A 114,331-nucleotide genomic window follows, 5' to 3' on the forward strand; every position below is an offset into this window, starting at 1 on the left:
GCGGGGCGGGACCTTCCCCGCCGTGTTCAACGCGGCCAACGAGGAGGCGGTGCACGCCTTCCACGACGGCCGGATCCGGTTCCCCGCCATCGTGGACACCGTCGAGGCGGTGCTGGGCGAGCACGACGACGACGGCCCGCTGGAGCTCGAGGCCGTGCTGGCGGCCGAGCGCTGGGCCCGCCGGCGGGCCCGCGAGGTCCTCGCCCGCTGACCGGGCCGGGCCCGGCCCCGCCGCACGTGCTAGTCTGTCAGGCGGATGACGAGTCCCAGCGTGCAGCCCTGGCTTGCTGGGCGGCAACCCTCTCCCGTAGTGGGGTGCCCCAGGTGAACCATCCGGCACCGGCCGACGACGGCCGGCGGCAAGTACGGTCCGACCGCGCACGCGCCCTCCGGCGCGCCCTCGACCGTGGCCGCCGGACCCGTTGGCCCCGGTGGAGACCTCCGACACCCCGGACCCACGGAAAGGCACCACATGCGATCGCAGCGCCTCCCCTTCCTCGCCCTGGCCACGACCCTCGGCCTCGCCCTCACCGCCTGCGGCGGCTCCGCCGGGGAGTCCTCCGGCGAGGGCGTGCTCGCCGACGACAAGGTCACCATCGGCGTGGTGGGCACCGACCCGACCCACGACGCCCTCCAGCGGGTGGCCGAGGAGCAGGGCATCACCGTCGAGTACGTCGACTTCTCCGACTACAACCAGCCGAACCCCGCCACCGAGTCCGGTGACGTGGAGATGACCTGGTTCCAGCACGTCCCGTTCCTCGCCGACTACAACAACGCGGCCGGCGGCTCCATCACCCCGATCGGCTCGACCTCGATCTACCCGCTGGGCCTGTACTCCAACCAGTACGACTCCGTGGAGCAGTTCCAGGAGGGCGACGAGATCGCGGTGCCCAACGACGCCGTGAACCTCTCCCGGGCCCTGCTCGTGCTCGAGGCCGCAGGTCTCGTGGAGCTGAGCAGCGACACCCTCATCCCCACCGAGCTCGACGTCGACACCGAGGCCTCCACGGTGCGGGTCACGCCGGTCTCCGCGGAGCAGACGGTGCTCTCGCTCGACTCGGTGGCCGGCTCGGTCATCAACAACGACTTCCTCTCGCGGGCCGACATCGACCCGCAGTCCGCGCTCGCCCAGGACGACCCCGAGTCCGAGGGCTCCCGCGCCTACGTCAACCTCTTCACCACCACGGAGGAGCTCGCCGACGACGAGACCCTCCGGCAGGTCGCGGACCTCTACCACGAGCAGGCCGTGCTCGACGCCGAGATGGAGGAGACCAAGGACACCGCCGTGCCGCTGCAGCTGGAGCCGGAGGAGCTCCAGGAGCTGACCGCGCGCTACCAGCAGGAGCTGAAGGACCAGGAGCAGTGAGCGCGGCGGTCCCCGCCGGGCCGCCCGCACCCGGGCGCCCGGACGAGGTGCTCGTCTCCTTCCGCAACGTCTCCAAGACCTTCCGCACCGGCTCGGGGCGGGCGGCGCGCGAGGTGCTCGCGGTCGACGACGTCACCCTCGACGTCCGCCGCGGCGAGATCTTCGGCGTGATCGGCTACTCCGGGGCGGGCAAGTCCACCCTCGTGCGCCTGATCAACGGGCTCGAGCCCGTGTCCTCGGGCTCCCTGACCGTGGAGGGCTTCGAGGTGGCCGGCCGGCGCGAGACCGAGCTGGCGCCCGTGCGGCAGGAGATCGGGATGATCTTCCAGCAGTTCAACCTCTTCACCTCCCGCACCGTCGCCGGCAACGTCGAGTACCCGCTCAAGCGGGCCGGCTGGCCGAAGGAGAAGCGCCGGGCACGGGTGGCCGAGCTGCTCGAGTTCGTGGGCCTCGCCGCCCGCGCCGGCAACTACCCGGAGCAGCTCTCCGGCGGGCAGAAGCAGCGCGTGGGCATCGCCCGCGCCCTGGCGACCAGCCCGAAGCTGCTCCTGGCCGACGAGTCGACGAGCGCCCTCGACCCGGAGACCACCCAGGAGGTGCTGCAGGTGCTGCAGCGGGTCAACCGGGAGCTCGGGATCACGATCGTGATCATCACCCACGAGATGGACGTGGTCCGCGCGATCGCCGACCGCGTGGCCGTGATGCAGGACGGGAAGGTCGTGGAGCACGGCTCCACCGTGGACATCTTCGCCCGGCCCCGCACCGAGACCGCCCGCCGCTTCGTCTCCTCCGTCCTGCACTCGGTGCCCGACGCCCGTGAGGTCGAGCGGCTGCGCCGCGCCCACCGGGGGCGCCTGGTGATCGTGGACGTCGGCGACGGCGTGGACATCGGCGGGGTGCTCTCGGACGGCGCCGCCCGCGGGGTCCGCTTCACCATCGCCTACGGCGGGATCAGCGTGCTCCAGGAGCAGTCGTTCGGGTCCCTGACCTTCGAGCTGACCGGTGCGGACGCGGCCGTGCAGGCCGTGGTCGACGAGATGTCCCGCATCACGACCCTGAGAGAGGTGGCCGCGTGAACGACTGGTCCGTCCTGGGACCCGAGCTGCTGTCCGCGCTCGGGGAGACCCTCTACATGGTGGCGGTCACGCTGCTGCTCGCCGGCCTGCTCGGTCTGCTCGTGGGCGTCGGCCTCTACGTCACCCGCCGGGGCAACATCCTGGAGAACCGGGCGGTGCACGAGGGCCTCAACCTCGTGGTGAACTTCGTCCGGCCGATCCCGTTCATCATCCTGCTGGCCGCGCTGGGACCGGTGACCCAGGGGGTCGTCGGGACCCGGCTGGGGCCCAATGCCGCGATCTTCGCGATGACCATCGGGGCCATGTTCGCGGTGGCGCGCATCGTCGAGCAGAACCTCATGAGCGTGGACCCCGGGGTCGTGGAGGCGGCCCGCTCCATGGGCGTCTCCCGCGGCCGGATCATCACCACGGTGATCCTGCCCGAGGCGCTGGGCCCCCTGGTGCTCGGCTACACGTTCCTGGTCATCGGCATCACGGACATGTCGGCGATGGCCGGTGCCATCGGCGCCGGCGGCCTGGGCGACTTCGCCCTGCGCCTGGGCTACCAGCGGTTCAACGACGAGGTCACGTGGGCGGCGGTCGCCGTCATCGTGGTCCTGGTCCAGCTCGTGCAGGTGGTGGGCAACCGGCTGGCCCGCCGGATCCTGCGCCGCTGAGGCGCCCCGCCCCGCAGCCCTCCGACGGCCGGTGCGCCTCCCTCCCGGGAGGGCACCGGCCGTCGTCGTGCCCTGGTGCGCCCGGTGCCCGACGTCCAGGATCGTGGTGCAGACTGGTCCTCGCCGTGCCGAGCGCACGGCCCCGACGTCCCCGGCGCCCGCCGGGGTCCCTCGACGATCCCGGGAGGTCCGACGGATGGGTGTCGTGCTGTTCCTCGTGGGCGTGCTGCTGGCCGCCGCCGCCATCGCGGTCTCCATCGCCCTCCACGAGATCGGCCACCTCGTGCCGGCCAAGCTCTTCGGCGTGCGCGTCACGCAGTACATGGTCGGCTTCGGGCGCACCGTGCTCTCCCGCCGGCGCGGCGAGACGGAGTACGGGCTCAAGGCGGTCCCGCTGGGCGGCTACATCTCCATGGTGGGGATGTACCCGCCGGCGCGCGCGGGCTCGACGGCCCGCGCCTCGAGCACCGGCGTGTTCCAGCAGATGGCGGCCGAGGCCCGCGGCGGCGCCGCGGACCAGCTCCTCCCCGGGGACGAGGACCGCGTGTTCTACCGGCTGCCCGTGTGGAAGCGGATCGTGATCATGCTCGGCGGCCCGGTGATGAACCTCCTGCTCGGGACCCTGTGCCTGGCCGTCCTGCTCTCCGGCTTCGGGACGGCGACGCCCACCACGACGGTCGCGTGGGTGTCCGAGTGCGTGGTGGCCGCGGAGCGCCAGGCCGCCGGGCAGACCGAGTGCCGGCCGGAGGACCCCCAGGCCCCCGCGAACGCCGCCGGGCTGCGCCCCGGGGACGTCGTCACGGCCGTCGACGGCGCCCCGGTCGGCTCCTGGGACGAGCTCACCGCCCGGATCCGGGACCGGGCCGGCGAACGGATCCCGGTGGTGGTCGAGCGGGACGGCCGGACCGTGTCCGCGGCGCTGACCCCCATCCTCTCCTCGCGGCCCGTGCTGGACGACTCCGGCGCCGCCGTGACCGGCGAGGACGGCGCCCCCCGCTACGAGGAGGTCGGGTTCATCGGCATCAGCCCCACCAGCGAGCCCGTCCGGCAGCCGCTGACCGCGGTGCCCGGGGCGGTGCTGGACGGGCTGCAGCAGATCGCCGGGGTGGTCCTGCACCTGCCGCAGCGGATCTACGAGGTGGGGGAGGCGGCGTTCTCCGACGCGCCCCGGGACCCGGACGGGCCGATCTCCGTGGTGGGGGTCGGCCGGATCTCGGGGGAGATCGCCGCGCACGAGGAGATCGCGCTGCGGGACAAGGCCGCCTCCCTCGTGGGCCTGGTCGGCTCCGTCAACCTGGCCCTGTTCGTCTTCAACCTGCTGCCGCTGCTGCCGCTCGACGGCGGGCACGTCGCCGGGGCGCTGTGGGAGGCGCTGCGCCGGGGGAGCGCCCGGCTGCTCGGCCGCCGCGACCCCGGCCCGTTCGACCCCGCCCGGCTGCTGCCGGTGACCTACGCGGTGGCCGTGCTGATGATCGGGATGTCCGTGCTGCTGATCTACGCGGACATCGTCAAACCGGTCCGGCTGTTCTGAGCCCGGGCCGGCCGGCGCGCCCCCGGGGCCGGCGGGCGTTCGGCGTGGGAGGAATCGCACCCCCGGCACCGGGGGCCGCCCCGGAGCATGGGGCACAATGGGAACCGGTGACGGGCCCGGCCAGCGGGTCCCGGCGCCACCGCTCCAGCTCCTGCCCTCGATTCCTCGGAGGAACTCCTTGACCCCGGTCAGCCTCGGCATGCCCGCCGCGCCCCAGCCCGTCCTCTCCCCGCGCCGGAAGACCCGGCAGATCCGGGTCGGGTCCGTGGGCGTCGGCTCCGACTCGCCGGTGAGCGTGCAGTCCATGACGACCACCCCCACCACGGACATCAACGCCACCCTGCAGCAGATCGCCGAGCTCAACGCCACCGGGTGCGACATCGTCCGGGTGGCGTGCCCGTCCCAGGACGACGCCGACGCCCTGCCGATCATCGCCATGAAGTCCCCGATCCCGGTGATCGCCGACATCCACTTCCAGCCGAAGTACGTCTACGCGGCCATCGAGGCCGGGTGCGCGGCCGTGCGGGTGAACCCGGGCAACATCCGCAAGTTCGACGACCAGGTCGGCCAGATCGCCCGCGAGGCCAAGGCCGCCGGGGTGTCCATCCGGATCGGCGTGAACGCCGGCTCCCTCGACCAGCGGATCATGGACAGGTACGGCAAGGCCACGCCCGAGGCGCTCGTCGAGTCCGCCGTGTGGGAGGCGTCCCTGTTCGAGGAGCACGACTTCCACGACTTCAAGATCTCCGTCAAGCACAACGACCCGGTCACCATGGTCCGGGCCTACCAGCTGCTCGCCGAGCGCGGCGACTGGCCCCTGCACCTCGGCGTGACCGAGGCGGGCCCCGCCTTCCAGGGCACCATCAAGTCCGCCACGGCCTTCGGCGCCCTGCTCTCCCAGGGCATCGGGGACACCATCCGCGTCTCCCTCTCGGCGCCGCCGGTCGAGGAGGTCAAGGTCGGCAACCAGATCCTGCAGTCCCTGGGCCTGCGCCCGCGCAAGCTCGAGATCGTCTCCTGCCCCTCCTGCGGCCGCGCGCAGGTCGACGTCTACACGCTCGCGGACGAGGTGACGGCGGGCCTCGAGGGGCTCACCGTCCCGCTGCGGGTGGCCGTGATGGGCTGCGTCGTCAACGGCCCCGGCGAGGCCCGCGAGGCCGACCTCGGCGTGGCCTCCGGCAACGGCAAGGGCCAGATCTTCGTCAAGGGCGAGGTCGTGAAGACCGTCCCCGAGGACCTCATCGTGGAGACGCTGATCGAGGAGGCCAACCGCATCGCCGCCGAGATGGAGACGGACGAGAACGGGGAGACCACGGCGGGCAGCCCCGTCGTGAGCGTCAGCTGACGGGCCGGTGACGGGCGGGTGAGGACGCAGCGGAGGACGGCGCCGCGGCTGGTGCCGGCGGGGGAGGTCGATCCGGCCCAGCTGGACCGGCTGCTCGAGGCGGACCCCGTCGCCCACGCCTTCGTGGCCGCCCACGTCGAGTCGTACCGCGGGAGCAGAGGCTCGCGGATCCCGCCCGTGGTCGGCACCGCCGGGCCGGACGGTGAGCTGACCGGCGCGTGCTGGGTGGGCACGAACGTGGTGCCCGTGTCCCTGGACGGCCCGGGCCTGGACCTCGTCGGAGGGCACCTGCGGCGGGGCGGGTCCCGGCACGCCTCGCTGTTCGGGCCCGCCGAGCTGGTCCTCGGGCTGTGGTCCCGGGTGGAGCGCTCGTGGCCCCGGCCCTTCGACCTGCGCCCCGTCCAGCCCCTGCTGGCCATCGACCGGGACCCCGCGCCCGCCCCGCACCCCGGCGTGCGCGTGGCACGCCCCGAGGACCTGCCCGCCGTGCTCCCGGCGAGCGCCGCCATGTTCGAGGAGGAGGTCGGGTACTCCCCGTACACGGGCGGCGACCGCGGGTACCGGGACCGGGTCTCCGCGCTCGTCGAGGCGGGGCGCTGCCTCGTGCTGACCGACGACGGGGGCCGCGTGGTGTTCAAGGCCGACCTCGGCTCGGTGGCCCGCGGCGTGGCGCAGGTGCAGGGCGTGTGGGTGGACCCGGCGCACCGCGGCCGGGGGCTGGCGGCGCCCTGCATGGCGGCGGCCGTGCGCCTCGCCCGCCGGCGCACCCCGGTGGTCAGCCTCTACGTCAACGACTACAACGTCCGGGCCCTCGCCACCTACCGGCGGGTCGGCTTCGAGCGGGTCGGGACCTTCGCCACCGTCCTGCTCTGAGCGCCCGGGGCCGCCGATCCCGGTGCGGCCGGGCGGGGCGGGGGGTGTAGATTTGACCGGAATCAGCGGCGCCGTCGGCGCCGCCCACCCTCTCGACGCCCGGGCCCGGCCGCACCACGCCGCGCTCCCCGGGAGAAACGGAGCCCTCGTGGCGCTGCGACTCTCCTCCCTGTTCCTGCGAACCCTCCGCGAAGACCCGGTCGACGCCGAGGTGGACAGCCACAAGCTGCTCGTCCGCGCCGGCTACATCCGCCGGGCCGCCCCGGGCATCTACACCTGGCTGCCGATGGGCCTGCGGGTGCTCGGGAAGGTCGAGCAGGTGGTGCGCGAGGAGATGGATGCGATCGGCGCCCAGGAGGTGCACTTCCCGGCGCTGCTGCCGCGCGAGCCCTACGAGGTCACGAACCGCTGGACGGAGTACGGGGAGAACCTCTTCCGCCTGAAGGACCGCAAGGACGCCGACTACCTGCTCGCGCCCACGCACGAGGAGATGTTCACGCTGCTCGTCAAGGACCTGTACTCCTCCTACAAGGACCTCCCCGTCACCCTCTACCAGATCCAGGCGAAGTACCGGGACGAGGCCCGCCCCCGCGCCGGTCTCCTGCGCGGGCGCGAGTTCGTCATGAAGGACTCCTACTCCTTCGACGTCGACGACGCCGGTCTCGACGAGTCCTACGCCAGGCACCGCGAGGCCTACGTCCGGATCTTCGAGCGCCTCGGCCTGCCCGTGGTCGCCGTCTCGGCCCAGTCCGGGGCCATGGGCGGCTCCCGCTCCGAGGAGTTCCTGCACCCCACGGTCATCGGCGAGGACACGTTCGTGCGCTCGCCCGGCGGCTACGCGGCCAACGTCGAGGCGGTGACCACCGTGGTGCCCGCGGAGACCGATCCCGCCGGGGCCCCCGAGGCACGGGTGCTCGAGACCCCGGACAGCCCCACGATCGACACGCTCGTGCAGCGCTCGAACGAGCTGCACCCGCGCGCCGAGGGACCCTGGACCGCCGGCGACACCCTCAAGAACGTGGTGCTCGCCGTCGTCCTGCCCGACGGCGCCAGGCGGCTCGTGGCGGTCGGCCTGCCCGGCGACCGCGCCGTGGACCTCAAGCGCATCGAGGCCGGCATCGGCGCCGCCCTGGACGTCTCCGGCGAGGTGCTGGTGGAGCAGGCCGGTGACGAGGACCTGCGCGCCTGCCCGCTGCTGGTCAAGGGCTACATCGGGCCGGGGCTGTCCCCGGACCAGGCCGTGCTCGGCGAGAAGTCCTCGACCGGCATCCCCTTCTTCGTGGACCCGCGCGTGGTCCGCGGCACCCGGTGGGTGACCGGGGCGAACGTGGCCGGCCAGCACGTCTACGACCTCACGGCCGGGCGCGACTTCGCCTGGGACGGCGTCCTGGAGTGCGCCGAGGTCCGGGCCGGCGATCCCGCGCCGGACGGCTCCGGCCCGCTCGAGGCGGCCCGCGGCATCGAGATGGGCCACATCTTCCAGCTGGGCCGCAAGTACGCGGAGGCACTGGGGCTGAAGGTGCTCGACCGCAACGGCAAGCTCGTCACCGTGACCATGGGCTCCTACGGGATCGGGGTCACCCGGGCGGTGGCCGCCCTCGCCGAGGCCTACCACGACGACAAGGGGCTGCTCTGGCCGCGCCAGGTCGCCCCCGCGGACGTCCACGTGGTCGCCACCGGCAAGGGCCCCGAGGTGCTGGAGGAGGCCGAGAAGGTCGTGGCCGAGCTCGAGGCGGAGGGGCTCGAGGTCCTCTTCGACGACCGGCCCAAGGTCTCCCCGGGCGTGAAGTTCGGCGACGCCGAGCTGCTCGGCGTGCCCACCGTGCTGGTGGTCGGCCGCGGCCTCAAGGACGGCGTCCTCGAGCTCAAGGACCGCGCGAGCGGCAGCAACGAGGACGTGCCCCGGGACGGCGTCGCCGCCGTGGTCGCCGCCGCAGTGCGCGGCTGATCCCGTGCAGGGGCTCGGCGCCTGGCTCGGGGCCTCGGGCCTGGAGCAGATGGACCCCGGCGTCGTCGCCCTGCTGGTGGCGGCCGGACTCGCCGCGGGATTCGTCGACGCCGTGGTCGGCGGCGGCGGCCTGCTGCAGCTGCCCGTGGTGCTGATGGTCCCGGGGATCAGCCCCGTCCAGGCCCTGGCCACCAACAAGATGGGCTCCGTGTTCGGCACCGCGACGAGCGCGCTGACCTTCTACCGGCGCACGTCCCCCGACCTGCGCACCGCCCTGCCCATGGCCGGCGTCGCGCTTCTCGGCAGCTTCGGCGGGGCGGCGCTGGCCGCGTCCCTGCCCGAGGCGGTGTTCCGCCCGATCATCCTCGCCGCGCTGGTGGCCGTGCTCCTGTTCACCGTGGCCCGGCCCACCGTGGGGCAGCTCACCGAGCTGCGCCACAGCGGGGCGCGGCACTACGGCACCGCGATGGTGATCGGCACCGTCATCGGCTTCTACGACGGCGTGATGGGCCCGGGCACCGGCTCGTTCCTGGTCATCGCCATGATCACGCTGCTGGGCTACAGCTTCCTGGCCGCCAGCGCCAAGGCGAAGATCGTCAATCTCGCGACCAACGTGGGCGCGCTCGTGTTCTTCTTCGGCCACGGGTCGGTGCTGTGGGGCCTGGGTCTCGTCCTGGGGCTGTCCAACATGCTGGGCGGCTACCTCGGGGCGCGCACCGCGGTGGCCCGCGGCAGCCGCTTCATCCGGGTGGTGTTCCTCACCGTGGTCTCGCTGCTCATCCTCAAGCTGGGCGTCGACGTGCTGCGGGGAGCCTGAGCCGCCCCACCGGGCGGGAGGTCACCGCGGCGGGTCGTCCCGGACCACGCCGGGCAGGGCGTCGACCTCCCCCGTGAGCGCGGCGCGCAGCCCGGTCGCGCGCTCGAGCGCCACGAGCGCCCAGCACCGGTCGCCGGCGTCCCCGCGGGCCAGCACGTGCGCGGCGGCATCCTGCACGTCCCGCGCCGCCGTGTCCGCGACCCGGCCGGGGTGCTCCCGCACGTCCTCGGGCAGGACGTAGGCGCCCGCCGGCAGCCCCGGGTCCGCCGCGAGCACCCGCCGGGCGGACGGGGACCCCAGGAGCTCCTCGACGTCCGCCCGCGCCCGGGCCGCCAGCTCGGCGGGGACGGCACCGGCCGGGGCGGCAACGTCAGGGGCGGCGGCGTCCGCGGCCGTCCCGGTGCGGGCGGCCAGCGCCTCGAAGGCGTAGCCGGCGCGGTCCAGCGCCGACCACAGGACGGCCCCGGGAGCGGTCGTCCCGCCGGGGGCCGGATCCCCGGCGGCGTCGCACAGGTCGGCGCCGGCCGGAGCCGGGACCTGCGGCGCCGGGCCCTGCGGGACCGCGAGCTGCCGGGCCGCCGTGGCCCGCGAGACCGCCGCCGCGGCGAGCACCCGCGCCAGGGCGGGGTCCTCGGCGGCCAGGGCGTCCCCGGCGAGGGCCGTCGCCGTCGTCCGCAGCACGGCGGACGCCGTGGCGCCCGGTTCCGCGGCGTCCCCGGCGTCCCCGGCGTCTCCGGGGCTGACGCCGCCGGTGCCGCCGGCGGGGGAGGGGCGCCCGGCCCGGGCGGCGGCGCTCGTGCGGTCGTCGGGCGCGGGACCGAGGGCCTCGAGCTGCCGGGCCAGGTCGGCGCGCACGTCCGCCCACGCGGCGGCGGGCGCCGGGGCGGGCGCCGCGAGCAGCGCCTCGGTTCCCCGCCACGCCTCGGCGCGCGCGACCTCGTCCGGGGGCACCGGCCGGGCGGAGTCCAGCCACCACGCCCCGGACGCCCCGGTGGCGAGCAGGACCCCCAGCACCAGCGGGAGCACCCGGGGGACGGGCGTGCGGGGATCGGTCACCGGGGGCTCCTGGGGGACGCGGCGGGGGACGGCGGAGGGCCGCGTTCATCATAGGATCTCCAGGACCGACCCCGACGTCCCGACAGCACGAGGAGACCCCGTGAGCGAGCAGAGCACCCCCGGACCCGACGACCAGCGGCTGGCCGAGCTGATCGGCCCCGCGGTCGAGGAGTCGGGGCTCGTCCTGGAGCACGTCGCCCTGAAGCCCGCCGGCACCGGGCTCGTGCTGCAGGTGCTCGTGGACCTGCCGGAGGACAGCACCGACAGCGTGGACATCGACCGGATCGCCGCGGTCTCCCGGGCCGTGTCCGAGCTCCTCGACCGCACGGACCCCGTGCCGGGCTCGGCCTACGAGCTGGAGGTGTCCTCCCCGGGGGCCACGAGGGAGCTCGCGGCCCCGCGGCACTGGCGCCGCTCGATCGGCCGGCTGGTGCGGGTCACCCCGGTGGAGGGCGAGAAGTTCACGGCCCGCCTGCTCGAGGTCGGCCAGGACGGCGTGGTCCTGCAGCGCAGCCACCAGGTGAAGAAGGGGATGCCGGCCCGACTGCTCGACCCGGAGCGCTGGGCCTTCGAAGCCGTGCGCCGGGCCAGGGTGGAGGTCGAGTTCACGGACTGACGGACCCGGCCACACTCGGCACGAGTGTAAGATGTGCCGTTGACGCCGCGGCGCCCACCGGCGCCGCGGTCCGCAGTGCGACGACAACCGAGTGCGACGACGAGTGCGCGAGCACGACCCGTGGCGGCGCCCCGTCATCCCCGACGGTGCGCTGCGCCGTCCCCGGGGCCGTCAGGTGAGGAAGGCCGGACATGGACATCGATATGAGCACCCTCCGACTGCTGGAGCGTGAGCGCGACATCCCCGTGGACCTGCTCATCCCCACCATCGAGCAGGCCCTCCTGCTGGCGTACCACAAGACCGCCGGCGCGCTGCCGGGAGCGCGCGCCGAGATCGAGCGCCGGACCGGCCACGTCACCATCTGGGCGCCCGAGCTGGACGAGGACGGCGAGGCGGTCGGGGAGTTCGACGACACCCCGGCCGGCTTCGGGCGGATCGCCGCCTCCACGGCCCGCCAGGTCATCCTCCAGCGCCTGCGCGACGTCGAGGACGACGCCGTCCTGGGCCACTTCAAGGGCCGGGAGGGAGAGATCGTCTCCGGGCAGATCCAGCAGGGGCACAACCCCCACATGGTCCAGGTCGACCTCGGCACCGTGGAGGGCGTGCTGCCCCCGCACGAGCAGGCCCCCGGCGAGAAGTACCCGCACGGCGCGCGCATCCGCGCCTTCGTCGTGGAGGTCAAGCGCGGCATGAAGGGCCCGTCCATCACGCTGTCCCGGTCCCACCCGGATCTGGTGCGCCGCCTGTTCGAGATGGAGGTGCCGGAGATCGCCGACGGCTCCGTGGAGATCATGGCGATCGCCCGCGAGGCCGGCCACCGCACCAAGATCGCCGTGCGCGCCACCCAGTCCGGGATCAACGCCAAGGGCGCCTGCATCGGGGAGATGGGCTCCCGCGTGCGCGCCGTGATGAACGAGCTGCACGACGAGAAGATCGACATCGTCGACTGGTCGGACGATCCCGCCCGCTGCATCGCCAACGCCCTGTCCCCGGCCAAGGTGTCCCGGGTGAGCGTGCTCGACGAGCGGGCCCGCTCGTCCCGCGCCGTGGTCCCCGACACCCAGCTGTCCCTGGCCATCGGCAAGGAGGGCCAGAACGCCCGCCTGGCCGCCAAGCTCACGGGCTGGAAGATCGACATCGTGCCCGAGTCGAAGGCCGCCGAGCGCCGCTGAGCCGCGCCGCGGCGGGACCGGCGCCCCCGCCCCGGGGCGGTCCCGGGATCCCGCGCGCCCCCGGTTTCGGCCCAGGGCGGTCCCCGGGATAGACTGGACAGCGGTCAGATCGTTGGTGGTCCCTGTCCGGCGCCCGCTCCCGGCCCGCACGGGACGTCCCCGACGTCCCGGCGCGAGACGAGGAGTACCGAGCGAGTGAGTGCAGACTCCCGTCGCACGTGCATCGGATGCCGGACCACCGAACACCCTGACCAGCTCGTACGTGTGGTGACCGAACCGACCGACAGCGGCCTCCGGGCCGTGGTCGACCGGGACGGCCGCCTCGGCGGTCGCGGAGCCTGGCTCCACCCCTCCCACGAGTGCCTGGACTCGGCCTTGCGCCGGCGCGCCTTCCGGCGCGCGTTCCGGGCGGTCGTGGACACGGAGGCGGTCGCCCCCGCACTGGACGCTCTGCTGTCCACGGGGGCAGCCCCGGCGACCGGACGCACGAGTGCCGACCACAGCCGTCCCCGGACGGCAGCCCGCGCGGTCCGACCGGACCGGTGACCACGTCCGTTCGCGGGTGAAGAACTGGAAAGCGAGTCAGAGAACCGATGGAAAACCGATGAGTGCCCAGCGATGAGTGCTTCGTTGTGCTCTGCCAACGGCCTCCCGCGACCCCGCGCCGTCCTCGACGGCCGATGCTCCGGGAGCCTCAACGGAAAATAAGTGGTTCGTGCCTGTTTCGGTGCGGACCGAGACAGGAGAGAAGTGGCCAAGCCCCGCGTTCACGAGCTCGCGAAAGAGCTCGGAATAACGTCCAAGGAAGCGATTTCCACGCTTCAGACCCTGGGTGAGTTCGTCCGAGGCGCGTCCTCGACCGTCGAGCCGCCCGTCGCCAAGAAGCTGCGCTCCGCCCTCGCCGGCCGGGCGGAGAAGTCCGCCCCGGCGGCCCCGGCGCCCGCCGGCAAGCCCGCGTCCAAGCCCGGCGCCTCGTCCCGGCCCGGCACCTCCGCGCCCGCCCCGGGCCCGGCGGCCGCCAAGCCCGCCGAGAAGGCGCCGGAGCGCGCGCCCGAGAAGGCCGCCGAGCAGCGGCCGGCCGAGAAGGCGCCCGAGCAGCGCTCCGCCGAGCCGTCCTCGACCCCGGAGCGGTCCGCGCCGCAGCGCCCGGCGGCCCCGGGCGCCAGGACCCCCGCCCCGGGCCCGCGCCCGGGCAACAACCCGTTCGCCAGCCAGCAGGGCATGGGCCGCAGCGGAGCGCCCCGTCCGGGCTCGGCCGCGCCGCGTCCCGGTGGCACCGCGCCCCGTCCGGGCTCGGCCGCGCCGCGCCCCGGTGCTCCCCGCCCGGCGGGTCCGCGTCCGGGCAACAACCCGTTCGCCGCCCAGCAGGGCATGCGCTCGGGCCGTCCCGAGCGCCAGGGCGGACCGCGTCCCCAGGGCCAGGGCCAGGGCGGTCCCCGCCCGCAGGGCCAGGGTCAGGGCGGTCCCCGTCCGCAGGGCCAGGGCGGCCCGCGGCCCCAGGGCGGTCCCCGCCCCGGCGGCGCACGCCCCAGCCCGAACATGATGCCCGGGCACACCACCGGCGTGGCCCCGATCGGCTCCCGGCCGGCCGGCGGCGGCGCAGGTCCCCGCCGCGGCGGTCCCGGCGGCGGCGGGGGCGGGTTCTCCCGTCCCGGCGGCGGCCCCGGCCGCGGCGGCCGCGGCGGCACCCAGGGCGCCTTCGGGCGCGGCGGTGCCCGCGGCAAGCAGCGCAAGTCGAAGCGGGCGAAGCGCCAGGAGCTCGAGCAGATGAAGGCCCCGTCCGTCGGCGGCGTCTCCGTGCCCCACGGCGACGGCACCACGGTCGTCCGCCTGCGGCGCGGCGCGTCCCTCACGGACTTCGCCGAGAAGATCAACGCGAACCCGGCCTCCCTCGTCACGGTGCTCATCCACCTCGGCGAGATGGCCACGCAGACGCAGTCCCTCGACGAGGAGACCTTCCAGCTGCTGGGCGCGGAGCTCGGGTACCGGATCCAGGTCGTCTCCCCGGAGGACGAGGAGCGCGAGCTCTTCGAGTCCTTCGACATCGACCTGGAGGCCGAGGCCGCGGCCGAGGGCGAGGACGTCCTGGAGGCGCGCCCGCCGGTCGTCACCGTCATGGGCCACGTCGACCACGGCAAGACCCGCCTGCTCGACGCGATCCGCAACACGAAGGTGATCGAGGGGGAGGCCGGTGGCATCACCCAGCACATCGGCGCCTACCAGATCGACACCGAGGTCGACGGCCAGGAGCGGCAGATCACGTTCATCGACACCCCGGGCCACGAGGCGTTCACCGCCATGCGTGCCCGTGGTGCCCAGGTGACGGACATCGCCGTGCTCGTGGTCGCCGCGGACGACGGCGTCATGCCGCAGACGGTCGAGGCGCTCAACCACGCCCAGGCCGCCGGCGTGCCGATCGTGGTCGCGGTGAACAAGATCGACAAGCCCGACGCGAACCCGGAGAAGATCCGCGGCCAGCTCACCGAGTACGGCCTGGTCCCCGAGGAGTACGGCGGCGACACCATGTTCGTCGACGTCTCCGCGCGCCAGAACCTCAACATCGACGACCTGCTGGACGCGATCGTGCTGACCGCGGACGGCGCGCTCGAGCTCTCGGCGAACCCGAACAAGGACGCCCGCGGCGTGGCCATCGAGGCGAACCTGGACAAGGGCCGCGGTGCGGTCTCGACCGTGCTCGTCCAGTCCGGCACGCTGCACGTCGGCGACGCGATCGTCGCCGGTGCCGCGTACGGCCGGGTGCGCGCCATGTTCGACGAGAACGGGCAGTCCGTCGAGGAGGCGGGTCCCTCGCGTCCCGTGCAGGTGCTGGGCCTCGACTCGGTGCCCCGGGCGGGCGACACGTTCCTCTCCACCCCGGAGGAGCGCACCGCACGCCAGATCGCCGAGAAGCGCCAGGCGGCGGACCGCAACGCCCTGCTCGCCAAGCGCCGCAAGCGGATCACGCTCGAGTCCTTCGACGAGGCCGTGGCCGCCGGCAAGATCGACACGCTCAACCTCATCATCAAGGGCGACGTGTCCGGTGCCGTGGAGGCGCTCGAGGACTCGCTGCTCAAGATCGACGTGGGCGAGGAGGTCCAGCTGCGGGTCATCCACCGCGGCGTCGGCGCGATCACCCAGAACGACGTCAACCTGGCGACCGTGGACAACGCGATCATCATCGGCTTCAACGTCCGTCCCGCCGAGCGCGTGACGGAGCTGGCCGACCGCGAGGGCGTCGAGATGAAGTTCTACTCGGTGATCTACAACGCCATCGACGAGGTCGAGAGCGCGCTCAAGGGCATGCTCAAGCCGGAGTACGAGGAGGTGGAGCTCGGCACCGCCGAGATCCGCGAGGTGTACCGCTCCTCCAAGTGGGGCAACATCGCCGGTGCCTACATCACCAAGGGCACCATCCGACGCAACTCCAAGGCCCGGCTCGTCCGGGACGGCAGCGTCGTGGCGGACAACCTCACCATCGACTCGCTGCGCCGGTTCAAGGACGACGCGACCGAGGTCCGCGAGGGCTACGAGTGCGGTATCGGGCTCGGCTCCTTCAACGACATCCACGAGGGCGACCTCATCGAGACGTGGGAGATGCGCGAGAAGCCGCGCGCCTGACCCGTCCCGAGTCCCGCGCCCCGCGCGCGGGACACCCGCGGCGGCACGGGCGGGCCCAGCGCCCGCCCGTGCCGCCGCCCCCGTTCCAGCACCGTTCCCCGCCTCGTCGCCAGCACCGCGCCGAGCACCGCACCGCCCCGACCCGAGGAGCATCCACCATGGCTGACGCAGCACGCGCCGCCCGACTCGCCGACCGGATCAAGGTCGTCGTGGCCCAGGCGCTCGAGCGCCGGGTCAAGGACCCCCGGCTGGGCTTCGTGACCATCACGGACGCCCGCGTCACCAACGACCTCCAGCACGCCACCCTGTACTACACGGTGTTCGGCACCGCGGAGGAGCAGCAGAACACCCGGGCGGCCCTCGAGTCCGCCAAGGGCGTCCTGCGCAGCGAGGTGGGACGGAACATCACGGCCCGCCTGACGCCCACCCTGACCTTCGTCCCGGACGAGATCCCGGTCAACGCCTCCCACCTCGAGGAGGTGCTGCGCGCGGCCAAGGAGAAGGACGCCGAGGTTGCCGCCCAGGCCGCCGGGGCCAGCTGGGCCGCCGGCGAGGACCCCTACCGGAAGCCGGCCGAGGAGGACGACGAGTCCTCCCGGGACCGCTGAGCAGGCGGGGGCACCGGGGAAGTGACCCGCACGAAGCCTGACGTCCCGAGTCCGGACCCGTCCCTGCCGACGCCGTCCGGGCTCGTGGTCGTGGACAAGCCCGCCGGCTGGACCAGCCACGACGTCGTCGCCCGCGCCCGCCGCCTCGCGGGCACCCGCAAGGTGGGCCACGCCGGCACCCTGGACCCCATGGCCACGGGCGTGCTGGTGCTCGGCGTCGACCGGGCCACCCGCCTCCTGACCTGGGTGGTGGGCCGGGACAAGACGTACGCCGCGACGATCCGGCTCGGCCTGACCACCGTGACCGACGACGCCGAGGGGGAGGTCGTCGACGTCGCCGCCCCCGGGGCCGTGGCGGCGGTGGACGAGGACGCGGTGGCGGCCGGCGTCGCCCGGCTCACCGGGGACATCCAGCAGGTCCCCGCGAAGGTCAGCGCGATCAAGGTCGAGGGCCGCCGCGCCTACGCCCAGGTCCGCGCCGGGCAGGACGTGGAGCTCGCCGCGCGCCCCGTCACCGTCTCCGAGTTCGCCGTGCACCGGCTCGTGCGCACCGCCGACGACGCCGGACGGGAGGTCCTCGACGTCGACGTCACCGTGACCTGCAGCTCGGGCACCTACGTCCGGGCGCTGGCCCGGGACCTCGGCGCCGACCTCGGGGTGGGCGGTCACCTGACCGCGCTGCGCCGCACCCGGGTGGGCGCGTGGACCCTCGAGGACGCGTCCACCCTGGAGGAGCTCGCCGCGGAGGTGGCCGCCGGCCGCCCGCTGCCCGTGACGAGCCTGGAGGAGGCCGCCGCCGGACTGTTCCCCGTCCGCCGGCTGACCGCCGCCGAGGCCCAGGACGTCGCCCACGGCCGCCGGATCGGTCCCAGCGCCGCCGACGGCGGCGGGGACCACGGCGGGACCCCGCCGGATCACGACGCCGTCACCGCCGGCTTCGCCCCCGACGGGCGTCTCGTGGCCCTGCTGTCCGACCGCGGCCACCGCGGCGAGCGCACCGCCAAGCCCGTGCTCGTCTTCCTGCCCGGGGAGCGGTTCCCCGGGCCGCCCGGGACCACCCGGGAGGAGCGCTGATGCTGTGGGGCTACGACGGCTGGTTCTGGGCCGCGGCCCTGCTGGGCGCCCTCTCCTTCCTGGTGTGCGCCGTGCAGGCCGCACGCGGGCGGCGGCCCGACGACTGGACCCAGGGCTCCGTGCTGCTGCTCGAGGCGTTCCTGCTCGTCTACGCCGTGGGCACGGTCGTCATGCACGTGCGGGGGCCCGGGCCCACCGGATCGGCCCTCGAGTACTGGGGCTACCTGCTGACCGCCCTGCTCATCCCGGCCGGAACCTTCGTGTGGTCCCTCGTGGAGCGCTCGAGCTGGTCCAACTGGGTGCTCGCGGCCGCGGGGCCCGTGGTGGCCATCATGGTCTACCGCATGAACTACATCTGGTACTACCAGTGAGCCCCGGACCCCGGACCGGTTCCCGGCCCATCACGACCCCGCAGGAGAGGCCCCGATGACGCACGACCGCCCGCAGGACGGCCCCACCCGGCTGCAGCGGCGCTTCGGGCCCCGCGCCGCCCCGGCGCGCGGCGACCGCAAGTCCTCGGGCTTCGGCCGGCTGGTCGTCGTGGTCTACGCGGTCTTCTCCCTCTCCGCCGGTGTCCGCTCGCTCTACCAGATCGCGACGGACTTCCAGGCCGCGCCGCTGCCGTACCTGCTCTCCGCGTTCGCCGCGGCCGTCTACGTGGTGGCCACCGTGGCCCTCGCCCGGCCCGGCCCCCGCTGGCACCGGCTGGCCACGGCCGCCGTGGCCGTGGAGCTGCTGGGCGTGCTCGGCGTGGGCCTGCTCTCGGTGCTCGTCCCGGAACTGTTCCCCGAGCCGAGCGTGTGGTCCCACTTCGGGCAGGACTACGGCTACGTCCCGCTCGTGCTGCCGGTGGTCGGCCTCGCCTGGCTCCGCCGGTCCCGGCCCCGGGGCGGGCGGGCACCCGCCTGAGCGCCCGTCCGTCCCGCGCGGCGCACCGGCACGCACCGGGTAGGCTCGGTCGCGGGCCGGAGCGCCCCGTGCCGCACGCCTCCCGAAAGGACCCCCGCCGATGCCCGTACGCCCCGACGGCGCCGAGGACTACGACGTCCCCGTCCTCACCGACGGCACCGTGGTGCTGCGCCGGCTCGAGGAGCGCGACGTCCCGCAGCTGGCCCGCAACTGCGCGGACCCCGCGGCCGCGGAGTTCACCACCGTGCCCCTGGGCTACACGGAGGCTGATGCGCGCTGGTACGTCGAGGAGTTCGTCCCCGCCGCCTGGCGCGCCGGCCGCGAGTACAACTGGGCGGTCGCCGACGCCCGGACCGACCGGCTGCACGGGACCGTGGGGCTCAACGCCCTGCGCGGGACCACGGCGGACATCGGGCTCAACTTCGGCCCCCACGCCCGCGGCACCGGCGCCGCCGAGGCCGCCTGCCGGCTGCTGCTCGAGCACGCCTTCGGGCGCCTGGGCCTCACCTATGCTTACTGGATGGCGAAGGTCCCCAACTGGGCCAGCCGCAAGCTCGCCTGGAGGCTCGGCTTCCGCTCCCCGGTGCGGATCGACGGGTTCATGGAGCAGCGCGGCGCCTCGGTGGACGCCTGGATCCTGACCCTCGGCGCGGAGGACCCCCGCTCCCCGCAGGCCCCGTGGGACGGTCCGCCGTCCCCGGCCGCCGCCCCCGCGGAGGAGCCCGGCGGCCCGCACCGGCCCGTGCCGCCCCGACCCTGACCTGCCTGTTCCGTTCCTGCGAGGAGAAGCGTGTTCCGCTGGCGAGATCTCTCTGACGTCCCCCCGGGCTTCGGCCCGTCGGTCGTCACCATCGGCAATTTCGACGGTGTCCACCGGGGCCACCAGCGGGTGCTGTCCCAGCTCGTCGACTCCGCCCGCGAGCTGGGCTGGGCCTCGGTGGTCGTGACGTTCGACCCGCACCCCGCGCAGGTGCACCGCCCCGGCAGCCACCCGGGACTGATCATGGGCACCGAGGACAAGCTGGACGCCCTCGAGCGAACCGGCGCGGACGCCGCCCTCGTGCTGGAGTACAGCCTGGAGTTCGCGGCCCAGTCCACCGAGCAGTTCGTGCTGGGCACCCTGGTGGGCCCGCTCGGCGCGCGCTGCCTCGTGGTGGGCGAGGACACCCGCCTGGGCAAGGACAACACCGGCAACATCGACACGCTCCGGGAGCTGGGGCAGCGCCACGGGTTCGAGGTCCGCGTGGTCGACGACCTGCTCGACCCCCTGCACGAGCAGCACCCGGAGCACGCCCCGGCCGTGACCGCGGCGGGGGAGCGGCGCTGCTCCTCCACGTGGATCCGCGCCTGCCTGCAGGCGGGGGACGTGCGCGCGGCCGCCCGGCTGCTCGGGCGCCACCACCGGATGCGCGGGGAGGTGGTGCACGGGGCCGCCCGCGGGCGGGAGCTCGGCTATCCCACGGCCAACCTGTCCCCGGACGCGGCCGGGTTCGTCCCCGCGGACGGGGTGTACGCCGGGTGGCTGCTCGACGCCCACGGCACCCGCTGGCCCACCGCGATCTCCGTGGGGTCCAACCCGACGTTCGAGAACGTGCCCCGGCAGGTCGAGGCGCACGTCATCGACCGCCCCGAGGAGCGGGTCGAGGACTTCGACCTCTACGGCCAGGAGGTGGTCGTGGAGTTCGTCGCCCGGCTGCGCGGGATGGTCGCCTACGAGGGCGTCGACAAGCTCGTGGCCCAGATGGACGACGACGTCGAGCGCACCCGCGGCATCCTGGCCGCCGAGGCCTGAGCCCCGGCGGCCGGCCGGGCCCCTACATCTCCTCGTGCTCGTTCGGGTCGAACCCCGACCCGCTGATCCCCGTGTGCAGCATCTGCAGCCGGTGCATCTGCTCCTCGTCCAGCTCCCAGTCGAAGACGTCGAGGTTCTCGGCCATGCGCCGGGGGTCGGAGCTCTTCGGGATCGGCACGGTGTGCGACTGCAGGTGCCAGCGGAGGACGACCTGGGCCGGGGTGCGGCCGGTGCGCCGGGCGATCCGCGCGATCCACTCGTGCTGGAGCAGATCGGTCTTGCGGCCCAGCGGGGACCAGGCCTGGGTGATGATGCGGTGCTCCGCGTGGAACTCCCGCAGCCGCTCCTGCTGGTACTGCGGGTGCAGCTCCACCTGGTTGACGGCCGGCGTCTCGCCGGTCTCCTCGACCAGGCGCCGGATGTGGGCGGGCGTGAAGTTGGACACCCCCACCGAGCGGACGAGCCCCTCCTGCCGCAGCTCCAGCATCGTCCGCCACGTCTCGACGTACCGGCCGACCGACGGGTTCGGCCAGTGGATGAGGTACAGGTCCACGTGGTCGGTGCCCAGCCGCCGCAGGGAGCCCTCGAGCGAGCGGCGCACGGAGTCCGTGCCGTGGTCCCGGCCCGGCAGCTTGGTGGTGAGGAACAGCTCGTCGCGCGGCACGCCGGCCGCCGCGATCGCGCGCCCCACGCCCGTCTCGTTGCCGTAGTTCACCGCGGTGTCGACCATCCGGTAGCCCAGCATGAGGGCCTCGGCGACGTCGGCCTCGGCCCCGGCGTCGTCCATCGGGTAGGTGCCCAGCCCGATCGCGGGAATGCGCCGGCCGTCCCGCATCGTGTGCGTGCGGTCGGCGACCGCCGGGCCCCGCCCGTCCTTCTCGTCCTTGCTCACGCGCTGCTCCTGCTCGTCTCGTCCTGCTCGTCCACGTGCTGCCGGCCCGGTCCTGCCCGGCCCGGACGGGCCGTGCGCCGGGACCCCGCCGTCGTGTCCCTCCCATCTTGGCCCACCGGCCGGGGGAGGCCCAGCGCAGCGCGCCGCGCCGCCCGGGGGTGGGGCGGCGCGCCCGGGTCCGCTAGACTGGACGGCGGTCCGACTGCAGTCCGTGGTTGTCGGACCCCCGGGGGAGTCCCGGGACCCGGCGACGAGCCCGTCGTCCGGGCCGCACGGTACTGACTCGAACGGAGTTACACGTGGCACTCGACGCCGCCATCAAGCAGGAGATCATCAAGGACTTCGCCACCCACGAGGGCGACACCGGTTCGCCCGAGGTGCAGATCGCGGTCCTGACCCGCCGGATCGCCGATCTGACGGAGCACCTGAAGCAGCACAAGCACGACCACCACACCCGCCGCGGCCTGATGGCCCTGGTCGGTCGCCGTCGCCGCATGCTGACCTACCTGCGCGACACCGACATCACGCGCTACCGCACGCTCATCGAGCGGCTCGGCCTGCGCCGCTAGTCGGCACCCGGCGGCGTCCGCCCGGCAACGGGAGGACGCCGCCGAGCACCGGGCCCGCACGGCACAGCAGCCGGGCGGACCCCGCACCACCAGAGACAGCACCATCGAACACCAGACGGGGCCACCGCGCCGATCATTCGCGGTCCTCGGTAGTGATCTCCGGACACCGGACGGCCCCCGCGGCCCCGGACCTTCCGTGGATCTCGATCGAAGACCGGGTGACGCGCGGACGGTCCCGCCGACACGAAACGGAGGTGACCCTTGGAGGGTCCCGAGATCCAGTACGCCGAAGCCGTCATCGACAACGGCTCCTACGGAAAGCGCGTCGTGCGCTTCGAGACCGGCCGCCTCGCCAAGCAGGCCGCCGGCTCCACCCTCGTCTCCATCGACGAGGACACCACCATGCTCGCCGCCACCACGGTGGGCAAGTCCCCCCGCCAGGGCTTCGACTTCTTCCCCCTGACGGTCGACGTCGAGGAGCGGATGTACGCGGCCGGGCGCATCCCGGGCTCGTTCTTCCGCCGCGAGGGCCGCCCCTCCACGGACGCGATCCTCACCTGCCGGCTCATCGACCGCCCGCTGCGCCCCGCCTTCGGCAAGGGCATCCGCAACGAGGTGCAGGTCGTCGTCACGATCCTGTCCATGAACCCGGACGAGATCTACAACACCGTCGCGATCAACGCCGCGTCCATGGCCACGACCCTGTCCGGGATGCCCTTCCAGGGTCCCGTGGGCGGCGTGCGCGTGGCGCTCATGGCCGGCGAGAACGGCCAGCACCAGTGGGTGGCCTTCCCGAAGCACTCGCAGCTCGAGAACGCCGTGTTCGACATGGCCGTGGCCGGCCGCGTCGTGACCGGCAAGGACGGCTCCGAGGACGTCGCGATCATGATGGTCGAGGCCGAGGCCACCGACAACTCCTGGAACCTGATCAAGAACAACGGCGCCGTGGCCCCCACCGAGGAGCTCGTGGCCCAGGGCCTCGAGGCCGCCAAGCCCGCCATCAAGGCCCTGTGCGACGCCCAGGCCGACCTCAAGGCCCGCGCCGGCAAGCCCGACATGGACCTGCCCCGCTTCGGCGGCTTCGGCGACGACGTCAAGGAGGCCGTCGCGGCCTCCGTCGGCACCCGGCTCGCCGAGGTGTACTCGATCGCCGACAAGCAGGAGCGCGAGACCGCGACCGACGCGCTGCACCAGGCGACCCTGGCCGAGCTCGCCGGCGAGGACGGGCCCTTCGCCGACCGCAAGGACGAGGTCAACGGCGCCTATCAGGCGCTCACCAAGCAGACCGTGCGCCAGCGCATCCTCACCGAGCAGGTCCGCATCGACGGCCGCGGCCTGACGGACATCCGCCAGCTCACCGCCGAGGTCGAGGTCCTGCCCCGCGTGCACGGCTCCGCGATCTTCGAGCGCGGCGAGACCCAGATCATGGGCGTGACCACGCTGAACATGCTCAAGATGGAGCAGCAGATCGACTCGCTGTCCCCCGTCAAGCACAAGCGCTACGTGCACCACTACAACTTCCCGCCGTACTCCACCGGCGAGACCGGCCGCGTGGGCTCCCCGAAGCGCCGCGAGATCGGCCACGGGGCACTGGCCGAGCGGGCCATCACCCCGGTGCTGCCCTCCCGCGAGGAGTTCCCCTACGCCATCCGCCAGGTCTCCGAGGCGCTGGGCTCCAACGGCTCCACGTCGATGGGCTCCGTCTGCGCCTCCACCCTGTCGCTGCTCAACGCCGGCGTGCCCCTGCGCGCGCCGGTGGCCGGCATCGCCATGGGCCTGGTCTCGGACGAGGTGGACGGGGAGACCCGCTACGCCGCGCTGACCGACATCCTGGGCGCCGAGGACGCGCTGGGCGACATGGACTTCAAGGTGGCGGGCACCTCCGAGTTCGTGACCGCGATCCAGCTCGACACCAAGCTCGACGGAATCCCCTCCTCGGTGCTGGACGCCGCGCTGACCCAGGCCCGCGAGGCCCGGCTGCACATCCTCGGCGTGCTGAACGCGGCCATCGACCAGCCGGACGAGATGAGCGAGTTCGCCCCGCGCGTGATCTCCGTGACCGTCCCCGTCTCCAAGATCGGCGAGGTCATCGGCCCCAAGGGCAAGATGATCAACCAGATCCAGGAGGACACCGGCACCGACATCTCGATCGAGGACGACGGCACCGTCTACATCGGCGCCACCGACGGCCCCTCGGCCGAGGCGGCCCGCGCGGCGATCAACGCGATCGCCAACCCGCAGGTTCCGGAGGTCGGCGAGCGCTACCTGGGCACCGTGGTCAAGACCACGACCTTCGGCGCCTTCGTCTCCCTCACCCCGGGCAAGGACGGCCTGCTGCACATCTCGGAGCTGCGCAAGCTCAACGAGGGCAAGCGCGTCACCGACGTCGAGGACGTCCTCGGCGTGGGCCAGAAGGTCCAGGTGGAGATCACGAAGGTCGACGACCGCGGCAAGCTGTCCCTGGCCCCCGTGGTCGCCGAGGAGCCCAACGTACCCACCGAGGACGACGACGCCACCGAGGCCTGAGCCGGGCCCGTCCCGCGCACAGCACCGCACGAGCACAGAAAGCAGCACAGCTGGATGACGGCAGTCGATCTGCCGCTGGAGGCGGGCGACCGCGGCCCGGGGAGCACCCTCGGCCCGGACGCCCGCCTCTCGGCGGTTCCCCGCAGTTCCCCCTCCGCCGCGGCCGCGGCCCTGACCACGGCCGCCGCGGGGTTCAGCCACACCCTCCACGAGGGCGCCGGCGGCAATGTGGTCCGTCGCACGGTCCTGCCGTGCGGCACCCGGGTGGTCACCGAGCGGATGCCCGCCCAGCGGGCCGTGACGGTCGGCTTCTGGGTCGGCGTCGGCTCCCGCGACGAGCAGCCCGGCCGCCTGGGCTCCACGCACTTCCTCGAGCACCTGCTGTTCAAGGGCACCGAGCGACGCTCGGCGCTGCAGATCGCGGAGGCGTTCGACGAGGTGGGCGGGGAGTCCAACGCCGCCACGGCCAAGGAGCACACGTGCTACTACGCGCGGGTCCTGGCCGAGGACCTGCCGATGTCGATCGACGTCATCACCGACATGGTGACGTCGGCCGCCCTGGACCCGGACGAGCTCGAGCGGGAGCGGGGGGTCATCCTCGAGGAGCTCGCGATGGACAAGGACGACCCCGAGGACGTCGCCTTCGAGGAGTTCACCCAGCGGGTGCTGGGGGCCCACCCCCTCGGCCGGCCCATCGGCGGGACCCCCGAGGAGATCCTCGCGGTGCCCCGTGACGCGGTGGTCGAGCACTACCGCCGCCACTACCGGCCCGAGGGCCTCGTGGTCACGGCCGCCGGCGGCCTCGAGCACGACGTCGTCGTCGCCCTCGTCGCCGAGGCCCTCGAGCGCGCGGGCTGGGACCCGGCCGCCCCGGCGGCCCCCCTCCCGCGGCGCGAGCGCACCCCCGCGCCCCTGGAGCCGGACTGGGGCGAGCACTTCCTGGAGCGGCCCGTGGAGCAGACCAACGTGGTCGTCGGCCGGCCCGGGCTCGTGGCCGGGGACGACCGCCGCTTCGCGATGACCGTGCTCAACGCGGCCCTGGGCGGCGGGATGTCCTCCCGCCTGTTCCAGGAGATCCGCGAGAAGCGCGGCCTGGCCTACAGCACGTTCTCCTTCTCGGGCGCCTACTCGGACGCCGGCTACTTCGGGATGTACGCCGGGTGCCTGCCCGCGCGCACCGACGAGGTCCTGGCGCTCATGGCCGGCGAGCTGGAGACGCTCGCCCGGGACGGCATCGGGGCGGACGAGCTGCGCAAGGTCGTGGGCCAGCTGGGCGGGGGCACCGTGCTCGCCCTCGAGGACACCGGGTCCCGGATGTCCCGGCTGGGCTCCGCGGAGCTGAAGTCCGGGGAGTTCCTCGACATCGACGAGTCCCTGGACCGGGTCCGCTCCGTGACCCCGGAGCAGGTCCGGGAGCTCGCGGGGTGGCTCGCCGAGGGCCCGGTCGTGACCACCATCGTGGCGCCCACCCGCCGCTGACCGCACGCCGCCGCCGGGAGCCGGCGGCGGCGCCACCCGTCCCGTGACCTAGAGTTGGAGCCATGACCGAGCGCACCGCCCCCGTGACCACCGACGCCCCGCCGTCCGCCCCCGCCGAGCTGCGCGTCGCCGTGCTCGGCGCGCGCGGGCGGATGGGCAGCGAGGCCGTGCAGGCGGTGCGCCGCACCGAGGGCCTCCAGCTCGTCGCCGAGCTCGGCCGGGAGGACTCCCTCCAGGCCCTGGTCGCCGCCGGCGCGGAGGTCGTGGTCGACCTCACGGTCCCCTCCGCCACGGAGGCCAACGTCCGCTTCGCGGTGCAGCACGGCATGCACTGCGTCGTGGGCACCACCGGCTGGGACGCCGAGCGGCTGGACCGGCTCGAGGCGCTGCTGGCCGAGCACCCCGGGGTGGGAGTGCTCGTCGCCCCCAACTTCTCGGTGGGCGCGGTGCTGGCCATGCGCTTCTCCGCGCAGGCCGCCCGGTTCTTCGAGTCCGTCGAGATCGTCGAGCTGCACCACCCGGACAAGGTGGACGCCCCCTCGGGCACCGCAGCCCGCACCGCCGCCCTCGTCGGGCAGGCACGGCGGGCCGCGGGGGTCGCGCCGTCGCCGGACGCCACGGAGCAGGACCCGGGCGGGGCCCGCGGCGCGCTCGTGGAGGACGTCCGGGTGCACTCCGTGCGCCTGCGCGGGCTCGTCGCCCACCAGGAGACGCTGCTGGGCGGCGTCGGCGAGCAGCTCACCATCCGGCACGACTCCTTCGACCGGATCTCCTTCATGACCGGCGTGGTGCTCGGCGTCCGGGAGGTGGGCTCCCACCAGGGGCTCACGCACGGGCTCGAGGGCTACCTCGACCTGGGGCTGTAGCGCCGATGGACTCCATCCGGGCCTGGATCTGGGGCCTGCTCGCGGCGGCCCTGCTGACCCTGTGGCTGCTGCCCGTCCCCGGTGGCTCGAAGCTGTGGATCCTCGCCGTGCTCGTCTTCGCGGGCGTCTTCACGCTCCTGGAGTCCACGAGCAAGGCGAAGCTGCTCGCCGCGGCCATGGTGACGCTGCTCGTCGTCTACCTGGGCCTGAGCCTGCACCGCGCGGTGCTGCTGCTGGGCACGGACGGCTGGATCGCCAAGGCCTTCGGCGTCGCCATGCTGGTGCTCCCGGCCGTGGGCGTGTGGGCGCTCGTGCGCGAGATCCTGTTCGGGGTCCGGACCGAGCAGCTCGGCCGGACGCTGCACGAGGAGGGCGGGCTGCCGCCCGACGACCTCCCGCGCACCCCCGGCGGGCGCATCGTGCGCGAGGCCGCCGACGAGCGCTTCGGGGCCGTCCGGGCGCAGACCGAGGCGGACCCGGGCGACTGGCGCAACTGGTACCGGCTCTCCCTGGCCTACGCGGCCGCCGGGGACCGGACCCGCGCCCGCTCCGCGATGCGCGACGCCGTGGCCCTCTCCCGCGGGCGCACCCCCCGCAACGTGGAGCCCGCCGACCCCCCGGGCGAGGGCCGGGCCTGACCGTGGTGGCGAGCCCCCGCCGCCCGCCCGCCGGTGCCCCCGCCGCGGAGGCGGTAACCTGGCACCCATGACTGCCAACGCCTCGCCCTCCGCCGCCGACCTCCCCGCGACCCGGTCCGAGCCCCTGTTCGGGACGCTGCTCACCGCGATGATCACCGTCTTCGCCGCGGACGGGTCCGTGGACCTGGACGCCACCGCGGCCATGGCCGTCCAGCTCGTCGACGACGGCTGCGACGGCCTCGTGGTGTGCGGCACCACGGGGGAGTACTCCACCATGACCGACGAGGAGAACCTCTCCGTGTTCCGCGCGGTCAAGGAGGCCGTCGGCTCCCGCGTGCCGCTGCTCGCGGGCACCGGCTCCAACGACACCGAGCACTCCCGCTACCTCTCCCGCGCGGCCGAGAAGCTCGGCATGGACGGGCTGCTCATCGTCACCCCCTACTACAACAAGCCCTCCCAGGCCGGTGTCGAGGCCCACTTCCGCAGCCTCGCGGACTCCGTGGACCTGCCGATCATGCTCTACGACATCCCCGGCCGCGCCGGCATCCCGATCGCGACCGAGACCCTCATCTCCCTGGCCGGGCACCCCAACATCGTGGCCGTCAAGGACGCCAAGGCGGACCTGGTCGCCGCGACCCGGGTGCTGGCCGAGACCGACCTGCTCTACTACTCGGGCGACGACGGCCTGACCCTGCCCTGGATGGCCATCGGCGCCGCCGGGCTCATCGGCGTCACCACCCACGTGGCCACCGCCCGGTACCGCGAGCTCGTCGACGCGGTCCGTGCCCAGGACCTCGCCACGGCCCGGCGGATCAACGCCGAGCTCGAGCCCGTCGTCCGCGCCACGATGACCCGCGCCCCCGGCGCCGTCGCGGCGAAGACGATCCTCATGTGGCAGGGCCGGCTGCCGCACAACACCGTGCGGCTCCCGCACGTCCCGCCCACGGAGGCCGAGGCCGCCCTGATCCGCGCGGACCTGCGGGGCTCGGTCGTCGCCGACACCCTCCTCGAGACCATCGACTGACGAAAGGGGTCCCATGACCCAGTGGCACACCGACCTGGCGGCTCCCCCCGCCCTCGGCAAGGACGTCCTGCGCGTCGTCCCGCTGGGCGGGCTGGGCGAGGTCGGACGGAACATGACGGTGTTCGAGATCAACGGGCAGCTACTCGTGGTCGACTGCGGCGTGCTCTTCCCCGAGGAGACCCAGCCGGGCGTGGACCTCATCCTCCCGGACCTCAACCACATCGTCGACCGGCTCGACGACGTCGTGGCCGTGGTGCTGACCCACGGCCACGAGGACCACATCGGCGCCGTCCCGTACCTGCTGAAGCGCCGCCCCGACATCCCCGTGATCGGCTCCCGGCTGACGCTCGCGCTCATCGAGGCGAAGCTCCAGGAGCACCGGATCAAGCCCTACACCATGGCGGTGCGGGAGGGGCAGGTCGAGCGGCTCGGCGAGTTCGAGTGCGAGTTCGTGGCCGTCAACCACTCGATCCCGGACGCCCTCGCGGTGTTCCTGCGCACGAAGGCCGGCACCGTCCTGCACACGGGCGACTTCAAGATGGACCAGCTGCCGCTCGACGGCCGGATCACCGACCTGCGCCACTTCGCCCGGCTGGGGGAGGAGGGCGTGGACCTGTTCCTCACCGACTCCACCAACGCCGAGGTCCCCGGGTTCACCCCCACGGAGAAGCACATCGGCCCCGTCCTCGCGGACGTGATCGGGCGCGCCCCGAAGCGCGTGGTCGTGGCGTCCTTCTCCTCGCACGTCCACCGCGTGCAGCAGGTGCTGGACGCCGCCGCCGAGCACGGGCGCAAGGTCGCGTTCATGGGCCGGTCCATGGTGCGCAACATGACCATCGCCGAGAAGCTGGGCTACCTGGAGGTCCCGCCGAACACCCTGATCGACCAGAAGCGGATCGACGAGCACGCGGACTCGGAGCTGGTCATCATGTGCACCGGGTCGCAGGGGGAGCCGATGGCCGCGCTGTCCCGGATGGCCAACGGCGACCACAAGGTCCAGCTCACCGAGGGCGACACCGTGATCCTCGCGTCCTCCCTCATCCCCGGCAACGAGAACTCGGTCTTCCGGATCATCAACGGGCTCATGCGGCTGGGCGCCACCGTGGTCCACAAGGGCACCGCCAGGGTGCACGTCTCCGGGCACGCCGCCGCGGGCGAGCTGCTGTACTGCTACAACATCGTGGAGCCCGGCTACGTCATGCCGGTGCACGGCGAGGTCCGCCACCTCATCGCCAACGGCAAGCTCGCCGAGGAGACCGGCGTGCCCACCGACCACGTGCTCCTGGCCGAGGGCGGCACCGTGGTGGACATGGCCGACGGCGAGGCGCGGATCACCGGCCAGGTCGAGTGCGGCTACGTCTACGTGGACGGCTCCTCCGTGGGCACGATCACCGACGCCGACCTCAAGGACCGGCTCGTGCTGGCCGAGGAGGGCTTCATCTCCGTCATCACCGTGGTCAACCGGGACACCGGCAAGGTCGTCACCGGCCCGGACGTGCACGCCCGCGGCGTGGCCGAGGACGACAGCGTGTTCGACGAGATCAAGCCGAGGATCACCGCCGCGCTCGAGGACGCCATCAACCACTCGGGCAAGAACCACACCACCCAGCAGCTCCAGCAGGTGGTGCGCCGCACCATCGGCTCCTGGGTCAGCCGCCGGCTGCGCCGCAAGCCCATGATCGTCCCGGTCGTCATCGAGGCCTGAGCCCCCGGTCCCTCCCCCCGTGCGGCACCGCTGACGGGGGGAGGCCGTGGTCTACCCTGGGAGCATGGCGACTCGTACTTCCCCCGCCCGCAAGGGCGCCTCGACGTCGCGTGGCAAGAACAGCACGTCTTCTGCGCGGTCGTCGGGATCCAGCCGGTCCACCTCCACCCGCCGTCCGTCGACCGCCGGACGGGGCTCCGCGGCGCCCGCCGCGAGCTCCCCGCGGGTGCTGCACGGCACGGGCGCCGCCCTGGCCTGGTGCGCCCGCGCCGTCGGAGGCGTCTGGACGGCCCTCGCCCACGTGGTCGGCGGCGCCGTGCGCCGCATGGGCACCCTGCGCACGGACGTGCCCGCGGAGTCGCTGCGCGACGGCGGCGCCCTCTTCCTGCTGATGCTGGGCCTCCTCGCCGCGGCCGTCGAGTGGTGGAACCTGCCCGGCGCGTCCGCGCCGTGGCTGGCGGTCCCCGCCGTGGCGGTGCACGAGGTCCTCGCGGGGACCTTCGGCTGGACGGCCCTGGTGCTGCCGCTGCCCCTCGTGGGCTTCGCCCTGCGCCGCTTCCGCCACCCCGAGGACACCTCGGCCAACAACCGCATCGCGATCGGGCTGGGCGCCGCCGTCGTCGCCGGCTCCGGCCTCGCGCACGTGCTCCTGGGGCAGCCGTCCCCGAGCCAGGGCCAGGAGGCGCTCCGGAGCGCCGGCGGCTACGTGGGATTCCTCGCCGCCGACCCGCTGAGCGCCCTCATCACCCCGGTCGGCGCCGGCGCGATCTTCGTCGCGGCCCTGTTCCTGTCCGTGCTCGTGGTCACCGCGACGCCCGTCAACCTCATCCTGCCGCGACTGCGGCAGGGCTACTGGCGGCTCATGGGCCAGGACGGGCCCGTCTCCGCGACCGACGTGTCCGCCGCCCGGCACGACCGCTCCTACCTGGACGAGCACGCCGCGCGCGCCGAGGCGGCCAAGACCCGCCGCGAGAAGCGCCGCGAGCGCAAGGCGGCCGAGGCCGAGCGCCGCGCCCTCGACGGCTACCGCGGGGACGAGGCCTTCGAGCGCGCCGTCGTCGCCGAGGAGGCCGCCGACGGCCAGGCGCCCACCCGCGTCTTCGACGTCGACTCCGCGCGCGCCGCCCGGCAGCGGGCCGCCGCGGCGGGAACGGCAGGAACGGCGGGGGCGGCGGGATCCGCCGAGCCGGCCGCCGCCGCGGAGCAGGGGGGCGACGTCCCCCGGCCGGGGCAGAAGCGGCCCACCCAGGAGCAGCTCGCCGCCCGCCGGCTGCGCCGGGAGCAGGGCCTCGAGCCGGCCGCGGACACCGCCGCGGGCTCCGGCTCCCCGGCGCTGGAGGACGTGGCCGCCGAGCCCACCGGCTCCACGTCCGTCACCGCCCGCACCCACACCCCCGAGTCGCCCATCCCCGCCCGCGCGGAGCAGCTCAAGCTCGAGGGCGACATCGCCTACTCCCTGCCCGCGGCCGGCGCGCTCGTGCAGGGACCGCCGCCCAAGGAGCGCTCCGAGGCCAACGACGCCGTGGTCGCCTCCCTGACGAGCGTGCTGGAGCAGTTCAGCGTGGACGCCGTGGTCACCGGCTTCTCCCGCGGGCCCACCGTCACCCGGTACGAGATCGAGCTGGGCTCCGGCACCAAGGTCGAGCGCGTCACGGCGCTGTCCAAGAACATCGCCTACGCCGTGGCCTCCGCGGACGTGCGCATCCTCTCGCCGATCCCCGGCCGGTCCGCGATCGGCATCGAGATCCCGAACACCGACCGCGAGACCGTGTCCCTGGGCGACGTCCTGCGCTCGCACAACGCCCGCAAGACGGAGCACCCCATGGTCATGGGCGTGGGCAAGGACGTCGAGGGCGGCTACGTGGTGGCCAACCTCGCGAAGATGCCGCACCTGCTCGTCGCCGGCGCCACCGGCGCGGGCAAGTCGAGCTTCGTGAACTCGATGATCGTCTCGCTCCTGATGCGCGCCACCCCGGACGAGGTGCGGATGGTCATGGTCGACCCGAAGCGGGTCGAGCTGACCGCCTACGAGGGCGTGCCCCACCTGATCACCCCCATCATCACGAACTCCAAGAAGGCCGCCGAGGCGCTGCAGTGGGTCGTGCGGGAGATGGACGCCCGCTACGACGACCTCTCGCACTACGGGTACAAGCACGTCGACGACTTCAACAAGGCCGTGCGCAACGGCAAGGTCCAGCCCGAGCCCGGCTCGAAGCGCGTGATCCGGCCGTACCCGTACCTGCTCGTGATCGTCGACGAGCTCGCGGACCTGATGATGGTCGCCCCGCGCGACGTCGAGGACGCGATCGTGCGGATCACCCAGCTCGCCCGTGCCGCCGGCATCCACCTGGTGCTCGCCACCCAGCGGCCCTCCGTGGACGTGGTCACCGGTCTGATCAAGGCCAACGTGCCCTCCCGGATGGCGTTCGCGACGTCCTCGGTCACCGACTCCCGCGTGGTCCTGGACCAGCCGGGCGCCGAGAAGCTCATCGGCCAGGGCGACGCCCTGTTCCTGCCCATGGGCGCCTCCAAGCCGATGCGCGTGCAGGGCGCGTGGGTCACCGAGTCGGAGATCCACGAGGTCGTCGACCACGTCAAGGGCCAGATGAAGGCGCACTACCGCCAGGACGTGGTGCAGGAGGCCCCCAAGAAGACCATCGACGAGGACATCGGGGACGACCTCGACGTCCTCCTGCAGGCCACCGAGCTCGTGGTGACCACGCAGTTCGGGTCCACCTCCATGCTCCAGCGCAAGCTGCGCGTCGGCTTCGCCAAGGCCGGCCGGCTCATGGACCTGCTGGAGTCCCGCGGCGTCGTCGGGCCCTCCGAGGGGTCCAAGGCGCGGGACGTGCTCGTCAAGCCCGACGACCTCGCCGCGACCCTCGCCGTGCTCCGGGGCGAGGAGCCGCCCGCGCCGCAGGCCGGCGCCGGCGGGTCGGTCGACTACGGCGAGGACCCGGTCGAGGCCTCGCTGGCCCGGACCACGACCGACCACGGCGACGGCGCCGAGGACCCCGAGGAGTCCGAGGACGCCTGGCAGCTGACCGGCCGCTGAGCCGACCCCGTCCCACCCACCAGGAAGCGAGCACCAGATGAGCCCCGCGGACCCGGCGTCCAACCTCAACCTGCCGAACGCGCTGACCGCCCTGCGCATCGTGCTGGTGCCCTTCTTCGTGTGGTTCCTGTGGGTGGGAGGCACCCAGGGGGAGGACTCCCTGGGCATGCGGTGGGCCGCCCTGGCGGTCTTCGCGGTCGCCATGTACACGGACAAGCTCGACGGCGACATCGCCCGGGCCCGCGGGCTGATCACCAGCTTCGGCAAGATCGCCGACCCCATCGCCGACAAGCTGCTGACCGGCGCCGCGTTCGTGGTGCTCTCGATGCTCGGCGAGCTGTGGTGGTGGGTGACCGTGGTGATCCTCGTCCGCGAGTGGGGGATCACGCTCCTGCGCTTCGTCGTCATCCGCTACGGCGTCATGGCCGCCTCGAAGGGCGGCAAGCTCAAGACCGTCCTGCAGACCGTGGCGCTCCTGCTCCTGCTGCTCCCGCTGGTGCCCCTGGTGGGCGCGTGGTGGCCGTGGCTGGGCTGGATCGCGATGGGGGCGGCCCTCGTGGTCACGGTCGTGACCGGCGTGGACTACGTGGTCAAGGCGGTCCAGCTGCGCCGCCGGGCGCTGGCCGGGCGGAACGCGGCGTGACGGAGCCGCAGCCGGCCGCCCGGGCGCTCGTCGAGGAGGCCGTCCGCCGGGCGCTGACGGTCGCGACCGCGGAGTCCCTCACCGGGGGAGCGCTGGCCGCCGCCGTCGTCGACGTCCCCGGGGCCTCGGCCTGCTTCGAGGGCGCGGTCGTCTCCTACTCCAACCGGGTCAAGACCGAGGTCCTCGGCGTGCCGGCCCGGCTGCTCGCCGAGCGGGGCTCCGTCGACCCCGACGTCGCGGTCGCCATGGCGGAGGGCGCCCGCCGCCGCCTCGGCACGGACTGGGCCGTCTCCACCACGGGCGCCGCCGGCCCCGAGCCGCACGACGGCAAGCCGGTGGGCACGGTCTACCTGGGCGTCGCGGGACCGGGCGGGTCCACCGTCCACGAGCTGGCCGCGGCGGGGGGCCGGGCGGAGATCCGGGCGGCCGCCGTGCGCGCCGCCCTCGAGCGGCTCACGGCGGCCCTGGTGCTCCCAGCCAACTCACAGTGAAAAACCGCCTCCTGCGGGGAAGAATGGAACCGTCAGCGGGGTTAGCAATGATCGCAGGCTCGAGTTGAGCCGATCGAAGTCAAGATGTCGACCGGCCGGCGCCGAGGCACCGCCCGCAGCAGGCGGTGAAGCTGCCGCACACACGAGGAGACGAGCGATTCACATGACCAAGCAACCCGTGTCCGTCAATGGCGTCGTCCGTTGGAAGGACGTGGGCCTCGACGAGGACGACAGCACCGAGACGAAGGACATGAAGATGGGTGTACTCCGCCAGGAGATCGGTGAGGTCCTGCGCAGCGTCCGCCAGCGCCAGGGACGCACCCTCCGAGAGGTCTCGCACAGCGCCCGCGTCTCCCTCGGCTACCTGAGCGAGGTGGAGCGCGGACAGAAGGAGGCCTCCTCCGAGCTGCTCGCGTCGATCTGCGCCGCGCTCGACATCCCGATGTCCCAGATGCTGCGCGAGGTCGCGGACCGGCTGGCCTACGCCGAGGGCCTCCTGGTCCCGGACACCGTGCCCAGCGACCTCACCGAGCAGTACTCGCGGGAGTTCGGCCGGGTCAACGGCGGCGAGGCCGCCGCGGCCGGCGCCCGCTGATCCGCCCGGGCGGCCCGCCGCCCGCCCACGACGTCCCGGAGGGCTCGTCGGTCCCAGGACCGCCGGGCCCTCCGGCCTGTGCCGGCCCCGCCGCCCGGATGGCAGGATGGACGGGCACGACCCCCGGCCGGCAGCACGACGAAGGAGGACGCGGATGAGGCTGAGCAGCTTCTGGCAGCTCATGGCCGACGAGTTCGGCGCGGGCTACAGCAGGGTCCTGGCCCGGGACCTGGTGCTCGGGGAGCTCGAGCACCGCACGGCCGCCGAGGCCATCGAGGCCGGCGTCGACCCGCGGACCGTGTGGTTCGCCCTCTGCCGGGCCCAGGACGTCCCCGAGTCCCGCTGGTGGGGCGTGGACCGCCCGCCCCGGGACTGACGCCCGCCGGGTTCCCGGCGCGCCCGTGGACCCGCGACCGCTTCGAAGGTATATTCGAAGCAGCGGGTCGCGGACTGCACAGCCCGGTCCGTCCCGGGACAGTGGTTCCCGCTCCTCCCCAGGTCCCGCGCGAAGCCTTACGGTGTCCGACCACGGCGATACCGTGGAACACGAAAAGACCAGCAGCAACGGTTCCGGCCGCACCGGCGGAACCCCCCGAACACGAGGTGGACCATGGCAGCCAAGGGCAGCAACAAGCAGAGCGCCGACCAGCAGTTCGGCAGCGACCGCGAGAAGGCTCTCGAGACCGTTCTCGCGCAGATCGACAAGAACTACGGCAAGGGCTCGGTCATGCGCCTGGGCGACCGCCCGGCGACCAAGATCGAGACCATCCCCACCGGGTCCATCGCGATGGACGTCGCGCTGGGCATCGGCGGGTTCCCGCGCGGGCGCGTCGTGGAGATCTACGGCCCGGAGTCCTCCGGCAAGACGACCGTGGCCCTGCACGCGGTCGCCAACGTCCAGAAGGCCGGCGGGATTGCCGCCTTCATCGACGCGGAGCACGCCCTCGACCCCTCCTACGCCGAGAAGCTCGGCGTGGACACCGACAGCCTGCTGGTCTCGCAGCCGGACACCGGTGAGCAGGCCCTGGAGATCATGGACATGCTCGTCGGCTCCGGATCCATCGACATCATCGTCATCGACTCGGTGGCGGCCCTGGTGCCCAAGGCCGAGATCGAGGGCGAGATGGGCGACAGCCACGTGGGTCTGCAGGCCCGCCTGATGAGCCAGGCGCTGCGCAAGATCACCGGCCGGCTCTCCCACTCGAACACCACCGCGATCTTCATCAACCAGCTGCGCGAGAAGATCGGGGTGTTCTTCGGCAGCCCCGAGACCACCACCGGTGGCAAGGCGCTGAAGTTCTACGCCTCGGTCCGCGTGGACGTGCGCCGCATCGAGACCCTCAAGGACGGGGCCAACCCGGTGGGCAACCGGACCCGCGCCAAGATCGTCAAGAACAAGATGGCGCCGCCCTTCAAGCAGGCCGAGTTCGACATCCTCTACGGGGAGGGCATCTCCACCGAGGGCGGGCTCATCGACATGGGCGTGGAGCACGGCATCGTCAAGAAGTCCGGGGCGTGGTTCACCTACGAGGGCGACCAGCTGGGGCAGGGCAAGGAGAACTCGCGCCGGTTCCTCAAGGACAACCCGGAGCTGGCCGAGGAGATCGAGCGCCGGATCCTGGTGAAGCTCGGGGTCGTCGAGGAGCCGGAGACCGCCGAGGAGACCGCGGAGGAGCAGCCCGTGACCGGGCTGCCCACCGAGGTCGCCGGCCCGGCCTTCTGAGCGGGTCCGTGACCGAGAGCCCGTACGACCGCCGGCGCCGCCGGTCCTCCGCCCGCCACCGCGGGCCGGAGGGCCCGGCAGCGTCGTCGTCCCCGGCCCAGGACCCCGAGCCGGACGCCCGGGAGGTGGCCCGGGCGATCGTCCTGCGCCAGCTCACCGCCTCGGCGAAGAGCCGCAAGCAGCTCGAGGACAAGCTCGCCGACCGCAACGTCCCCGAGGACGTTGCCCGGGAGGTGCTGGACCGGTTCGAGGAGGTCGACCTCGTCGACGACGCCCAGTTCGCGGAGCTCTACGTCCGCTCCCGGGCCGGCTCCCGCAAGCTCTCCCGGTCCGCGATCCGGCGGGAGCTGGCCACCCGCGGCGTCACGGGGGAGATCGCCGAGTCGGCGCTCGGGCAGCGCACCGACGAGGACGAGCGGGCGGACGCCGCCGAGCTGGTGCGCCGCAAGCTCCCCGCCGGGGCCGAGCTCACCGACCGCGCCGAGCGGGACAGGGCCGTGCGGCGGCTGGTCGGGATGCTCGGGCGGAAGGGCTACCCGCCCGGGCTGGCCTTCGCCGTGGTGAAGGAGGAGCTCGAGGCGCGCTCCGGTGCCGCGGTCCAGGACGACGAGATGGGCGAGGAACACCCGGAGACCCCGTGACCGGGACCGCCCCGTACAATTGTCCGGTGATGTCGACCCCCGCAGCCCTTTCCCCGGACCCGACCGCGTCCTCCGGCGCGCCCGCCCCGCGCTCCTACGAGGTGCGCACGTTCGGGTGCCAGATGAACGTCCACGACTCCGAGCGGATCACGGGTCTGCTCGAGGCCGCCGGCTACGTCCCCGCCGCCGGTGGCGAGCCGGACCTCGTGGTGTTCAACACGTGCGCCGTGCGCGAGAACGCCGACAACAAGCTCTACGGCAACCTCGGCCAGCTCGTGCCCGCCAAGAAGCGCAACAAGGACCTGCAGATCGCCGTCGGCGGCTGCCTCGCGCAGAAGGACCAGGACACCATCCTCGAGCGGGCGCCGTGGGTGGACGTCGTCTTCGGCACCCACAACATCGGCTCCCTGCCCGCCCTGCTGGAGCGCTCGCGGCACAACGCCGAGGCGCAGCTGGAGATCCTCGACGCCCTCGAGGTGTTCCCCTCGACGCTGCCCACCAAGCGGGACAGCGCCTACTCGGGGTGGGTCTCGATCTCCGTGGGCTGCAACAACACCTGCACGTTCTGCATCGTCCCGTCCCTGCGCGGCAAGGAGAGGGACCGGCGGCCCGGGGAGGTCCTCGCCGAGGTGCAGGCCCTCGTGGACGACGGGGCGGTCGAGGTCACGCTCCTGGGGCAGAACGTGAACTCCTACGGCGTGGAGTTCGGGGACCGCGGGGCGTTCGCCAAGCTGCTGCGGGCGTGCGGGCAGATCGAGGGCCTGGAGCGCGTGCGCTTCACCAGCCCGCACCCGGCCGCGTTCACCGACGACGTCATCGACGCCATGGCGGAGACCCCCAACGTCATGCCGCAGCTGCACATGCCCCTGCAGTCCGGCTCCGACCGGATCCTCAAGGAGATGCGCCGCTCCTACCGCTCGAAGCGGTTCCTCGGGATCCTGGACACGGTCCGCGAGCGCATCCCCGAGGCCGCGATCACCACGGACATCATCGTGGGCTTCCCGGGGGAGACCGAGGAGGACTTCCAGGCCACCCTCGACGTCGTGGCGGCCTCCCGCTTCTCCTCGGCGTACACGTTCCAGTACTCCGTCCGGCCCGGCACCCCCGCGGGGGAGATGGCGGACCAGGTGCCGAAGGCCGTGGTGCAGGAGCGCTTCGAGCGGCTGGTGGCGCTGCAGGACCGGATCGCCGCGGAGGAGAACCGGGCGGTGGTCGGCCGGCAGGTCGAGCTGCTCGTCACCGCGGAGGCCGGCAAGAAGTCCGAGCAGACCCACCGGCTCTCGGGCCGCGCGCGGGACCAGCGGCTCGTCCACTTCTCCGTCCCGGAGGGCGCCGAGGTCCCGCGGCCCGGCGACTTCGTGACGGTCGTCGTCACCGGCGCGGCCGCCTACCACCTCGTCGCCGACCCCCGGTCCCCGCAGGACTACGCGCTGCGGCGCTCGCGGGCCGGGGACGCCTGGGACCGCCGCCAGGCCGAGTCCTGCGGGGTCCCCGCCGCCCCGGGCGCCGCCGGCCCCGGGCCCGTGAGCCTGGGCATGCCGGGCCTCCCCGTCCGGTGACCCGCTCGGAGCTGCCGGTCGTCGCCGTCGTCGGGCCCACGGGCACCGGCAAGACCGCCCTGGGCGTCGAGCTCGCCCTGCGGCTGGGCGGGGAGGTCGTCAACGCCGACTCCATGCAGTTCTACCGCGGGATGGACATCGGCACCGCCAAGGCGACCGCGGAGGAGCGGCGCGGGGTGCCCCACCACCTCCTCGACGTCCTCGACGTCACCGAGGAGGCCTCGGTCGCGGACTTCCAGCGCGCCGCCCGGACCCGATTCGCAGAAATCCGCGTCCGCGGCCGGGTCCCCGTCCTGGTGGGCGGCTCGGGGCTCTACGTGCGCGCGGCCCTGGACGTGCTCGAGCTGCCCGGCACCGACCCCGCGGTGCGGGCCCGGATCGAGGACGAGCTCGCGGCGCGGGGCCCCGGCGCCCTGCGGGAGCGGCTGCGCCAGGTGGATCCGGCGTCCGCCGCCCGGCTGCAGGACGAGCGGCGGCTGGTGCGCGCCCTGGAGGTGTGGGAGCTCACCGGCCGCCCGTTCACGTCCTTCATGCCCCGCCGCGAGCACGTGGAGCCCACGGTGCAGATCGGCCTGGACCTCGAGCGTGCCGCGCTGCACGACCGGCTCGCCCGCCGGGTCGGGGCCATGGTCGAGGCCGGCCTGGAGACCGAGGTGCGCGCCCTGGCGGCCCGCGGGCTGCGCGAGGGGCGCACGGCCTCCCGTGCCCTGGGCTACGGCCAGTTCCTGGACGTGGTGGACGGCCGCGCCACCGTGGCGGAGGCGGTCGAGGCCACCGTGGTGGCCACCCGCCGCTTCGCCCGCCGCCAGCGGACCTGGTTCCGTGCGGACCCCCGGGTGCACTGGCTGGACCCGTCCGCGCCCGGCCTCGCGGAGCGCGCCGCGGACGTCGTCGAACGGGTCGCGGCCGGGGGCTGAACCACGGACCCGGCCGCGGACCGGCGGCCGGGTCCGCGTATCATGGCCGGGTGACTTCCGCCCAGAGACCCACCGCCCAGCACGAGGACACCCGCCCCGCCCCGGACACCACCCCCGGCGCCGGCCCCTGGGGGGAGCTCCGGGGCCGCGACTTCGCCAAGGGCCACGGCACGGGCAACGACTTCGTGCTGCTGACCGACCCGCACGCGGAGCTGGCCCTGGACGCCGAGCTGGTGACCCTGGTGTGCGACCGCCACCGCGGCATCGGGGGGGACGGGCTGATCCGCGCCGTGCGCTCAGAGGCGATCCCCGAGGGGCGGGCCGTCCTCGAGGCGGCGCCGGACGCCGAGTGGTTCATGGACTACCGCAACAACGACGGCTCCGTCGCCGAGATGTGCGGCAACGGGGTGCGGGTCTTCGTCCACTACCTGCTCCAGCGGGGTCTCGCCGCGGTCCCCGAGGGGGACGTGCTGCGCATCGGCACCCGCGCCGGGGTGAAGACCGTGGCCCGCACCGACTCCGGCTACGCCGTGGACATGGGGCCGTGGACCTTCCTCGACGGGGACGCGGCCCGGTCCCGCGGCTCGGACGCCGTCGTGACCGCCGAGGGGCTGAAGGTGCCCCGCCCCGCGCTGTCGATCGGCATGGGCAACCCGCACACCGTCGTGGCGCTCGCGGAGGGGGAGAAGCTCGACCAGCTCGGGCTGCACACTGCTCCCGACGTGCGCCCGGAGCCCGTGGACGGGACCAACGTCGAGTTCGTGGTCCCCGCCGACGGCGACGACGACGGCGTGGGCCGGGTGCGGATGCGCGTGCACGAGCGCGGCGTGGGCGAGACGCAGTCCTGCGGGACGGGCGCGTGCGCCGCGGCGGCCGCGACGCGCTTCTGGGGCGGCGCCACGGCCCCCGACCAGTGGCTCGTGCAGGTGCCCGGCGGCATCGTCTCCGTGACGTTCGTCCCCGCGCCCGACGGCGCCGAGCACGTGGTGCTGGCCGGACCGGCCGTGCTGGTGGCCGACGGCACCTTCGTCTGAGGCCTGAGGCCTGAGGCCTGAGGCCTGAGGCCTGAGGCCTGAGGTTTGTGGGGCGGCCCGGTGCCGGTCGCTCAGTCCCGCCGTTCGACGAGCAGGACCCGGAACCCCTTGTCGGTCGTGTGCCGGGAGACCCGGAAGGCGGCGCCCAGCGCGGTGCCGAGCCACTTCTGCAGCGAGTCCGCCCCGAGGTTCTTCTGCACCACCAGCCACGCCGTGCCGCCCTCGGCCAGCCGCGGCAGCCACTGGAGGAGCAGCTCGTGCAGCTGCTGCTTGCCGATCCGGATGGGCGGATTGGACCAGATGGTGTCGAAGCGCCGCTCCGCGGGCACCTGCTCCGGCAGCAGCGCCTCCACGCCGGTCAGGCCCAGGGCCGCCGCGTTGTCCCGGGTGAGCCCGAGCGAGCGCTCGTTGACGTCCACGGCCGTGACCCGGGCCCCCGGGGCGGCCCCGGCCAGGCTCAGCGCGATCGGGCCCCACCCGCAACCGATGTCCAGGAGCTCCGCCCCGGCGGGGTCGGGAACATTTTCCAGCAGCACGGACGTTCCCTTGTCGAGACCCCGCGGACTGAACACCCCGTTGGAGGTCTGCAGCGAGACCTCCCGCCCCCGCAGCCGCACGGCCACGGACCGCCGCACCTCGGGGACCGAGGGGTCCTCGGAGAAGTAGTGCTCGGTCCCCGGGTTGGGGGTCGCCGGGCCGGCCACGGGATCGGGGGAGTCGGGAGGCGGTGCCATAGCGCCCCATGCTACCGACAGCGCCCGCCCCGCACGCACCGGGAACCGGCGCGGACCCCGCCGGGACGCCCGGCTCCGACGCCGGGATGTCCGGCTCCGCCACTAGGACGCCGGGATGTCCGGCTCCGCCACTAGAATGTACTGATCAGCATCCCGTCCGAAAGGAACCATGACCCACCCCCGTGAAACCCCTGCCGAGCCCCGCGACGCCGCGGAGCCCGAGAACGGCCTGAGCCGGCAGGACCTGGAGGACGTCGTCGAGCGCGTGCTGTCCCGGGCCCGTGCCCGGGAGCAGGCCGCCGGGCAGGACACCGCCCCCGAGGACGACTCCACCGCGCCGGGCAGGTTCTCCGGCCGGGCCCGGGAGCTGGCCGACGCCGAGGACGGGCACACCGTCCACGACGGCGACCAGCAGGACCTCGAGGAGCGCCGCGCCCTGCGCCGCGTCGCGGGCCTGTCCACCGAGCTCGAGGACGTCACCGAGCTCGAGTACCGCCAGCTGCGCCTGGAGCGCGTGGTGCTGGCCGGGCTGTGGACGGAGGGCACGCTCGCGGAGGCCGAGAACTCCCTGCGCGAACTGGCCGCGCTCGCCGAGACCGCGGGCTCCGAGGTGCTGGACGGCATCGTCCAGCGCCGGCTCAAGCCGGACCCGGCCACGTACCTGGGCTCGGGCAAGGCCAAGGAGCTGCGGGACATCGTCGCCGCGACCGGCGCGGACACCGTCGTCGTCGACTCCGAGCTCGCCCCCTCCCAGCGGCGCGGGCTGGAGGACGTCGTGAAGGTCAAGGTCATCGACCGCACGGGTCTGATCCTCGACATCTTCGCCCAGCACGCCAAGTCCAAGGAGGGCAAGGCCCAGGTCGAGCTCGCCCAGCTCGAGTACCTGCTCCCGCGCCTGCGCGGCTGGGGCGAGTCCCTGTCCCGCCAGGCCGGCGGTCGCGCCGCCGCCGGTGAGGGCATCGGCTCCCGCGGCCCCGGTGAGACCAAGATCGAGCTGGACCGCCGGCGCATCCGCACCCGCATGGCCAAGCTGCGGCGCGAGATCGCCGCGATGAAGCCAGCGCGCGAGACCAAGCGGCTCAACCGCCGCCGCCACTCCGTGCCCTCGGTGGCGATCGCCGGCTACACCAACGCGGGCAAGTCCTCGCTGCTGAACCGGCTCACGGACGCGGGCGTGCTCGTGGAGAACGCCCTGTTCGCCACCCTGGACCCCACGGTCCGCCGCGCGCAGACACCGGACGGCATCGGCTACACGCTCTCGGACACGGTCGGCTTCGTCCGGTCGCTGCCCACGCAGCTCGTCGAGGCGTTCCGCTCCACCCTGGAGGAGGTCGCCGACTCCGACCTCATCCTGCACGTGGTGGACGCCTCCCACCCGGACCCCGAGGCCCAGATCCGCGCGGTGCGCCAGGTCTTCACGGACATCGACGCGCAGAACATCCCCGAGATCATCGCCCTGAACAAGGTGGATGCCGCCGACCCGTTCGTGGTCGAGCGGATCAAGCAGCGCGAGCGCAACGTGGTGGTGGTCTCGGCCCGCACCGGGGAGGGCATCGAGGAGCTCCGGCAGCGGATCAGCGAGTCCATCCCGCGGCCCGAGACGGTGCTGGACCTGCTCGTGCCCTACCAGCGCGGCGACGTGGTCAGCCGGCTGCACGACTGGGACGCGGAGATCCTGCGCACCGAGCACCTGCCCGAGGGCACCCACCTGCTCGTGAAGGTCCGCGAGGACCTCGCGGCCGAGCTCGCGGAGTTCGCCCCCGAGCGCGCTCCCGGCTTCGGCGCCGAGAGCGCCTGAGCGCGTGGCCGCCGCATTCGTGGACGAGTCCGGGCACGACGTCTCGGGCGTGCGCCCGGAGACCCTGCCCGGGGCCAAGGACTCCCTGGCCCTGCTGGACACCGCCGTGACCGCGATGGGCGGGCAGGTCCGGGACGGGCAGCGGCTGATGACCGCCAAGGTGGCCGAGGCCCTGGACCGGGGCCGGCACCTGCTGGTCCAGGCGGGGACCGGCACCGGCAAGTCCCTCGCGTACCTGGCCCCGCTCGTGGAGCACGCCCAGCGCGCGGACAAGCCGGTGGTCGTGGCCACCGCGACGCTCGCGCTGCAGTCGCAGATCGTCGGCCGGGACGTGCCGCGCCTGCTGGCCGCCCTCGAGGGCGAGCTCGAGCGGGACGTGGACGTGGCCCTGCTCAAGGGCCGCAGCAATTACGCGTGCCTGCACAAGATCGAGGGCGGCTACCCGTCCGACGACGAGCCCGGCGCGCTCTTCGCGCTGCCCGACGCCGCCCCGCACCCCGGCCCGCCGCAGCCCGAGGCCGCCGAGAACCCCGGGCGGCTGGGGCAGGAGGTCCAGCGCCTGCGCGAGTGGGCCCGCGAGACCGGGACCGGCGACCGGGACGAGGTGCTCCCCGGGGTCAGCGACCGCGCCTGGCGCCAGGTGTCGGTCACGGCCAAGGAGTGCCTGGGCCGCAGCTGTCCCCTGGTCGAGGACTGCTTCGCGGAGCTCGCCAAGCAGCGGGCCGGTGAGGCCGACATCGTCATCACCAACCACGCCCTGCTCGCGATCAACGCGTTCGAGGGCATCACGGTGCTGCCCGAGCACGACGTCGTGGTCATCGACGAGGCCCACGAGCTCCAGGACCGGGTGACGGGCGCCGTCACCGGACAGCTCTCCGCGGCGATGGTCCGCTCGGCCGCCGCGTCCGCGCGCAAGCACACCTCCGCGAGCCCCGACTCGCTCACCGCCGGGGCCGCCAACCTCGAGGCCGCCCTGATGGGCGCTCCCGCCGAGCTGCTGCACCGCGGCCTCGGGGACGCCCAGGCGGCGGCCGTGGCCCAGATCCGGGACGCCGCCCGCACCGTGATGACCGAGTCCAAGGCAGGTCCCGGGGAGAAGGACGGGGACGCCGGCCGGCAGATGGCCCGCTCCCGGGTGAGCGACGTCCTCGACCTGGCCGAGCGGATCCTCGCCGCCGAGGAGCACCGCGAGGTGCTGTGGATCTCGCGCCAGGGCGGCTGGGAGCCGGGCCGCGGCTACGTGCCCGCGGAGGACACCGACCCGGCGACCCTGCACGTGGCCCCGCTCAGCGTGGCCGGCACCCTGCGGGAGGGGCTCTTCGACGGGCGCACCGTGGTCCTCACCTCCGCCACCCTGTCCGTCGGCTCGTCCTTCGACTCCGCCGCCGGCGCCCTCGGCCTGCGGGGCGAGGGCGCCCCGCGCTGGGAGGGCGTGGACGTCGGCAGCCCGTTCGACTACCCGAAGCAGGGCATCCTCTACCTCGCCAAGCACCTGGAGAAGCCCGGCCGCCGGCTCACGGAGGCCCAGCTGGACGAGATGCTGGCCCTGCTGGAGGCCTCCAGGGGCGGGGCCCTCGGGCTCTTCTCCTCCCGCCGGGCGGCGGAGGAGGCGGCCGAGGCGCTCCGCGGGCGCACCGACCTGCCGATCCTGTGCCAGGGGGAGTCCTCGCTCGCGGGACTCGTCCAGGAGTTCACCGACGACCCGGCCACGAGCCTGTTCGGCACGATGAGCCTGTGGCAGGGCGTCGACGTCCCGGGGGCCTCGTGCCGGCTCGTGATGATCGACCGGATCCCCTTCCCGCGCCCGGACGACCCGCTGGCGAGCGCCCGCAGCCGCGCCGCGGAACGGGCCGGCGGCAACGGGTTCATGTCCGTGTCCGCGACGCACGCGGCCGTGCGGCTCTCCCAGGGGGCCGGGCGGCTCATCCGCGCGGGCGGGGACCGGGGCGTCGTGGCGATCCTGGACTCCCGGATCGCGACCGCCCGCTACGGCGGCTTCCTCCGCGGGTCCCTGCCGCCGCTGTGGACCACCACGGACCGCCAGGTGGTGCTCGGCGCCCTGCAGCGGCTCTCCGTGGGCTGAGCACGTCCGGCGGACGCCCGGGGTCTCCCCGGACCGCGCCGGGCCCGCACGGGGTGCGGACAGCAGGAGGTGTCCGGACGGCGGCCGGCCCGGACGGCAACGGGCCCCCCCACCGGCGGCGGAGGGCCCGGGTGCCGGGGCGTGCGGCGGCTCAGAGGCTGCGCAGCACCGAGACGACCTTGCCCATCACGGTGGCGTGGTCGCCGAGGATCGGCTCGTAGCGCGTGTTCTGCGGCAGCAGCCAGGTGTGGCCGTCCCGCTGGCGGAAGGTCTTGACCGTGGCCTCGTCGTCGAGCAGGGCGGCCACGATGTCACCGTTGTCGGCGGCGCTCTGCCGGCGCACCACCACCCAGTCGCCGTCGCAGATCGCGGCGTCGATCATCGAGTCGCCCTTGACGCGCAGCATGAACAGCTCGCCGTGCCCGACCAGCTGGCGGGGCAGCGCGAGGACGTCCTCCACGGACTGCTCGGCCGTGATCGGCCCGCCGGCGGCGATGTGGCCCACCAGGGGGACCATCGTCACGTCCGCCGAGGTGGACAGCTCGGCCACGGCGTTCTGGGCGGCGGGACGAGCGGTCCGGCTCGCCGGTGCCGCCGGGGCCTCCTGCGACGGCTCGGCGGACTCCGCCCCGGCGGTCCCGCGCAGCTGCAGGGGAGTGAGCACCTCCATGGCCCGCGGGCGCTTGGGGTCGCGGCGCAGATAGCCCAGCTTCTCGAGCTGGGCGAGCTGGTGGGTGACGCTGGAGAGCGAGGCCAGGCCCACGAGGTCCCCGATCTCCCGCATGGACGGCGGATAGCCGTGCTCGGCGATGGAGCGCTGGATGGCCTCGAGGATGGTGCGCTGGCGCACGGTGAGCCCGCGGCTGCGCGAGCGTGCCCCGGGGCGGGCGCCCCGGGCGCGGGGCTCCTCGGGGGTGGGGGGCTGGGCCATGGGAGCGTCGTCCTTTCCCGTCCGGCTGCAGGTGCCGCAGCCGGTCTGCGCGGTCCCGGTTCCGATGTCGGACCCGGGTGGTTCGATGGGTCCCGGTCGGCAGGCGCAGGGGATCCGCAGCGCGCGCCGGCCGGGGGCCCGGACCTGTCCTCAGCCTAGGCGACACGCCGTGTGTGTTCAAACATATGTACGACCCGCTGTCGACAGCATTCGCAGACACGTGCTAGACATGGGTCATCGGTATTCGAAAGTATGTTCGATCGAATGGAGGCCCGCGAGGGTCGTCGACCGGACCGGTGTTCGAGATCGCCCGCTCCGTGCGGGAACGTCAAGGAGTTCATGTCATGAGTGCCAGTGCCACCCTCACCGCCGTCGTCGCCCGCCGCCGCGAGTCCGCAGGATCCGCCCGGGGGCTCGGCCGTGCGCTCCGGCGGGCCCGTCCCGGCCGCTCCGCGTCCCGCACCCCGCTGACCCTGACCCGCCGCGGCCGCCTGGTGTTCCTGGGGCTGCCCGTCCTGGCCGGCTCCGCCGCCCTGGTGGTGCTCGCCGTGATCTTCCTCGTCCCCTCGACGGCCACGGCCACGAGCGCACCCGTCCCGGGCTCCGGGACCGAGCAGACCACCGTGTTCCCCGGGCAGAGCCTGTGGGAGCTCGCCGTGGCGGCCGATCCGGACCGGGACCCGCGGGAGGTCATGGACGAGATCGTGGAGCTCAACGACCTGGACAGCTCCGTGCTCGTGGCCGGCCAGCTCCTCGAGGTCCCGGCCGCCTGAGCCGCCCGCCCGATCAGCACGCCCCGCTCTGTACGCCCCGCTCTGTACACCCCGATCTGTACGCCCCGGGCGGAGCACTAAACTGTCCGGGTGACGCAGAACCTGGACCGACTCAACGCCCTCCCGCTCCGCGACGACCTGCGCGGCAAGACGCCGTACGGCGCCCCGCAGCTCGACGTCGCCGTGGCGCTCAACACCAACGAGAACACTCATCCGGTCCCGGCGGACGTGCACGCGGCGATCGTCCGGGAGGTCACCGAGGCGGCCTGGACCCTCAACCGGTACCCGGACCGCGAGTTCACCGCCCTGCGCGAGGAGCTCGCCGCGTACCTCGGCCACGGGCTCGGGCCCGGGAACCTGTGGGCGGCCAACGGGTCCAACGAGATCCTGCAGCAGATCCTGCAGGCCTTCGGCGGCCCGGGCCGCACCCTGCTCAGCTTCGTCCCCACCTACTCGATGTACCCGCTGCTGGCCTCCGGCACGCACACCGGCTTCGTCGCCGGGGAGCGGGCGGCGGACTTCGGCCTGTCCGCGGAGTCCGCGGCCGAGCAGGTGCGCCGGCACCGCCCCGACGTGGTCTTCCTCTGCTCGCCCAACAACCCGACCGGCACCGCGCTGGGCTCGGACGTGGTCACCGCCGTGTACGAGGCGGGGGAGGAGTTCCGCACCGTCGTGGTGGTCGACGAGGCGTACGCGGAGTTCTCCCACGGCGGCACCCCCACCGCGCTCACGCTGCTCGAGGGCCGGCCCCGGCTGATCGTCTCCCGCACCATGAGCAAGGCGTTCGCGCTCGCCGGCGCCCGCCTCGGCTACTTCGCGGCGGCGCCGGAGGTCGCCGACGCCGTGCGCCTGGTCCGGCTGCCGTACCACCTCTCCGCCGTCACCCAGGCCACGGCCCTGGCGGCCCTGCGCCACTCGGAGTCGCTGCTGGCCAACGTGGAGGACATCAAGGTCCAGCGCGACCGGATCGTCGACGAGCTCAAGCGGATCGGGCTGGAGCCGGCCGAGTCGGACTCCAACTTCGTGTTCTTCGGCGGCATGGAGGACTCCCGGGCCGTGTGGGGGGAGCTGCTCGAGGACGGGGTGCTCGTGCGGGACGTCGGGATCCCCGGCCACCTGCGCGTCACCGCCGGCACCGAGGAGGAGACCACCGCGTTCCTGACCAGCATGGAGCGGATCGTCTCCGCCGGCTGAGGGGCCCCGGGGCCGGGTCCTCCCGACCCGGATAGCATGGAGGCAGACCACCACCACCGGGCCCGGGGCGCCGCCGTGCGTCCCGGCCCGGACCACCCGCGGCCCACCGACGGCCGTGCCGCGCCCGCGAGGAGTTCCCACCGAATGAGCGACCAGACCACCACCGGCACCCGTGCGCCCCGCCGCGCCGCCCTGGAGCGGCGCACGAGCGAGTCCACGGTGTCCGTCGAGATCGACCTCGACGGCACCGGCGAGAACGACATCGACACCTCGGTGCCCTTCTACGACCACATGCTCACCGCGCTGTCGAAGCACTCCCTGATCGACATGCGGATCCGGGCGACCGGGGACACCCACATCGACGTCCACCACACCGTCGAGGACACCGCGATCGTCCTCGGGGACGCCCTGCGCCAGGCGCTGGGCGAGAAGGCCGGGATCCGCCGATTCGGCGAGGCCACCGTCCCGCTGGACGAGGCCCTGGCCAACGCCGTGGTCGACATCTCCGGCCGGCCCTACGCGGTGCACACCGGCGAGCCGGAGGGCCAGCAGTACCATCTCATCGGCGGGCACTTCACCGGCTCCATGGTCCAGCACGTCTTCGAGTCCCTGGCCCACCACGCCGGGATCTGCCTGCACGTCACGCTGCTGGCCGGCCGGGACCCGCACCACATCGCCGAGGCCCAGTTCAAGGCCCTGGCCCGCGCGCTGCGCCAGGCCGTGGAGCCCGATCCCCGGGTCCGCGGCATCCCGTCCACGAAGGGGGCCCTGTGAGCACCGACGGCACCACCGCGACGGACGGCACCACCGCGACCGACGGCGCCGGCCGGCCCACCGTCACGGTCCTCGACTACGGCGCCGGCAACGTGCGCTCGGCCGTGCGCGCCCTCGAGGCCGCCGGCGCGGACGTGGTGCTCAGCGCCGACCCCGAGGCGGTGCTCGACGCCGACGGCCTCGTGGTCCCCGGCGTCGGCGCGTTCGCCGCCGTCATGGACGGTCTGCGCTCCGTGGACGCGCTGCGCCTGATCGGCCGCCGCCTCGCCGGCGGACGGCCCGTGCTGGGCATCTGCGTGGGCCTGCAGGTCCTCTTCGACTCCGGGGTGGAGCACGGCCAGGAGACCGAGGGCATGGGCGAGTGGCCCGGCGTCGTCGAACGGCTGAAGGCCGACGTCGTCCCGCACATGGGCTGGAACACGGTCGACCCGCCCGAGGGCAGCGTCCTGTTCCGGGGCATCGAGGACCAGCGCTTCTACTTCGTGCACTCCTACGGGGTGCAGGAGTGGGACTTCCCGCAGAGCATCCAGAAGATGCGGCCGCCGCAGGTCACCTGGTCCGACCACGGCGGGCGCTTCATCGCCGCTGTGGAGAACGGGGCCCTGTGCGCCACGCAGTTCCACCCCGAGAAGTCCTCCGAGGCGGGCATCCAGCTGCTGCGCAACTGGCTCGGCACCCTGCCGCGCACGGGACGCCTCGACCACCTCAAGGCCGGCGACCCCCTCGGCGGGGACACCCTGGCCGGCCGGCCGACCCTGGAGAGCCAGGACGGCGCCGCGTGAGCGCGGCCGTCGTCGTCATGGTGCTCGGGGCGTTCGTCGCCGGCGGCGCCATCTCGTTCCACCAGCAGCGCAAGCCGCTGTGGACGGTCGTCCTCCTGGCCGCCGTCGCGGCGGCCCTCGTCGGCTACGGCTGGTACGCCTGGTTCCAGGGCCGCTGAGCCCCGGGCCCACCCCGAACGCCCGCACACCCGCACCCGAGCACCGAGAGAAGAGAACCCATGTCCCTGAGCGAGACCCCCCGCCTCCAGCTGCTGCCCGCCGTCGACGTCGCGGACGGCCAGGCCGTGCGCCTGGTCCAGGGCGAGGCCGGCTCCGAGACCGGCTACGGCGACCCGCTCGAGGCCGCCCTCGCGTGGCAGGAGGCCGGCGCCGAGTGGATCCATCTCGTGGACCTCGACGCCGCCTTCGGCCGCGGCGACAACATCGACGTCCTCCGCCGCGTGGCCGCCGAGCTGGAGCTGAAGGTCGAGATGTCCGGCGGCATCCGCGACGACGCCTCGCTGGAGCGGGCGCTGTCCCTGGACCCCGCGCGGATCAACCTGGGCACCGCGGCCCTCGAGAACCCCGAGTGGACGCAGAAGGTCATCGCCGAGCACGGCGACGTCATCGCGGTGGGCCTCGACGTGCGGGGCACCGTGCTCGCCGCCCGCGGCTGGACCGAGGAGGGCGGGGACCTCTGGGAGGTCCTGGACCGCCTCGAGGAGCACGGCTGCGCCCGCTACGTGGTCACCGACGTCACCAAGGACGGCACCCTCAAGGGCCCCAACCTGGAGCTGCTGCAGGAGGTCGCGACCCGCACCGACAAGCCCGTGGTCGCCTCCGGGGGGATCTCCTCCCTCGAGGACCTCGCCGCCCTGCGCACCCTGGTGCCCTCCGGCGTCGAGGGCGCGATCGTGGGCAAGGCCCTCTACGCGGGCCGCTTCACCCTCGAGGAGGCCCTCGACGTGGCGGGCCGGCCGGGAGCGCGGTGACCGAGCGGCCCCTGCCGGCGCACATCGCCGCCCAGCTCGCGGGCGCGGGCGGCACGGAGGACACCGGCGGCCAGGCCTGGGCCGGGCGCGACCTGGGGGAGGGCACCAGCCACACCCACCGCTTCCCCGACGACGACGGCGCCGCCGCCCCGGCCGTGCTGCAGGCCCTCGAGGACCTGCGCGCGGGGAGGGGGGACGAGTCCGCGGTGGTCGCCGCGCTGGCCGGGACCCGGGTGTTCGTGCCCGTCGTGGCCGAGGTCTCGGCCTCGACCGTGACCGAGGCCGGTCTGGTGGCCGACAAGGAGGCCGACATGGCCCTCGTGTCCCTGCGGGCGGCGGACGGCCGGCAGGTGCTGCCGGTCTTCACGTCCACCGCGGCGCTCGCGCACTGGCACGACCGGGCGCGGCCGGTGGCCACGGACGTCCGCCGGGCGGCCGTGGCCGCGGTCAAGGACGGCACCCAGCTGCTCGTGCTCGACCCGGGCACGGAGCTCCCGTTCGTCGTGCGCCGCCCGGCCCTCTGGGCGCTGGCCCAGGGCAGGACCTGGACGCCCTCCTACCGCAGCCCGGCGGTCGGGGCGGCCGTGCGGCGCTGCGCCGAGGACCTGCCCGGGGTGCTCGGCGTGGGGACGGCCCCCGGCGACGGGGTGGCCGTGCGCGCCGCGGACGGGGCGGTCATCCGGGGCGGCGGGGCGGGCCCCGAGCTGGCCGTGGTGCTGTCCCTGCGCGCCGGGCTCGACCGGGCGCAGCTGGACGACGTCGTCGCCCGCTTCCAGGCCCGGCTGAGCGTCGAGCCGGCCCTCGCGGAGGACGTGGACTCGATGCAGCTGCGTCTCACGACGGCGGGCTGACCCGGGGAACCCGGATCAGCCCGCGGCACGCGTGGTGACGGTCCTTCAGGTGACGGGACCCGTGAACCGCTCGCCGGGTCCCTGGCCGGGGGCGTCCGGGTAGCGCGAGGCCTCCCGGAACGCGAGCTGCAGGGTGCGCAGGCCGTCGCGCAGCGGAGCGGCGTGCTGCGAGCCGATCTCCGGGGCCGCGGCGGTGACGAAGCCGGCCAGCGCGGTGATGAGCTTGCGCGCCTCGTCGAGGTCCTTGAGCTCCTCCGCGTCCTCGCCGGCGGCGAGACCGCACTTCACGGCGGCGGCGCTCATGAGGTGCACGGCCGCGGTCGTGATGACCTCGATGGCGGGGACCTCCGCGATGTCGCGCATCTGCTCGTCGACGGCGCTGACCGTCTCCTGCGGGATCTCCTGGCCGGACCGTGCGGCGTCGTCGTCGAAGCGGAAGGTGTTCTCGGAAGTCATGTCCCAACTCTGCCACACCGCTGTCCGCCGCCCGGACCGTCCCGGCCCCGCCGGCACTATCCTGCTGGGGAGGCCGGGGGACGGCCGGGAGGAGGCGGGGACGCCGTGTGGATCGGGTGGATCGAGTTCGACGTGCTCCTGGGGGACGTGCACTCCCTCAAGGGCAAGCGCTCCGTGGTGCGGCCCCTCGTCGCGGAGCTGCGCCGCAGGTTTCCCGTGACCGCGGCCGAGGTCGGCCACCTGGAGCTCCACCGCCGGGCCCTGGTGGGCACCGCCGTGGTCGCGGCCGACGCCGCCCGCCTCGTCGAGGTCCTCGACGACGTCGAGCGCTTCGTCGCCGCCCGCCCGGAGACGGAGCTGCTCTCGGCCCGCCGGGCCCTGCACAGCACCGAGGACGAGTGACAGCGCGCACGCCCGGCGTTTCCCGAACCGGCGGCCCATGGGCTAGACTGGTCGGCAGTGTGCAAGTGGAGGAAACTCCCACCCGCGCCGGCCACGGTCCCCGATCCGCTCGGACGACCTGATCACGGCCGCCGGGTCCGCGACGACATCGTCCGCACGACGGCACGGCCGGGAGTTCCCGCGTCCGCTCCGTCACGCAGCGCGCCACCCCCGGGTGGCGCACCGATGAGCCTCCGCTTGCCGACCGCAGCGGGGGCTTTTTGTCGTTGCGGACCGGACCGAACCATGAGGTCCCCGGAAACCTCCGGGCGACCACGCAGAACATCAGGAGCACGGCATTAGCGATCCACGTATCAATGACAGAATCCGAGTCCCCGAAGTCCGTCTCGTCGGACCCGCAGGCGAGCAGGTCGGCATCGTCCGCGTCGAGGACGCACTGAGGCTGGCCCGCGAATCGGATCTCGATCTGGTCGAGGTGGCGCCCAACGCCAAGCCGCCGGTGGCCAAGCTCATGGACTTCGGCAAGTACAAGTACGAGGCCGCGGTCAAGGCCCGGGAGTCGCGCAAGAACCAGACGAACACGGTCCTCAAGGAGGTCCGGTTCCGGCTCAAGATCGACACCCACGACTACGAGACCAAGGTCGGCCACGCCAAGCGGTTCCTCGGGGCCGGCGACAAGGTCAAGGCCATGATCCAGTTCCGCGGCCGCGAGCAGCAGCGCCCCGAGATGGGCGTCCGCCTGCTCGAGCGCTTCGCGAACGACGTCGCGGAGGTCGGCGCGGTCGAGTCGAGCCCCCGGGTCGACGGCCGCAACATGGTGATGGTCGTGGGCCCGCTGAAGAACAAGGCCGAGGCCAAGGCCGAGGCGCGCCGCCAGAAGCAGCGCGACGAGGCGAAGGCCGAGAACGAGCGCAAGGCGAAGGACAAGATCGACACGTCCTCCGCGGCGCCCGTGACCCAGTCGATCGGGGACGCGTTCCCGGCCGAGCTGCGCGAACGGGCCGGGCAGGCCGAGGAGCCGGTGCAGCAGCCGGCCCCGGAGCCCGAGGTCCAGGAGCCGGCACCGGCCCCCGAGGTCCCGGAGACGGCGCAGGCCGCCGCCCCCGAGCCCGAGGTCGCCGAGCCGGAGGCGCCCGAGGCCGTCGAGGCCCCGGAGCCCGAGGTCGCGGAGGCGCCCGAGGTCGTCGAGGCCCCGGCGCCGAAGGCCGCCCCGAAGCCGCCGGCCCCGAAGGCCCCGGCGCCCACGGCCCCGGCCGCGGCGCCGAAGGCTCCCCGGCCCGGTCCCAAGCCGGGCGCCAAGCCCGGGCCCCAGGCCTGAGCGGCGCACGACCTTCCGCGCGAGCGGAGCAGAACTGACAGCGCCCCGCGGCGCGCAGCCGGTCCCGGTTGCGCCCAGGGGCACCGTGGAGGTGCGGCGGACGTCGCCGTGCCCTCCGGTGGCCACCACCGGAAGAAACGCAAGGAGAGCGGCCACATGCCGAAGATGAAGACCCACAGCGGGGCGAAGAAGCGCTTCAAGCTCACCGGTACCGGCAAGGTGAAGCGCCAGCAGGCCAACCGCCGCCACTACCTGGAGCACAAGTCCTCGCGGCTGACCCGCCGCCTGGCCTCCGACCAGATCGTGGCCCCCGGCGACGCCAAGGTCATCAAGAAGATGCTGGGCAAGTAGTCCCCACCGCATCCCCCGGGGAGTCCGACTCCCCGCCCCGCACAGATTTGACCTCCCGGCCGCGCGGCCGGGACCGAAGTGAAGGAGTACACACGTGGCACGTGTGAAGCGGGCGGTCAACGCCCACAAGAAGCGCCGGGAAATCCTCGAGCAGGCCTCCGGCTACCGCGGCCAGCGCTCGCGCCTGTACCGCAAGGCGAAGGAGCAGGTCACCCACTCGTTCGTCTACAGCTACAACGACCGCCGGAAGCGCAAGGGCGACTTCCGCCGGCTGTGGATCCAGCGCATCAACGCCGCGGCCCGCGCCAACGGCCTGACCTACAACCGCTTCATCCAGGGCCTCAAGGCCGCCGAGGTGGAGGTCGACCGCCGGATGCTCGCCGAGCTGGCCGTGAACGACCAGCAGGCGTTCGCCGGTCTGGTCGAGATCGCGAAGAACGCCCTGCCGGAGGACACCTCCGCGCCGCGCGAAGCCGCCGCCTGAGCACAGTCGGAGCAGTGAACCTCACGGAGCGCCTTGCCGCCCAGCCGATGTCCAACCCCCGAGCCGATCGGGTCAGGGACGTCGCGGGACTGGCCGGGCGCTCCGCGCGTTCCAAGCGCGGGCTGTTCCTCGCCGAGGGCCCGCAGAACGCCCGCGAGGCCCTCGCCCGGCATCCGGAGTCCCCGTGCGTGGACGCCGTCTACGTCACCGAGGACGCCCTGGGCCGCCACCCGGACATCGCCGCGCTCCTCGAGCGCGTGGCCGAGGACCGCTCCGTGTTCGTTCGCCTCGTGACGCGGGAGGTCCTCGCCGCGATGAGCGACGCGGTGACCCCGCAGGGCGTCGTCGTCGTGTGCCGCCCCCTCGACGCGGACCTCGGGGCCGTGCTCGCCGCCCGGCCGCGGCTCGTGGCCGTGCTGGCCCGGGTCCAGGACCCCGGCAACGCCGGCACCGTGCTGCGCGCGGCGGACGCCGCCGGCGCGGACGCGGTGGTGCTCACCGCCGGCAGCGTGGACGTCTACAACCCCAAGACCGTGCGCTCGACCGCCGGCTCCCTCTTCCACCTGCCCGTCGTCGTGGGCGCCGACCTGCCCGCGCTGCTCGGGGCCGCCCGCGCCGCCGGGTGCGGCGTGCTGGCCGCCGACGGCCACGGGGACGTCGACCTCGACCGCCTCCAGGACGCCTCCGCCGCCCGGGCCGCCGGCGCGGACGGGGTCGACACCCCCTACGACCTGGCGCGCCCCACCGTGTGGCTCTTCGGCAACGAGGCCCGGGGACTGTCGGAGGAGGAGAAGGCGCTGGCCGACCACCGCGTCGCCGTGCCGGTGCACGGCCGGGCGGAGTCCCTCAACGTCGGCACCGCCGCCACCGTGTGCCTCTACGCCTCGGCCCGGGCCCAGCGGCGCCCCGGCGCCGGGGACGGGCGCTGAGCCCGTGACCGCTCCGTTGCCCGCCGCGTACCGCACCCAGGTGGTCGGCGCCGCCCTCCTCGACGACGCCCGCCGCCCCACGGCCTTCCTCGCCGCGCAGCGGGCCTACCCCGAGGCCCTGCGGGGCCTGTGGGAGTTCCCCGGCGGCAAGCAGGAGCCGGACGAGAGCTGCGAGCAGGCCCTGGTGCGGGAGTGCGCCGAGGAGCTCTGCGTGGACGTCCGGCTGCTCGCGGAGGTGCGCGGACCGCACGCCCAGGGCTGGCCGCTCAAGGACACCGCGGCGATGCGGGTCTGGACGGCCGTGGCCGCCGGCGGCGGCCCCCGGCCCGTGCTGGGGGAGGACCACCTGGCCGTGCGGTGGCTCCCGCTCGCCGACCCCGCCGCCGCGCTCGAGCTCCCCTGGATCCCGGCCGACCTGCCGATCGTGCACGCCCTGCTGGACCACCTGCGGGGCTGACCCGGTCCGTGCCGGCCGGAGCGGGTCAGGTGGCGGCGCGCCGGTCAGCCGTGGTGGCGGGGGGCGGGGGCGTAGCCGCCGTCGGCGAGACCGGCCCCGATCTCGAAGGGGTTGCGGTGCGCCGGGTGCCCGCAGCGCAGCACCGACCACCCCGCGGCCAGGAGGTAGGCCGGCAGGAAGGGCAGGCCCAGCCACTGCGCCCACTGGGTCGCGTGGCGGGACTCGTGGGCCACGAGCCGGGGGCGGGCCGCGACGTCGTCGATCCCGGCGCGGAACAGGACCACGTTGCCCACGGTGAACGCCCCGGCCCGGGGCAGCCGGGGCCGGTAGCCGAAGCCCAGGATCAGCCCCTCCGGGCCGCGGACCAGCTTCGTCCGGGAGGCCGCGGCGACCAGCAGCCCCAGCGGGGTGGACAGGTTCGCCATGTTCCACACCTGCCGCAGGCGCGCCGCCCGGCTCGGTTCGGGTGTCATGGCACCAGCCTAGATCCGCTCGGCGCACCCCGTCCGGGCCGACGATCGCCACGCCTGCGATCACCCGGGCACGGAAGCAGCGGGGCAGCGCCGGCACTCCTCCGCGCCGGACCGCGCCGCGCTCCGGTACCACCGGGTCGTCGACGTGCCGGAGAAGCGGTGGGCGGACCCTGCGGCCCGTGCCATAGACTGGAACACGCCCGCGATCCGTGCCGATCCGGGCTTTCCCGTGCTCCATGTCCCACGGACCGTGGGACGGCGTGCGCGGACGACCCCGTCCCCGAGCCGAAGAAGTCGCCAGCTGATGTCTGAACTGCCACCCGAGACCGCCCCGAGCGGCGCGGTCGACCCGACCGACGAGGCCGCGGTCGCCGCGGCCGTGGAGGCGGCCCTGGCCGCCGTCGGAAACGCCCAGGACCTCGACGAGCTCAAGGAGGTCCGGCTCGCCCACGCGGGGGACCGCTCCCCGCTGGCGCTGGCCAACCGGCAGATCGGCTCCCTGGACAAGTCGCAGAAGTCCGCGGCCGGCAAGCTGGTCGGCCAGGCCCGCGGCCGCGTCAACCAGGCGGTCGCCGCCCGCACCACGGTGCTGGAGGAGGAGCGGGACGCCCGGATCCTCGTCGAGGAGGCCGTGGACGTCACCGCCGCCGGCCGGCGCCGGCGCCTGGGCGGGCGGCACCCGCTGACCAACCTCATGGAGCGCGTCGGCGAGACGTTCGTGGCCATGGGCTGGGAGGTCGCCGACGGCCCCGAGGTCGAGTCCGAGTGGTACAACTTCGACTCCCTCAACTTCAAGCCCGACCACCCCGCCCGGGAGCTGCAGGACACCTTCTTCGTGGACCCGCCCGAGGCGCACCTCGTGCTGCGCACGCACACCTCGCCGGTGCAGATGCGCACGCTGCTCAGCCGCGAGCTGCCGGTCTACGTCGTCGTCCCGGGGCGCACCTACCGCACCGACGAGCTCGACGCCACGCACACCCCGGTCTTCCACCAGGTCGAGGGTCTGGCCGTGGACAAGGGGCTGTCGATGGCCGACCTCAAGGGCACGCTCGAGCACTTCGCCCGGCAGATGTTCGGCCCGGAGGCGAAGATCCGGCTGCGGCCCAACTACTTCCCCTTCACCGAGCCGTCCGCCGAGCTGGACGTGTGGCACCCGAACGCCAAGGGCGGGCCGCAGTGGATCGAGTGGGGCGGCTGCGGCATGGTCCACCCGAACGTGCTGCGCGCGGCCGGCATCGACCCCGAGGTGTACTCGGGCTTCGCGTTCGGCATGGGCATCGAGCGGACCCTGATGTTCCGCAACAACGTCCCCGACATGCGCGACATGGTCGAGGGCGACGTCCGCTTCAGCGAGCACTTCGGGATGGAGATCTAAGACATGCGAGTTCCTTTGTCATGGCTGCGCGAGCACGCCCCCGTCCCGGCGGACGCGACCGCCGAGGACGTCCTGGCCGCCCTGGTGACGGTGGGCCTCGAGGAGGAGGACGTGCACCGTCCCGCGGACCACCTGAAGGGCCCGGTCGTGGTCGGCCAGGTGCTGTCCAAGGAGCCGGAGACCCACTCCAACGGCAAGACCGTCAACTGGTGCACCGTCCGCGTGGTCCCCGAGGGCCAGGAGCAGACCCTGACCGGCGAGGGCATCGACCCCTCCGGCGTGCAGGGCGTGATCTGCGGGGCCCACAACTTCGAGGTCGGGGACAAGGTCGTCGTGACCCTGCCCGGCGCCGTCCTGCCCGGGGACTTCAGGATCTCGGCGCGCAGGACCTACGGCCACACCTCCGCCGGGATGATCGCCTCCGTCCGGGAGCTCGGCATCGGCGAGGACCACGACGGCATCCTGGTGCTCTCGACCCTCGGCCTGGACCCGGAGCTCGGCACGGACGCCCTCGAGCTGCTCGGCCTCCACGACGAGGCCGCCGAGATCAACGTGACCCCGGACCGCGGCTACGCGTTCTCGATCCGCGGCGTGGCCCGCGAGTACTGCCACGCCGTGCACGAGCCCTTCACCGACCCGGCCGGGACCGTGGCGCCCCGGGTGCCCGCCCCCACCGCGGACGGCTTCCCCGTGGCCGTCGAGGACGACGCCCCGATCCACGGCAACCCCGGGTGCACCCGCTTCGTCGCCCGCACGGTGACCGGCATCGACGCGAGCGCCCCCACACCCCCGTGGATGTCGGCGCGGCTGCGCCTGGCGGGGATCCGCTCGATCTCCCTGCCGGTGGACGTCTCCAACTACGTGATGCTCGAGCTCGGCCAGCCGCTCCACTTCTACGACCTCGGGACGCTGACCGGCGGCATCGGGGTCCGCCGGGCGGCGCCGGGCGAGACCCTGACCACCCTGGACGGCAAGCGGCGCACCCTGGACCCCGAGGACCTGCTCATCACCGACGGGTCCGGGCCCATCGGCCTGGCCGGGGTCATGGGCGGGGCGGCCACCGAGGTCTCGGACGCCACCGTCGACGTCCTCGTGGAGGCGGCCCGCTTCGACGAGGTCTCGATCGCCCGCACCACCCGCCGGCACCGGCTGCCCTCCGAGGCGTCCAAGCGCTTCGAGCGCGGCGTGGACCCGCAGATCGCCCCGGTGGCCGCCCAGCGCGCCGTGGAGCTGCTCGTGGAGCTGGCCGGCGGCACGGCCGGGCCCGGGGTCACCGACGTGGACGCCACCACCGCCCCCGCGCCCATCGAGCTGCCCTGGGACCACCCGAGCCGCCGCACGGGCGTGGAGTACACGGCGGAGCAGGTCGTCGCGACCCTCACCGAGCTCGGCGCGCAGGTCGAGGCCACCGACGACGGATGGCGCGTCGTGCCCCCGTCGTGGCGGCCCGACCTGGTCGAGAAGGAGGACCTGGTCGAGGAGATCGCCCGCCTCGTGGGCTACGACGCGATCCCCTCGCGGCTGCCCGTGGCGCCCCCCGGGCGCGGCCTGACCGCTGAGCAACAGGCCCGCAAGCGGGTGGCCGACGCGCTCGCGGCCGCCGGGCTGACCGAGGTGCTCGCCTACCCGTTCGTCGCGCAGGCGGACAACGAGCTGTGGGGTGCCCCCGAGCCCGGGGTGCCCGTGCCGTCGGTGAAGCTGGCCAACCCGATCAGCGAGGCCCAGGGGATGCTGCGCGTGTCCCTGCTCCCGGGCCTGCTCGAGGTGCTGCGGCGCAACACCTCCCGCGGCTTCCGCGACCTGGCGCTCTACGAGGTCGGGCGCGTCTTCCGCCCCGGCGAGCAGCTCGGCAGCGCGAGCATCCCGCCGCTGGGGGCGCGCCCGGACCCGGCGGTGCTCGAGGAGCTCGAGGCCGGCCTGCCCGCCCAGCCGCGCCACCTCGCCGCGGTCCTCGCCGGCAAGGACGCGGCCGAGGGGCCGTGGACCGCGCCGCGCGCGTTCGACTGGCAGGACGCCCTCGACGCCGCCCGGCTGGCCGCCGAGGTGCTGGGGGTCGAGCTGACCGTCCGCCAGGGCACCCACCAGGCGTTCCACCCGGGCCGCACCGCGGTGCTCGCCACCGCCGACGGCACCCCGCTGGGCTACGCGGGCGAGCTGCACCCGCAGCTCGTCGCCGCGCAGGACCTCCCCGAGCGGACCGTGGCGATGGAGCTGAACCTCAGCTCGCTCACCGCGGCCGAGTCCGGGGTCGTCCAGGCGCGCGCGATCTCCGGCTACCCGGCCGCCACGCAGGACGTCGCACTCGTGGTGGACGCCTCCGTGCCGGCCGCCGAGCTGCGGGCCGCGCTCGAGGAGGGCGCCGGGGAGCTGCTCGAGGACGTCCGCGTCTTCGACGTCTACCAGGGCCCCGGCATCGAGGAGGGCCGGAAGTCGGTCGCCTTCGCGCTGCGCTTCCGGGCCCCGGACCGCACGCTGACCGCGGACGAGGCCTCCGCCGCCCGCGAGGCGGCCGTCGCCGTCGCCGCCGAGCGCCACGGCGCCGTGCTCCGCGGCTGAGCGGCCCCGCCCGGACGGCCCGCCCCCTCCGGGGGGCGGGCCGTCCGTCGTCCCCGCCCCGCCCGGGCGGTAACACTCGCGAACGCCGCGGAGTGCGCCGTCGACTTCGGTACTGTGGCACCGGGTCCCCGGCCGCGACCCCGGCGTTCGCGACCGACCCCCCTTCCCCGACCCCGTTCCAGGAGCGCAGCATGACCGAGGAGACCACCGACCGCCAGGAGCCGTTCTTCGCCTTCGACGACGAGCAGGACGAGCAGGACGGGCGCGCCCGCCGGTCGATCGCCTGGAAGCCGACGGCCGTGGGCCTGCTGGGGCTGCTCCTGGGCCTGGTCCTCGCGGTGAGCGCGGCCCTCGCCTGGGACGACTCCCGCAGACTGGCCGGCTACGCGGACCGGTCGTGGGTGATCTCCGGGCAGTACCAGGACCTCACCAACGACCTGCAGACCAAGACCTGGAACCCCATCTACCGCGGGGTGCTGCCCGCGGACGAGGCGGTCGCCGAGCAGCCCTTCGACTCGGGCCTCGCCGACCCGCGCGTCCCGGAGGCGGGGGAGGAGATCGTCTTCCGCGGCACGCAGACGGGCTCCGGCGAGGACGACTTCCACCAGGAGGCCGACGCGCTGCTCGCCGTCGAGGACGGCACCCTCCAGGTGGTCGAGACCGCCGAGGCGGGCGAGTTCGGGGACGGCGTCACCGCGGGCACCATCGCGTGGCAGCGCGTCCAGGCGGCCCTGCTGCTGCTCGCCGGTCTCGCCGCGGCCGGGGGCGGGGTCTGGTTCGCCCGCCGGCTCTACCGCCGGGAGCACTGACCGGCCGGCCGGCCGCCCGCGCGGCGCAACGGGCCCCTGCCGGACGCACAGCGTCCGGCAGGGGCCCGTTGCCGTCGGTGCCGGGGGCCGGCGCGGGTCAGGGCAGGGCGGGCAGCTCCCGGCGGAGCAGCCACGCGTCGAGCAGGCCGTCGACCTCCGCCCACCGGTCCCGGGGCACGAAGCCCCGCAGGTGCTCCCGGAAGCCCGCCGTGCTCACCCACCCGTCCCGGTTGGCGGTGGCCCAGCCGCGCAGCAGAGCCCGGAAGGCGTCCTCGCCCACGGTCTCCCGGATCGCGTGGACGGTGAGGGCGCCCCGGACGTACACCACGTCGTCGAAGAGCCGCACCTGCCCGGGGTCCCCGATGACGAGGTCCTGGCGCATCTTGGACAGGGTCCGGTGCGCCTTCTCCGCGTGCCAGCGGGCAGACCTGTCGCCGGAGGCCTCCGACCAGATCCACTCCGCGTAGGACGCGAACCCCTCGTTGAGCCAGATGTCCTGCCACGCGGAGAGGACCAGGCTGTTGCCGAACCACTGGTGGGCCAGCTCGTGCGCCACGAGCCGCTGCTCCTCCCAGTCCGTGCCCAGCTGGTTCTTCCCGAACACGGAGCACGCGTAGCACTCGAACGGGTCCTCCAGCGACTCGTCGACGACCACCACCGTGTAGCTCGGGAAGGGGTAGGGGCCGAACCAGTCGTTGAACACCTCGATCATCCGGCCCTGCTCCGCGAAGGTCTTCTCCGCCTTCTTGCGCCGCTTCCTGGAGCACACCAGGTACTGGGGGACGCGCGAGCCCGAGAGCTCGTGCCGCTCGTACGGGCCGATCTGCACGGTGGCCAGGTAGGGCGGCAGCGGCACCCGGGACGTGTACACCCAGTGGCGCTCGCCGTCGCGCTCCACCACGGACTCCAGCTCGCCGTGGACCACCACCTCGTAGTCGGCGTCCGCGTGCACGGCGACCCGGTAGGTGGCCTTGTGGGAGGGGTGGTCCACGCACGGGAACCAGGTGGACGAACCGGTGGGCTGCCCGGCGACGAGCACGCCGTCGTCGAGCTCGGCCCAGCCGATCTCGCCCCAGGGCCCGTCCAGGGACTCGGGGTACCCCTCGTAGGCCACGGTGAGCGTGAACGCCTCCCCGGCGGCGACGACGCGCGGCAGGGTCAGCACGAGGCGGCTCCCGCGGTGGTCGGCGCGGACGCGGCGGCCGCCGAGCAGACCGCCGAGTCCGCCGGTGCCGAACCTGACGTCGGTCACGGCGAGCTCGGTGAGGTCCAGCTCGATCCGGTCCGTGTCGTGCAGCGCGCGGCAGGACAGGATGGCGCGCGCCTCGAGGCCGTTGTCCTCGACGTCGTAGTCGAGGTCCAGGTCGTAGTGCTCCACGGTGGCCGCGCAGCACCCCACGAACGGGGTGTAGGGATCCCGTGCGCCGTCGGCGCCGAGGAAGCGGTGCATCATCGGTGCGGCGCTCACGGGACCAGCAGCAGCTTGCCCTGGGCGGCGCGGGACTGGAGCAGCTCGTGGGCCTGCCGTGCCCGGTCGAGCGGGAACGTCTCGGCGACGCGGAGGGTCAGCGACCCGTCGAGCACCGCGTCGAACAGCTCGCCCGCGCGCCAGTTCCGCTCCTTCTCGTCGAGCAGGTAGTCGTTGAGGGTGGGGCGGGTGAGGAACAGGGAGCCGTGCTGGGCGAGCCGCTGCGGGTCGAGCGGGGGCACCTGGCCGGAGGAGCCGCCGAAGAGCACCAGCATCCCGCGCCGGCGCAGCGCCCGGAGCGACTCGTCGAAGGTGTCCTTGCCCACCGAGTCGTAGACGACGTCGGCGCCGCGGCCGCCGGTGACCTCCCGGACGTGCTCGGCGAAGCCCTCGTAGCCCACCAGGGCGAAGTCGGCCCCCAGGGAGCGCGCGGTCTCCGCCTTGGCCTGCGAGCCCACCAGGGCGACCACCGTGGCCCCGAGCGACTTCAGCAGCTGCACGGCGAGACCTCCGACCCCGCCCGCGCCCGCGGTGACGACGGCGACGTCGCCCTCCTGGACCGGGTACGTCGAGCGGACCAGGTAGTGCGCGGTGAGACCCTGCAGCGGGACGGCCGCGGCGACCTCGTCGGACACGCCGGAGGGCACGCGCAGGGCCTTGTCGGCGTCCACGAGGAAGGCGTCGGCGTAGGTCCGGGACGCCTGCGAGGTGGTGATCCGGTCGCCCAGGGCGAAGTGGCGCACCTCGGAGCCCACGCCCGTCACCACGCCCATGCCCTCGGAGCCCGGGGTGAAGGGGTGCTCCACGGGGTAGACGCCCTCGCGCTGGTACACCTCGATGAAGTTCACCCCCGCCGCGCGGGTCTCGACGAGCAGCTGGCGCGGACCGGGTTCGAGGTCCGGACGCTCGCCGAGGGTCAGGACCTCGGGGCCTCCGGCTCGCTCGACCATGACGCAACGGACCATGACGGGTACCTCCTGGACATCGCGGACGGGAACCCTGCCATGGTAGGCACGGAGTCCCGCCGCGCCCTCCCCGCAGGGGTCGCCCAGGGGTAGCGTGTGCACAAGAGGGGGCACGGGAAAGCCCCCGTAATCATCGAGATTTGCAGACGGGAAGCGTAGATTCGGGGGCAGAGCCGTTCCCGGGGGGAGCGCGAGAGCGGCCGTGGTCGATCAGAGCGGGGGGATCCTGGCGTGCTCCGACGAGGCGCACCCGCGCCCCGCTCCGCCGGTCCTCCCCCCGTAGCGTGCATAAATATTGAAGACCATGCATAACTTTGAGCTAGAGTGGGTTCTATGACGTTCAGCGCAGCAGTGTCGGGGGCATCCGGCTACGCCGGTGGCGAGGTCCTGAGGATCCTCGCCGGTCACCCGCAGATCGAGATCGGGGCCGTGGGGGCCCATTCCAACGCGGGCCAGCGGCTGGGGGAGCTGCAGCCGCACCTGCACTCCCTCGCCGACCGGGTGCTCGTCGACACCACGGTGGAGAACCTCGCCGGCCACGACGTCGTCTTCCTCGCCCTGCCGCACGGCGCCTCGGCCTCGATCGCCGCGCAGCTGCCGGCGGAGACCGTCGTGATCGACGCCGGCGCCGACCACCGGCTCGACTCCGCCGAGGAGTGGGACCAGTTCTACGGGTCCCCGCACGCCGGGACCTGGCCGTACGGGCTGCCGGAGCTCGTCGTGGACGCCGAGGGCACCCGCCAGCGCGAGCAGCTCCGCGGCGCCACCCGCATCGCGGTGCCGGGGTGCTACCCGACCAGTGCCCTGCTCGCCCTGGGTCCCGGCTTCGCGGCCGGTCTCCTGGAGCCGGAGGACGTCGTGATCGTCGCGGCCTCGGGCACTTCCGGCGCCGGCAAGGCCGTCAAGGCGCACCTGCTCGGCTCGGAGGTCATGGGCTCGATGAGCCCGTACGGGGTGGGCGGCGCCCACCGGCACACCCCCGAGATCGAGCAGGGCCTCTCGAAGGCCGCCGGGCGCCGCGTGCGGATCTCCTTCACCCCGACGCTCGCCCCCATGCCGCGGGGCATCCTCACCACCGCCACCGCGCGGGTCCCCGAGGGCGTGACCGCCGCGCAGCTGCGGGAGGCCTGGGAGACCGCCTACGCGGCCGAGCCGTTCGTCACCGTCCTGCCCGAGGGACGGTGGCCCTCGACGAAGTCGGTGGCCGGCTCCAACCACGCCCAGCTCCAGCTCGCCCACGACGCCCGGGCAGGGCGGGTCATCGTCACGTGCGTGATCGACAACCTCGTCAAGGGCACCGCCGGCGGTGCCGTCCAGTCCATGAACCTCGCCCTCGGCCTGCCGGAGGACACCGGCCTGACACTCCAAGGAGTCGCACCGTGAGAACGTACCCCTCCCAGCAGCCCGCCGGCACCCTGCAGGTCGACACCGCCCGCGGCGTGGCCGCCGCCCAGGGCTTCCGCGCCGCCGGCACCGAGGCCGGCTTCAAGGACTCCGGCGGGCCGGACCTCGCCCTCGTCGTCAACGACGGGCCCCAGCACCACGTGGGGGCCGTGTACACGACCAACCGGATCACCGCCGCGCCCGTCCAGTGGTCCAAGGCCGCGACCGCGGACGGCCGGGCCGCCGCCGTGGTCCTCAACTCCGGCGGCGCCAACGCCTGCACCGGACCGCAGGGCTTCCAGGCCTCCCACCGGACCGCCGAGCTCGTCGGCGAGGCGCTCGGGGTCGGGGCCGGGGACGTGGTGGTGTGCTCCACCGGGCTGATCGGCATCCAGCTGCCCATGGACGTCATGGAGCGCGGCCTCCCCGGGGTCGTCGAGGCCCTCGGGGACGACGACGCCGCCGGGGCCGCCGCGGCCCGGGCCATCATGACCACCGACTCCGTCTCCAAGCAGGCCGCCTACGTCCGCGACGGGTGGACGGTCGGCGGCATGGCCAAGGGCGCGGGCATGCTCGCCCCGGGGCTGGCCACGATGCTCGTGGTGCTCACGACCGACGCGGAGCTCTCCTCCGACGCCCTGCAGTGGGCGCTCGAGGACGCGGTGAAGGTCACGTTCAACCGCACCGACTCCGACGGCTGCATGTCGACCAACGACACCGTGGTGCTGCTCGGCTCGGGCGCCTCCGGGATCACGCCGGACGAGTTCGAGTTCAGCCAGGCCGTGACCGCGGTGTGCCACTCGCTGGCCCAGCAGCTCATCACGGACGCCGAGGGCGCGTCCCACGACATCGAGATCACCACCGTCAACGCCGCGACCGAGCGGCAGGCTGAGGACGTGAGCCGCTCCGTGGCCCGCTCCAACCTCTTCAAGGCCGCGATCTACGGCAACGACCCCAACTGGGGCCGCGTCCTGTCCGCGGTCGGCACCACCGACGCCGCGTTCGACCCCGACCGGCTCGACGTCGCCATCAACGGCGTCGTGGTCTGCCGCAACGGCATGATCGGGGACCCGCGCGAGGGCGTGGACCTGGCCGCCGACCGCAGGGTCACCGTCCTGGTCGACCTCAAGGCCGGGGACGCCGACGCCACCGTCTGGACCAACGACCTGACCCACGACTACGTCGAGGAGAACAGCGCCTACTCCAGCTGACCCGCCCGCCCACCAGCACAGCACCGACCCACGGCGCAGGAGAACCATGACCGACCCGAGTGACCCGACCCGCTACGAGACCGCCCAGCTGAAGGCCGGCACCCTGATGGAGGCCCTGCCCTGGATCCAGCGCTACGCCGGGTCCGTGATGGTCTTCAAGTACGGCGGCAACGCCATGGTGTCCGAGCCGCTGCGGCAGGCCTTCGCGGAGGACATGGTGTTCCTGCGCCACGTCGGGATCAAACCGGTCGTGGTGCACGGCGGCGGCCCCCAGATCAACCGCATGCTGGAGCGGCTGGGCATCGAGTCCCAGTTCCGCGGCGGGCTGCGCGTCACCTCCAAGGAGGCCGTGGACGCCATCCGCATGGTGCTGACCGGGCAGGTCCAGCGGGAGCTCGTCTCCCTGCTCAACGCCACCGGCCCGTACGCCGTCGGGCTCTCGGGGGAGGACGCCGAGCTGTTCCGCGCGGTCCGCCGGGGCACCGTCGTGGACGGCGAGGAGGTGGACCTCGGCCACGTGGGCGAGGTCGTCGGCGTCAACCCCGAGCCCGTCACCCAGCTCCTCGAGGCCGGGCGGATCCCCGTCATCTCCTCCGTGGCGCCGGAGGTCGACGCGCACGGCCGCCCCACGGGGGAGATCCTCAACGTCAACGCGGACACCGCCGCCGCCGCCGTGGCGGTGGCCCTGCGCGCCGAGAAGTTCGTGGCCCTCACCGACGTCGAGGGGCTCTACGCGAACTGGCCGGACAAGGACTCCCTCATCGCGTCCCTGTCCGCCTCGGAGCTGCGCGCGATGCTCCCGAGCCTGCAGGCCGGGATGATCCCCAAGATGGAGGCGGCCCTGCGGGCCGTGGAGGGCGGGGCGCGCCGGGCGTCCATCGTCGACGGGCGCAGCCCGCACACGTGCCTGCTCGAGATCTTCACCGACACCGGCATCGGTACCCAGCTCGTCCCCGACCACGGAGCATCGTCATGACCGCCCAGCACACCGCCTCCCGCTACTCGGCCCAGACCGCCCTGCTCGGCGAGTACGCCGACTCGCTGCTCGGCGTCTTCGGCAGCCCGTCCCTCGTGCTGACCCACGGCAGGGGCGCCGTGGTCACCGACGCCGACGGCCGGGACTACCTCGACCTGCTCGCGGGGATCGCCGTCAACGCCCTCGGCCACGCCCACCCGCGCTGGGTGGAGATCGTCTCCCGCCAGCTCGCCACCCTCGGGCACGTCTCCAACTTCTTCACCTCCCCCCAGCAGATCGCCCTCGCCGGGAAGCTGCTGTCCCTGGCCGGCGCGCCCGCGGGCTCCCACGTCTTCTTCGCGAACTCCGGCACCGAGGCCAACGAGGCCGCCTTCAAGCTCGCCCGCCGCCACGGCCACGAGCACCCCGGCCCGGACGGCCGGCCCCGCGGCACCGTCCTCGCCCTCGAGTCCGCCTTCCACGGCCGCACCATGGGCGCCCTCGCCCTGACCGCCAAGGAGGCCTACCGGGCGCCCTTCGAGCCCCTCCCGGGCGGGGTCCGGCACATCCCCGCGACCGTCGAGGCCCTCGCGGAGCACCTCGACGGGACGGTCGCGGCGCTCATCGTGGAACCCGTGCAGGGCGAGGCCGGCGTGCGCGAGCTGCCCGAGGGCTACCTCCGGGCCGCCCGGGAGCTGACCCGCCGGCACGGCGCGCTGCTGGTCGTGGACGAGGTGCAGACCGGGATGGGCCGCACCGGCCGCTGGTTCGCCTCCTCCGCCGAGCTCACCGGCGACGACCTGCCGGACGCGATCACCCTGGCCAAGGGCCTCGGCGGCGGCTTCCCGATCGGCGCGATGCTGACCGTCGGCCCGGAGGTCTCCGCGCTGCTCGGGGCCGGCCAGCACGGCACCACGTTCGGCGGCAACCCGCCGGCCACCGCCGCGGGCCTCGCCACCGTCACCGTCATCGAGGAGGACGGCCTGCTGGAGCACGCGCGCACCGTGGGCGCCGTGCTCGGCGAGGGGCTGCGCGCGGTCCCCGGGATCGGCGACGTGCGCCAGCACGGACTGCTGATCGGCGCCGACCTCGAGGTCCCCGAGGGGGCCACCGCCCCGTTCGGCCCCGCCGTGGTCGAGGCCGCCCGGGACGCCGGATTCATCGTCAACGCGACCGGCCCCGGGACCCTGCGCCTGGCCCCGCCCCTGATCCTGACCCCCGAGCAGGCGCGCACCTTCCTCGACGCGCTCCCCGAGATCCTGCGCACCGCCGCCGCCGCGGTCACGGCCCCCGCCGCGACCTCGCCCGACTCCCCGCCGAAAGAAGCATGAACCCGTCCATGACCCCCCGCCACTTCCTCGTCGACACCGACCTCTCCCAGCAGGAGCAGACCGAGGTGCTCGAGCTCGCCGCCCGCCTCAAGGCCGACCGCTGGGCCCACCGGCCCTACGCGGGGCCCCAGACCGTGGCCGTGATCTTCGACAAGACGTCGACCCGCACCCGGGTCTCCTTCTCCGCCGGGATCGCCGATCTCGGCGGCAACCCGCTGATGATCAACCCGGGCGAGTCGCAGCTGGGCAAGGAGAGCGTGGCCGACACCGCGCGCGTCTTCTCCCGCATGGCCTCGACCATCGTGTGGCGCACCTACGCCCAGTCCGGGCTGGAGGAGATGGCCGCGGCCGCCACCGTGCCCGTCGTCAACGGGCTCTCCGACGACTACCACCCCTGCCAGATCCTCGCGGACCTGCTCACCGTCCGGGAGCACCGGGGCGGTCTCGCCGGGCTCACCTTCGCCTACCTCGGGGACGCCGCCAACAACATGGCCCACTCCTACCTGCTGGGCGGGGCCACCGCCGGCATGCACGTGCGCGTCGCCGGCCCGGCGAGCCACCTCCCGGACCCGGCGGTGGTGCGGGCCGCCGAGGAGCGCGCGGAGCAGACCGGAGGATCCGTGCGCGTGACCACCGACCCGGCCGAGGCGCTCGCCGGGGCGGACGTGGTCTGCACCGACACCTGGGTGTCCATGGGCCAGGAGGCGGAGACCGAGGCGCGGGCGGAGGTCTTCCGGGCGTACTCCGTGGACGCCGCGGCGATGGCCCAGGCCGCGCCCGGGGCGCTGTTCCTGCACTGCCTGCCCGCCTTCCGCGGCTCCGAGGTCGCGGCCGAGGTCATCGACGGCCCGCAGTCCGTGGTGTGGGACGAGGCGGAGAACCGCCTGCACGCCCAGAAGGCCCTGCTCGTCTGGCTCATGGCGCGCTCCGGGCGCTACGACCTGGGCGCCGCCGACGCCTCCGCCGTACCCGCATGAGCATCCCCGCCACCAAGACCGCCCGGCAGGCCCGGATCGTGGCCCTCGTGACCGGAGGGGCGATCCACTCGCAGGCCGAGCTGGCCGCCCGGCTGGCCGAGGACGGCGTGCAGGTCACCCAGGCCACGCTCTCCCGCGACCTCGTGGAGCTCGGGGCCGTCCGGGTGCGCGAGGGCTCCGGCGCCCTCGTCTACGCCGTCCCGCAGGCCGGGGCCGACCGCTCGCCCGCCTCCGGGATCACCCAGGAGGTGCTCGACGCGCGCCTGGCCAGCCTGTGCCGCGAGCTGCTGGTCACCGCCGAGGCGAGCGCGAACCTCGTGGTCCTGCGGACCCCGCCGGGGGCCGCCCAGTACTTCGCCTCCGCCATCGACACGTCCGTGCTCCCCGCCGTCCTCGGCACCATCGCCGGCGACGACACCATCATGGTGGTGTGCCGGGCGGCGGACGGCGGCCACGCCGTGGCCCGCCGCTTCCTGGAGCTCGCCGAGTAGAGGTCCCGGCGCCGCCCCGTGCCGGCCGTGCGCCGCGCGCTCAGCGGGCCGCGTACTCCTCCAGGACCGGGACGAGCTCCGTGCGCTCGAAGACCCGGGCGAAGTCCAGGGCGGAGTGGGCGCCGGCCGTCTGCGAGGCCCCGGCCGCGAGCAGCGTCCGCACGATCGTCTCGTTGCCCCGGAAGACCGCGCTCATCAGCGCCGTCTGACCGTTGTCGTTGACCCGGTCCGGGTCCGCCCCGGCCTCGAGCAGCGCCGCGACGGTCTCCTCGCGCTGGTGGTAGGCCGCGAGGACCAGCAGGGTGTCGCCCTTGCCGTTGGTGAGGTTCACCGGGACGCCGGCGCGCACGGCCGGCAGGAGGTTCTCCGTGTCCCCCGTCCGGGCCATCTCGAACAGGGAGAGCACGTAGGCCATCTCCTCCTCGGTCAGCTGGGGGGCCGCCGGGTCCTGCGGCTGGTCGGTCGGCTGGGGGTTCTCGGTCACGGGTGGTCCTTCGCGGTCGGTCGGATGCAGCTCCTGCCGGCCAGTTTATCGGGGGCGGGGACCGCGACACGCGCCACCCCCAAGTACCCGGGTCTTGACGTTGCAGTAACCGACTGGCACGCTCGTGTGACACAGCTCACCTCGTGCCCGTTCCTCGCGCCGGTGCCCGTGCACCGGGGATCCGGAGTTCCCCCATGACGAATCTCGCCACCCTGCTCACCGACACGGCCGCGGCCTCCCCGGAGTCCCGGGCGGTGGTCCTCGACGACAAGGTCCTGACCTACGGGGCCCTCGACGACCTGTCCGCGCGGGTCGCGTCGATGCTCGCCGCGGCCGGCGTCGGACAGGGCGACCGGGTGGCCCTGATCCTGCCCAACGTCCCCCACATGCCGATCGCCTACTACGGGATCCTGCGCGCGGGCGGGGTGGTCGTGCCCCTCAACCCCCTCCTCAGCCCCCGGGAGCTGGCGTACCACTTCGACAACGCCGAGGTGTCCCTGGTGCTCGTCTGGGAGGCGATGGCCGAGGCGACCCGCGCCGCGGTCGCGAACCTGGACCGGGACGTCCGGGTGGTCGAGGTCTCGGCCGCCGGCACGCTGCAGGCGCTCGCGGACGTCCCGCCGCGGCCCGGGGTCGCCGAGCGCGACGACGACGAGCCCGCCGTCCTGCTCTACACCTCCGGGACCACGGGCCGGCCCAAGGGCGCCGTCCTGACGCACCACAACCTCCGGGCCAACGCGGCGCTGTCCGCGGGCCTCTTCGACCTGGCGCCCGGGGACGTCATGTTCGGGGCCCTGCCGTTCTTCCACGTCTTCGGCCAGACCGTGGCGCTCAACGGCGTCGTCCACGCGGGGGCGACCGTCACGCTGCTGCCGCGCTTCGACCCGGCCAAGGCGCTGGAGATCCTGGCCCGGGACGAGGTCACGGTCTTCGCCGGGGTGCCGAGCATGTACGTGGCGCTGCTCGCCGCCGCGGACGGCGGGACGGTCGAGCTGCCGCACCTGCGGGCCGGGGTCTCGGGCGGTTCCCCGCTGCCGGTCGAGGTCCTGGAGCGCTTCGAGGAGGTCTTCGGCGCCCCCATCTACGAGGGCTACGGCCTGTCCGAGACCTCCCCGGTGGTGTGCTTCAACCAGAAGGACCGGGGACGCCGCCCGGGCTCGATCGGCACGGTGGTGCGGGGCGCGCAGCTGAAGGTCGTGGACGACCTCGGCGCGGAGGTCCCCGTCGGGGAGATCGGCGAGCTCGTGGTGGCCGGGGAGTACGTGATGGCCGGCTACTGGCGCAACCCCGAGGCCACCGAGGCCGCGATCCGTGACGGCTGGTTCGCCACGGGGGATCTCGCCCGGGTGGACGAGGACGGCTTCTACTACATCGTGGACCGCAAGAAGGACATGGTCCTGCGCGGCGGCTACAACGTCTACCCCCGCGAGGTCGAGGAAGTGATCTACCAGTTCCCCGGCATCGCCGAGGCCGCGGTGGTCGGGGTGCCGGACGAGGCGATGGGCGAGGAGGTCGCCGCCGTCGTCGCCTTCCGCGGCGTGCCCGAGGCGGAGCGGGACGCGAAGGTCGACGAGCTGGACGCCTTCGTCCGCGAGCGCGTGGCCAAGTACAAGCACCCGCGCTACTACAAGGTGGTCGACGAGCTGCCGAAGGGCCCGACCGGCAAGATCCTCAAGCGCTCCCTCGACCTCGCGGGCGCCGGGCACCGCGGCTGAGCCCGCACACGGAAGGGGCCGGCCGCTGGACGCGGCCGGCCCCTCCTGCTCGATGGGTCCGCACGGACACCGGGGGAGGCGCCCCGGACGGGGCGCCTCCCGGACGGGTCAGCTGGACATCATCGCGGGGCTCGCCTGCTGGGGCTCGCGCTCCACGGCCACGTGCTCGTTGGGCACGCAGTGGGTCATGGTAAGACCCGCCACGCTGCGCGGGCCGTTGTTGCCGAGGTTGGCCACGCGCTGCAGCTCCTCCTCGGAGAGACGCTGGGTGGCCAGGGGGCCCAGGTCCTTGACGTCCTCGAGGGAGACGCCGATGCCGTCGCCCACGCGGCGGCCCATCTCGTCCTCGACCATGTAGAAGTGCCAGACCATGCGCTCCTGGATCGGGCGGTCGCACTGGGACAGCGCACCGACCAGGTTGTCGATGAGCTCCTCCTTCTCCCACTCCTCCTGGAGCTGGAAGCGCTCGCCGGCCTGCTTGTAGTCGTTGGTCCGCTCGATCCGGGCGCGGGTCAGGCGCGCGCTGATCTCCGGGCCGACCTCGGGCTGGTACCCCTCGGGCTTCGGAGTCTCCTGCACGCCTCCGATGATGGACGGCTCGTAGTTCACGTGCGGGTTCTGGCCCGGGGCGTGGTCCACGGCGTAGGCCATCTGGCCGTCGCGCTGGTTGGTGGCCACCGGCGCCTTCGGCGCGTTGACCGGCAGCTGCAGGTAGTTCGGGCCCACGCGGTAGCGCTGGGTGTCCGAGTAGGAGAAGGTGCGGCCCACGAGCATCTTGTCGTCGGAGAACTCCAGGCCGTCCACCAGCACGCCGGTGCCGAAGGCGATCTGCTCGTTCTCCGCGAAGAAGTTCTGCGGGTTGCGATTCAGCACCATGCGCCCGACCGGCTTCGGCGGGAACAGCTCCTCCGGCCACACCTTGGTGTCGTCCAGCGGGTCGAAGTCCAGCTCGGGGTGGTCGTGGTCCTCCATGACCTGGACCTGCAGCTCCCACTCGGGGTAGTCGCCGGCCTCGATCGCGTCGTAGAGGTCCTTGGTGTGCGAGCCGAGGGTCTGGGCCTGGATGTTCGCGGCGTCGGCCGAGGTGAGGGACTTCACGCCCTGCTTCGGGATCCAGTGGTACTTCACCAGGAGGGACTCACCGGCGGCGTTGACCCACTTGTAGGTGTTCACGCCGAAGCCCTGCTGGTGGCGGTAGTCCGCCGGGATCCCGCGCGGGGAGAACAGGATCGTGATCATGTGCATCGCCTCGGGCGACTGGCTGAAGAAGTCGAAGGCGCGGTTGGCCACGCCGGCCTCGAAGTTCACGGGGTCCGGCTTCTGGGAGTGGATGAAGTCGGGGAACTTGATGGCGTCCCGGATGAAGAACACGCCCAGGTTGTTGCCGACGAGGTCCCAGTTGCCCTCCTCCGTGTACATCTTCACGGCGAAGCCGCGCGGGTCGCGGGCCACCTCGGAGGAGTCCCGGCCGCCGGCCACGGTGGAGAACCGCACGGCCACGTCGGTGCGCTTGCCGGCCTCGGCGAAGACCTTGGCGCGGGTGAACTTCGCGATGGGCTCGTCGCCGTAGGCGCCGTAGGCCTCGAAGTAGCCGAAGGCGGTGGTGCCGCGGGCGTGCACCACGCGCTCGGGGATGCGCTCGCGGTCGAAGTGGCTCATCTTCTCGAGGAACGCGTAGTTCTCGAGGGTCGCGGGCCCGCGGGAGCCGATGGTGCGGGTGTTCTGGTTGTCGTGGACCGGGTGGCCCTGACGCGTGGTGAGGGTCTGCTCGGGAACGTTCGTCATGGGGTTCCTCTCGGGGTAGGGACCGGGTGTGCAGGACGGCCGGGGCGCGTGGCCCCCGCCGTGGTGGGGTGCGGTCGGTCGGTCTGGATCACACCCGGTCCCCAGTATGTCGGAAGGGCCGGGCTATTGCTAGCTATTCATAATTGCGGAGTGGCGCACGGCACCTCCGCAGGTCGGAGGGCGGGCGCGGCCCGGCGGGGGAGTGCGCGGGACGGTCCGCAGAGTATGCATAAATACAAGTCGACGTGTATAGTCATGCACAGAAGGCGGGGCCACGCCGTGGCGCCCGGACCACCGACGAAGGAGAACACCGTGACCGAGCGTGTTGTGCTGGCCTACTCCGGGGGTCTCGACACCTCCGTGGCCATCGGCTGGATCGGCGAGGCGACGGGGGCCGAGGTCATCGCCGTCGCCGTCGACGTGGGGCAGGGCGGCGAGGACCTCGAGACCATCCGCCGGCGCGCCCTCGACTGCGGGGCCGTCGAGGCCTACGTGGCCGACGCCCGCGACGAGTTCGCCGCGGAGTACTGCATGCCGGCGCTGCAGGCGAACGCCCTCTACATGGACGCCTACCCCGTGGTCTCCGCGCTGTCCCGCCCGGTCATCGTCAAGCACCTCGTGGCCGCCGCCAAGCGCTTCGGCGCCTCCACCGTGGCCCACGGCTGCACGGGCAAGGGCAACGACCAGGTCCGCTTCGAGGTGGGCATCCAGACGCTGGGCCCCGAGCTCAAGTGCATCGCCCCGGTCCGCGACCTCGCCCTCACCCGCGACAAGGCCATCAACTACGCCGAGAAGCACCACCTGCCGATCGCCACGACCAAGAAGAACCCCTTCTCGATCGACCAGAACGTCTGGGGCCGCGCCGTGGAGACCGGGTTCCTCGAGGACATCTGGAACGCCCCCACCAAGGACGTCTACGACTACACGGACGACCCCACGTTCCCGCCGCCGGCCGACGAGGTCGTGATCAGCTTCAAGGGCGGCATCCCCGTGGCCCTCGACGGCCAGCCCGTCAGCCCGCTGCAGGCGATCCAGGAGATGAACCGCCGCGCCGGCGCCCAGGGCGTGGGCCGGATCGACATCGTCGAGGACCGGCTCGTGGGCATCAAGTCCCGCGAGGTCTACGAGGCCCCCGGCGCCATGGCCCTGATCGCCGCGCACCGCGAGCTGGAGAACGTGACGGTCGAGCGCGAGCAGGCCCGCTTCAAGCGGATGGCCACCCAGCGCTGGACCGAGCTCGTCTACGACGGCCAGTGGTTCTCCCCGCTCAAGCAGTCCCTCGACGCGTTCATCCAGGACACCCAGAAGTACGTGGACGGCGACATCCGGATGACCCTGCACGCCGGCCAGGCCACGGTCACCGGCCGCCGCTCGAACACCTCCCTGTACGACTTCAACCTCGCCACCTACGACGAGGGCGACGCGTTCGACCAGTCCCAGGCCCGCGGGTTCATCGAGCTGTTCGGCATGTCCTCTAAGGTCGCGGCGTCCCGCGAGCAGCGGATCGCGGCCGAGGGCAAGTAGCCCCCGAGCACGTAGGCTCGTCCCCAGCAGGAACGGGCACGACGACGGAGGGCCCCATCCCGGCGGTGGGGCCCTCCGCCCACGCCCGGCCGACCCGACCCCCGGCGGCCCCGGCCCCGGCGGAACCCACGAGGAGAGACATGGCGCAGCAGGACAAGCACGGCACCAACGAGGGCGCGCTCTGGGGCGGGCGCTTCGCCGGGGGACCGGCCGACGCCCTCGCGGCGCTGAGCCGGTCGACGCACTTCGACTGGCGCCTGGCCCCCTACGACATCGCGGGCTCCCGGGCCCACGCCCGGGTCCTGCGCACCGCGGGGCTGCTGACCGACGACGAGCTCGGGGGCATGCTCGACGCCCTCGACCGGCTCGAGGCCGACGTCCGCTCCGGGGCCTACGCGCCCGCCCCCTCCGACGAGGACGTCCACGGCTCCCTCGAGAAGGGCCTCATCGAGCGGGCCGGGCCCGAGCTCGGCGGCAAGCTGCGCGCCGGCCGGTCCCGCAACGACCAGATCGCCACCCTCGGGCGGATGTACCTGCGCGACCACGCCGCGATCATCGCCCGCAACGTGCTCGACGTCGTGCAGGCCCTCCTGGACCAGGCGAAGGCCCACCCGGAGGCCCCGATGCCCGGGCGCACCCACCTCCAGCACGCCCAGCCGGTGCTGCTGTCCCACCACCTGCTCGCCCACGCGTGGGCGATGCTGCGGGACGTGCAGCGCCTCGTGGACTGGGACGCCCGCGCGGCGGTCTCCCCGTACGGCTCGGGGGCGCTCGCCGGGTCCTCGCTCGGACTGGACCCGGGGGCCGTCGCCGCCGAGCTGGGCTTCGACTCCGCCGTGCACAACTCCATCGACGGCACCGCGGCCCGGGACGTCTACGCCGAGTTCTCCTGGGTCACCGCGATGATCGCCGTGGACATGTCCCGGATCTCCGAGGAGATCACCACGTGGGCCACCAAGGAGTTCTCCTTCGTCACCCTCGACGACGCCTTCTCCACCGGGTCCTCGATCATGCCGCAGAAGAAGAACCCGGACATCGCCGAGCTCGCCCGCGGCAAGGCCGGCCGGCTGATCGGCGACCTCACCGGGCTGCTGGCCACGCTCAAGGGCCTGCCGCTGGCCTACAACCGGGACCTCCAGGAGGACAAGGAGCCCGTCTTCGACGCGATCGACCAGCTCGAGGTGCTGCTGCCCGCGGTCGCGGGGATGATCGCCACCCTCGACTTCAACACCGGGCGGATGGCCGAGCTCGCCCCGCAGGGCTTCGCCCTCGCCACGGACGTGGCCGAGTGGCTCGTGCGCCAGGGCGTGCCCTTCCGGGACGCGCACGAGGTCGCCGGGGACGCGGTGCGCGTCTGCGAGCAGCGCGGGATCGAGCTGTGGGACCTCTCCGACGAGGACTTCGCCGCCATCTCAGACCGGCTCACCCCCGGCGTGCGCGAGGTGCTCACCGTGGCGGGTTCGCTGGCCTCGCGCAGCGCCCAGGGCGGCACGGCGCCGTCGGCCGTGGCCGCGCAGATCGGCGAGCTCGAGCGCCAGGTGGCCGAGGCCGCGGAGTTCTCGCGGCGGGCGCCGATCGTCGCAGGATGAGCGTGAACGGGCCCGTCACCGGGCCGGCGCTGCTCGAGCTGCTGTCCCGGCCGGCTCCCGAGGTGGCCCCCCGGCTGCTCGGGAGCCTGTTCGGCCACCGGACCGCCGAGGGCTCCGTGGTCCTGCGGATCACGGAGGTCGAGGCCTACGGCGGGCCGGACGGCTCCGACCTGCCGGACCCGGGGGCGCACACGTGGCGCGGGCGGACGGCGCGCAACGCCTCGATGTTCGGTCCGCCGGGCCACGTCTACGTGTACTTCACCTACGGCATGCACCACGCCGTGAACCTGGTCTGCCGCCCCGAGGGCACCGCCGGCGGGTGCCTGCTCCGCGCGGGCGAGGTCGTCGAGGGCGTGCCGCTGGCCCGCGCCCGCCGGGCCGCCGGACGCTCCGGCCCGGTGCCCGACGCCGCGCTGGCACGTGGCCCCGGCAACCTCGCCAAGGCCCTGGGCATCGACCTGACCCACGACGGCGCACCGCTCACCGCGGGGGACGCCGCGGCGCCGGGCTTCTTCCTGCGGCTGCCCGGCCCGGGGGACGCCCCCGCCGCCGGCCGCGGGCCCCGCACGGGGGTGTCCGGACCCGGCGGGACCCCTGAGTTCCCCTGGCGCTGGTGGCTGCCCGGCGAGGCCTCCGTGTCCCCGTACCGCGCCGCGGTCCCGCGCCGGCGCCGCTGAGTCCGCGGGACCCGGGCGGATAGCATGAGCGGTGTGACTGAATCCGTTGAGCAGATGATCGAGCGCCTGTGCGTGAAGATCCCCGACTACCCGGAGCCGGGGGTCCTCTTCCGCGACCTGACGCCCCTGTTCGCGGACGGTCCCGGCTTCCGGCGGACCGTCGACGCCCTGGCCGACGCCTTCCGCGGCCAGTTCGACCACGTGGCCGGCGTCGAGGCCCGGGGCTTCCTCATGGCGGGGGCCGTGGCCTACGCGACGGGCGTGGGCCTCATCCCGGTGCGCAAGGCCGGGAAGCTCCCCCGGGAGACCTTCCGCGAGGAGTACGTGCTGGAGTACGGCTCGGCGGTGCTGGAGATCCACACCGACGACGTCCCGCGCGGGGCCCGCGTGCTCGTGCTCGACGACATCCTCGCGACCGGCGGCACCCTCGGGGCCACGGCGCAGCTGCTGCACCGGGCCGGGCTGCACGTCGCCGGGTTCGGGCTGATCATGGAGCTCACCGACCTGCGGGGCCGCAGCCAGCTCGGCGGCCACCGGGTGCGGGCACTGTACCGGGTCTGACCAGGGGCGAAGCACCCCGGCGAAGCACTGTGACGCACCGCGCCGCCGGATCGCCGTCGGAACGCCCGCGGACCGGTAGAATCGATGGTCTGTTCGATCCGGAACGAGGTGTCCACCCATGGCAGAGACCGTCGCCACGATGGCGGCCGAGCAACTTGCTGTCGAACGCGCGTACGTCGCGATGCTCTACGACCGGCTCGACGAGCTGCGGGCCGAGAAGACCGCCGAGCTCGCGGCCGTGCGCCGCAGCGAGTCCTTCGGCAACCACCAGAACCGCGCGGAGCGTGACGCGTTCGCCTCCCACTACGAGGACCGGCTCGCCCAGCTCGAGGCCGTGGACCACCGGCTCGTCTTCGGCCGCCTGGACGGCCAGGACGGCGACCGCCGCTACGTCGGGCGCATCGGCCTGGCCACCGCGGACCACCAGCGGCTCATGGTGGACTGGCGCGCCCGCGAGGCCGCGGCCTTCTACCAGGCCACCGCGCAGAACCCCATGGGCATCCGGCGCCGCCGCCACCTCATCCTGGAGGGCCGCGACGTCGCCGCCCTCGAGGACGACGTCCTCGACCCGGACATGCTCGAGGACGAGGGCGTGCTCCACGGCGAGGGCGCTCTGCTCGCGGCGCTGAACCAGAAGCGCACCGGACGGATGTCGGACATCGTCGCGACCATCCAGGCCGAGCAGGACAAGATCATCCGCGCCCCGCTGCCCGGCGTCCGCGTGGTGCAGGGCGGGCCCGGCACCGGCAAGACCGCCGTGGCGCTGCACCGGGCGGCGTACCTGCTCTACGAGCACCGGGAGCGGCTGCGCAAGGCGGGAGTGCTGATCGTCGGCCCGTCGTCGTCGTTCATGTGGTACATCGAACGGGTGCTGCCGGCGCTCGGGGAGACCGGCGTCGTGATGTCCTCCCTCTCCGAGCTGTTCCCCGGCGTGGCGGCCGTCCCCGAGCGCGACCCCCGGACCGCCCGGCTCAAGTCCGGCCTCGACATGGCCGAGGTCGTGGCCCGCGCCGTGCGGGACCGGCAGAAGGTCCCGGCGGCGGACCAGGTCCTGCGCGTCGACTCCCACCGCGTGACGCTGACCCCGCGCACCGTCAAGCGTGCCCGGGACAAGGCCCGTGCCACGGGGAAGCCGCACAACGAGGCGCGCAACACGTTCGTGAAGATCGTCCTGCGCGAGCTCACCGAGCAGCTCGGCGAGCACCTCAACACCACCAGCGGCAACGTCATGGACCGCTCCTACCTCGCGGAGGACATCCGGCAGTCCCGGGACGTGCGGATCGCGCTCAACCTCGCGTGGATGCCGCTGTCGCCCCAGACCCTCGTCGCGCAGCTGTTCAGCAAGCGGCACTACCTCGAGTCCGCAGCCCCGCACCTGAGCGCCGCCCAGGTCGAGGCCCTGCTGCGCCCGGCCGACGCCCCCTTCACCGTGGCCGACGTGCCGCTGCTGGACGAGGCCGCCGAGCTGCTGGGCGACCTCGACGAGGCCGGGGTGCGCCGGCGGGCCGAGGCGGACCGGGAGCACCGCAAGGCAACGGACAACGCCGAGCACGCGCTGGCGAACATGCACCAGAGCCTCGAGGACGTCGGCGCGGACGGCATCGTGACCGCGGCCCAGCTCACGGACTTCAACGCGGTCACCCAGCACCGGATGACCGCCGCCGAGGCCGCGACCGCGGACCGCACGTGGGCCTACGGGCACGTCGTGGTCGACGAGGCACAGGAGCTCTCGCCGATGCAGTGGCGCGTGCTCATGCGCCGGTGCCCCATGAAGTCGTTCACCGTGGTCGGCGACATCGCCCAGGCGGGCTCGGCCACCGCCGCCCGCAGCTGGCAGGACGCCCTCGAGCCCTTCGTGGGGGAGCGGTTCGTCCTCGACGAGCTCACGGTCAACTACCGCACCCCCGCCGAGATCGCCGAGGCCGCGGTCGACGTCGCCCGGGCCGCCGGCCTGGACATCTCCGCCCCGCGGGCCGTCCGGGAGGGCGAGCCGCCGATCGTGCAGCGGGTCGGCGCCGCGGACGTGGTCGAGGGCGTCCTCGAGCAGGTGCGCACCGAGCTCGACCTGGTCAGCGGCGGGCTCGTGGCCGTGGTCGTGCCCGAGGACCGCGTGCAGGAGATCGGCACGGCACTCGCCGGGGCCCTGCCCGGGCTCGTGGGTGCCGGGGTCCGCCGGCTGGACCGGCAGGTCGTGGTCCTCTCCGCGTGGGACGCCAAGGGACTGGAGTTCGACTCGGTGGTGGTCGTCGAGCCGCAGGCGCTCGTCGAGGAGGTCGGCGGCGGGGTCGGCAACCTGTACGTGGCCATGACCCGGCCCACCCAGCGGCTGCGCGTCGTCGCCGCCCGGCCGCTGCCGGCCGGCCTCGACCGGTTCTGAACCCGGGCCGCCGGGGACACCGGGACGCGGAGGGGAACCCCCTCCGCGTCCTGGTACCTTGGAAGCCGTGTCGAACGCAATAGACCTGGACCTCCAGCACAACGATCCGTCCTTCGCCAACGTGTGGCAGGAGCTGCAGTGGCGCGGCCTCGTGCACGTGTCGACCGACGAGGCGGCCCTCGAGCGGTCGCTCGCGGAGGAGAAGGTCACCTACTACTGCGGGTTCGACCCCACCGCGGCGTCCCTGCACCTCGGGCACCTGGTGCAGCTGCTGCTGATGCGCCGGCTCCAGCTCGCCGGTCACCACCCGATCGGGCTCGTGGGCGGGTCCACCGGTCTGATCGGGGACCCGCGGCAGAGCTCCGAGCGGGTCCTGAACTCCCGGGAGACCGTCGCGCAGTGGGTGGACCTGCTGCGCGCCCAGGTCGAGCGCTTCCTCTCCTTCGAGGGCGAGAACCGGGCCGTCATGGTCAACAACCTGGACTGGACCTCCCAGCTCTCCGCCATCGACTTCCTCCGCGACATCGGCAAGCACTTCCGGGTCGGCACGATGATCAAGAAGGACATCGTGGCCAAGCGGCTCAACTCGGAGGAGGGCATCTCCTACACCGAGTTCAGCTACCAGATCCTGCAGGGACTGGACTACCTGAACCTCTACCGCGACCACGGGTGCACCCTGCAGACCGGGGGCTCCGACCAGTGGGGGAACCTGACCTCCGGGACCGACCTGATCCGCAAGGTCGAGGGCGTGTCCGTGCACGCCGTCGGCACCCCGCTGATCACCAACTCGGACGGCACGAAGTTCGGCAAGTCCGAGGGCAACGCGGTGTGGCTGGACCCGGAGCTCACCTCGCCCTACGCCTTCTACCAGTTCTGGCTCAACACGGCCGACGCGGACGTGGTCGACCGGCTCAAGGTCTTCACCTTCAAGACCCGGGCCGAGATCGAGGAGCTGGCGCGCTCCGTCGAGGAGGAGCCCTACAAGAGGCAGGCCCAGAAGGTCCTCGCCTGGGAGGTCAACTCGCTGGTGCACGGGGAGGCGGCGACCGAGAAGGCGATCGCGGCCTCGGCCGCCGTCTTCGGACGCGGCGAGCTCACGGAGCTCGACGCCGAGACCCTGGACTCGGTCGCCCGGGAGCTGCCCGGCGCGAGCGTGTCCGCCGGAGCGCTGCAGGTCGCCGACCTCCTCGTGGCCACCGGGCTGTCCGAGTCGAAGTCCGCCGCGCGCCGAACCCTCAAGGAGGGCGGGGCGTACGTCAACAACGAAAAGGTCGTCGGTGAGGACGCCGAGCTCGGGCCCGACCAGCTCCTGCACGGCCGATGGGCGCTGCTGCGCCGCGGCAAGAAGCACCTCGCCGCCGTCACCGTGGAGGCCTGATCCGGGCCCGATCCGCCCACCACCCCCGTCCGGGAGCCGAGCTTGCAGGCCCCTGGGCGGGGGTGTAGTGTTCATCGAGTCGTCAGGCAGGGCCGAGAGGCCGGCGGGCGACGACACCGCAAAGAGCAGCAGGACCGAGAGGTGCTGCCTAGTTCATGCGGGAGCGACCGTTCAGGTCGGTCCGGACCCGGAACAACGCAAGTTGACACGCCGAGAACGGACTGCGTAGGATGGTCGAGCTGCCTGAGGCGGGGAACGAAGTTCCGACGCGGAGGGCACCGAAAATTCCAACACGGTTTCCGGGTGTGTTGCCTGGTTGCTGGTCTGTTGTTTGAGAACTCAATAGTGTGCCATGTTTGTTGATACCGGATGTTTTATTCGGTTGATTGGTTGTCGCCGTCCTGCCTCCGTGGGGTGGTGGCGACATTTTCAGCCGGGGTTTGATGTTTTCGTTGTTTTTTTGACGGAGAGTTTGATCCTGGCTCAGGACGAACGCTGGCGGCGTGCTTAACACATGCAAGTCGAACGATGATGCCCAGCTTGCTGGGCGGATTAGTGGCGAACGGGTGAGTAATACGTGAGTAACCTGCCCTTGACTCTGGGATAAGCCTGGGAAACTGGGTCTAATACTGGATACTACCTCTTACCGCATGGTGGGTGGTGGAAAGGGTTTTACTGGTTTTGGATGGGCTCACGGCCTATCAGCTTGTTGGTGGGGTAATGGCTCACCAAGGCGACGACGGGTAGCCGGCCTGAGAGGGTGACCGGCCACACTGGGACTGAGACACGGCCCAGACTCCTACGGGAGGCAGCAGTGGGGAATATTGCACAATGGGCGGAAGCCTGATGCAGCGACGCCGCGTGAGGGATGACGGCCTTCGGGTTGTAAACCTCTTTCAGTAGGGAAGAAGCGAGAGTGACGGTACCTGCAGAAGAAGCGCCGGCTAACTACGTGCCAGCAGCCGCGGTAATACGTAGGGCGCAAGCGTTGTCCGGAATTATTGGGCGTAAAGAGCTCGTAGGCGGTTTGTCGCGTCTGCTGTGAAAGCCCGGGGCTCAACCCCGGGTCTGCAGTGGGTACGGGCAGACTAGAGTGCAGTAGGGGAGACTGGAATTCCTGGTGTAGCGGTGAAATGCGCAGATATCAGGAGGAACACCGATGGCGAAGGCAGGTCTCTGGGCTGTTACTGACGCTGAGGAGCGAAAGCATGGGGAGCGAACAGGATTAGATACCCTGGTAGTCCATGCCGTAAACGTTGGGCACTAGGTGTGGGGGACATTCCACGTTTTCCGCGCCGTAGCTAACGCATTAAGTGCCCCGCCTGGGGAGTACGGCCGCAAGGCTAAAACTCAAAGGAATTGACGGGGGCCCGCACAAGCGGCGGAGCATGCGGATTAATTCGATGCAACGCGAAGAACCTTACCAAGGCTTGACATTCACCGGACCGCCCCAGAGATGGGGTTTCCCTTCGGGGCTGGTGGACAGGTGGTGCATGGTTGTCGTCAGCTCGTGTCGTGAGATGTTGGGTTAAGTCCCGCAACGAGCGCAACCCTCGTTCTATGTTGCCAGCACGTGATGGTGGGGACTCATAGGAGACTGCCGGGGTCAACTCGGAGGAAGGTGGGGATGACGTCAAATCATCATGCCCCTTATGTCTTGGGCTTCACGCATGCTACAATGGCCGGTACAAAGGGTTGCGATACTGTGAGGTGGAGCTAATCCCAAAAAGCCGGTCTCAGTTCGGATTGAGGTCTGCAACTCGACCTCATGAAGTCGGAGTCGCTAGTAATCGCAGATCAGCAACGCTGCGGTGAATACGTTCCCGGGCCTTGTACACACCGCCCGTCAAGTCACGAAAGTTGGTAACACCCGAAGCCGGTGGCCTAACCCCTTGTGGGAGGGAGCCGTCGAAGGTGGGACTGGCGATTGGGACTAAGTCGTAACAAGGTAGCCGTACCGGAAGGTGCGGCTGGATCACCTCCTTTCTAAGGAGCCGTTGACTACCGTGTGGTGGTCGCCCCCGCCCTAGTGCCCGTCCGTGGTGCTGGTGGGGTGAGCTCATGGGTGGAATATCAACGAGCAAGTGGCCGCACTCCTCCTGTGCTTCCCGGGTTCCGATCCGGCGGGTGTGGGGGTTGCCGGCCGGGTCGGGTCCTAGTACCTGTCCCACCGTGGTGGGCCCTGTGGGGTTCCTCCGGTGTGGGTGGTGGAAGAGAGCCGGTCCGGTGGTGGGTGTGGTCCGTGGCGCACTATTGGGTCCTGAGACAACAGGCCCTGTCCCCTTTGGTGGGGGTGGGGGTGTTGTGTCGCAGGTTCCCGGCGTCCTGCCGGTGGTCGTGTTCCCGTTAGGGGGTGCAGCCACCAGTGTGCAGGGTGTGCGGGTTGTTGTTTGAGAACTGTATAGTGGACGCGAGCATCTTAAGAACAGGTGCCGCAGGCAGCCGGGCGTCGCTCCCTTCGCGGGGGGTGTGTCTGGTGGGTTGTGGTGCCGTGTTCGTGATTGATCGCCGAGATACCGCTGCCGTACCCCGTTGGGGTGTGGTGGTGGTGGTATCGGTGTGTTCTGTGATCATGTGGCAAGTTTTTAAGGGCGCACGGTGGATGCCTTGGCATCAGGAGCCGATGAAGGACGCGGTAATCTGCGATAAGCCTCGGGGAGCTGATAAACGAGCTGTGATCCGAGGGTCTCCGAATGGGGAAACCCCACTACGTGTTATGCGTGGTGACCCGCACCTGAATTCATAGGGTGTGTGGAGGGAACGTGGGGAAGTGAAACATCTCAGTACCCACAGGAAGAGAAAACAACAGTGATTCCGTCAGTAGTGGCGAGCGAACGCGGAAGAGGCCAAACCGATGGTGTGTGATACCCGGCAGGGGTTGCATCATCGGGGTCGTGGGGCGTGTCGTCCCGGGTCTGCCGGCCCGGGCGTGTGAGTGCAGGGCGATAGTCGAACCGGTGTGAGTGCCGGACCGGAGAGGGTGAGAGTCCCGTAGACGAAATCGTTGCTGCCGCACGGTACGCGTACCCAAGTAGCACGGGGCCCGAGAAATCCCGTGTGAATCTGCCAGGACCACCTGGTAAGCCTAAATACTACCTGATGACCGATAGCGGACCAGTACCGTGAGGGAAAGGTGAAAAGTACCCCGGGAGGGGAGTGAAATAGTACCTGAAACCGTGTGCCTACAAACCGTCGGAGCCCTACAAGGTGACGGCGTGCCTTTTGAAGAATGAGCCTGCGAGTTAGTGTTACGTCGCGAGGTTAACCCGTGAGGGGTATCCGTAGCGAAAGCGAGTCTGAACAGGGCGAGTGAGTGGCGTGATCTAGACCCGAAGCGAAGTGATCTACCCATGGCCAGGTTGAAGCGCGTGTAAGAGCGCGTGGAGGACCGAACCCACTTCAGTTGAAAATGGAGGGGATGAGCTGTGGGTAGGGGTGAAAGGCCAATCAAACTTCGTGATAGCTGGTTCTCCCCGAAATGCATTTAGGTGCAGCGTTACGTGTTTCTTGCCGGAGGTAGAGCTACTGGATGGCCGATGGGCCCTACAAGGTTACTGACGTCAGCCAAACTCCGAATGCCGGTAAGTGAGAGCGTAGCAGTGAGACTGTGGGGGATAAGCTTCATAGTCGAGAGGGAAACAGCCCAGACCACCAACTAAGGCCCCTAAGCGTGTGCTAAGTGGGAAAGGATGTGGAGTTGCTTAGACAACCAGGAGGTTGGCTTAGAAGCAGCCATCCTTGAAAGAGTGCGTAATAGCTCACTGGTCAAGTGATTCCGCGCCGACAATGTAGCGGGGCTCAAGTACACCGCCGAAGTTGTGGCATTGCACCAATGATACCCAACCGGTCTTCGGGCCGGTTCAGGTGGTGCGATGGGTAGGGGAGCGTCGTGTGGGCAGTGAAGCTGCGGGGTGACCCAGTGGTGGAGCCCACACGAGTGAGAATGCAGGCATGAGTAGCGAATGACGGGTGAGAAACCCGTCCGCCGGATGATCAAGGGTTCCAGGGTCAAGCTAATCTGCCCTGGGTCAGTCGGGACCTAAGGCGAGGCCGACAGGCGTAGTCGATGGACAACGGGTTGATATTCCCGTACCGGCGAAGAACCGCCCCTATCGAACCGGGGACACTAACCACCCGAACCGGGCCATGCGGTGACCATTGGTCGCCGCCGGCTCCGGGGAGCGTGGGACCTGAACCGGGGAGGTAAGCGTATTAACAGGTGTGACGCAGGAAGGTAGCCGAGCCGGGCGATGGTAGACCCGGTCTAAGCGTGTAGGGCGATCCGTTGGCAAATCCGCGGATCATTGAGCCTGAGACGTGACGGGACCCCCATTCGTGGGGGGATTCGGTGATCCTATGCTGCCGAGAAAAGCATCGACGCGAGGTTCCAGCCGCCCGTACCCCAAACCGACACAGGTGATCAGGTAGAGAATACTAAGGCGATCGAGAGAATCATGGTTAAGGAACTCGGCAAAATGCCCCCGTAACTTCGGGAGAAGGGGGGCCCCGACCGTGGACACCACTTGCTGGTGCGAGCGGGTAAGGGCCGCAGAGACCAGGGGGAAGCGACTGTTTATCAAAAACACAGGTCCGTGCGAAGTCGCAAGACGATGTATACGGACTGACTCCTGCCCGGTGCTGGAAGGTTAAGAGGACCTGTTAGCCTCACGGCGAAGCGGAGAATTTAAGCCCCAGTAAACGGCGGTGGTAACTATAACCATCCTAAGGTAGCGAAATTCCTTGTCGGGTAAGTTCCGACCTGCACGAATGGAGTAACGACTTCCCCGCTGTCTCAACCATGAACTCGGCGAAATTGCAGTACGAGTAAAGATGCTCGTTACGCGCAGCAGGACGGAAAGACCCCGAGACCTTTACTATAGTTTGGTATTGGTGTTCGGTGTGGCTTGTGTAGGATAGGTGGGAGACGGTGAAGCGGGCACGCCAGTGCACGTGGAGTCAACGTTGAAATACCACTCTGGTCACTCTGGACATCTAACTTCGGCCCGTGATCCGGGTCAGGGACAGTGCCTGATGGGTAGTTTAACTGGGGCGGTTGCCTCCTAAAGAGTAACGGAGGCGCCCAAAGGTTCCCTCAGCCTGGTTGGCAATCAGGTGTCGAGTGTAAGTGCACAAGGGAGCTTGACTGTGAGAGCGACAGCTCGAGCAGGGACGAAAGTCGGGACTAGTGATCCGGCGGTACATTGTGGAATGGCCGTCGCTCAACGGATAAAAGGTACCTCGGGGATAACAGGCTGATCTTGCCCAAGAGTCCATATCGACGGCATGGTTTGGCACCTCGATGTCGGCTCGTCGCATCCTGGGGCTGGAGTTGGTCCCAAGGGTTGGGCTGTTCGCCCATTAAAGCGGTACGCGAGCTGGGTTCAGAACGTCGTGAGACAGTTCGGTCCCTATCCGCTGCGCGCGCAGGAAATTTGAGAAGACCTGTCTTTAGTACGAGAGGACCGGGACGGACGAACCTCTGGTATGGCAGTTGTACCGCCAGGTGCACCGCTGCTTCGCTACGTTCGGAAGAGATAACCGCTGAAAGCATCTAAGCGGGAAGCTCGCTTCGAGATGAGATTTCCATACACCATTTGGTGTGAGAGGCCCCCAGCTAGACCACTGGGTTGATAGGCCGGAGGTGGAAGCACGAACCAACGACGTGTGCAGCCGACCGGTACTAATAAGCCGACAACTTACACCACACCCCCACCCCCCAACACGTGTTGGGAACGAAGGGTGGGGTCACCACAGAACACCGCGTCCACTATACGGCTCCCAACCAACAACCCACCCGTCGCTCTGGCGGCGGGCACAGGGAACCGCAATTGAATACCGCCCACCACGGGCGGACAACCACAGTGACTTACCCACCCCGTACACCGGCCCACGGCCGGCACGCCCCAGCGGCGAACACGGGGTCGGGCACCAGAGTTACGGCGGTCATAGCGTGGGGGAAACGCCCGGTCCCATCCCGAACCCGGAAGCTAAGACCCGCAGCGCCGATGGTACTGCACCCGGAAGGGTGTGGGAGAGTAGGACACCGCCGGACCACACCACCAGGGTCGAGCCCCCGCACCACACGGTGCGGGGGCTCCCCGCATTTAACACCCATCATCCAGCACGAGCTCTACGGCACAGGCCCTCATCCCACGGTGAGGGCCTGTGCTCATCCTTGGGCCCCGCTGCCGCCGGCGAGCGAGCCGGACCCGCGGTACGGCCGCCGCTCCACGGACCGACCGCTGTCCGTCACAGAAGCGCGATTCCGGCCGTCGGCGGATAATGCGGGCATGGATACGACCGACCATGAGTCCCAGACCCCGAGGGTGATCGAGCAGGACGAGCAGCCCACGGCGGTGGTGACGGGAACGGTGGCCATGGGCGAGCTGCGGGAGTTCTTCGACCGCGCCTTCGGCGAACTGGGACAGGCGATGTCCGACGGGGCGTTCGAGCCGACAGGTCCGCCGATGGCCGTCTACCACGGGGTTCCGGCGGAGACGGTCCACCTGGAGGTGGGTTTCCCGGTGCAGGGGGAGGTCTGCCCGAAGGGCGCAGTGGTGGCGGGCCGGCTGCCCGCCTCTCGCGTGGCGACGTCCGTGCACCGCGGCAACTACGACGACCTCGGGCGATCCTGGCAGCACCTGGCGGAGTGGGCGGGGCATCAGGGCCTCTCCCTCGGAGACCGCATGTGGGAGGTCTACGTGACCGAGCCGCGGCCGGGGGACGACCCTGCCGACATGGTCACCGAGCTCCACTGGATGCTGCGCCCCTGATGTCCCGCGGGCCGCTCGGCCCACGGCCGGGGAAGGCCTCGTGCCCTCGGCGACGGTGCCGTCGGCGTCCACGAGCACCGGGTCCACGTCTTCGTCGATCCCGCCGCCGAAGACGTACACGCCCGCCGCCTTGGCCTCCTCGATGACGGCGTGCGAGGCCTCCACCACCGCCTCGAAATCCTCCTCGGGGACCACCATGGCCTCACTCGGGAACGAGATCAGGTACTTCGTCATGGAAGGACTCCTCTGCTCCGGCGGCGCCGTCCCTCTGCTCCTCGGCGGGGCACCGCACGGGTGCCCCGCCCGATGATGGCTCCGACGCCGGACCTCGGGTCAAGGCGGAGCTTCGGGAACGATCCGCAGCATCCGGTCGAAGGAGACCGACCGAGCGGGCGCTGCGGGGCCCCGCCCCGCAGCGGAAGGAACCGGACGACTACCGAGCGGTGTGTGCGTCCGACAGCGTCAGCTCCGCCGGGTTCTCCTGTGCGGATCCGGTCGCGGTGTGCCGGCCGATGAGCTTGTTCATGACCACGGCGATGGCACCGTCCCCGGTCACGTTCGTCGCGGTGCCGAAGGAGTCGATGGCGATGTACGTGGCGATCATCAGGGCCACCGCGGTCTCGTCGAAGCCGAGCATGCCCTGGAGCAGACCCACGGCGGCCATGATCGCGCCGCCGGGAACGCCCGGGGCGGCGACCATCGTGATCCCCAGCATGAGGATGAAGCCCACGTAGGCCACGTCGTCGACGGGGGTGCCGGTGATGGTCATGACGGCCGTCGAGAACAGCACGATCTTCAGCGTGGACCCGGCGAGGTGGATCGTCGCGCTCAGCGGGATCACGAAGCCTGCCACGGACGGACGGACGCCGTTGGCCTCCGCGCACCTCAGGGTGACCGGGATGGTCGCGGCGGAGGACGACGTGCCCAGCGCTGTGGCGTAGGCCGGCAGCATGTTCTTCAGCAGGGTCGCGGGGTTGCGGCCCACGTAGATCCCCGCGACGACGTACTGGGCGACGAGCAGCACGACGGACAGGGCCAGGGCGACGAGCACCACCTTCGAGAAGGTGGCGACGACCACCAGGATCTGTCCGTTCATGGTGAGGCCCATGAACATCCCGAAGATGTAGAGGGGCAGCAGCGGGATGATGACCAGCTCCACGATGCGCATGATGATCCGGCGCAGGTCGTCCATGCTCCGGTGGAGGGTGTCACCCGGTATGAGGGTGATGCCCACCCCCAGGCAGAAGGCCAGGAGAAGCGCTGTCATGACGCCGAACACGGGTTCCATCTCGAGCGTGAAGAAGCCGGCGAGGGCGCTCTCCTCCGGGTTGGCCAGGGCGTCGACGTCACGCTCCCCGGCCAGCAGCCACGGGTATCCGGCGCGGGCGACGGCGAAGGCCAGCAGACCGGAGAGGACGGTGGAGGCGTACGCGATGGCGGCGGTCACGCCGAGCCACTTGCCGGCCCCTCTGCCGAGGTCGCCGATGGCCGGGGTGACGAGACCGACGATCAGCAGCGGGACGATGAAGCCGAGGAAAGCGCTGAAGAGGCCGTTGAACGTCAGGAAGACTCGGGCGAGCGGTTCGGGAAAGAACAGACCGCAGGCGACGCCCAGGACGATGCCGAGCAGCACGCGCACCAGGAGGTGGGACGTGAGGGGTTTTTTGGACATGAGCCCATCATCCGACGAGGGAGCGGCCGGGGACGAATCGGGACAGAGGGTCGTCGGACCTGCTTATACAATGGGAACGATCATCATGGCGGACCGTTCTCCGGCCACCGCCGACATCCACGAGAGCCGACCGGCACCGCGTCGGCACAGAGGAGCGGTACGTGTCCGAGTCTTTCCAGCACGGGTCCCGGGACGAGCGTCGGAACGGACATTCCGGCGACCGCCGGTCCGGCGGAGGAGCCGGGCGCGAGGGCGACCGGTCCGGCGCCCAGCCCCGACGCCGTTTCGACGAGGGGCGGCGCGGTCCGGCTCGCGACGGCGAGGCGCGCGGACGCAACTCCCAGGACCGCGGAGCCGCCGACCGGCCCGGCCGCGACCGTCAGGACGACCGTCGTGGCGGGTACGCGCCGCGAGGCGACCGGCGGGACGACCGGCAAGGTGATCGTCGCGGAGGCTACAGCGACGACCGCCGGCGTGATGACCGTCAGGGTGAGCGGGGGCCGCGTCGTGAGGGCGAGGGCTACCGCGGTCGCCGCGACGACCGCCAGGACGAGCGTCGCGGTGGCTACGCCCCGCGCGGTGACCGGCGCGATGACCGGCAGGACGACCGTCGTGGCGGGTACGCCCCGCGCGGTGACCGGCGTGACGACCGGCCGGGTGAGCGGGGGCCGCGTCGTGAGGGCGAGGGCTACCGCGGTCGCCGCGACGACCGCCAGGACGAGCGTCGCGGTGGCTACGCCCCGCGCGGTGACCGGCGCGATGACCGGCAGGACGACCGTCGTGGCGGGTACGCCCCGCGCGGTGACCGGCGTGACGACCGGCCGGGTGAGCGGGGGCCGCGTCGTGAGGGCGAGGGCTACCGCGGTCGCCGCGACGACCGCCAGGACGAGCGTCGCGGTGGCTACGCCCCGCGCGGTGACCGGCGGGACGACCGGCAAGGTGACCGTCGCGGAGGCCACGGCGACGACCGCCGCGGCGGGTACGCGCCGCGAGGTGACCGACGCGGCGGGTTCCCGGACCGCGACGAGGGCTACCGGGGCCGGCGTGACGACCGGGACGACGTCTCGACCCACCGTCACCGGGCGCCCGAGGTGGACGAGGACATCACGGGTCGTGAGCTCGACAAGCCGACCCGTGCCCAGCTGGGGGCGCTCGAGCCGCGCAACGCCGAGGCCGTCGCCAAGCACCTGGTCATGGCCGGGCGCTACCTGTTCGACGTCCCCGAGCTCGCGCTCGAGCACGCGCTGGCGGCGGGACGGCGCGGCGGCCGCATCGCCGCCGTGCGGGAGGCGACCGGCGTCGCGGCGTACGAGGCGGGTGACTACGCACTGGCGCTCAAGGAGCTGCGCACGTTCCGCCGGATGACCGGAGCCGACATCCACCTGCCCCTGATGGTCGACTGCGAGCGGGCCCTCGGACGCCTGGACAAGGCCGTGGAGCTCGCGACGTCCGAGGCCGTGCAGTCGCTCGAGCCCAGCGAGAAGGTGGAGCTGGCCATCGTGCTGGCCGGCATGCGCCGGGACCAGGGGGACGCCCAGGGTGCGGTGGACGCGCTGACCATTCCGCAGCTGGACAGGAACCGGGGCTTCCCCTACAGCCCCCGGCTGTTCCGCGCCTACGCCGAGGCCCTCCGGGGCGTCGGGAGGGACCGCGAGGCCCTGACCTGGGACCGGCAGGCCGTGGTGGCCGAGGCCGCCCTCGGGACGGGGCAGTTCGCCGAGCCGGAGATCGTCGACTTCGACGACGAGGAGGAGACCGAGCAGGTGCCGGCCGGCGGCGTCGTCCTGGCCGACGCCGAGGACACGGCCCAGGACCCGACCTCGGACCCGGCGGACGCACCGGCCGCAGACGCGGCCGAGGCCTCCGGCGACGATCCGGGCCTCGACCCCGACGGCGGGGCGGACGACGAGAGCGAGGACGTGCTCGACGAGGGCACCGAGGAGGAACCGGACCTGGATCCGGACGACGAGGCGGAGGGCTCGGAGCACGACCTGGACCCGGACGACGACTTCGAGGGCGGCTCCGAGGCCGACCTCGACCCGGACGACGACGAGGATCTCACCGACCTCGACGGCGACGACGCGAGTGACGACGAGCGTGACGAGGCGAGCGACGGCACGGACGGCGGCCCGCGGCGTGGCTGAGCGGCTGCTCGACCGGTACGACGCCGTCCTGAGCGATCTGGACGGCGTCGTCTACGCCGGCCCGCACGCCATCCCCGGCGCACCGGAGGTCCTCCGCCGGATCGCCGCGGACGGCGTGCCCGTGGTGTTCGTGACGAACAACGCCTCGCGCTCCGTCGCGACGGTCGCCGAGCACCTGACGGACCTGGGCGTACCCACGGGCCCGGACGGCGTGGTGAGCGCCGCGCAGGCGGGAGCCGAGCTCCTGGCGCAGCGGGTCCCGGCCGGCACCGCGGTGCTCGTCACCGGTTCCCAGGCCCTGGCCGACGTCGTCGCGGAGGCCGGGCTGGTCCCGGTCCGCGCCCAGTCCGACGAGCCCCGCGCCGTGATCCAGGGCTTCGACCCCGGCCTGGGCTGGGCCGAGCTGGCCGAGGCCGCGTACACGCTGGCCGACCCGGACGTGCTGTGGGTCGCGACCAACACCGACCGCACCATTCCGCAGGCCCGCGGTCTGGCGCCCGGCAACGGCACGCTCGTGGCCGCCGTGGCGGCCACGACGGCGCGGCCGCCGGTCGTGGCCGGCAAGCCGGAGGCCCCCATCTTCCGCACCGCCGCCGAGCGGGCGGGCAGCGCCCGGCCCGTGGTGCTGGGGGACCGGCTGGACACCGACATCCGGGGCGGCAACGCCGCCGGCTTCGCGACGATCGCGGTCCTCACCGGGGTGGACACCGTGCACACGATCCTCGCCGCGTGCAGCGCGGAGCGCCCGGACCACGTCGTCGGGACCCTGCACGCGCTCTTCGAGCCGTATCCCGAGGTCGAGGTCTCGTCCTCCGCCGGAGCGCACTCCGCGCGCTGCGGAGCGGCGGAGGCCGAGACCGACGGCACGCGGCTGCGGATCCGCGGCGCCCAGGACGACCTCGACGCCTGGCGGGCCGCGTGCGCGGCCTGGTGGGCGGCGCACCCCGACACCGACGTCCCCGTGGTCCCGGACCCCGAGTGGGAGGCGGGCGAGTGACCGGGGGCGCCGGGGCGCAGCGCCCGGCCGGGGACGACGGCGCAGCCCTGCGCCCGACCGGTCACGCCCGGGTGGACGCCGTGCTGGACCGTGCCGGTGAGCTGGAGGCGCTGCCGGTCGCGGAGCACCCCGGCCGCTACGACGAGCTGCACGCGGCACTCGTCGCCGAGCTCGACGCCGAGCCCGGCACGGTCCCCGCCGGCCTCGTGCCGCGACCCGGCACCGGACAGGAGGAGGCGGCGCACCGGTGAGCTCCCGTCTCGACCAGGAGCTGACCGCGCGGGCGCTGGCCCGCTCCCGCACGGTCGCCGCCCGGTGGATCGGCGAGGGCCGTGTCCTCGTGAACGGCCGCCCCGCGACCAAGCCCTCCGTCCGGGTCGGCCCCGAGGACCTGCTGGAGGTCCGGCCCGCGGACGTCCCGGACTACGTCAGCCGGGCCGGGCACAAGCTCGCCGGAGCGCTCGCGGCCTTCCCGGCCATCGGCGTGGGGGGCAAGCGGTGCCTCGACGCCGGCGCCTCGACGGGCGGGTTCACCGACGTGCTGCTGCGACGGGGCGCCCGGGAGGTGGTCGCCGTGGACGTGGGCCACGACCAGCTCGACCCCTCGCTCCGGGCCGACCCCCGGGTGAGGGTGCTGGAGGGCATGAACGTGCGCTGGATGCGCCCCGAGGACATCGGCGGCCCGGCGGAGCTCACGGTCTGCGACCTGTCCTTCATCTCGCTCACCCTGGTCCTGGAGCCGCTGGCGGCGGCCACGGTGCCGGGCGGTGACCTCGTGCTCATGGTCAAGCCGCAGTTCGAGGTCGGTGCCGAGCGCCTCGCGCGCACGGGGGTGGTCACGAGCGAGCAGGAGCGGGCCCGGGCCGTCGAGGCCGTGGCCGCCGCCGCCCGGGCCCACGGACTGTCGGTCCGGGGCCGGGAGCGCAGCCCGCTGCCGGGCCAGGACGGCAACCACGAGTTCTTCCTGTGGTGCCGCCGGGACCAGCCGTCCTGACTGTCCCCGCCCTCGCGTAGGGTGGTGAGCGGTGCCCGGTCCGCGGGCACGGCGTGCGCCACGGGCCGGTCCCGGTCCTGACGACGCCCGCGCGCACCGAGCAGTCGAGAACGGGAGGACCCGGTGAGCAGAAAGATCCTGGTCATGGCCCACATGGGCCGGCAAGAGGCCAAGGACGCCGCCCGCGACTCCTGTCTCCAGCTGCACGAGGCCGGCCTGGTGCCGGTGATCTCGCGGGCGGACCTCGAGGCGCTCCAGGAGGACGCGGAGCCGCTCGCGCCCGTGGAGGTCATCGAGGAGGACGTCTCCCTGCGGGAGATCGAGCTCGTCATGGTGCTCGGCGGGGACGGGTCCATCCTGCGCGCCGCCGAACTGGTGCGCAGCGTTGACACCCCGCTGCTCGGGGTCAACCTGGGCCACGTGGGCTTCCTCGCCGAGAGCGAGCGCTCCGACCTGCGCGAGTCCGTGGAGGCCATCGTGGACGGGCGCTACACGGTGGAGCAGCGCATGACGATCGACGTCACCGTGTGGCAGGGCGAGAAGAAGGTCCTGCACACCTGGGCGCTGAACGAGGCCTCGGTGGAGAAGGGCGACCGCGAGAAGATGGTCGAGGTGGTCATCGAGGTGGACCGCCGGCCGCTGAGCACCTTCGGGTGCGACGGTGTGGTCCTCGCCACCCCGACCGGATCCACCGCCTACGCGTTCTCCGCAGGCGGGCCCGTGGTGTGGCCAGAGGTCGAGGCGCTGCTCATGGTGCCCCTCAGCGCCCACGCCCTGTTCTCCCGGCCCCTGGTCATCTCCCCGAACTCCATGATGGCCGTCGAGGTCCTCACCCGCACCGACGCCCGCGGCGTGCTGTGGTGCGACGGCCGCCGGACCACCGAGCTGCCGCCGGGCTCCCGGATCGAGGTGGTGCGCTCCCCGAAGGCGGTCAATCTCGCGCGGATGCACCTCACCCCCTTCTCGGAGCGGCTCGTGCGGAAGTTCGAGCTGCCCACGAGCGGCTGGCGGGGGCCGGTGCCCCCGCACGAGGCGGCCGCGGCGCGGACCACGGCCCTGCCCGTCGTCCGCGGCGACGAGGCGCAGGAGCAGCAGAAGTCCACCGTCGGGCACGAGATGCCGCACGAGCCGGACGCCCCGGCGCCCACCGTACCCACGACGAGTCCGGGGAGGCCGGCTGAATGATCGAGGAGATCCGCATCCACGACCTCGGGGTCATCACCGACGCCGTGCTGCCCCTCGGCCCGGGGCTAAGCATCCTCTCCGGTGAGACCGGCGCGGGCAAGACCATGGTGGTGACCGCCCTCGGGATGCTGCTGGGCAACCGCTCCGACGCCGGCGCCGTGCGCTCCGGGGCGCCCAAGGCCGTCGCCGAGGCCGTCGTGCGGGTGCCGGCCGGCCATCCCGCCGCGGTCCTCGTCGAGGACGCCGGCGGCGCGGTCGACGTCGAGGCCGTCGGGGACGCCGAGGAGGCCCTCGTCACCGTCGCGCGGACGGTGACCGCGGAGGGGCGCAGCCGCGCCCACGTCGGTGGCCGCTCCGCTCCCGTGGGCACCCTCTCCGCGGTGGGCCAGACCCTGGTGGCGGTGCACGGCCAGTCCGACCAGCTGCGGCTGAGGTCCCCGGCCGCCCAGCGCCACGCCCTGGACCAGTACGCGGGGGAGGAGCTGGCCGCCGAGCTGCGCCGCTACCGGGAGCGCCTCGCCGAGTACCGCTCCGTGCAGCAGACCCTGCGCGAGGTCACCGAGCACGGCCGCGAACGCGCCCTCGAGGCGCAGAGCCTGCAGGGCGCCCTCGAGGAGATCGACGCCGTGGACCCCCAGCCCGGCGAGGACGAGCGCCTCGACCAGGAGAGCCAGAAGCTGACCAACCTCGAGCAGCTGCGCGCCGCCGCCCTCACTGCCCACGCCGCTCTGAGCGGCGGGGAGTTCGCCGACGCCGACACCCCGGACGCGACCGCCCTCGTGGCGGCGGCGCACCGGGCCCTGGAGCAGGAGGCCGGCTCCGACCGTGATCTCGAGGAGCTCTCGGGGCGGGTCGCCGAGCTGGCCGTGCTCGTCAACGACATCGCCGCGGACCTCTCGGGATACGCCTCGGGGCTCGACGACGAGGGCCCCGCCCGCCTGGCCGAGGTGGAGTCCCGGCGGGCCAAGCTCAAGTCCCTGACCCGCAAGTACGGCGCCACCGTGGACGAGGTCCTCGACTGGGCGGGGCGCTCGCGGGCGCGCCTCGACGAGCTGACGGACGACCCCGCGCGGGAGCAGGAGCTCCGGGCGCGGCTCGAGCAGCTGCACGCCGAGCTGAGCGAGCTGGCCGCGCGGATGACCGAACGGCGCCGGGACGCCGCCCACCGGCTCTCCGGGGCCGTCAGCTCCGAGCTCACGGCACTGGCCATGCCCAACGCCTCCCTCGTCATCGAGGTCGAGCCCACCGAGGAGTTCTCCGGCCACGGGAGGGACGAGATCTCGTTCCTGCTCAGACCGCACGCCGCCGCCGCGCCCCGGCCCCTCGGCAAGGGCGCCTCCGGCGGTGAGCTGTCCCGTCTCATGCTCGCCATCGAGGTGGTCCTCGCCGCCGTGGACCCTGTGCCCACCTTCGTCTTCGACGAGGTGGACTCGGGGGTGGGCGGCAAGGCCGCCGTGGAGATCGGCCGCCGGCTGAAGATGCTCGCCCAGCACGTCCAGGTCCTCGTGGTGACGCACCTGCCGCAGGTCGCGGCGTTCGCCGACCAGCACATCCTCGTCACCAAGAGCACGGACGCCACGGTCAGCGACGTGCGCGTGCTCGACGCGGAGGAGCGCGTGGTGGAGCTCGCCCGCATGCTCGCCGGCCACGAGGACTCCGCGGCGGCCCGTGAGCACGCCCGGGAGCTCGTCCGTGGCGCGGTGCTCTGAGGTGCCGCCGCCCGGTGATCCCCAGCACGCAACCGACGTCCTGAGCGGACAAGAATGATAGGGTCGAATTCCGTGGTGAATGCAAACGAAGCCGCCCACGAGGCCGGCGCACAGCAGACCGAAAACCAGCGACCGGGCAAGGTGACCCGCCAGATCTTCGTGACGGGCGGCGTGGCCTCCTCCCTCGGCAAGGGCCTGACGGCCTCGTCCCTCGGGATGCTGCTGCGGGCGCGCGGGCTCTCCGTGACGATGCAGAAGCTGGATCCGTACCTCAACGTCGATCCGGGCACCATGAACCCCTTCCAGCACGGCGAGGTCTTCGTGACCGACGACGGGGCGGAGACCGACCTCGACATCGGCCACTACGAGCGGTTCCTCGACGAGAACCTCGACGCCTCGGCGAACGTGACCACCGGACAGGTGTACTCCACGGTCATCGCCAAGGAGCGCCGCGGCGAGTACCTCGGGGACACCGTCCAGGTCATCCCCCACATCACCGACGAGCTGAAGAACCGCATGCGCCGCCGCGCGCAGGGCGACGACCAGCCGGACATCATCATCACCGAGATCGGCGGCACGGTCGGCGACATCGAGTCCCAGCCGTTCCTCGAGGCCGCGCGGCAGGTCCGCCAGGACGTCGGCCGCCGCAACGTGTTCTACCTGCACGTCTCCCTGATCCCGTACATCGGTCCTTCGGGCGAGCTGAAGACCAAGCCGACCCAGCACTCCGTGGCGGCGCTGCGCGGGCTCGGCATCCAGCCGGACGCGCTGGTGCTGCGCTCCGACCGGCAGGTGCCGGACACGATGCTGCGCAAGATCGGCAACGCCTGCGACGTCGACCACGACGCCGTGATCTCCTGCCCCGACGCCCCGAGCATCTACGACATCCCCCGGACCCTGCACAGCCAGGGGCTCGACACCTACATCCTCGACTACCTGGGGCTGGACTACCGGGACGCGGACCTGGCGCAGTGGGAGCGGCTGCTCAAGGCCGTGCACGAGCCCTCCCACTTCGTCACGGTGGCCATGGTCGGGAAGTACATCGACCTGCCTGACGCCTACCTGTCGGTCTCCGAGGCCCTGCGGGCCGGCGGCTTCGCCAACGACGCCCGCGTGAAGATCAAGTGGGTGGCCTCGGACCTGTGCGAGACGCCGGAGGGCGCCCAGCGCGAGCTAGGCGACGTCGACGCGATCTGCGTCCCCGGGGGCTTCGGCATCCGCGGCATCGAGGGCAAGCTTGGCACCCTGCGCTTCGCCCGGGAGCACCGCATCCCGACCCTCGGGCTGTGCCTGGGCCTGCAGTGCATGGTCATCGAGTTCGCCCGCTCGGAGCTCGGCCTGGCGGGGGCCTCCTCGACCGAGTTCGAGCCGGAGACCGCCCACCCGGTCGTGGCGACCATGGACGAGCAGAAGCAGTTCGTCGAGGGTGCCGGTGACCTGGGCGGCACCATGCGGCTCGGCCTCTACGACGCGCAGCTGCGGCCCGGGTCCGTCGTGGCCGGCGCCTACGGCTCCACCGAGGTCAAGGAGCGCCACCGTCACCGCTACGAGGTCAACAACGAGTACCGCGAGCGCCTCGAGGAGGCGGGGCTCGTGATCTCCGGGACCTCTCCGGGCGGCACCCTCGTGGAGTTCGTGGAGCTGCCCGCCGACGTCCACCCGTACTACGTGGGCACCCAGGCGCACCCCGAGCTCATGTCCCGCCCGACCCGCCCGCACCCGCTGTTCGACGGGCTCGTCAAGGCGGCCCTCGAGCGCCGTCAGGCCGAGGGCCGCTGAGCCCCCGCCCGTCACCGCACGGGCGTCCCGGTGCAGGCGCCGGTCCTCGCGAGGACCGGCGCCTGCACCGTCTCCCCACCCGCACCCCGCCCGCCGCTCCCGTCGCCCCGCGACGGCGGCCGCTCCGAAAGGGACCCCATGGACATCCGCCACCTCGCACCCGAGGAGCTCTCCGACCAGCTCAGCGTCCGCCGCACGGTGGCCTCCGAGACGGTCTACGAGGGCTTCATCTGGGACGTCCGGCGCGACGAGTTCGAGCTCGCCCGGGGGGAGGACCCGCTGCGGCGCGACTACATCACCCACCCCGGCGCGGTGTCCGTGCTCGTGCTCAACGACCGCGACGAGGTGTTCCTGATCAACCAGTACCGCCGGCCGGTCGGGATGACCATGTGGGAGATCCCCGCCGGCCTGCTCGACGTCGAGGGGGAGGACCCCGCCGTGGCGGCCCAGCGGGAGCTCGCGGAGGAGGCCGACCTGCGGGCCGAGCGCTGGGACGTGCTCGTGGACTTCCACAACAGCCCCGGTTCCTCCTCGGAGGCCAACCGGATCTTCCTGGCCCGTGGTCTCAGCGACGTCCCCGACCACGAGCTCCACGAGCGGGACGGCGAGGAGGCGGAGATCCACGGGGCGTGGGTCCCGCTCGACGGCGCGGTGCGGGCGGTGCTGGAGGGCCGGCTGAACTCGCCCGCCGCGGTGATCGGGGTCCTTGCCGCCCACGCCGCCCGGGCGGAGGGCTACCGGTCCCTGCGCCCGGCCGACGCCCCGTGGCCCGGTCACCCCGACCTCCGGTGACCGGCCTCCCCACCGGCGGGACGTCCGGGACCTCGCCCGGCGCCCCGTCCGGTGACCACCCCGGCGACGCGCTCGACCGCGCCCTGGAGCGCTATCTGCAGCACCTGGCCGTCGAACGGGGCCTGGCCGCCAACACGCTGGCCGCCTACCGCCGGGACCTGCGCCGCTACGCCGAGCACCTCCGCGAGCGGACGGACCCGCCCGTGACCACCCCGGAGGGCATCACCACCGGTCACGTGCGCGACTTCCTCCGGGACCTGTCCGCCGGGTCGCAGGACAGCGCGCCCCTGAGCACCCGCAGCGCCGCCCGCACCCTCGTCGCGGTCCGGGGCGCCCACCGGTTCTGGGTCCTCGAGGGGATGACGCGCACGGACCCCGCGGCCCCCGTCCAGCCGCCCACGCCCGGGATGCGCCTGCCCAAGGCCGTCCCGGTCGAGCAGGTCACCGCGCTGCTCGAGTCGACCGGCACCGACACCCCCCAGCAGCTGCGCGACCGGGCGCTGCTGGAGCTGCTCTACTCGACGGGCGCCCGGATCTCGGAGGCGACCGGCCTCGACGTCGACGACCTCTCCCGGGCCGTGCGCCGCAGCGGGGAACCGGAGGAGAGCGGAGCGGGGATGCCCTTCGTGCGGCTGTTCGGCAAGGGCGGCAAGGAACGGATGGTGCCGCTCGGCTCCTGGGCCGTGCGCGCCGTGGACGAGTGGCTCGTGCGGGGCCGGCCCGCGCTCGCCGCCCGGGGACGAGGCACCCCCGCGCTGTTCCTCAACGCCCGGGGCGAGCGGATCAGCCGCCAGACGGCGTGGACCACGGTGAAGAGCGCGGCGGAGCGGGTGGGCCTGGGCGACCGGATCACCCCGCACACGCTGCGCCACTCCTTCGCGACCCACCTCCTCGAGGGCGGCGCCGACCTGCGGGTCGTCCAGGAGCTGCTCGGCCACGCGTCGGTCAGCACCACCCAGGTCTACACCCTGGTGACCGTCGACTCCCTGCGCGAGGTCTACGCCGCAGCCCACCCCCGCGCCCGGTAGCCGGGGCGGGTCACCGGCAGCGCGTCCCGGAGGGGTCACACACGCGCCGGTGCTTTCGGGAAGGCCCGCCCGCGGCCTAGCCTGGACGCACGCCCGAGCGCTCCGCTCGGCGGACGGACGGGGACGTCATGCGCGAGACCACGCGGCACAGCACACGGCAGACCACGCAGCCCAGCACGCGGAGGACCGGGCGGACGGGCCGGATGCTGCTCGTCCTGCTGTTCGCCCTCGGACTGGCCCTCCCGGGCCTCGGCACCCCGGCGTTCGGGGCCACGGCGATCCAGGCCGAGCACCAGCGGCTCGGGGGAGCGGACGGCCGGCTCGGCCGGGCCCTGGGGGCCGAGCGGTGCGGGCTCGTCCGGGGCGGCTGCTACCAGAAGTTCGAGCGCGGGACCATCCACTGGTCCCCGCGGACCGGGGCCCGTCCCACGTGGGGTGCGATCCGTGCGGCGTGGGCCGCGCAGGACCACGAGCGGGGGCCGCTGGGCTACCCCGTGGGCCGTGAGGTGTGCGGACTGCGCGACGCCGGCTGCCACCAGGCCTTCGAGGGCGGGGTCGTGGTGTGGTCGCGGCCGAGCGGGGCGCATCCCACCGGCGGCGGCATCCGGGCGGCCTGGCTGCGCCACGGCGCGGAGCACGGCGCCCTGGGGTATCCGGTCTCGGCGGAGTCCTGCACGGGCGGCGGCTGCCGTCAGACCTTCCAGCGCGGGTCCGTCAGCTGGGCCCGCGGCGCCGGGACCTGGGTGGTCCGGGAGATCGACCGTGCCGCGTCGGTGTACGTCGTCGTCAACAAGCGCCGCCCCCTCGACCCGGCCGACCACGTGCCGCGCCCCCTCGAGTCCGTGGGCGGGCAGCTCCTGCGGGCGGACGCCTCCGCGGCGTTCCGGCGGATGCAGCGGGCCGCGGCGGCGGACGGGGCTCCTCTGACCGCGGTCAGCGGCTACCGCTCCTACACCACGCAGGCCGGCCTCTACCGCGACTACGTGGCGCGCTACGGGCAGGCGCAGGCGGACCTGATCTCGGCGAGGCCGGGTCACAGCGAGCACCAGACCGGGCTGGTCATGGACATCGGCGACCCGAGCGGGGAGTGCGGTCTGCAGAGCTGCTTCGAGGGGACCCCGGCCGGGGCGTGGGCGCGCGAGCACGCCCACGAGCACGGCTTCGTCGTGCGGTATCCCCGCGGCCGGACCGCGACCACCGGCTACGCCTACGAGCCGTGGCACCTGCGCTACGTCGGCGTGCACGTGGCCTCCGGCATGGTCGACCAGGACATCCCCACGCTCGAGCACTACATGGGGCTGCCCGCGGCGCCCACCTACTGAGCCCGCCGCGTCCCGCCCGGACGTCTCCCGTCCGGACCGTCGCGGGACGGGAGCGGACCGGCGGAGACGGGCAGGGGGACGGGTCCCCGGACCCGCCCCCTGCCCGGCGCGCTACAGGTGCCGCTCGTCCGGGCCGTTGTACTCGGACAGCGGGCGGATCAGGGAGTTGGCGGCCACCTGCTCCATGACGTGCGCGGTCCAGCCGGTGATCCGGGCGGCCACGAACAGCGGGGTGAACGTGGGGATGTCGAAGCCCATGAGCCAGTAGGTGGGACCGGCCGGGTAGTCGAGGTTGGGCTTGATGCCCTTCGCCTGGTCCATGGACCGCTCGAGCCCGTTGTACAGGCCCAGCAGCTCGCCCCGGCCGTAGTGGGCGACCATCGTGTCCAGCGCCGCCTTCATGGTGGGCACCCGCGAGTCACCGTGCTTGTACACGCGGTGGCCGAAGCCCATGACCTTCTTCTTCGCCGCCAGGGCCTCGTCCATCCAGGCCTTGGCGCGGGCCTCGGCCTCGGCCTCGGTCTCCTCCTTGCGGATGCCCAGCTCCACGAACGTCTCCATGACGGCCTCGTTGGCCCCGCCGTGCAGCGGGCCCTTGAGCGCGCCGATGGCGGCCGTGACCGCCGAGTGCAGGTCCGACAGGGTCGAGGTCACCACCCGGGCCGTGAACGTCGAGGCGTTGAAGGAGTGCTCGGCGTAGAGGATCATCGACACGTTGAACGCCTCGACGACCTTGGGGTCGGCCTCCTCGCCGAAGGCCATCCACAGGAAGTTCGCCGAGTAGTCGAGGTCGTCGCGCGGGGCCACCACGTCCTGGCCGCGGCGGCGGCGCTGGTCGTAGCAGACGACGGCGGGCATCGCCGCGAACAGCTTCTGCGCCTTGGCCAGGTTCGCCGCGGGGGAGGAGTCCTCGGCCTGCGGGTCCTGGGCGCCCAGGACGGAGGCCGCGGTGCGGCACACGTCCATGGGGTGGCAGGTGGTCGGCAGGGCGTCGATGATCGCCTTGAGCTCGGGCGTCAGCGCCCGGTGCTCCCGCTCCCGGGCCCGGAACTCCGCCAGCTCCTCGTCCGTGGGCAGCTCGCCGTTCCACAGCAGCAGGGCGACCTGCTCGAAGGAGCAGTTCGCCGCGAGCTCCTGGACGGGATAGCCGCGGTAGAGCAGGGAGTTGGTGTCCGGGTTGACCTTGGAGATGGCCGTGTAGTCGGCGACGACGCCGGCCAGTCCCTTGTGGACCTCGCTCTGGGTCTCGGTCATGGTGGTCTCCTTCACGTGGTCGGTGCGGTGGGTGCGGTCAGTGGTGCAGCCCGGGGACCTCGAAGTCGAAGACCCCGGAGTCGAACTGGTTGTACCCGTTGTAGTCCACCAGTTCGTAGAGCCGGGCGCGAGTGAGCATCTCCGGCACGGCCGCCTCCTGGGTGCCGTCGGTGCGGAGGGTGTCCAGCACGCGCTCCATGGCGCCCAGGGCGGCGCGCATCAGGGTCACCGGGTAGATGATCATGTTCACCCCGGCGTCCTGGAGCTGGTCGGCGGTGAACAGCTGCGACTTCCCGAACTCGGTCATGTTCGCCAGGATCGGCACGTCCACCGCGGCCCGCATCGCCTCGAACTCGGACAGGTCGGCCATGGCCTCGGGGAAGATCGCGTCCGCCCCGGCGTCCACCAGGGCCTTCGCCCGGTCGGTGGCGGCGTCCAGGCCCTCGACGCCGCGGATGTCGGTGCGGGCCATGATCAGGAAGTTCGGGTCCCGGCGGGCCTCGGCGGCGGCCCGGATCCGCTTGACGGCGGTGGCCAGGTCCACGACGTTCTTGCCGTCCAGGTGGCCGCAGCGCTTGGGGTTGAACTGGTCCTCGATGTGGCACCCGGCCAGGCCGGCGTTCTCGAGCTCCTGGACGGTGCGGGCCACGTTCATGGGCTCGCCGAAGCCGGTGTCGGCGTCCACGAGGCACGGCAGGTCGGTCACCCGGGCGATCTGCCCGGCCCGGGCGGCCACCTCGGGCAGGGCGGTGAGCCCGATGTCGGGGAAGCCGAGCTCGTTGGCGAGCACGGCCCCGGAGATGTAGACGCCGTCGAAGCCCTGCTCCTGGATGAGCTTCGTGGACAGCGGGGTGTAGGCGCCGGGGAAGCGGACGGTGCGGGGGCCGGCCAGCATCTCGCGCAGGGCGATCCGCTTGGCCTCGGGGGTGGTGGTGGAGAACAGCATGGCTTAGAAGATTCCCTTCGTGCCGGTGCGCAGGGGATGCGAGGCGGTGACGTTGAGGGCGTCGAGCTCGCCGGCGCCCAGGGCTGGGAGGTTCTCGGCGGCGGCGATGAACCGGTCCAGCTCGTCGTCGGCGACGATCCCGGCGGCCAGCGTCCGCAGCTTGGTGACGTACTGCTCGCGGGCGAACGGGCGGGCGCCCAGCGGGTGGGCGTCGGCCACGGCGATCTCGTCGGTGATCACGGTGCCGTCGGTGAGGGTGATCTCCACCGACCCGCCGAAGGCCTTCTCGCTGATGTCCAGGGAGTGGTAGCGGCGGGTCCACTCGGGGTCCTCGGCGGTGGTCACCTTCTGCCACAGCTCGACGGTGTCCGGGCGTCCGGCGCGCTCCGGGGCGTAGGAGTCCACGTGGTGCCAGGTGCCGTCCTGCAGGGCCACGGTGAAGATGTAGGGGATCGAGTGGTCGAGGGTCTCCCGCGATGCGGTGGGGTCGTACTTCTGCGGGTCGTTGGCCCCGGAGCCGATGACGTAGTGGGTGTGGTGGCTGGTGCGGATCACCACCGAGGTCACGTTGTCGGGGTCCTTTGCCTCGGGGTGCTCGCGGTGCAGCTTGCGGGCCAGGTCGATCCAGGCCTGCGCCTGGTACTCCGCCGAGTGCTCCTTGGTGTAGGTGTCCAGGATCGCGGCCTTGGCCTCCCCGGGGGCCGGCAGCGGGACCTCGTAGGCCGCACCCGGGCCGTCCAGCAGCCAGGCGATGACCCCGTCCTCGCCCTCGTAGATGGGGGTGGGGGAGGTCTGTCCGCGCATCGCGCGGTCCACGGCCTCCACGGCCATCTTCCCGGCGAAGGCCGGGGCGTGGGCCTTCCAGGTGGAGATCTCGCCCTTGCGGGACTGGCGGGTGGCGGTGGTGGTGTGCAGGCCCTGGCCGATGGCGTGGAAGACCGTCTCCACGGGCAGGCCGAGCAGGGTGCCGATCCCGGCGGCCGCGGAGGGGCCGAGGTGGGCGACGTGGTCGATCTTGTGGGCGTGCAGGCAGATCGCCTTCACGAGGTCCACCTGCAGCTCGTAGCCGGTGGCGATGCCGCGGACCAGGTCGTGGCCGGTGGCCCCCACGTGCTGGGCCACGGCCAGGATCGGGGGGATGTTGTCGCCGGGGTGGGAGTACTCGGCGGCCAGGAACGTGTCGTGGTAGTCGAGCTCGCGCACGGCCACGCCGTTGGCCCACGCCGCCCACTCGGGGGAGACCTTGCGGGTGGCGGTGTCCACGCCGTAGAGGCCCGAGCCCGTGCCGCCCGGGGTGGGCGCGTGGGCCAGGGCCTGGTCCCGGGCGGAGACGATCGGGCCGCGGTTGAGGGAGGCGATCGCGACCGAGGCGTTGTCCAGGACCCGGTTGATCACCATCTCCGTCACCTCGGGGGTGACCTCGACCGGGTCGGCGGCGACCTCGGCCATCTTCCAGGCCAGCTGCTCCTCGCGGGGCAGGTTGTCCTTGGACGGGTGGACGCGCACGGAATGGAGAACGGTCATGGGAGTTCCTCTCGTGGGGACGGACGACCGCCGGCGGCGGTCGAAGGGGTGTCCGCGCTCAGCCGGCGGCCTCGAGCGGGGGAGCGGGCTGGACCCACTCCCGGACAGGGGTGGTCAGGACGGCCTGCAGCGAGTTGGCCAGGTGCACACGGGTCGCCGCCTCGGCGAGCTCCTCGGAGCCCTCCGCGACGGCGCGGGCGATCTGGGCGTGCTCGGCGGCGGCGCGCGCGAGCCGGTCGGGGTTGGTGCGGGAGAGCTTGCGCACCCGGGCCAGGTGCAGGCGCAGGGAGCGCTGGGCCGCGGTGAGGTACGGATTGGCCGTGGCCTCGTCGATGGCCCGGTCCATGCGCTCCACGAGGTCGTAGTACCCGGCCCGGTCCGTGCCCGGCCCGTGGAGCTGGGCCACGACCGCCTCGAGCTCGGCGGCCAGCTCCTGGAACGCGACGGGGTCGCGGCGCCGGGCGGCCAGCCGGGCCGCCCGGCAGTCGAGGGCCTCCCGCAGCTCGAACAGGGCGCGGACGTCCTCGAGGGAGACCTGGGAGACCACGACGCCGCGGCCCCGGTGCGCCTCCGCGAGACCGTCGGCGGTGAGCCGGCTGAGGGCCTCGCGGATCGGCGTGCGCGAGATGCCGAAGCGCTCCGACTGCTCGACCTCGCCGAGCACCTGGCCCGGGAGCAGCCGCCATTCGACGATGTCCTCGCGCAGGGCCTCGTAGGCGCGGTCGCTGGCTCGCACGGCTCCCTCCTCGCTCTTGTCGCCCGCGACGGGGAGTGCGCCGCGGACTCTGGGTGACAGGCATCACAATGCACGAGCATTGTATACACAGTTCGGTACGGATGACGAGGGATTTGGTCCGGATCGGCTCGATCGTGCATCTGTGTATACAGAGGTCTTGTCGTGTGTGACCTGCACCACTAGGGTGTCCGGCAGGACCGCAACCCCTGGGAGGGACCCATGAGCACCGACCACCGAACACCGCCGCCGGCCGAGGGCTACGCGGAGGTCTACCGCCGCAGCGTGCAGGACCCGGAGGGGTTCTGGCTCGACGCCGCCCGCGCCGTGGACTGGGTGCGCGAGCCCACCACCGCCCTCGACGACACCGCAGCCCCGCTCTACCGCTGGTTCCCCGACGGCGAGCTCAACACCTCCTACAACGCCCTCGACCGACATGTGGAGGCCGGTCACGGCGAGCGCACCGCGCTCGTCTACGACTCCGCGGTGCTGGGGGTTCAGGAGCGGTTCAGCTACGCGCGCCTGCGGGACGACGTCGCCCTGTTCGCCGGGGCGCTCGCCGCCCGGGGGGTGGGCAAGGGCGACCGGGTGCTCGTCTACCTCCCGATGATCCCGCAGGCCGTCGTGGCGATGCTCGCCTGCGCCCGGCTGGGCGCGGTGCACTCGGTGGTCTTCGGCGGGTTCGCCCCGAAGGAGCTCGCCTCCCGCATCGACGACTCCCGGCCGGTCGTGGTGGTGACCACGACCGGCGGGGTGGAGCCGAGGCGGCGGATCGAGTACATCCCGGCCATCGAGGAGGCCCTGCGGCTCGCCGAGCACGCCCCCGGGACGGTGCTGGTGCACGAGCGCCCGGGGTTCGAGACGACGCTCGAGGACGCCCGGGGCCGGGCCGGGGCCGGCGGGCAGCCGGCCGTCGAGTGGCTCGACTGGGCGGAGGCCGTCGAGGGCGCCGAGCCCGCGGCGCCCGTCCCGGTCGCGGCCACCGACCCGCTCTACGTCCTGTACACCTCCGGGACCACCGGGACCCCCAAGGGCGTGGTCCGCGACAACGGCGGGCACGCCGTGGCCCTGACGTGGTCCATGCGCCACATCTACGACGTCGGCCCCGGCGAGGTGATGTGGACCGCGTCCGACGTCGGCTGGGTGGTGGGCCACTCCTACATCGTCTACGGCCCGCTCCTGGCCGGCGCCACGACCGTGCTCTACGAGGGCAAGCCCGTGGGCACCCCGGACGCCGGGGCGTTCTGGCAGCGTGTCGAGGACCACGGCGTCAAGGTGCTGTTCACGGCGCCCACGGCCCTGCGGGCCATCCGCCGGGCGGATCCCGAGGGCGAGCTGGTGCGCCGGCACGACATCGGCTCCCTGCGGGCCCTGTTCGTGGCGGGGGAGCGGCTCGACCCGGAGACGTACCACTGGGCCGCCCGGGTGCTGGGCGTCCCGGTCGTCGACCACTGGTGGCAAACGGAGACGGGGTGGGCCATCTGCGCCAACCCCTTCGGGATCGAGCGGCTGCCCCTGAAGGCCGGCTCGCCGTCCGTGCCGGTGCCGGGCTACCGGGTGGAGATCCTGGACCCGCTGGGCCGGCCGGTGGAGACCGGCGAGGAGGGCAACATCGCCCTGCGCCTCCCGCTGCCGCCGGGCACGCTCCCCACGCTGTGGGGCGACGACCAGCGGTTCGTGGACTCCTACCTCAGCGCGTTCCCCGGCTACTACGCCACGGGTGACTCCGGCCACGTGGACGAGGACGGCTACGTCTACGTCATGGGGCGCACCGACGACGTCATCAACGTCTCCGGGCACCGCCTGTCCACCGGGGCCATGGAGCAGGTCCTCGCCTCCCACCCGGCGGTGGCCGAGTGCGCCGTGATCGGGGTGGGGGACCCGCTGAAGGGCCAGCGGCCGTCCGGGTACGTGGTGCTCAAGACCGGTGCCGGCGTCCCGCCGGAGCAGCTCCGGGAGGAGCTCGTGGCGCTCGTGCGCCGGCAGATCGGGGCGGTGGCGGACTTCAAGGACGTGGCCGTGGTGGAGGGGCTCCCCAAGACCCGCTCGGGGAAGATCCTGCGCAAGACCATGCGGCAGATGGCCGACGGCGAGGACTACACCGTGCCCTCGACGATCGAGGACGCCTCCGTGCTGGAGGCCCTCGAGGGCGTGCTGCGCCCGCCGAGCGGTTCGTGACGCTCCGGCGCACGGCACGGGGTCAGCGGCCGGGGGAGACGTCCTGCCCGGCCCAGCCGTACTCGAGCTCGGGCCGCCCGGGGGTGCCGTGGCGCGGGCGGCGCTGCACGAGGCCCCGGGCCGTCAGGTGCTCGAGGTAGCGCCGCGCCGTGACCCGGGACAGCGTGCTGCGCTCGGCGACCTCACCGGCCGAGAGCCACTCCCCGCCCCGGATCAGCGCGGTGACGGACTCGAGGGTCTGCGGGGACAGGCCCTTGGGCGCGTCCGGGCGGGTGGGCGCGCCCAGGGCCGCGAACGCGCGGTCCACCTCCGCCTGGCCCACCGTCCCGGCCGCGCCCAGGGCGGAGCGGTAGCGCCGGTAGGCGTCGAGCTTCTCCTCGAACACGGCGTAGGTGAAGGGCTTGATGAGGTAGCCGACCACGCCCAGGGTGCTCGCGGCCCGGACGGTCGCCACGTCCCGGTGCGCCGTGATCACCAGCAGGTCCACCGTCTCGCCGCGGGCGCGCAGGGTCCGTGCCACGTCGAGACCGGACATGTCCGGCAGGTTCACGTCCAGCAGCACCAGGTCCACGGGTCGCCCCGCCCGCCGGGCGGCCTGCACGGCCTGCACGGCCGTCCGCCCGGACACGGCGGTGGCGGCCGCCTCGAAGCCCGGTGAGCGCTCGACGTACTGGGCGTGGGCGGCGGCGGTGAGCGGCTCGTCGTCGACGACCAGGACGCGGACCGGCGCGCTCACGGGGCCCGCCCCGCCGCGGCGTCGCGGGCCACCGGGACGGTCACCGTGAACACGGCCCCGCCGTCGTTGCGGTGCTCGATCCGCGCGCCCCACCGCTCGACGACCTCCCGCACCAGGTGCAGGCCCACGCCGCGGCCCTCCGGGCCGGCCGGCTTCGTGGTGACGTCGAGCTCGAACACCTCCCGGGCGAGGTCGTCGGGGACCCCCATCCCGGTGTCGGCGACGGTGATCACGACCGCGTCCCGGGCAGGGTCCGCGGCGTCGGGCGCCCGGGCGATCTCGACCTCGACGACCGGGCGGACCCGGTCGGCGTTGGCCGCGGCGGCCTCGACGGCGTTGTCGACGAGGTTGCCGACGAGGGTCACGAGGTCGGCGGGGGAGACGGGGATCCGGGGCGCGTCCGGGTCGACGACGACCTCCAGCTCCACGCCGCGCTCGTGGGCCGCGGCGGTCTTGCCGACCAGCAGGGCCGCGAGGAACGGGTCGTCGAGGTGGGCGAGGAGGTCGTCGGACAGCACCCGGGTGCGCACCATGTCCGCCGAGGCGAAGCCGAGGGCCTCCTCGTCCCGGCCGAGCTCCAGCAGGGAGACGACCGTGTGCATGCGGTTGGCGTGCTCGTGGGTCTGGGCCCGCAGCGCCCCGGCCAGCGTCGCGGTGGCGCGCAGCTGTCCCGAGAGCCGCGAGATCTCGGTGTGGTCCCGCAGGATCACGATCGTGCCGCGCCCCGCGAGCGCTCCGCGGGCCGGGAGGGCCGAGACGATGAGGGTGCGCTCCCCGACCACGAACCACTGCTCCTGCACGGGCGCGCCGGCGCGCAGGAGGACCGCCAGCGCGTCCGGCAGGTCCAGGTCCGTGACGGGGAGGGGTTCGTGCCGGGCCGGTCCCGGGGCCGCCGGCGCCCGGACCCCGAGCAGCTCCCGGGCCCGGGCGTTGAGCACCTGCACCGCGCCGGTCGTGTCCACGAGCAGGAGGCCCTCCGTGGCCTCGTTGAGCACGGCGTCGTGCAGCGCGTGCACCTGGGCGAGCTCCTCCGGCCCCCAGCCGTGGGTGACCCGGCCCAGGTACCGGGAGCCGAGGGCCGCGACCGTCGCCGACGCGGCCAGCAGCAGCAGCCCGACGAGGAGCACCGCCGGCACCTGGGCGAGCGCCTGCTGCGAGACGGCCTCGAGGAGGACACCGGTGGCCACGAGCGCCACGACCGTGCCGTCCCCGTCCCGGACCGGGGCGATCGTGCGCACGGAGGGGCCGAGGTTGCCGCGCTCCGTGCTGGTCCAGGTCTGCCCGGCGAGCGCGTGCGAGCGGTCCCCGCGGTAGGCCTCGCCGACCGAGGAGGGCAGGGGGTGCGTCCAGCGGGTGCCGTCCGGGGCCATGATCGTGACGAAGTCGAGGTCCGTGTCCGCGAGCAGCCGGTCCGTGAGCGGCTGCAGCACGGCGTGCGGGTCCGGCCCGCCCACCGCCTCGAGCACGTACGGGTCGTCCGCGAGGGCCGTGGCGAGGACCCGGGTCACCGCCTCGGCGCGCTCCACGACCGCGCCGCGCTCGTGGGCGAACAGGACCAGGGAGACGGCGAGGGTCACCAGCGCGACGACGGCGAGCTGCATCAGGAAGAAGCGCCGGGCCAGGGACATGTCCGCTCCTTGATCTCCCGGTCGTCCCTCCCTCTCTTGTGGTGGGCGTCACGACCATTATGACCACAACACGACAGGGCGCCGGGCCGCGGTGAGACTCGTCACATCGGCCCGATCCCGGGTCCCGCGCTCCACCCCACCGCGCTACCCACCCGAACCGGAGGACAAGCATGGCCACCGTCGCCACGGACCCCGTCGACCCGCAGCCGCCCGCCCAGAAGCAGAAGAAGGACAGGACGCACTACCTGTACGTCTTCGTGATCGTCGCCGTCGTCGCCGGCGCCGTCCTGGGCCTCCTGGCCCCCGAGTTCGCCCAGACGCTCAAGCCGGTCGGCACCGCGTTCATCGCCCTGATCAAGATGATGATCGCCCCCATCATCTTCTGCACGATCGTCCTGGGCGTCGGCTCCATCGCCAAGGCGGCGACCGTCGGCAAGGTCGGCGGCCTGGCCCTGGCCTACTTCATGGCGATGTCCACCATGGCACTGGGCATCGGCCTGGTGGTGGGCAACCTCATCCACCCGGGCGAGGGCCTGAACATCCAGGGCTCGGAGTACGAGGTCACGGACGCGGGCCACGGCGACGGGGAGGGCGGGACCATCGGGTTCCTGCTCGGCATCATCCCCACGTCCCTGCTGTCCTCCCTGACCGAGGGCAACATCCTGCAGACCCTGTTCGTGGCGCTCATCGTGGGCTTCGCGCTGCAGCAGATGGGCCCGGCCGGCAAGCCCGTGCTCAAGGCCGTCGGCTACGTCCAGGCCCTGGTCTTCCGGATCCTGATCATGGTCATGTGGGTCGCCCCCATCGGGGCGTTCGGCGCGATCGCCGGTGTGGTCGGCGAGACCGGCGTCCAGGCCATCGTCTCGATGGCCACCTTGATGATCGCCTTCTACCTCACCTGCGTCCTGTTCATCGTGGTGGTCCTGGGCGGGCTCCTGAAGGCGGTCACGGGGATCAACATCTTCCGGCTCATGAAGTACCTGGGCCGCGAGTACCTGCTGATCTTCTCGACCTCCTCCTCCGAGGCGGCCCTGCCCCGGCTCATCGCCAAGATGGAGCACGTGGGCGTCTCCAAGCCCGTGGTCGGCGTCACGGTCCCGACCGGCTACTCCTTCAACCTGGACGGCACCGCCATCTACCTGACCATGGCCGCCCTCTTCGTCGCCTCCGCGATGGGCAGCCCGCTGGCCATCGGCGAGCAGATCTCCCTCCTGGTGTTCATGATCATCGCCTCGAAGGGCGCCGCCGGGGTCACCGGCGCCGGCCTGGCCACCCTGGCGGGCGGCCTGCAGTCCCACCGCCCCGACCTGGTCGACGGGGTCGGCATCATCGTCGGCATCGACCGCTTCATGTCCGAGGCCCGCGCCCTGACCAACTTCACCGGCAACGCCGTGGCCACCCTGCTGATCGGCAAGTGGACCCGCGAGATCGACCTCGTCCAGGTGGAGCGCGTGCTCTCCGGCCAGGACCGGTTCGACGAGTCCACCATGGCCGCCCACTCGCACGGCACCGCCGAGGACCGGCCCGCCGCCGAGACCGCTCCCGGGGCCCGGGTGGAGGACTCCGTCGCGGAGAAGCTCGAGGCCGCGGCCGGCGCCGGAGCGCGCTGACCCGTCCCCGCACCGGGACCCGTGTCCGGCCCGCGCCCGCCGCGCCCCCGAGGGGGCGCGGCGGGCGCGGGCCGTCGTCGTCCGCCGGCTCCACCGTGCCCGGGAATTCGGGGCCGCCCGGCGGCGGCGGTACCCTGGTAGCTGATCGAGTCCAGGAAAACCCCAGGTCGGCCCGTCCGGCCCGGGCCACCCCGTGCCCGGGGCCGGTCCGCCCGAGCGCGACCACGAACGAAAGAGCGGTGCCACGAGTGAGCCAGCAGAGCGACGAGAGGAACCCCGGCACGGGCGAGGCCGGGACGGGAACCGTCGGCCTGACCGGCCGTCCCGCCCGCGACTTCCCCGAGCCGCCCGAGCTCTCCACCCACGGGCCCGCCCGGATCATCGCGATGGTCAACCAGAAGGGCGGGGTCGGGAAGACCACCTCGACCATCAACCTCGGCGCGGCGCTCGCCGAGCTGGGGCGCAAGGTCCTGCTCGTCGACTTCGATCCGCAGGGCGCCCTCTCCGCCGGCCTCGGCGCCAACCCGCACGAGCTGGAGCTGACGGTCTACAACGTCATGATGGACCGCTCCGTGGACGTCTGGGACGTGGTCCAGGAGACCGACGTCGAGGGCGTCGACCTGCTCCCCGCGAACATCGACCTCTCCGCGGCGGAGGTGCAGCTCGTCACCGAGGTGGCCCGCGAGCAGGTGCTGGCCAGTGCCCTGCGCAAGCTCGAGGAGCACTACGACGTCATCATCATCGACTGCCAGCCCTCGCTGGGGCTGCTGACGGTCAACGCGCTGACCGCCGCGCACGGGGTGGTCATCCCGCTCATCGCGGAGTTCTTCGCCCTGCGCGCCGTGGCGCTGCTCGTGGACTCCATCGAGAAGGTCCAGGACCGGCTCAACCCCCGCCTGCAGATCGACGGGGTGCTCGCCACGATGTTCGACTCCCGGACCCTGCACTCCCGCGAGGTCATGGCCCGGATCGTGGACGCCTTCGGCGACAAGGTCTTCGACACCGTCATCAAGCGCACCGTGAAGTTCCCGGACGCCACGGTGGCCGCCGAGCCCATCCTCTCCTTCGCCACGGCCCACCAGGGCGCCGAGTCCTACCGTCAGCTGGCGCGGGAGCTCATCTCGCGCGGCGGCGCACCCTG

99 protein-coding genes, 3 rRNA genes, 1 pseudogene and 1 riboswitch (2 of these 104 cut by a window edge) are annotated in these 114,331 nt (G+C 72.9%); of the genes and pseudogenes, 84 read left to right on the top strand and 19 right to left on the bottom strand.

Features of this window, described 5'->3' with window-relative positions; genetic code table 11:
- From dxr to ACZ2G1_RS00520, 9 genes are all read left to right on the top strand, one after another.
- Nucleotides 1-211, top strand: the 3' portion of a protein-coding gene (gene dxr, locus ACZ2G1_RS00480) for a 1-deoxy-D-xylulose-5-phosphate reductoisomerase (RefSeq protein WP_232035319.1). It extends 1,064 nt beyond the left edge of the window; 211 of the gene's 1,275 nt are visible here — the last part of the coding sequence; the start codon falls outside the window, past its left edge; it ends in the stop codon at nt 209-211.
- A 44-nt stretch (nt 212-255) separates the two neighbouring features.
- Nucleotides 256-372: riboswitch (SAM riboswitch) on the top strand.
- 100 nt (nt 373-472) lie between these two features.
- Nucleotides 473-1,366 (top strand): MetQ/NlpA family ABC transporter substrate-binding protein, encoded by an 894-nt coding sequence (locus ACZ2G1_RS00485; protein ID WP_035929727.1) that lies wholly within the window; start codon nt 473-475, stop codon nt 1,364-1,366.
- The gene (locus tag ACZ2G1_RS00490; protein WP_017834140.1) at nt 1,363-2,442 is read left to right on the top strand and encodes a methionine ABC transporter ATP-binding protein; all 1,080 of its coding nucleotides are present in this window, start codon (nt 1,363-1,365) and stop codon (nt 2,440-2,442) included. Before ACZ2G1_RS00485 ends, ACZ2G1_RS00490 begins: the two co-directional genes overlap by 4 nt.
- A gap of 56 nt (nt 2,443-2,498) precedes the next feature.
- Nucleotides 2,499-3,098: a methionine ABC transporter permease gene (locus ACZ2G1_RS00495; RefSeq protein WP_081615817.1), complete on the top strand. Its 600-nt coding sequence runs from the start codon at nt 2,499-2,501 to the stop codon at nt 3,096-3,098.
- A 196-nt stretch (nt 3,099-3,294) separates the two neighbouring features.
- Nucleotides 3,295-4,629: a M50 family metallopeptidase gene (locus ACZ2G1_RS00500; RefSeq protein WP_035929719.1), complete on the top strand. Its 1,335-nt coding sequence runs from the start codon at nt 3,295-3,297 to the stop codon at nt 4,627-4,629.
- 178 nt (nt 4,630-4,807) lie between these two features.
- Nucleotides 4,808-5,974 carry a flavodoxin-dependent (E)-4-hydroxy-3-methylbut-2-enyl-diphosphate synthase gene (ispG, locus tag ACZ2G1_RS00505; RefSeq protein WP_017832938.1) on the top strand — a complete coding sequence of 389 codons (1,167 nt, stop codon included), beginning with the start codon at nt 4,808-4,810 and terminating at the stop codon, nt 5,972-5,974.
- Between the two features lie 18 nt (nt 5,975-5,992).
- Nucleotides 5,993-6,847 carry a GNAT family N-acetyltransferase gene (locus ACZ2G1_RS00510; protein WP_241975697.1) on the top strand — a complete coding sequence of 285 codons (855 nt, stop codon included), beginning with the start codon at nt 5,993-5,995 and terminating at the stop codon, nt 6,845-6,847.
- A 148-nt stretch (nt 6,848-6,995) separates the two neighbouring features.
- Nucleotides 6,996-8,795, top strand: coding sequence for a proline--tRNA ligase (locus ACZ2G1_RS00515; RefSeq protein WP_115162536.1), 1,800 nt, complete (start codon nt 6,996-6,998; stop codon nt 8,793-8,795).
- A gap of 49 nt (nt 8,796-8,844) precedes the next feature.
- Nucleotides 8,845-9,612 carry a TSUP family transporter gene (locus ACZ2G1_RS00520; RefSeq protein ID WP_031282729.1) on the top strand — a complete coding sequence of 256 codons (768 nt, stop codon included), beginning with the start codon at nt 8,845-8,847 and terminating at the stop codon, nt 9,610-9,612.
- A 21-nt stretch (nt 9,613-9,633) separates the two neighbouring features.
- On the opposite strand, the gene ACZ2G1_RS00525 is transcribed toward ACZ2G1_RS00520, so the two are convergent.
- Nucleotides 9,634-10,668 (bottom strand): hypothetical protein, encoded by a 1,035-nt coding sequence (locus ACZ2G1_RS00525; RefSeq protein WP_470377323.1) that lies wholly within the window; start codon nt 10,666-10,668, stop codon nt 9,634-9,636.
- A 100-nt stretch (nt 10,669-10,768) separates the two neighbouring features.
- On the opposite strand from ACZ2G1_RS00525, the gene ACZ2G1_RS00530 reads away from it, so the two are divergent.
- From ACZ2G1_RS00530 to ACZ2G1_RS00575, 10 genes are all read left to right on the top strand, one after another.
- Nucleotides 10,769-11,284 carry a ribosome maturation factor RimP gene (locus ACZ2G1_RS00530; protein ID WP_095651572.1) on the top strand — a complete coding sequence of 172 codons (516 nt, stop codon included), beginning with the start codon at nt 10,769-10,771 and terminating at the stop codon, nt 11,282-11,284.
- A 191-nt stretch (nt 11,285-11,475) separates the two neighbouring features.
- Complete coding sequence (nusA, locus tag ACZ2G1_RS00535) at nt 11,476-12,456, top strand: transcription termination factor NusA (protein ID WP_017832933.1); 981 nt, start codon at nt 11,476-11,478, stop codon at nt 12,454-12,456.
- A gap of 267 nt (nt 12,457-12,723) precedes the next feature.
- Complete coding sequence (locus tag ACZ2G1_RS00540; RefSeq protein ID WP_229588731.1) at nt 12,724-13,002, top strand: DUF448 domain-containing protein; 279 nt, start codon at nt 12,724-12,726, stop codon at nt 13,000-13,002.
- 204 nt (nt 13,003-13,206) lie between these two features.
- On the top strand, nt 13,207-16,074 hold the full coding sequence (gene infB, locus ACZ2G1_RS00545; RefSeq protein WP_031282722.1) for a translation initiation factor IF-2: 2,868 nt from the start codon (nt 13,207-13,209) through the stop codon (nt 16,072-16,074).
- Nucleotides 16,075-16,232: 158 nt separating this feature from the next.
- Nucleotides 16,233-16,682, top strand: a complete 450-nt coding sequence (gene rbfA, locus ACZ2G1_RS00550) for a 30S ribosome-binding factor RbfA (protein ID WP_017832930.1) — start codon at nt 16,233-16,235, stop codon at nt 16,680-16,682.
- 21 nt (nt 16,683-16,703) lie between these two features.
- Entirely contained in the window at nt 16,704-17,756 is a 1,053-nt protein-coding gene (gene truB, locus ACZ2G1_RS00555; protein ID WP_052133096.1) for a tRNA pseudouridine(55) synthase TruB, read from the top strand.
- Nucleotides 17,756-18,127 (top strand): hypothetical protein, encoded by a 372-nt coding sequence (locus tag ACZ2G1_RS00560; RefSeq protein ID WP_109243412.1) that lies wholly within the window; start codon nt 17,756-17,758, stop codon nt 18,125-18,127. The genes truB and ACZ2G1_RS00560 overlap by 1 nt, the downstream gene beginning before the upstream one ends.
- A 55-nt stretch (nt 18,128-18,182) precedes the next feature.
- Complete coding sequence (locus ACZ2G1_RS00565; protein ID WP_181372568.1) at nt 18,183-18,665, top strand: hypothetical protein; 483 nt, start codon at nt 18,183-18,185, stop codon at nt 18,663-18,665.
- 100 nt (nt 18,666-18,765) lie between these two features.
- The gene (locus tag ACZ2G1_RS00570) at nt 18,766-19,425 is read left to right on the top strand and encodes a GNAT family N-acetyltransferase (RefSeq protein ID WP_035929697.1); all 660 of its coding nucleotides are present in this window, start codon (nt 18,766-18,768) and stop codon (nt 19,423-19,425) included.
- A gap of 30 nt (nt 19,426-19,455) precedes the next feature.
- The gene (locus tag ACZ2G1_RS00575; protein ID WP_017832925.1) at nt 19,456-20,457 is read left to right on the top strand and encodes a bifunctional riboflavin kinase/FAD synthetase; all 1,002 of its coding nucleotides are present in this window, start codon (nt 19,456-19,458) and stop codon (nt 20,455-20,457) included.
- A 22-nt stretch (nt 20,458-20,479) separates the two neighbouring features.
- On the opposite strand, the gene ACZ2G1_RS00580 is transcribed toward ACZ2G1_RS00575, so the two are convergent.
- A complete protein-coding gene (locus ACZ2G1_RS00580) occupies nt 20,480-21,349 on the bottom strand; it encodes an aldo/keto reductase (protein ID WP_176338160.1) in 870 nt (289 codons plus the stop codon).
- 299 nt (nt 21,350-21,648) lie between these two features.
- Between ACZ2G1_RS00580 and rpsO the strand changes: the two genes are divergently transcribed.
- From rpsO to dapF, 17 genes are all read left to right on the top strand, one after another.
- Nucleotides 21,649-21,918, top strand: a complete 270-nt coding sequence (gene rpsO / locus ACZ2G1_RS00585) for a 30S ribosomal protein S15 (RefSeq protein WP_017832923.1) — start codon at nt 21,649-21,651, stop codon at nt 21,916-21,918.
- 261 nt (nt 21,919-22,179) lie between these two features.
- Nucleotides 22,180-24,444 carry a polyribonucleotide nucleotidyltransferase gene (locus tag ACZ2G1_RS00590; protein ID WP_017832922.1) on the top strand — a complete coding sequence of 755 codons (2,265 nt, stop codon included), beginning with the start codon at nt 22,180-22,182 and terminating at the stop codon, nt 24,442-24,444.
- 54 nt (nt 24,445-24,498) lie between these two features.
- On the top strand, nt 24,499-25,923 hold the full coding sequence (locus ACZ2G1_RS00595) for a M16 family metallopeptidase (RefSeq protein ID WP_470377324.1): 1,425 nt from the start codon (nt 24,499-24,501) through the stop codon (nt 25,921-25,923).
- 62 nt (nt 25,924-25,985) lie between these two features.
- Entirely contained in the window at nt 25,986-26,789 is an 804-nt protein-coding gene (gene dapB, locus ACZ2G1_RS00600) for a 4-hydroxy-tetrahydrodipicolinate reductase (RefSeq protein WP_017832920.1), read from the top strand.
- 5 nt (nt 26,790-26,794) lie between these two features.
- Entirely contained in the window at nt 26,795-27,427 is a 633-nt protein-coding gene (locus tag ACZ2G1_RS00605) for a tetratricopeptide repeat protein (protein ID WP_017832919.1), read from the top strand.
- Between the two features lie 67 nt (nt 27,428-27,494).
- Entirely contained in the window at nt 27,495-28,451 is a 957-nt protein-coding gene (gene dapA, locus ACZ2G1_RS00610) for a 4-hydroxy-tetrahydrodipicolinate synthase (protein WP_109243414.1), read from the top strand.
- A 13-nt stretch (nt 28,452-28,464) separates the two neighbouring features.
- Nucleotides 28,465-30,156 (top strand): ribonuclease J, encoded by a 1,692-nt coding sequence (locus ACZ2G1_RS00615; protein WP_017832917.1) that lies wholly within the window; start codon nt 28,465-28,467, stop codon nt 30,154-30,156.
- Nucleotides 30,157-30,220: 64 nt separating this feature from the next.
- The gene (locus tag ACZ2G1_RS00620; protein ID WP_470377325.1) at nt 30,221-33,211 is read left to right on the top strand and encodes an FtsK/SpoIIIE family DNA translocase; all 2,991 of its coding nucleotides are present in this window, start codon (nt 30,221-30,223) and stop codon (nt 33,209-33,211) included.
- Nucleotides 33,212-33,248: 37 nt separating this feature from the next.
- Nucleotides 33,249-33,854 (top strand): CDP-diacylglycerol--glycerol-3-phosphate 3-phosphatidyltransferase, encoded by a 606-nt coding sequence (gene pgsA / locus ACZ2G1_RS00625; RefSeq protein WP_017832914.1) that lies wholly within the window; start codon nt 33,249-33,251, stop codon nt 33,852-33,854.
- Nucleotides 33,851-34,345: a CinA family protein gene (locus ACZ2G1_RS00630; protein ID WP_095651567.1), complete on the top strand. Its 495-nt coding sequence runs from the start codon at nt 33,851-33,853 to the stop codon at nt 34,343-34,345. The genes pgsA and ACZ2G1_RS00630 overlap by 4 nt, the downstream gene beginning before the upstream one ends.
- Before the next feature lie 163 nt (nt 34,346-34,508).
- The gene (locus ACZ2G1_RS00635; protein WP_017832912.1) at nt 34,509-34,940 is read left to right on the top strand and encodes a helix-turn-helix domain-containing protein; all 432 of its coding nucleotides are present in this window, start codon (nt 34,509-34,511) and stop codon (nt 34,938-34,940) included.
- A 154-nt stretch (nt 34,941-35,094) separates the two neighbouring features.
- The gene (locus ACZ2G1_RS00640; RefSeq protein WP_017832911.1) at nt 35,095-35,316 is read left to right on the top strand and encodes a DUF3046 domain-containing protein; all 222 of its coding nucleotides are present in this window, start codon (nt 35,095-35,097) and stop codon (nt 35,314-35,316) included.
- Nucleotides 35,317-35,550: 234 nt separating this feature from the next.
- Nucleotides 35,551-36,663 (top strand): recombinase RecA, encoded by a 1,113-nt coding sequence (recA, locus tag ACZ2G1_RS00645; RefSeq protein ID WP_017832910.1) that lies wholly within the window; start codon nt 35,551-35,553, stop codon nt 36,661-36,663.
- Nucleotides 36,664-36,671: 8 nt separating this feature from the next.
- Nucleotides 36,672-37,304, top strand: a complete 633-nt coding sequence (locus ACZ2G1_RS00650) for a regulatory protein RecX (RefSeq protein ID WP_470377326.1) — start codon at nt 36,672-36,674, stop codon at nt 37,302-37,304.
- 29 nt (nt 37,305-37,333) lie between these two features.
- Nucleotides 37,334-38,863 carry a tRNA (N6-isopentenyl adenosine(37)-C2)-methylthiotransferase MiaB gene (gene miaB, locus ACZ2G1_RS00655; RefSeq protein WP_109222398.1) on the top strand — a complete coding sequence of 510 codons (1,530 nt, stop codon included), beginning with the start codon at nt 37,334-37,336 and terminating at the stop codon, nt 38,861-38,863.
- On the top strand, nt 38,860-39,780 hold the full coding sequence (miaA, locus tag ACZ2G1_RS00660; protein WP_017832907.1) for a tRNA (adenosine(37)-N6)-dimethylallyltransferase MiaA: 921 nt from the start codon (nt 38,860-38,862) through the stop codon (nt 39,778-39,780). The genes miaB and miaA overlap by 4 nt, the downstream gene beginning before the upstream one ends.
- A gap of 50 nt (nt 39,781-39,830) precedes the next feature.
- The gene (gene dapF, locus ACZ2G1_RS00665; protein ID WP_470377327.1) at nt 39,831-40,814 is read left to right on the top strand and encodes a diaminopimelate epimerase; all 984 of its coding nucleotides are present in this window, start codon (nt 39,831-39,833) and stop codon (nt 40,812-40,814) included.
- Nucleotides 40,815-40,885: 71 nt separating this feature from the next.
- Here dapF and ACZ2G1_RS00670 read toward each other — a convergent pair whose 3' ends face one another.
- Complete coding sequence (locus ACZ2G1_RS00670) at nt 40,886-41,548, bottom strand: class I SAM-dependent methyltransferase (RefSeq protein ID WP_017832905.1); 663 nt, start codon at nt 41,546-41,548, stop codon at nt 40,886-40,888.
- A 169-nt stretch (nt 41,549-41,717) separates the two neighbouring features.
- On the opposite strand from ACZ2G1_RS00670, the gene hflX reads away from it, so the two are divergent.
- Both hflX and ACZ2G1_RS00680 read left to right on the top strand, forming a co-directional pair.
- Nucleotides 41,718-43,346 carry a GTPase HflX gene (gene hflX, locus ACZ2G1_RS00675; RefSeq protein WP_470377328.1) on the top strand — a complete coding sequence of 543 codons (1,629 nt, stop codon included), beginning with the start codon at nt 41,718-41,720 and terminating at the stop codon, nt 43,344-43,346.
- A gap of 4 nt (nt 43,347-43,350) precedes the next feature.
- On the top strand, nt 43,351-45,429 hold the full coding sequence (locus tag ACZ2G1_RS00680) for an ATP-dependent DNA helicase (RefSeq protein ID WP_470377329.1): 2,079 nt from the start codon (nt 43,351-43,353) through the stop codon (nt 45,427-45,429).
- A gap of 151 nt (nt 45,430-45,580) precedes the next feature.
- Here the strand turns inward: ACZ2G1_RS00680 and lexA are convergent, their stop codons facing one another.
- Nucleotides 45,581-46,360 carry a transcriptional repressor LexA gene (lexA, locus tag ACZ2G1_RS00685; RefSeq protein ID WP_035929659.1) on the bottom strand — a complete coding sequence of 260 codons (780 nt, stop codon included), beginning with the start codon at nt 46,358-46,360 and terminating at the stop codon, nt 45,581-45,583.
- Between the two features lie 344 nt (nt 46,361-46,704).
- On the opposite strand from lexA, the gene ACZ2G1_RS00690 reads away from it, so the two are divergent.
- The 7 genes from ACZ2G1_RS00690 (at nt 46,705) to ACZ2G1_RS00720 (ending at nt 51,705) form a co-directional block, all read left to right on the top strand.
- Nucleotides 46,705-47,133, top strand: coding sequence for a LysM peptidoglycan-binding domain-containing protein (locus tag ACZ2G1_RS00690; protein WP_470377330.1), 429 nt, complete (start codon nt 46,705-46,707; stop codon nt 47,131-47,133).
- Nucleotides 47,134-47,223: 90 nt separating this feature from the next.
- Nucleotides 47,224-48,327, top strand: coding sequence for a histidinol-phosphate transaminase (locus ACZ2G1_RS00695; protein ID WP_017832900.1), 1,104 nt, complete (start codon nt 47,224-47,226; stop codon nt 48,325-48,327).
- Between the two features lie 144 nt (nt 48,328-48,471).
- Nucleotides 48,472-49,101, top strand: a complete 630-nt coding sequence (gene hisB / locus ACZ2G1_RS00700; protein ID WP_017832899.1) for an imidazoleglycerol-phosphate dehydratase HisB — start codon at nt 48,472-48,474, stop codon at nt 49,099-49,101.
- The gene (gene hisH / locus ACZ2G1_RS00705) at nt 49,098-49,883 is read left to right on the top strand and encodes an imidazole glycerol phosphate synthase subunit HisH (RefSeq protein WP_035929651.1); all 786 of its coding nucleotides are present in this window, start codon (nt 49,098-49,100) and stop codon (nt 49,881-49,883) included. The genes hisB and hisH overlap by 4 nt, the downstream gene beginning before the upstream one ends.
- Nucleotides 49,880-50,041 carry a hypothetical protein gene (locus ACZ2G1_RS00710; RefSeq protein WP_017832897.1) on the top strand — a complete coding sequence of 54 codons (162 nt, stop codon included), beginning with the start codon at nt 49,880-49,882 and terminating at the stop codon, nt 50,039-50,041. Before hisH ends, ACZ2G1_RS00710 begins: the two co-directional genes overlap by 4 nt.
- A gap of 60 nt (nt 50,042-50,101) precedes the next feature.
- Nucleotides 50,102-50,854 (top strand): bifunctional 1-(5-phosphoribosyl)-5-((5-phosphoribosylamino)methylideneamino)imidazole-4-carboxamide isomerase/phosphoribosylanthranilate isomerase PriA, encoded by a 753-nt coding sequence (priA, locus tag ACZ2G1_RS00715; RefSeq protein ID WP_017832896.1) that lies wholly within the window; start codon nt 50,102-50,104, stop codon nt 50,852-50,854.
- Nucleotides 50,851-51,705 (top strand): SseB family protein, encoded by an 855-nt coding sequence (locus ACZ2G1_RS00720; RefSeq protein WP_470377331.1) that lies wholly within the window; start codon nt 50,851-50,853, stop codon nt 51,703-51,705. Before priA ends, ACZ2G1_RS00720 begins: the two co-directional genes overlap by 4 nt.
- A gap of 45 nt (nt 51,706-51,750) precedes the next feature.
- On the opposite strand, the gene ACZ2G1_RS00725 is transcribed toward ACZ2G1_RS00720, so the two are convergent.
- Nucleotides 51,751-52,161 carry a DUF1844 domain-containing protein gene (locus ACZ2G1_RS00725; protein WP_017832894.1) on the bottom strand — a complete coding sequence of 137 codons (411 nt, stop codon included), beginning with the start codon at nt 52,159-52,161 and terminating at the stop codon, nt 51,751-51,753.
- A 105-nt stretch (nt 52,162-52,266) separates the two neighbouring features.
- On the opposite strand from ACZ2G1_RS00725, the gene ACZ2G1_RS00730 reads away from it, so the two are divergent.
- From ACZ2G1_RS00730 to ACZ2G1_RS00755, 6 genes are all read left to right on the top strand, one after another.
- Nucleotides 52,267-52,563: a DUF503 domain-containing protein gene (locus tag ACZ2G1_RS00730; protein ID WP_017832893.1), complete on the top strand. Its 297-nt coding sequence runs from the start codon at nt 52,267-52,269 to the stop codon at nt 52,561-52,563.
- Nucleotides 52,564-52,927: 364 nt separating this feature from the next.
- Nucleotides 52,928-53,881 (top strand): translation initiation factor IF-3, encoded by a 954-nt coding sequence (infC, locus tag ACZ2G1_RS00735; RefSeq protein ID WP_241975713.1) that lies wholly within the window; start codon nt 52,928-52,930, stop codon nt 53,879-53,881.
- Nucleotides 53,882-54,037: 156 nt separating this feature from the next.
- Entirely contained in the window at nt 54,038-54,232 is a 195-nt protein-coding gene (gene rpmI / locus ACZ2G1_RS00740) for a 50S ribosomal protein L35 (protein WP_017832891.1), read from the top strand.
- Between the two features lie 94 nt (nt 54,233-54,326).
- A complete protein-coding gene (gene rplT, locus ACZ2G1_RS00745) occupies nt 54,327-54,716 on the top strand; it encodes a 50S ribosomal protein L20 (RefSeq protein WP_031282709.1) in 390 nt (129 codons plus the stop codon).
- Nucleotides 54,717-54,730: 14 nt separating this feature from the next.
- Nucleotides 54,731-55,645 carry a TrmH family RNA methyltransferase gene (locus tag ACZ2G1_RS00750; RefSeq protein WP_251356137.1) on the top strand — a complete coding sequence of 305 codons (915 nt, stop codon included), beginning with the start codon at nt 54,731-54,733 and terminating at the stop codon, nt 55,643-55,645.
- Nucleotides 55,646-55,649: 4 nt separating this feature from the next.
- Nucleotides 55,650-56,102 (top strand): (deoxy)nucleoside triphosphate pyrophosphohydrolase, encoded by a 453-nt coding sequence (locus ACZ2G1_RS00755; RefSeq protein WP_470377332.1) that lies wholly within the window; start codon nt 55,650-55,652, stop codon nt 56,100-56,102.
- A gap of 44 nt (nt 56,103-56,146) precedes the next feature.
- Here the strand turns inward: ACZ2G1_RS00755 and ACZ2G1_RS00760 are convergent, their stop codons facing one another.
- Entirely contained in the window at nt 56,147-56,575 is a 429-nt protein-coding gene (locus tag ACZ2G1_RS00760) for a DUF4157 domain-containing protein (protein ID WP_031282707.1), read from the bottom strand.
- A 304-nt stretch (nt 56,576-56,879) separates the two neighbouring features.
- Between ACZ2G1_RS00760 and pheS the strand changes: the two genes are divergently transcribed.
- The 3 genes from pheS to ACZ2G1_RS00775 all read left to right on the top strand — a co-directional run bounded on the left by pheS (nt 56,880) and on the right by ACZ2G1_RS00775 (nt 61,315).
- Nucleotides 56,880-57,950: a phenylalanine--tRNA ligase subunit alpha gene (gene pheS, locus ACZ2G1_RS00765; RefSeq protein WP_035929629.1), complete on the top strand. Its 1,071-nt coding sequence runs from the start codon at nt 56,880-56,882 to the stop codon at nt 57,948-57,950.
- Between the two features lie 3 nt (nt 57,951-57,953).
- Nucleotides 57,954-60,506, top strand: a complete 2,553-nt coding sequence (gene pheT, locus ACZ2G1_RS00770) for a phenylalanine--tRNA ligase subunit beta (RefSeq protein ID WP_470377333.1) — start codon at nt 57,954-57,956, stop codon at nt 60,504-60,506.
- Nucleotides 60,507-60,697: 191 nt separating this feature from the next.
- Nucleotides 60,698-61,315, top strand: a complete 618-nt coding sequence (locus ACZ2G1_RS00775) for a hypothetical protein (protein ID WP_336649998.1) — start codon at nt 60,698-60,700, stop codon at nt 61,313-61,315.
- A gap of 97 nt (nt 61,316-61,412) precedes the next feature.
- Here the strand turns inward: ACZ2G1_RS00775 and ACZ2G1_RS00780 are convergent, their stop codons facing one another.
- Together ACZ2G1_RS00780 and ACZ2G1_RS00785 are read right to left on the bottom strand one after the other, a co-directional pair.
- Nucleotides 61,413-62,783, bottom strand: coding sequence for a M1 family metallopeptidase (locus ACZ2G1_RS00780; RefSeq protein WP_426120791.1), 1,371 nt, complete (start codon nt 62,781-62,783; stop codon nt 61,413-61,415).
- Nucleotides 62,780-63,748, bottom strand: coding sequence for a quinone oxidoreductase family protein (locus ACZ2G1_RS00785; protein ID WP_336649996.1), 969 nt, complete (start codon nt 63,746-63,748; stop codon nt 62,780-62,782). The genes ACZ2G1_RS00780 and ACZ2G1_RS00785 overlap by 4 nt, the downstream gene beginning before the upstream one ends.
- Before the next feature lie 333 nt (nt 63,749-64,081).
- Between ACZ2G1_RS00785 and argC the strand changes: the two genes are divergently transcribed.
- The 6 genes from argC to ACZ2G1_RS00815 are packed head-to-tail and all read left to right on the top strand — an operon-like array spanning nt 64,082 to nt 70,096.
- The gene (gene argC, locus ACZ2G1_RS00790) at nt 64,082-65,131 is read left to right on the top strand and encodes an N-acetyl-gamma-glutamyl-phosphate reductase (RefSeq protein WP_426120790.1); all 1,050 of its coding nucleotides are present in this window, start codon (nt 64,082-64,084) and stop codon (nt 65,129-65,131) included.
- Nucleotides 65,128-66,342, top strand: coding sequence for a bifunctional glutamate N-acetyltransferase/amino-acid acetyltransferase ArgJ (argJ, locus tag ACZ2G1_RS00795; RefSeq protein ID WP_017832880.1), 1,215 nt, complete (start codon nt 65,128-65,130; stop codon nt 66,340-66,342). The genes argC and argJ overlap by 4 nt, the downstream gene beginning before the upstream one ends.
- Before the next feature lie 46 nt (nt 66,343-66,388).
- Entirely contained in the window at nt 66,389-67,318 is a 930-nt protein-coding gene (gene argB, locus ACZ2G1_RS00800; RefSeq protein WP_426120789.1) for an acetylglutamate kinase, read from the top strand.
- Nucleotides 67,315-68,628 carry an acetylornithine transaminase gene (locus tag ACZ2G1_RS00805; RefSeq protein ID WP_426120788.1) on the top strand — a complete coding sequence of 438 codons (1,314 nt, stop codon included), beginning with the start codon at nt 67,315-67,317 and terminating at the stop codon, nt 68,626-68,628. The genes argB and ACZ2G1_RS00805 overlap by 4 nt, the downstream gene beginning before the upstream one ends.
- Nucleotides 68,629-68,636: 8 nt before the next feature.
- Complete coding sequence (gene argF / locus ACZ2G1_RS00810; protein ID WP_017832877.1) at nt 68,637-69,605, top strand: ornithine carbamoyltransferase; 969 nt, start codon at nt 68,637-68,639, stop codon at nt 69,603-69,605.
- The gene (locus ACZ2G1_RS00815; protein ID WP_017832876.1) at nt 69,602-70,096 is read left to right on the top strand and encodes an arginine repressor; all 495 of its coding nucleotides are present in this window, start codon (nt 69,602-69,604) and stop codon (nt 70,094-70,096) included. The genes argF and ACZ2G1_RS00815 overlap by 4 nt, the downstream gene beginning before the upstream one ends.
- Nucleotides 70,097-70,136: 40 nt before the next feature.
- Here ACZ2G1_RS00815 and ACZ2G1_RS00820 read toward each other — a convergent pair whose 3' ends face one another.
- Nucleotides 70,137-70,580, bottom strand: a complete 444-nt coding sequence (locus tag ACZ2G1_RS00820) for an ankyrin repeat domain-containing protein (protein WP_017832875.1) — start codon at nt 70,578-70,580, stop codon at nt 70,137-70,139.
- A 194-nt stretch (nt 70,581-70,774) separates the two neighbouring features.
- Between ACZ2G1_RS00820 and ACZ2G1_RS00825 the strand changes: the two genes are divergently transcribed.
- Nucleotides 70,775-72,295: a long-chain-fatty-acid--CoA ligase gene (locus tag ACZ2G1_RS00825; protein ID WP_426120787.1), complete on the top strand. Its 1,521-nt coding sequence runs from the start codon at nt 70,775-70,777 to the stop codon at nt 72,293-72,295.
- Nucleotides 72,296-72,403: 108 nt separating this feature from the next.
- Here ACZ2G1_RS00825 and ACZ2G1_RS00830 read toward each other — a convergent pair whose 3' ends face one another.
- Nucleotides 72,404-74,080 (bottom strand): catalase, encoded by a 1,677-nt coding sequence (locus ACZ2G1_RS00830; protein WP_017832873.1) that lies wholly within the window; start codon nt 74,078-74,080, stop codon nt 72,404-72,406.
- A 312-nt stretch (nt 74,081-74,392) separates the two neighbouring features.
- Between ACZ2G1_RS00830 and ACZ2G1_RS00835 the strand changes: the two genes are divergently transcribed.
- From ACZ2G1_RS00835 to ACZ2G1_RS00880, 10 genes are all read left to right on the top strand, one after another.
- On the top strand, nt 74,393-75,604 hold the full coding sequence (locus ACZ2G1_RS00835; protein WP_031282696.1) for an argininosuccinate synthase: 1,212 nt from the start codon (nt 74,393-74,395) through the stop codon (nt 75,602-75,604).
- A gap of 140 nt (nt 75,605-75,744) precedes the next feature.
- Nucleotides 75,745-77,193 (top strand): argininosuccinate lyase, encoded by a 1,449-nt coding sequence (gene argH / locus ACZ2G1_RS00840; RefSeq protein WP_017832871.1) that lies wholly within the window; start codon nt 75,745-75,747, stop codon nt 77,191-77,193.
- Nucleotides 77,190-77,870: a DNA-3-methyladenine glycosylase gene (locus ACZ2G1_RS00845; protein ID WP_031282695.1), complete on the top strand. Its 681-nt coding sequence runs from the start codon at nt 77,190-77,192 to the stop codon at nt 77,868-77,870. Before argH ends, ACZ2G1_RS00845 begins: the two co-directional genes overlap by 4 nt.
- Nucleotides 77,871-77,894: 24 nt before the next feature.
- Entirely contained in the window at nt 77,895-78,431 is a 537-nt protein-coding gene (locus tag ACZ2G1_RS00850; protein WP_031282693.1) for an adenine phosphoribosyltransferase, read from the top strand.
- A 118-nt stretch (nt 78,432-78,549) separates the two neighbouring features.
- Nucleotides 78,550-80,808, top strand: coding sequence for a HelD family protein (locus ACZ2G1_RS00855; RefSeq protein ID WP_126346400.1), 2,259 nt, complete (start codon nt 78,550-78,552; stop codon nt 80,806-80,808).
- A gap of 67 nt (nt 80,809-80,875) precedes the next feature.
- On the top strand, nt 80,876-82,186 hold the full coding sequence (gene tyrS / locus ACZ2G1_RS00860) for a tyrosine--tRNA ligase (RefSeq protein ID WP_017832867.1): 1,311 nt from the start codon (nt 80,876-80,878) through the stop codon (nt 82,184-82,186).
- Between the two features lie 460 nt (nt 82,187-82,646).
- Nucleotides 82,647-84,172, top strand: a 16S ribosomal RNA gene (locus ACZ2G1_RS00865).
- A gap of 589 nt (nt 84,173-84,761) precedes the next feature.
- Nucleotides 84,762-87,890 (top strand): 23S ribosomal RNA (locus tag ACZ2G1_RS00870).
- 231 nt (nt 87,891-88,121) lie between these two features.
- A 5S ribosomal RNA gene (gene rrf / locus ACZ2G1_RS00875) occupies nt 88,122-88,238 on the top strand.
- The 16S, 23S and 5S rRNA genes sit together here, the layout of an rRNA operon.
- Before the next feature lie 238 nt (nt 88,239-88,476).
- Entirely contained in the window at nt 88,477-88,959 is a 483-nt protein-coding gene (locus ACZ2G1_RS00880) for a GyrI-like domain-containing protein (protein ID WP_470377334.1), read from the top strand.
- A 33-nt stretch (nt 88,960-88,992) separates the two neighbouring features.
- Here ACZ2G1_RS00880 and ACZ2G1_RS00885 read toward each other — a convergent pair.
- The 3 genes and pseudogenes from ACZ2G1_RS00885 to ACZ2G1_RS00895 all read right to left on the bottom strand — a co-directional run.
- Nucleotides 88,993-89,193, bottom strand: a pseudogene (locus tag ACZ2G1_RS00885) (transcription initiation protein); the annotation flags it as partial.
- 199 nt (nt 89,194-89,392) lie between these two features.
- Complete coding sequence (locus ACZ2G1_RS00890; protein ID WP_109223005.1) at nt 89,393-90,631, bottom strand: dicarboxylate/amino acid:cation symporter; 1,239 nt, start codon at nt 90,629-90,631, stop codon at nt 89,393-89,395.
- Between the two features lie 83 nt (nt 90,632-90,714).
- Nucleotides 90,715-91,710 (bottom strand): hypothetical protein, encoded by a 996-nt coding sequence (locus tag ACZ2G1_RS00895; protein ID WP_470377335.1) that lies wholly within the window; start codon nt 91,708-91,710, stop codon nt 90,715-90,717.
- A 12-nt stretch (nt 91,711-91,722) separates the two neighbouring features.
- Between ACZ2G1_RS00895 and ACZ2G1_RS00900 the strand changes: the two genes are divergently transcribed.
- The 10 genes from ACZ2G1_RS00900 to ACZ2G1_RS00945 all read left to right on the top strand — a co-directional run bounded on the left by ACZ2G1_RS00900 (nt 91,723) and on the right by ACZ2G1_RS00945 (nt 102,581).
- Complete coding sequence (locus tag ACZ2G1_RS00900) at nt 91,723-92,775, top strand: hypothetical protein (protein ID WP_211309947.1); 1,053 nt, start codon at nt 91,723-91,725, stop codon at nt 92,773-92,775.
- Nucleotides 92,768-93,772 (top strand): HAD-IIA family hydrolase, encoded by a 1,005-nt coding sequence (locus ACZ2G1_RS00905; RefSeq protein WP_126350059.1) that lies wholly within the window; start codon nt 92,768-92,770, stop codon nt 93,770-93,772. The genes ACZ2G1_RS00900 and ACZ2G1_RS00905 overlap by 8 nt, the downstream gene beginning before the upstream one ends.
- Complete coding sequence (locus ACZ2G1_RS00910; protein WP_109244423.1) at nt 93,769-94,023, top strand: hypothetical protein; 255 nt, start codon at nt 93,769-93,771, stop codon at nt 94,021-94,023. Before ACZ2G1_RS00905 ends, ACZ2G1_RS00910 begins: the two co-directional genes overlap by 4 nt.
- Complete coding sequence (locus ACZ2G1_RS00915; RefSeq protein WP_109244424.1) at nt 94,020-94,766, top strand: TlyA family RNA methyltransferase; 747 nt, start codon at nt 94,020-94,022, stop codon at nt 94,764-94,766. Before ACZ2G1_RS00910 ends, ACZ2G1_RS00915 begins: the two co-directional genes overlap by 4 nt.
- 123 nt (nt 94,767-94,889) lie before the next feature.
- Nucleotides 94,890-95,951 (top strand): NAD kinase, encoded by a 1,062-nt coding sequence (locus ACZ2G1_RS00920; protein ID WP_081615829.1) that lies wholly within the window; start codon nt 94,890-94,892, stop codon nt 95,949-95,951.
- Nucleotides 95,948-97,660 carry a DNA repair protein RecN gene (gene recN / locus ACZ2G1_RS00925; RefSeq protein WP_035924075.1) on the top strand — a complete coding sequence of 571 codons (1,713 nt, stop codon included), beginning with the start codon at nt 95,948-95,950 and terminating at the stop codon, nt 97,658-97,660. Before ACZ2G1_RS00920 ends, recN begins: the two co-directional genes overlap by 4 nt.
- Before the next feature lie 54 nt (nt 97,661-97,714).
- A complete protein-coding gene (locus ACZ2G1_RS00930; protein ID WP_368828456.1) occupies nt 97,715-99,439 on the top strand; it encodes a CTP synthase in 1,725 nt (574 codons plus the stop codon).
- 138 nt (nt 99,440-99,577) lie between these two features.
- Nucleotides 99,578-100,231, top strand: coding sequence for an NUDIX domain-containing protein (locus tag ACZ2G1_RS00935; protein WP_109268733.1), 654 nt, complete (start codon nt 99,578-99,580; stop codon nt 100,229-100,231).
- A complete protein-coding gene (locus tag ACZ2G1_RS00940) occupies nt 100,228-101,259 on the top strand; it encodes a site-specific tyrosine recombinase XerD (protein WP_109268734.1) in 1,032 nt (343 codons plus the stop codon). The genes ACZ2G1_RS00935 and ACZ2G1_RS00940 overlap by 4 nt, the downstream gene beginning before the upstream one ends.
- Nucleotides 101,260-101,387: 128 nt before the next feature.
- Nucleotides 101,388-102,581: a D-alanyl-D-alanine carboxypeptidase family protein gene (locus tag ACZ2G1_RS00945; protein ID WP_470377336.1), complete on the top strand. Its 1,194-nt coding sequence runs from the start codon at nt 101,388-101,390 to the stop codon at nt 102,579-102,581.
- Between the two features lie 111 nt (nt 102,582-102,692).
- Here ACZ2G1_RS00945 and ACZ2G1_RS00950 read toward each other — a convergent pair whose 3' ends face one another.
- From ACZ2G1_RS00950 to ACZ2G1_RS00965, 4 genes are read right to left on the bottom strand one after another with little or no spacing between them, the layout of a single operon-like run.
- Nucleotides 102,693-103,835, bottom strand: a complete 1,143-nt coding sequence (locus ACZ2G1_RS00950; protein WP_470377337.1) for a bifunctional 2-methylcitrate synthase/citrate synthase — start codon at nt 103,833-103,835, stop codon at nt 102,693-102,695.
- Between the two features lie 37 nt (nt 103,836-103,872).
- On the bottom strand, nt 103,873-104,781 hold the full coding sequence (prpB, locus tag ACZ2G1_RS00955; RefSeq protein ID WP_017834269.1) for a methylisocitrate lyase: 909 nt from the start codon (nt 104,779-104,781) through the stop codon (nt 103,873-103,875).
- Between the two features lie 3 nt (nt 104,782-104,784).
- Nucleotides 104,785-106,305, bottom strand: coding sequence for an MmgE/PrpD family protein (locus ACZ2G1_RS00960; protein WP_470377338.1), 1,521 nt, complete (start codon nt 106,303-106,305; stop codon nt 104,785-104,787).
- A 58-nt stretch (nt 106,306-106,363) separates the two neighbouring features.
- Nucleotides 106,364-107,041 (bottom strand): GntR family transcriptional regulator, encoded by a 678-nt coding sequence (locus tag ACZ2G1_RS00965; protein ID WP_017834267.1) that lies wholly within the window; start codon nt 107,039-107,041, stop codon nt 106,364-106,366.
- A 219-nt stretch (nt 107,042-107,260) separates the two neighbouring features.
- Between ACZ2G1_RS00965 and ACZ2G1_RS00970 the strand changes: the two genes are divergently transcribed.
- Nucleotides 107,261-109,216 carry an AMP-binding protein gene (locus ACZ2G1_RS00970; protein WP_470377339.1) on the top strand — a complete coding sequence of 652 codons (1,956 nt, stop codon included), beginning with the start codon at nt 107,261-107,263 and terminating at the stop codon, nt 109,214-109,216.
- 22 nt (nt 109,217-109,238) lie between these two features.
- Here the strand turns inward: ACZ2G1_RS00970 and ACZ2G1_RS00975 are convergent, their stop codons facing one another.
- Together ACZ2G1_RS00975 and ACZ2G1_RS00980 are read right to left on the bottom strand one after the other, a co-directional pair.
- The gene (locus ACZ2G1_RS00975; protein WP_017834265.1) at nt 109,239-109,952 is read right to left on the bottom strand and encodes a response regulator; all 714 of its coding nucleotides are present in this window, start codon (nt 109,950-109,952) and stop codon (nt 109,239-109,241) included.
- Nucleotides 109,949-111,580 (bottom strand): sensor histidine kinase, encoded by a 1,632-nt coding sequence (locus ACZ2G1_RS00980; protein ID WP_470377340.1) that lies wholly within the window; start codon nt 111,578-111,580, stop codon nt 109,949-109,951. Before ACZ2G1_RS00980 ends, ACZ2G1_RS00975 begins: the two co-directional genes overlap by 4 nt.
- A gap of 170 nt (nt 111,581-111,750) precedes the next feature.
- Here ACZ2G1_RS00980 and ACZ2G1_RS00985 point away from each other — a divergent pair, with 170 nt between their 5' ends.
- Together ACZ2G1_RS00985 and ACZ2G1_RS00990 are read left to right on the top strand one after the other, a co-directional pair.
- On the top strand, nt 111,751-113,190 hold the full coding sequence (locus tag ACZ2G1_RS00985) for a C4-dicarboxylate transporter DctA (RefSeq protein WP_017834263.1): 1,440 nt from the start codon (nt 111,751-111,753) through the stop codon (nt 113,188-113,190).
- Between the two features lie 248 nt (nt 113,191-113,438).
- Nucleotides 113,439-114,331, top strand: the 5' portion of a protein-coding gene (locus ACZ2G1_RS00990; RefSeq protein WP_017833723.1) for a ParA family protein. It continues 1 nt past the right edge of the window; only the first 893 of its 894 coding nucleotides appear in the window; it begins with the start codon at nt 113,439-113,441; the stop codon is cut by the window's right edge — 2 of its three bases fall inside, at nt 114,330-114,331.

Source organism: Kocuria sp. KKT182 (genome assembly GCF_055635395.1).

What these genes read in the sequence shown, in the direction of transcription:
- pheT (WP_470377333.1), top strand. Translation starts at nt 57,954, where the DNA reads ATGCGAGTTCCTTTGTCATGGCTGCGCGAGCACGCCCCCGTCCCGGCG.
- ACZ2G1_RS00640 (WP_017832911.1), top strand. Translation starts at nt 35,095, where the DNA reads ATGAGGCTGAGCAGCTTCTGGCAGCTCATGGCCGACGAGTTCGGCGCG.
- ACZ2G1_RS00805 (WP_426120788.1), top strand. Translation starts at nt 67,315, where the DNA reads ATGACCGCCCAGCACACCGCCTCCCGCTACTCGGCCCAGACCGCCCTG.
- ACZ2G1_RS00950 (WP_470377337.1), bottom strand. Translation starts at nt 103,835, where the DNA reads ATGACCGAGACCCAGAGCGAGGTCCACAAGGGACTGGCCGGCGTCGTC.
- pheS (WP_035929629.1), top strand. Translation starts at nt 56,880, where the DNA reads ATGTCTGAACTGCCACCCGAGACCGCCCCGAGCGGCGCGGTCGACCCG.
- argF (WP_017832877.1), top strand. Translation starts at nt 68,637, where the DNA reads ATGACCCCCCGCCACTTCCTCGTCGACACCGACCTCTCCCAGCAGGAG.
- ACZ2G1_RS00605 (WP_017832919.1), top strand. Translation starts at nt 26,795, where the DNA reads ATGGACTCCATCCGGGCCTGGATCTGGGGCCTGCTCGCGGCGGCCCTG.
- ACZ2G1_RS00890 (WP_109223005.1), bottom strand. Translation starts at nt 90,631, where the DNA reads ATGTCCAAAAAACCCCTCACGTCCCACCTCCTGGTGCGCGTGCTGCTC.
- ACZ2G1_RS00980 (WP_470377340.1), bottom strand. Translation starts at nt 111,580, where the DNA reads ATGTCCCTGGCCCGGCGCTTCTTCCTGATGCAGCTCGCCGTCGTCGCG.
- ACZ2G1_RS00560 (WP_109243412.1), top strand. Translation starts at nt 17,756, where the DNA reads ATGCTGTGGGGCTACGACGGCTGGTTCTGGGCCGCGGCCCTGCTGGGC.
- nusA (WP_017832933.1), top strand. Translation starts at nt 11,476, where the DNA reads ATGGACATCGATATGAGCACCCTCCGACTGCTGGAGCGTGAGCGCGAC.
- ACZ2G1_RS00725 (WP_017832894.1), bottom strand. Translation starts at nt 52,161, where the DNA reads ATGACTTCCGAGAACACCTTCCGCTTCGACGACGACGCCGCACGGTCC.
- ACZ2G1_RS00495 (WP_081615817.1), top strand. Translation starts at nt 2,499, where the DNA reads ATGGTGGCGGTCACGCTGCTGCTCGCCGGCCTGCTCGGTCTGCTCGTG.
- ACZ2G1_RS00935 (WP_109268733.1), top strand. Translation starts at nt 99,578, where the DNA reads ATGGACATCCGCCACCTCGCACCCGAGGAGCTCTCCGACCAGCTCAGC.
- ACZ2G1_RS00945 (WP_470377336.1), top strand. Translation starts at nt 101,388, where the DNA reads ATGCGCGAGACCACGCGGCACAGCACACGGCAGACCACGCAGCCCAGC.
- recA (WP_017832910.1), top strand. Translation starts at nt 35,551, where the DNA reads ATGGCAGCCAAGGGCAGCAACAAGCAGAGCGCCGACCAGCAGTTCGGC.
- argB (WP_426120789.1), top strand. Translation starts at nt 66,389, where the DNA reads ATGACCGACCCGAGTGACCCGACCCGCTACGAGACCGCCCAGCTGAAG.
- pgsA (WP_017832914.1), top strand. Translation starts at nt 33,249, where the DNA reads ATGAGCCCCGCGGACCCGGCGTCCAACCTCAACCTGCCGAACGCGCTG.
- lexA (WP_035929659.1), bottom strand. Translation starts at nt 46,360, where the DNA reads ATGGCCCAGCCCCCCACCCCCGAGGAGCCCCGCGCCCGGGGCGCCCGC.
- ACZ2G1_RS00845 (WP_031282695.1), top strand. Translation starts at nt 77,190, where the DNA reads ATGAGCGTGAACGGGCCCGTCACCGGGCCGGCGCTGCTCGAGCTGCTG.
- ACZ2G1_RS00615 (WP_017832917.1), top strand. Translation starts at nt 28,465, where the DNA reads ATGACCCAGTGGCACACCGACCTGGCGGCTCCCCCCGCCCTCGGCAAG.
- argH (WP_017832871.1), top strand. Translation starts at nt 75,745, where the DNA reads ATGGCGCAGCAGGACAAGCACGGCACCAACGAGGGCGCGCTCTGGGGC.
- ACZ2G1_RS00815 (WP_017832876.1), top strand. Translation starts at nt 69,602, where the DNA reads ATGAGCATCCCCGCCACCAAGACCGCCCGGCAGGCCCGGATCGTGGCC.
- miaB (WP_109222398.1), top strand. Translation starts at nt 37,334, where the DNA reads ATGTCGACCCCCGCAGCCCTTTCCCCGGACCCGACCGCGTCCTCCGGC.
- ACZ2G1_RS00595 (WP_470377324.1), top strand. Translation starts at nt 24,499, where the DNA reads ATGACGGCAGTCGATCTGCCGCTGGAGGCGGGCGACCGCGGCCCGGGG.
- ACZ2G1_RS00880 (WP_470377334.1), top strand. Translation starts at nt 88,477, where the DNA reads ATGGATACGACCGACCATGAGTCCCAGACCCCGAGGGTGATCGAGCAG.
- rpmI (WP_017832891.1), top strand. Translation starts at nt 54,038, where the DNA reads ATGCCGAAGATGAAGACCCACAGCGGGGCGAAGAAGCGCTTCAAGCTC.
- ACZ2G1_RS00635 (WP_017832912.1), top strand. Translation starts at nt 34,509, where the DNA reads ATGACCAAGCAACCCGTGTCCGTCAATGGCGTCGTCCGTTGGAAGGAC.
- ACZ2G1_RS00960 (WP_470377338.1), bottom strand. Translation starts at nt 106,305, where the DNA reads ATGACCGTTCTCCATTCCGTGCGCGTCCACCCGTCCAAGGACAACCTG.
- ACZ2G1_RS00670 (WP_017832905.1), bottom strand. Translation starts at nt 41,548, where the DNA reads ATGGCACCGCCTCCCGACTCCCCCGATCCCGTGGCCGGCCCGGCGACC.
- argC (WP_426120790.1), top strand. Translation starts at nt 64,082, where the DNA reads ATGACGTTCAGCGCAGCAGTGTCGGGGGCATCCGGCTACGCCGGTGGC.
- ACZ2G1_RS00520 (WP_031282729.1), top strand. Translation starts at nt 8,845, where the DNA reads ATGGACCCCGGCGTCGTCGCCCTGCTGGTGGCGGCCGGACTCGCCGCG.
- ACZ2G1_RS00785 (WP_336649996.1), bottom strand. Translation starts at nt 63,748, where the DNA reads ATGGTCCGTTGCGTCATGGTCGAGCGAGCCGGAGGCCCCGAGGTCCTG.
- ACZ2G1_RS00565 (WP_181372568.1), top strand. Translation starts at nt 18,183, where the DNA reads ATGACGCACGACCGCCCGCAGGACGGCCCCACCCGGCTGCAGCGGCGC.
- ACZ2G1_RS00690 (WP_470377330.1), top strand. Translation starts at nt 46,705, where the DNA reads ATGAGTGCCAGTGCCACCCTCACCGCCGTCGTCGCCCGCCGCCGCGAG.
- hisB (WP_017832899.1), top strand. Translation starts at nt 48,472, where the DNA reads ATGAGCGACCAGACCACCACCGGCACCCGTGCGCCCCGCCGCGCCGCC.
- ACZ2G1_RS00760 (WP_031282707.1), bottom strand. Translation starts at nt 56,575, where the DNA reads ATGACACCCGAACCGAGCCGGGCGGCGCGCCTGCGGCAGGTGTGGAAC.
- ACZ2G1_RS00775 (WP_336649998.1), top strand. Translation starts at nt 60,698, where the DNA reads ATGACCGAGGAGACCACCGACCGCCAGGAGCCGTTCTTCGCCTTCGAC.
- recN (WP_035924075.1), top strand. Translation starts at nt 95,948, where the DNA reads ATGATCGAGGAGATCCGCATCCACGACCTCGGGGTCATCACCGACGCC.
- prpB (WP_017834269.1), bottom strand. Translation starts at nt 104,781, where the DNA reads ATGCTGTTCTCCACCACCACCCCCGAGGCCAAGCGGATCGCCCTGCGC.
- ACZ2G1_RS00570 (WP_035929697.1), top strand. Translation starts at nt 18,766, where the DNA reads ATGCCCGTACGCCCCGACGGCGCCGAGGACTACGACGTCCCCGTCCTC.
- ACZ2G1_RS00930 (WP_368828456.1), top strand. Translation starts at nt 97,715, where the DNA reads ATGATAGGGTCGAATTCCGTGGTGAATGCAAACGAAGCCGCCCACGAG.
- ACZ2G1_RS00830 (WP_017832873.1), bottom strand. Translation starts at nt 74,080, where the DNA reads ATGACGAACGTTCCCGAGCAGACCCTCACCACGCGTCAGGGCCACCCG.
- ACZ2G1_RS00985 (WP_017834263.1), top strand. Translation starts at nt 111,751, where the DNA reads ATGGCCACCGTCGCCACGGACCCCGTCGACCCGCAGCCGCCCGCCCAG.
- rbfA (WP_017832930.1), top strand. Translation starts at nt 16,233, where the DNA reads ATGGCTGACGCAGCACGCGCCGCCCGACTCGCCGACCGGATCAAGGTC.
- dapA (WP_109243414.1), top strand. Translation starts at nt 27,495, where the DNA reads ATGACTGCCAACGCCTCGCCCTCCGCCGCCGACCTCCCCGCGACCCGG.
- ACZ2G1_RS00855 (WP_126346400.1), top strand. Translation starts at nt 78,550, where the DNA reads ATGGCAGAGACCGTCGCCACGATGGCGGCCGAGCAACTTGCTGTCGAA.
- ACZ2G1_RS00825 (WP_426120787.1), top strand. Translation starts at nt 70,775, where the DNA reads ATGACGAATCTCGCCACCCTGCTCACCGACACGGCCGCGGCCTCCCCG.
- priA (WP_017832896.1), top strand. Translation starts at nt 50,102, where the DNA reads ATGTCCCTGAGCGAGACCCCCCGCCTCCAGCTGCTGCCCGCCGTCGAC.
- ACZ2G1_RS00970 (WP_470377339.1), top strand. Translation starts at nt 107,261, where the DNA reads ATGAGCACCGACCACCGAACACCGCCGCCGGCCGAGGGCTACGCGGAG.
- ACZ2G1_RS00500 (WP_035929719.1), top strand. Translation starts at nt 3,295, where the DNA reads ATGGGTGTCGTGCTGTTCCTCGTGGGCGTGCTGCTGGCCGCCGCCGCC.
- hflX (WP_470377328.1), top strand. Translation starts at nt 41,718, where the DNA reads ATGACCCACCCCCGTGAAACCCCTGCCGAGCCCCGCGACGCCGCGGAG.
- dapB (WP_017832920.1), top strand. Translation starts at nt 25,986, where the DNA reads ATGACCGAGCGCACCGCCCCCGTGACCACCGACGCCCCGCCGTCCGCC.
- ACZ2G1_RS00850 (WP_031282693.1), top strand. Translation starts at nt 77,895, where the DNA reads ATGAGCGGTGTGACTGAATCCGTTGAGCAGATGATCGAGCGCCTGTGC.
- ACZ2G1_RS00620 (WP_470377325.1), top strand. Translation starts at nt 30,221, where the DNA reads ATGGCGACTCGTACTTCCCCCGCCCGCAAGGGCGCCTCGACGTCGCGT.
- ACZ2G1_RS00485 (WP_035929727.1), top strand. Translation starts at nt 473, where the DNA reads ATGCGATCGCAGCGCCTCCCCTTCCTCGCCCTGGCCACGACCCTCGGC.